This window comes from Streptomyces sp. NBC_00207, from assembly GCF_045160965.1.
Taxonomy (GTDB): domain Bacteria; phylum Actinomycetota; class Actinomycetes; order Streptomycetales; family Streptomycetaceae; genus Streptomyces.
The window spans coordinates 1570500-1685466 of the sequence record NZ_CP130715.1; the positions used below are offsets into that span (position 1 = coordinate 1570500).

95 protein-coding genes and 9 pseudogenes (2 of these 104 only partly in view) are annotated in these 114967 nt (G+C 70.2%); 41 read left to right on the forward strand and 63 right to left on the reverse strand.

The window, feature by feature from the left end:
* The 3 genes in view from OG472_RS07740 to OG472_RS07750 are tightly spaced (at most 52 nt apart) and all read left to right on the forward strand, a layout consistent with a single transcriptional unit that may run on beyond the window.
* Positions 1 to 1722: the 3' portion of a DEAD/DEAH box helicase gene (locus OG472_RS07740; protein ID WP_401604017.1), read on the forward strand. It extends 801 nt beyond the left edge of the window; only the last 1722 of its 2523 coding nucleotides appear in the window; its start codon lies off the left edge, out of view; it ends in the stop codon at positions 1720 to 1722.
* A 52-nt stretch (positions 1723 to 1774) separates the two neighbouring features.
* A complete protein-coding gene (locus tag OG472_RS07745; RefSeq protein ID WP_405828678.1) occupies positions 1775 to 2689 on the forward strand; it encodes an acyl-CoA thioesterase in 915 nt (304 codons plus the stop codon).
* A gap of 8 nt (positions 2690 to 2697) precedes the next feature.
* A complete protein-coding gene (locus tag OG472_RS07750; RefSeq protein WP_383570856.1) occupies positions 2698 to 3099 on the forward strand; it encodes a YchJ family protein in 402 nt (133 codons plus the stop codon).
* On the opposite strand, the gene OG472_RS07755 is transcribed toward OG472_RS07750, so the two are convergent.
* The gene (locus OG472_RS07755; protein ID WP_405941204.1) at positions 3063 to 3914 is read right to left on the reverse strand and encodes a DUF6397 family protein; all 852 of its coding nucleotides are present in this window, start codon (positions 3912 to 3914) and stop codon (positions 3063 to 3065) included. The genes OG472_RS07750 and OG472_RS07755 overlap by 37 nt on opposite strands.
* Positions 3915 to 4079: 165 nt before the next feature.
* Entirely contained in the window at positions 4080 to 4478 is a 399-nt protein-coding gene (locus OG472_RS07760; protein WP_030384197.1) for a roadblock/LC7 domain-containing protein, read from the reverse strand.
* Positions 4479 to 4583: 105 nt separating this feature from the next.
* On the opposite strand from OG472_RS07760, the gene OG472_RS07765 reads away from it, so the two are divergent.
* Positions 4584 to 5021 (forward strand): PPOX class F420-dependent oxidoreductase, encoded by a 438-nt coding sequence (locus tag OG472_RS07765; protein WP_401604027.1) that lies wholly within the window; start codon positions 4584 to 4586, stop codon positions 5019 to 5021.
* A gap of 28 nt (positions 5022 to 5049) precedes the next feature.
* Here the strand turns inward: OG472_RS07765 and OG472_RS07770 are convergent, their stop codons facing one another.
* The 5 genes from OG472_RS07770 to OG472_RS07790 all read right to left on the reverse strand — a co-directional run bounded on the left by OG472_RS07770 (position 5050) and on the right by OG472_RS07790 (position 10075).
* A complete protein-coding gene (locus tag OG472_RS07770) occupies positions 5050 to 5733 on the reverse strand; it encodes a GTP-binding protein (RefSeq protein WP_405941205.1) in 684 nt (227 codons plus the stop codon).
* The gene (locus tag OG472_RS07775) at positions 5733 to 6113 is read right to left on the reverse strand and encodes a DUF742 domain-containing protein (RefSeq protein WP_401604032.1); all 381 of its coding nucleotides are present in this window, start codon (positions 6111 to 6113) and stop codon (positions 5733 to 5735) included. Before OG472_RS07775 ends, OG472_RS07770 begins: the two co-directional genes overlap by 1 nt.
* 17 nt (positions 6114 to 6130) lie before the next feature.
* A complete protein-coding gene (locus OG472_RS07780; protein WP_319733760.1) occupies positions 6131 to 6574 on the reverse strand; it encodes a roadblock/LC7 domain-containing protein in 444 nt (147 codons plus the stop codon).
* Positions 6574 to 9156 (reverse strand): nitrate- and nitrite sensing domain-containing protein, encoded by a 2583-nt coding sequence (locus OG472_RS07785; protein ID WP_405941206.1) that lies wholly within the window; start codon positions 9154 to 9156, stop codon positions 6574 to 6576. Before OG472_RS07785 ends, OG472_RS07780 begins: the two co-directional genes overlap by 1 nt.
* Before the next feature lie 136 nt (positions 9157 to 9292).
* On the reverse strand, positions 9293 to 10075 hold the full coding sequence (locus tag OG472_RS07790) for an MHYT domain-containing protein (RefSeq protein WP_401604544.1): 783 nt from the start codon (positions 10073 to 10075) through the stop codon (positions 9293 to 9295).
* A gap of 177 nt (positions 10076 to 10252) precedes the next feature.
* On the opposite strand from OG472_RS07790, the gene OG472_RS07795 reads away from it, so the two are divergent.
* Positions 10253 to 10852, forward strand: a complete 600-nt coding sequence (locus OG472_RS07795; protein WP_401604037.1) for a class I SAM-dependent methyltransferase — start codon at positions 10253 to 10255, stop codon at positions 10850 to 10852.
* Between the two features lie 51 nt (positions 10853 to 10903).
* On the opposite strand, the gene OG472_RS07800 is transcribed toward OG472_RS07795, so the two are convergent.
* Entirely contained in the window at positions 10904 to 11818 is a 915-nt protein-coding gene (locus OG472_RS07800; protein WP_401604038.1) for an oxygenase MpaB family protein, read from the reverse strand.
* A gap of 135 nt (positions 11819 to 11953) precedes the next feature.
* On the opposite strand from OG472_RS07800, the gene OG472_RS07805 reads away from it, so the two are divergent.
* Entirely contained in the window at positions 11954 to 12733 is a 780-nt protein-coding gene (locus tag OG472_RS07805) for a hypothetical protein (RefSeq protein WP_405941207.1), read from the forward strand.
* A 380-nt stretch (positions 12734 to 13113) separates the two neighbouring features.
* Positions 13114 to 14112 (forward strand): polyprenyl synthetase family protein, encoded by a 999-nt coding sequence (locus OG472_RS07810; protein WP_405941208.1) that lies wholly within the window; start codon positions 13114 to 13116, stop codon positions 14110 to 14112.
* A gap of 160 nt (positions 14113 to 14272) precedes the next feature.
* Here OG472_RS07810 and OG472_RS07815 read toward each other — a convergent pair whose 3' ends face one another.
* The gene (locus OG472_RS07815) at positions 14273 to 14455 is read right to left on the reverse strand and encodes a hypothetical protein (protein WP_319721643.1); all 183 of its coding nucleotides are present in this window, start codon (positions 14453 to 14455) and stop codon (positions 14273 to 14275) included.
* 181 nt (positions 14456 to 14636) lie between these two features.
* Between OG472_RS07815 and OG472_RS07820 the strand changes: the two genes are divergently transcribed.
* The gene (locus OG472_RS07820; protein ID WP_405941209.1) at positions 14637 to 17678 is read left to right on the forward strand and encodes a DEAD/DEAH box helicase; all 3042 of its coding nucleotides are present in this window, start codon (positions 14637 to 14639) and stop codon (positions 17676 to 17678) included.
* Between the two features lie 3 nt (positions 17679 to 17681).
* Positions 17682 to 18965 (forward strand): SWF or SNF family helicase, encoded by a 1284-nt coding sequence (locus OG472_RS07825; protein ID WP_405828687.1) that lies wholly within the window; start codon positions 17682 to 17684, stop codon positions 18963 to 18965.
* A 130-nt stretch (positions 18966 to 19095) separates the two neighbouring features.
* On the opposite strand, the gene OG472_RS07830 is transcribed toward OG472_RS07825, so the two are convergent.
* Positions 19096 to 19836 carry a class I SAM-dependent DNA methyltransferase gene (locus OG472_RS07830; protein ID WP_405828689.1) on the reverse strand — a complete coding sequence of 247 codons (741 nt, stop codon included), beginning with the start codon at positions 19834 to 19836 and terminating at the stop codon, positions 19096 to 19098.
* Between the two features lie 161 nt (positions 19837 to 19997).
* On the opposite strand from OG472_RS07830, the gene OG472_RS07835 reads away from it, so the two are divergent.
* Positions 19998 to 21323, forward strand: a complete 1326-nt coding sequence (locus OG472_RS07835) for a GAF domain-containing protein (protein WP_405941210.1) — start codon at positions 19998 to 20000, stop codon at positions 21321 to 21323.
* 54 nt (positions 21324 to 21377) lie between these two features.
* Entirely contained in the window at positions 21378 to 22901 is a 1524-nt protein-coding gene (locus OG472_RS07840; protein WP_405941211.1) for an aldehyde dehydrogenase family protein, read from the forward strand.
* A gap of 552 nt (positions 22902 to 23453) precedes the next feature.
* On the opposite strand, the gene OG472_RS07845 is transcribed toward OG472_RS07840, so the two are convergent.
* Both OG472_RS07845 and OG472_RS07850 read right to left on the reverse strand, forming a co-directional pair.
* Positions 23454 to 23780, reverse strand: coding sequence for a PRC-barrel domain containing protein (locus OG472_RS07845; protein WP_405943151.1), 327 nt, complete (start codon positions 23778 to 23780; stop codon positions 23454 to 23456).
* Positions 23781 to 24279: 499 nt separating this feature from the next.
* A complete protein-coding gene (locus OG472_RS07850) occupies positions 24280 to 24483 on the reverse strand; it encodes a cold-shock protein (protein ID WP_008735947.1) in 204 nt (67 codons plus the stop codon).
* A 756-nt stretch (positions 24484 to 25239) separates the two neighbouring features.
* On the opposite strand from OG472_RS07850, the gene OG472_RS07855 reads away from it, so the two are divergent.
* A complete protein-coding gene (locus tag OG472_RS07855; RefSeq protein ID WP_314246256.1) occupies positions 25240 to 25467 on the forward strand; it encodes a hypothetical protein in 228 nt (75 codons plus the stop codon).
* A gap of 310 nt (positions 25468 to 25777) precedes the next feature.
* Here the strand turns inward: OG472_RS07855 and OG472_RS07860 are convergent.
* The 4 genes and pseudogenes from OG472_RS07860 to OG472_RS07875 all read right to left on the reverse strand — a co-directional run.
* A pseudogene (locus tag OG472_RS07860) lies at positions 25778 to 26128 on the reverse strand (hypothetical protein); the annotation flags it as partial.
* Positions 26129 to 26293: 165 nt separating this feature from the next.
* Positions 26294 to 26407: pseudogene (locus tag OG472_RS07865) on the reverse strand (hemolysin III family protein); the annotation flags it as partial.
* 305 nt (positions 26408 to 26712) lie between these two features.
* Positions 26713 to 26844: a hypothetical protein gene (locus tag OG472_RS07870; RefSeq protein ID WP_314245620.1), complete on the reverse strand. Its 132-nt coding sequence runs from the start codon at positions 26842 to 26844 to the stop codon at positions 26713 to 26715.
* Positions 26845 to 27068: 224 nt separating this feature from the next.
* Positions 27069 to 28025, reverse strand: a complete 957-nt coding sequence (locus OG472_RS07875) for a DMT family transporter (protein ID WP_328863788.1) — start codon at positions 28023 to 28025, stop codon at positions 27069 to 27071.
* A gap of 70 nt (positions 28026 to 28095) precedes the next feature.
* Here OG472_RS07875 and OG472_RS07880 point away from each other — a divergent pair, with 70 nt between their 5' ends.
* The 3 genes from OG472_RS07880 to OG472_RS07890 all read left to right on the forward strand — a co-directional run bounded on the left by OG472_RS07880 (position 28096) and on the right by OG472_RS07890 (position 29917).
* Positions 28096 to 29004 (forward strand): LysR family transcriptional regulator, encoded by a 909-nt coding sequence (locus tag OG472_RS07880; protein WP_386088973.1) that lies wholly within the window; start codon positions 28096 to 28098, stop codon positions 29002 to 29004.
* 431 nt (positions 29005 to 29435) lie between these two features.
* Complete coding sequence (locus tag OG472_RS07885) at positions 29436 to 29630, forward strand: hypothetical protein (RefSeq protein ID WP_405790542.1); 195 nt, start codon at positions 29436 to 29438, stop codon at positions 29628 to 29630.
* A 137-nt stretch (positions 29631 to 29767) separates the two neighbouring features.
* Entirely contained in the window at positions 29768 to 29917 is a 150-nt protein-coding gene (locus OG472_RS07890) for a hypothetical protein (protein ID WP_386088971.1), read from the forward strand.
* 309 nt (positions 29918 to 30226) lie between these two features.
* On the opposite strand, the pseudogene OG472_RS07895 reads toward OG472_RS07890, so the two are convergent.
* A pseudogene (locus OG472_RS07895) lies at positions 30227 to 30440 on the reverse strand (hypothetical protein); the annotation flags it as partial.
* 152 nt (positions 30441 to 30592) lie between these two features.
* On the opposite strand from OG472_RS07895, the gene OG472_RS07900 reads away from it, so the two are divergent.
* Complete coding sequence (locus OG472_RS07900) at positions 30593 to 31429, forward strand: PhzF family phenazine biosynthesis protein (RefSeq protein WP_314245615.1); 837 nt, start codon at positions 30593 to 30595, stop codon at positions 31427 to 31429.
* Between the two features lie 421 nt (positions 31430 to 31850).
* Here the strand turns inward: OG472_RS07900 and OG472_RS07905 are convergent, their stop codons facing one another.
* The 3 genes from OG472_RS07905 to OG472_RS07915 all read right to left on the reverse strand — a co-directional run bounded on the left by OG472_RS07905 (position 31851) and on the right by OG472_RS07915 (position 36405).
* On the reverse strand, positions 31851 to 34313 hold the full coding sequence (locus OG472_RS07905; RefSeq protein WP_405941212.1) for a SpoIIE family protein phosphatase: 2463 nt from the start codon (positions 34311 to 34313) through the stop codon (positions 31851 to 31853).
* Between the two features lie 208 nt (positions 34314 to 34521).
* Entirely contained in the window at positions 34522 to 35172 is a 651-nt protein-coding gene (locus tag OG472_RS07910; RefSeq protein WP_386088966.1) for a hypothetical protein, read from the reverse strand.
* Positions 35173 to 35538: 366 nt separating this feature from the next.
* Positions 35539 to 36405 carry an alpha/beta fold hydrolase gene (locus OG472_RS07915; RefSeq protein WP_386088964.1) on the reverse strand — a complete coding sequence of 289 codons (867 nt, stop codon included), beginning with the start codon at positions 36403 to 36405 and terminating at the stop codon, positions 35539 to 35541.
* Positions 36406 to 36489: 84 nt separating this feature from the next.
* Here OG472_RS07915 and OG472_RS07920 point away from each other — a divergent pair, with 84 nt between their 5' ends.
* Positions 36490 to 37101, forward strand: a complete 612-nt coding sequence (locus OG472_RS07920; RefSeq protein ID WP_252308819.1) for a TetR/AcrR family transcriptional regulator — start codon at positions 36490 to 36492, stop codon at positions 37099 to 37101.
* A gap of 438 nt (positions 37102 to 37539) precedes the next feature.
* Here OG472_RS07920 and OG472_RS07925 read toward each other — a convergent pair whose 3' ends face one another.
* The 3 genes from OG472_RS07925 to OG472_RS07935 all read right to left on the reverse strand — a co-directional run bounded on the left by OG472_RS07925 (position 37540) and on the right by OG472_RS07935 (position 39560).
* Positions 37540 to 37812, reverse strand: a complete 273-nt coding sequence (locus tag OG472_RS07925; RefSeq protein ID WP_266599576.1) for a hypothetical protein — start codon at positions 37810 to 37812, stop codon at positions 37540 to 37542.
* 117 nt (positions 37813 to 37929) lie between these two features.
* On the reverse strand, positions 37930 to 38874 hold the full coding sequence (locus OG472_RS07930) for an endonuclease/exonuclease/phosphatase family protein (RefSeq protein WP_386088959.1): 945 nt from the start codon (positions 38872 to 38874) through the stop codon (positions 37930 to 37932).
* A 545-nt stretch (positions 38875 to 39419) separates the two neighbouring features.
* Entirely contained in the window at positions 39420 to 39560 is a 141-nt protein-coding gene (locus tag OG472_RS07935; protein ID WP_405941213.1) for a hypothetical protein, read from the reverse strand.
* A gap of 546 nt (positions 39561 to 40106) precedes the next feature.
* Here OG472_RS07935 and OG472_RS07940 point away from each other — a divergent pair.
* From OG472_RS07940 to OG472_RS07955, 4 genes and pseudogenes are all read left to right on the forward strand, one after another.
* Positions 40107 to 40610: a hypothetical protein gene (locus OG472_RS07940; RefSeq protein ID WP_405941214.1), complete on the forward strand. Its 504-nt coding sequence runs from the start codon at positions 40107 to 40109 to the stop codon at positions 40608 to 40610.
* 950 nt (positions 40611 to 41560) lie between these two features.
* Positions 41561 to 41731, forward strand: a pseudogene (locus OG472_RS07945) (IS5/IS1182 family transposase); the annotation flags it as partial.
* Positions 41732 to 41945: 214 nt separating this feature from the next.
* Positions 41946 to 42629, forward strand: coding sequence for a hypothetical protein (locus OG472_RS07950; RefSeq protein ID WP_314245605.1), 684 nt, complete (start codon positions 41946 to 41948; stop codon positions 42627 to 42629).
* 325 nt (positions 42630 to 42954) lie between these two features.
* Positions 42955 to 43515, forward strand: a complete 561-nt coding sequence (locus OG472_RS07955) for a DUF3060 domain-containing protein (RefSeq protein WP_314245603.1) — start codon at positions 42955 to 42957, stop codon at positions 43513 to 43515.
* A 1126-nt stretch (positions 43516 to 44641) separates the two neighbouring features.
* Here OG472_RS07955 and OG472_RS07960 read toward each other — a convergent pair.
* Both OG472_RS07960 and OG472_RS07965 read right to left on the reverse strand, forming a co-directional pair.
* Positions 44642 to 45010 (reverse strand): annotated as a pseudogene (locus OG472_RS07960) (IS701 family transposase); the annotation flags it as partial.
* 85 nt (positions 45011 to 45095) lie between these two features.
* Positions 45096 to 45755 carry a hypothetical protein gene (locus tag OG472_RS07965; protein WP_314245601.1) on the reverse strand — a complete coding sequence of 220 codons (660 nt, stop codon included), beginning with the start codon at positions 45753 to 45755 and terminating at the stop codon, positions 45096 to 45098.
* A 57-nt stretch (positions 45756 to 45812) separates the two neighbouring features.
* Here OG472_RS07965 and OG472_RS07970 point away from each other — a divergent pair.
* Positions 45813 to 46084: pseudogene (locus OG472_RS07970) on the forward strand (IS701 family transposase); the annotation flags it as partial.
* Between the two features lie 336 nt (positions 46085 to 46420).
* On the opposite strand, the gene OG472_RS07975 reads toward OG472_RS07970, so the two are convergent.
* The 3 genes from OG472_RS07975 to OG472_RS07985 form a co-directional block, all read right to left on the reverse strand.
* A complete protein-coding gene (locus OG472_RS07975) occupies positions 46421 to 46978 on the reverse strand; it encodes a 2'-5' RNA ligase family protein (protein ID WP_314245599.1) in 558 nt (185 codons plus the stop codon).
* A 206-nt stretch (positions 46979 to 47184) separates the two neighbouring features.
* Positions 47185 to 47616 (reverse strand): GNAT family N-acetyltransferase, encoded by a 432-nt coding sequence (locus OG472_RS07980; RefSeq protein ID WP_314245597.1) that lies wholly within the window; start codon positions 47614 to 47616, stop codon positions 47185 to 47187.
* 372 nt (positions 47617 to 47988) lie between these two features.
* Complete coding sequence (locus tag OG472_RS07985; RefSeq protein WP_252308825.1) at positions 47989 to 48852, reverse strand: PhzF family phenazine biosynthesis protein; 864 nt, start codon at positions 48850 to 48852, stop codon at positions 47989 to 47991.
* A gap of 72 nt (positions 48853 to 48924) precedes the next feature.
* Between OG472_RS07985 and OG472_RS07990 the strand changes: the two genes are divergently transcribed.
* Positions 48925 to 49767 carry a LysR family transcriptional regulator gene (locus OG472_RS07990; RefSeq protein ID WP_252308826.1) on the forward strand — a complete coding sequence of 281 codons (843 nt, stop codon included), beginning with the start codon at positions 48925 to 48927 and terminating at the stop codon, positions 49765 to 49767.
* A 29-nt stretch (positions 49768 to 49796) separates the two neighbouring features.
* Here the strand turns inward: OG472_RS07990 and OG472_RS07995 are convergent, their stop codons facing one another.
* The 15 genes from OG472_RS07995 to pdhA all read right to left on the reverse strand — a co-directional run bounded on the left by OG472_RS07995 (position 49797) and on the right by pdhA (position 65683).
* Positions 49797 to 50702, reverse strand: coding sequence for a LysR substrate-binding domain-containing protein (locus OG472_RS07995; RefSeq protein ID WP_030830728.1), 906 nt, complete (start codon positions 50700 to 50702; stop codon positions 49797 to 49799).
* Between the two features lie 338 nt (positions 50703 to 51040).
* Positions 51041 to 52504 (reverse strand): amino acid permease, encoded by a 1464-nt coding sequence (locus tag OG472_RS08000; RefSeq protein ID WP_405941215.1) that lies wholly within the window; start codon positions 52502 to 52504, stop codon positions 51041 to 51043.
* Between the two features lie 297 nt (positions 52505 to 52801).
* Complete coding sequence (gene paaE / locus OG472_RS08005) at positions 52802 to 53938, reverse strand: 1,2-phenylacetyl-CoA epoxidase subunit PaaE (protein WP_405941216.1); 1137 nt, start codon at positions 53936 to 53938, stop codon at positions 52802 to 52804.
* Entirely contained in the window at positions 53938 to 54474 is a 537-nt protein-coding gene (paaD, locus tag OG472_RS08010) for a 1,2-phenylacetyl-CoA epoxidase subunit PaaD (protein ID WP_314245591.1), read from the reverse strand. Before paaD ends, paaE begins: the two co-directional genes overlap by 1 nt.
* Positions 54468 to 55334: a 1,2-phenylacetyl-CoA epoxidase subunit PaaC gene (gene paaC / locus OG472_RS08015; protein ID WP_386120388.1), complete on the reverse strand. Its 867-nt coding sequence runs from the start codon at positions 55332 to 55334 to the stop codon at positions 54468 to 54470. Before paaC ends, paaD begins: the two co-directional genes overlap by 7 nt.
* Before the next feature lie 12 nt (positions 55335 to 55346).
* Positions 55347 to 55673 (reverse strand): 1,2-phenylacetyl-CoA epoxidase subunit PaaB, encoded by a 327-nt coding sequence (gene paaB / locus OG472_RS08020; protein WP_030830736.1) that lies wholly within the window; start codon positions 55671 to 55673, stop codon positions 55347 to 55349.
* Complete coding sequence (gene paaA, locus OG472_RS08025) at positions 55670 to 56644, reverse strand: 1,2-phenylacetyl-CoA epoxidase subunit PaaA (protein ID WP_030830738.1); 975 nt, start codon at positions 56642 to 56644, stop codon at positions 55670 to 55672. Before paaA ends, paaB begins: the two co-directional genes overlap by 4 nt.
* Before the next feature lie 35 nt (positions 56645 to 56679).
* On the reverse strand, positions 56680 to 57525 hold the full coding sequence (locus tag OG472_RS08030) for an enoyl-CoA hydratase/isomerase family protein (RefSeq protein WP_252308832.1): 846 nt from the start codon (positions 57523 to 57525) through the stop codon (positions 56680 to 56682).
* A complete protein-coding gene (locus OG472_RS08035; RefSeq protein ID WP_405941217.1) occupies positions 57516 to 58382 on the reverse strand; it encodes a 3-hydroxyacyl-CoA dehydrogenase family protein in 867 nt (288 codons plus the stop codon). The genes OG472_RS08030 and OG472_RS08035 overlap by 10 nt, the downstream gene beginning before the upstream one ends.
* Complete coding sequence (locus OG472_RS08040; RefSeq protein WP_405941218.1) at positions 58379 to 59149, reverse strand: enoyl-CoA hydratase/isomerase family protein; 771 nt, start codon at positions 59147 to 59149, stop codon at positions 58379 to 58381. Before OG472_RS08040 ends, OG472_RS08035 begins: the two co-directional genes overlap by 4 nt.
* Positions 59146 to 60330, reverse strand: coding sequence for a thiolase family protein (locus OG472_RS08045; RefSeq protein ID WP_405941219.1), 1185 nt, complete (start codon positions 60328 to 60330; stop codon positions 59146 to 59148). Before OG472_RS08045 ends, OG472_RS08040 begins: the two co-directional genes overlap by 4 nt.
* A complete protein-coding gene (gene paaN / locus OG472_RS08050; protein ID WP_405941220.1) occupies positions 60323 to 62029 on the reverse strand; it encodes a phenylacetic acid degradation protein PaaN in 1707 nt (568 codons plus the stop codon). The genes OG472_RS08045 and paaN overlap by 8 nt, the downstream gene beginning before the upstream one ends.
* An 86-nt stretch (positions 62030 to 62115) precedes the next feature.
* Entirely contained in the window at positions 62116 to 63525 is a 1410-nt protein-coding gene (locus OG472_RS08055; RefSeq protein WP_386088934.1) for a dihydrolipoamide acetyltransferase family protein, read from the reverse strand.
* A complete protein-coding gene (locus tag OG472_RS08060) occupies positions 63522 to 64541 on the reverse strand; it encodes an alpha-ketoacid dehydrogenase subunit beta (RefSeq protein ID WP_252308837.1) in 1020 nt (339 codons plus the stop codon). The genes OG472_RS08055 and OG472_RS08060 overlap by 4 nt, the downstream gene beginning before the upstream one ends.
* 5 nt (positions 64542 to 64546) lie before the next feature.
* Positions 64547 to 65683 (reverse strand): pyruvate dehydrogenase (acetyl-transferring) E1 component subunit alpha, encoded by a 1137-nt coding sequence (gene pdhA / locus OG472_RS08065; protein WP_252308838.1) that lies wholly within the window; start codon positions 65681 to 65683, stop codon positions 64547 to 64549.
* 150 nt (positions 65684 to 65833) lie between these two features.
* Here pdhA and OG472_RS08070 point away from each other — a divergent pair, with 150 nt between their 5' ends.
* Entirely contained in the window at positions 65834 to 66304 is a 471-nt protein-coding gene (locus OG472_RS08070) for an Lrp/AsnC family transcriptional regulator (RefSeq protein ID WP_030302939.1), read from the forward strand.
* A 12-nt stretch (positions 66305 to 66316) separates the two neighbouring features.
* Here OG472_RS08070 and OG472_RS08075 read toward each other — a convergent pair whose 3' ends face one another.
* The 4 genes from OG472_RS08075 to OG472_RS08090 form a co-directional block, all read right to left on the reverse strand.
* Entirely contained in the window at positions 66317 to 68101 is a 1785-nt protein-coding gene (locus OG472_RS08075) for an aldehyde dehydrogenase family protein (RefSeq protein ID WP_372499805.1), read from the reverse strand.
* Positions 68089 to 69135: a histidinol-phosphate transaminase gene (locus tag OG472_RS08080; RefSeq protein WP_405941221.1), complete on the reverse strand. Its 1047-nt coding sequence runs from the start codon at positions 69133 to 69135 to the stop codon at positions 68089 to 68091. The genes OG472_RS08075 and OG472_RS08080 overlap by 13 nt, the downstream gene beginning before the upstream one ends.
* A gap of 1184 nt (positions 69136 to 70319) precedes the next feature.
* Complete coding sequence (locus tag OG472_RS08085) at positions 70320 to 70799, reverse strand: hypothetical protein (RefSeq protein WP_405941222.1); 480 nt, start codon at positions 70797 to 70799, stop codon at positions 70320 to 70322.
* A gap of 377 nt (positions 70800 to 71176) precedes the next feature.
* Positions 71177 to 71587, reverse strand: a complete 411-nt coding sequence (locus OG472_RS08090) for a thioesterase family protein (protein WP_030302928.1) — start codon at positions 71585 to 71587, stop codon at positions 71177 to 71179.
* Between the two features lie 666 nt (positions 71588 to 72253).
* On the opposite strand from OG472_RS08090, the gene OG472_RS08095 reads away from it, so the two are divergent.
* Both OG472_RS08095 and OG472_RS08100 read left to right on the forward strand, forming a co-directional pair.
* The gene (locus tag OG472_RS08095) at positions 72254 to 72691 is read left to right on the forward strand and encodes a winged helix-turn-helix transcriptional regulator (protein WP_386089092.1); all 438 of its coding nucleotides are present in this window, start codon (positions 72254 to 72256) and stop codon (positions 72689 to 72691) included.
* Between the two features lie 65 nt (positions 72692 to 72756).
* The gene (locus OG472_RS08100; RefSeq protein ID WP_405941223.1) at positions 72757 to 73209 is read left to right on the forward strand and encodes a hypothetical protein; all 453 of its coding nucleotides are present in this window, start codon (positions 72757 to 72759) and stop codon (positions 73207 to 73209) included.
* Between the two features lie 313 nt (positions 73210 to 73522).
* On the opposite strand, the gene OG472_RS08105 is transcribed toward OG472_RS08100, so the two are convergent.
* The 3 genes and pseudogenes from OG472_RS08105 to OG472_RS08115 all read right to left on the reverse strand — a co-directional run.
* Positions 73523 to 73975, reverse strand: coding sequence for a LysR substrate-binding domain-containing protein (locus OG472_RS08105; RefSeq protein ID WP_386089089.1), 453 nt, complete (start codon positions 73973 to 73975; stop codon positions 73523 to 73525).
* A 10-nt stretch (positions 73976 to 73985) separates the two neighbouring features.
* Positions 73986 to 76559: an ATP-binding protein gene (locus OG472_RS08110; RefSeq protein WP_405941224.1), complete on the reverse strand. Its 2574-nt coding sequence runs from the start codon at positions 76557 to 76559 to the stop codon at positions 73986 to 73988.
* Between the two features lie 41 nt (positions 76560 to 76600).
* Positions 76601 to 77170: pseudogene (locus OG472_RS08115) on the reverse strand (BTAD domain-containing putative transcriptional regulator); the annotation flags it as partial.
* A gap of 207 nt (positions 77171 to 77377) precedes the next feature.
* Between OG472_RS08115 and OG472_RS08120 the strand changes: the two are divergent.
* Entirely contained in the window at positions 77378 to 77506 is a 129-nt protein-coding gene (locus OG472_RS08120) for a hypothetical protein (RefSeq protein ID WP_405828699.1), read from the forward strand.
* Between the two features lie 861 nt (positions 77507 to 78367).
* On the opposite strand, the gene OG472_RS08125 is transcribed toward OG472_RS08120, so the two are convergent.
* Complete coding sequence (locus OG472_RS08125; protein WP_405941225.1) at positions 78368 to 79633, reverse strand: hypothetical protein; 1266 nt, start codon at positions 79631 to 79633, stop codon at positions 78368 to 78370.
* A gap of 214 nt (positions 79634 to 79847) precedes the next feature.
* Complete coding sequence (locus tag OG472_RS08130) at positions 79848 to 80756, reverse strand: LysR family transcriptional regulator (RefSeq protein WP_401604084.1); 909 nt, start codon at positions 80754 to 80756, stop codon at positions 79848 to 79850.
* A 247-nt stretch (positions 80757 to 81003) separates the two neighbouring features.
* Between OG472_RS08130 and OG472_RS08135 the strand changes: the two genes are divergently transcribed.
* From OG472_RS08135 to aspA, 5 genes are all read left to right on the forward strand, one after another.
* Positions 81004 to 81795, forward strand: a complete 792-nt coding sequence (locus OG472_RS08135) for a gamma-glutamyl-gamma-aminobutyrate hydrolase family protein (RefSeq protein WP_401604087.1) — start codon at positions 81004 to 81006, stop codon at positions 81793 to 81795.
* Between the two features lie 31 nt (positions 81796 to 81826).
* On the forward strand, positions 81827 to 82558 hold the full coding sequence (locus OG472_RS08140) for a FadR/GntR family transcriptional regulator (protein WP_401604089.1): 732 nt from the start codon (positions 81827 to 81829) through the stop codon (positions 82556 to 82558).
* The gene (locus OG472_RS08145; protein ID WP_398426793.1) at positions 82555 to 83994 is read left to right on the forward strand and encodes an amino acid permease; all 1440 of its coding nucleotides are present in this window, start codon (positions 82555 to 82557) and stop codon (positions 83992 to 83994) included. The genes OG472_RS08140 and OG472_RS08145 overlap by 4 nt, the downstream gene beginning before the upstream one ends.
* Before the next feature lie 59 nt (positions 83995 to 84053).
* Positions 84054 to 85076 carry an asparaginase gene (locus OG472_RS08150; protein ID WP_401604092.1) on the forward strand — a complete coding sequence of 341 codons (1023 nt, stop codon included), beginning with the start codon at positions 84054 to 84056 and terminating at the stop codon, positions 85074 to 85076.
* A 71-nt stretch (positions 85077 to 85147) separates the two neighbouring features.
* The gene (aspA, locus tag OG472_RS08155; protein ID WP_401604547.1) at positions 85148 to 86557 is read left to right on the forward strand and encodes an aspartate ammonia-lyase; all 1410 of its coding nucleotides are present in this window, start codon (positions 85148 to 85150) and stop codon (positions 86555 to 86557) included.
* 82 nt (positions 86558 to 86639) lie between these two features.
* Here aspA and OG472_RS08160 read toward each other — a convergent pair.
* The 3 genes and pseudogenes from OG472_RS08160 to OG472_RS08170 all read right to left on the reverse strand — a co-directional run.
* Positions 86640 to 86742: pseudogene (locus OG472_RS08160) on the reverse strand (IS5/IS1182 family transposase); the annotation flags it as partial.
* Between the two features lie 229 nt (positions 86743 to 86971).
* Positions 86972 to 87448, reverse strand: coding sequence for a cupin domain-containing protein (locus OG472_RS08165; RefSeq protein WP_385957200.1), 477 nt, complete (start codon positions 87446 to 87448; stop codon positions 86972 to 86974).
* A 1610-nt stretch (positions 87449 to 89058) separates the two neighbouring features.
* Positions 89059 to 89313, reverse strand: a pseudogene (locus tag OG472_RS08170) (IS1380 family transposase); the annotation flags it as partial.
* 74 nt (positions 89314 to 89387) lie between these two features.
* Between OG472_RS08170 and OG472_RS08175 the strand changes: the two are divergent.
* Positions 89388 to 90620 carry a GNAT family N-acetyltransferase gene (locus OG472_RS08175; RefSeq protein ID WP_401604552.1) on the forward strand — a complete coding sequence of 411 codons (1233 nt, stop codon included), beginning with the start codon at positions 89388 to 89390 and terminating at the stop codon, positions 90618 to 90620.
* 391 nt (positions 90621 to 91011) lie between these two features.
* Here the strand turns inward: OG472_RS08175 and OG472_RS08180 are convergent, their stop codons facing one another.
* A complete protein-coding gene (locus OG472_RS08180; RefSeq protein ID WP_405941226.1) occupies positions 91012 to 93639 on the reverse strand; it encodes an RICIN domain-containing protein in 2628 nt (875 codons plus the stop codon).
* Between the two features lie 293 nt (positions 93640 to 93932).
* On the opposite strand from OG472_RS08180, the gene OG472_RS08185 reads away from it, so the two are divergent.
* The 4 genes from OG472_RS08185 to OG472_RS08200 all read left to right on the forward strand — a co-directional run bounded on the left by OG472_RS08185 (position 93933) and on the right by OG472_RS08200 (position 99899).
* Positions 93933 to 95483, forward strand: a complete 1551-nt coding sequence (locus tag OG472_RS08185) for a sigma-70 family RNA polymerase sigma factor (protein ID WP_405941227.1) — start codon at positions 93933 to 93935, stop codon at positions 95481 to 95483.
* A gap of 579 nt (positions 95484 to 96062) precedes the next feature.
* Positions 96063 to 98441, forward strand: a complete 2379-nt coding sequence (locus OG472_RS08190) for a non-reducing end alpha-L-arabinofuranosidase family hydrolase (protein ID WP_405941228.1) — start codon at positions 96063 to 96065, stop codon at positions 98439 to 98441.
* Between the two features lie 124 nt (positions 98442 to 98565).
* A complete protein-coding gene (locus tag OG472_RS08195) occupies positions 98566 to 99477 on the forward strand; it encodes a MerR family transcriptional regulator (RefSeq protein ID WP_405941229.1) in 912 nt (303 codons plus the stop codon).
* A gap of 65 nt (positions 99478 to 99542) precedes the next feature.
* The gene (locus OG472_RS08200; protein WP_401604104.1) at positions 99543 to 99899 is read left to right on the forward strand and encodes a hypothetical protein; all 357 of its coding nucleotides are present in this window, start codon (positions 99543 to 99545) and stop codon (positions 99897 to 99899) included.
* 622 nt (positions 99900 to 100521) lie between these two features.
* Here the strand turns inward: OG472_RS08200 and araD are convergent.
* A complete protein-coding gene (gene araD, locus OG472_RS08205; RefSeq protein WP_401604106.1) occupies positions 100522 to 101259 on the reverse strand; it encodes an L-ribulose-5-phosphate 4-epimerase AraD in 738 nt (245 codons plus the stop codon).
* A 376-nt stretch (positions 101260 to 101635) separates the two neighbouring features.
* Between araD and OG472_RS08210 the strand changes: the two genes are divergently transcribed.
* Positions 101636 to 102658 carry a LacI family DNA-binding transcriptional regulator gene (locus tag OG472_RS08210; RefSeq protein ID WP_401604554.1) on the forward strand — a complete coding sequence of 341 codons (1023 nt, stop codon included), beginning with the start codon at positions 101636 to 101638 and terminating at the stop codon, positions 102656 to 102658.
* Positions 102659 to 102888: 230 nt separating this feature from the next.
* On the opposite strand, the gene yjfF is transcribed toward OG472_RS08210, so the two are convergent.
* From yjfF to OG472_RS08230, 4 genes are all read right to left on the reverse strand, one after another.
* The gene (gene yjfF, locus OG472_RS08215) at positions 102889 to 103911 is read right to left on the reverse strand and encodes a galactofuranose ABC transporter, permease protein YjfF (protein ID WP_401604109.1); all 1023 of its coding nucleotides are present in this window, start codon (positions 103909 to 103911) and stop codon (positions 102889 to 102891) included.
* Positions 103908 to 105008: an ABC transporter permease gene (locus tag OG472_RS08220; RefSeq protein ID WP_405941230.1), complete on the reverse strand. Its 1101-nt coding sequence runs from the start codon at positions 105006 to 105008 to the stop codon at positions 103908 to 103910. Before OG472_RS08220 ends, yjfF begins: the two co-directional genes overlap by 4 nt.
* Positions 105005 to 106564 (reverse strand): sugar ABC transporter ATP-binding protein, encoded by a 1560-nt coding sequence (locus OG472_RS08225; RefSeq protein WP_405941231.1) that lies wholly within the window; start codon positions 106562 to 106564, stop codon positions 105005 to 105007. The genes OG472_RS08220 and OG472_RS08225 overlap by 4 nt, the downstream gene beginning before the upstream one ends.
* A 94-nt stretch (positions 106565 to 106658) precedes the next feature.
* Entirely contained in the window at positions 106659 to 107657 is a 999-nt protein-coding gene (locus OG472_RS08230) for an ABC transporter substrate-binding protein (RefSeq protein WP_401604116.1), read from the reverse strand.
* 463 nt (positions 107658 to 108120) lie between these two features.
* On the opposite strand from OG472_RS08230, the gene araB reads away from it, so the two are divergent.
* Positions 108121 to 109815 carry a ribulokinase gene (araB, locus tag OG472_RS08235; protein ID WP_405828718.1) on the forward strand — a complete coding sequence of 565 codons (1695 nt, stop codon included), beginning with the start codon at positions 108121 to 108123 and terminating at the stop codon, positions 109813 to 109815.
* An 82-nt stretch (positions 109816 to 109897) separates the two neighbouring features.
* A complete protein-coding gene (gene araA, locus OG472_RS08240) occupies positions 109898 to 111409 on the forward strand; it encodes an L-arabinose isomerase (protein WP_401604121.1) in 1512 nt (503 codons plus the stop codon).
* A gap of 240 nt (positions 111410 to 111649) precedes the next feature.
* Here the strand turns inward: araA and OG472_RS08245 are convergent, their stop codons facing one another.
* Together OG472_RS08245 and xylB are read right to left on the reverse strand one after the other, a co-directional pair.
* Positions 111650 to 112858 (reverse strand): ROK family protein, encoded by a 1209-nt coding sequence (locus OG472_RS08245; RefSeq protein ID WP_401604123.1) that lies wholly within the window; start codon positions 112856 to 112858, stop codon positions 111650 to 111652.
* A 13-nt stretch (positions 112859 to 112871) separates the two neighbouring features.
* Positions 112872 to 114302 (reverse strand): xylulokinase, encoded by a 1431-nt coding sequence (gene xylB, locus OG472_RS08250; RefSeq protein ID WP_401604125.1) that lies wholly within the window; start codon positions 114300 to 114302, stop codon positions 112872 to 112874.
* Positions 114303 to 114395: 93 nt separating this feature from the next.
* On the opposite strand from xylB, the gene xylA reads away from it, so the two are divergent.
* Positions 114396 to 114967, forward strand: the start of a protein-coding gene (xylA, locus tag OG472_RS08255; RefSeq protein ID WP_405828721.1) for a xylose isomerase. 601 nt of this gene lie beyond the right edge of the window; 572 of the gene's 1173 nt are visible here — the first part of the coding sequence; it begins with the start codon at positions 114396 to 114398; its stop codon lies beyond the right edge, outside the window.

Consider the following 114967-nt stretch of genomic DNA (forward strand, 5'->3'; position numbering starts at 1 on the left):
AACTTCCGCTTCACCACCAAGTTCGGCCAGAACCTTTCCCGCTACGTCCGGCACGGGATCGGCGTGCACCACGCCGGCATGCTGCCCAAGTACCGCCGCCTGGTGGAGAAGCTCGCCCAGGCCGGTCTGCTGAAGGTCATCTGCGGTACGGACACCCTCGGCGTCGGCGTCAACGTCCCGATCCGCACGGTGCTGTTCACGGCGCTCACCAAGTACGACGGCAACCGAGTCCGGACGCTGCGCGCCCGCGAGTTCCACCAGATCGCCGGCCGCGCCGGCCGGGCCGGATTCGACACGGCGGGCTATGTGGTCGCGCAGGCGCCGGAGCACGTCATCGAGAACGAGAAGGCCCTCGCGAAGGCGGGCGACGACCCGAAGAAGCGCCGCAAGGTGGTGCGCAAGAAGGCTCCCGAGGGCTTCGTCGCCTGGTCGGACACCACCTTCGAGAAGCTCATCGCCGCCGACCCGGAGGCGCTGACGTCGCGCTTCAAGGTCACCAACATCATGCTGCTGTCGGTCATCGCCCGGCCGGGCGACGCCTTCAAGGCGATGCGCCACCTCCTGGAGGACAACCACGAGCCCCGCAAGGCCCAGCTGCGGCACATCCGCCGGGCCATCGCGATCTACCGCTCGCTGCTGGACGGCGGTGTGGTCGAGAAGCTCGACACCCCGGACGCGGAGGGCCGCACGATCCGGCTCACCGTCGACCTCCAGCAGGACTTCGCGCTCAACCAGCCGCTGTCCACCTTCGCTCTGGCCTCCTTCGACCTGCTGGACCCGGAGTCGCCCTCGTACGCGCTGGACATGGTGTCCGTCGTGGAGTCCACGCTGGACGACCCGCGCCAGATCCTGGCCGCCCAGCAGAACAAGGAGCGGGGCATCCAGGTCGGCCAGATGAAGGCCGACGGCATCGAGTACGAGGAGCGGATGGAGCGTCTCCAGGACGTCACCTATCCCAAGCCGCTCGAAGAGCTGCTCTTCCACGCCTACGACGTGTACGCCAAGAGCCACCCGTGGGTGCGCGACCACCCCGTCTCCCCGAAGTCGATCATCCGCGACATGTACGAACGCGCGATGACCTTCACCGAGTTCACCTCCTTCTACGAGCTGGCCCGCACCGAGGGCATCGTGCTGCGCTACCTGGCGAGCGCGTTCAAGGCGCTCGACCACACCATCCCCGACGACCTCAAGTCCGAGGACCTCCAGGACCTGATCGAATGGCTCGGCGAACTGGTCCGCCAGGTCGACTCCAGCCTGCTCGACGAGTGGGAGCAGCTGGCGAACCCGGAGGTGGAGACGGCGGAGCAGGCCCAGGAGAAGGCCGACCAGGTCAAGCCGGTCACCGCGAACGCGCGCGCCTTCCGCGTCCTGGTCCGCAACGCGATGTTCCGCCGGGTGGAGCTGGCCGCCCTCGACCACGTCAACGTGCTGGGCGAGCTGGACGCCGAGTCCGGCTGGGACGCCGACGCCTGGGGCGAGGCGATGGACGGGTACTGGGACGAGTACGACGACCTCGGCACCGGCCCCGATGCGCGCGGCCCCAAGCTGCTCCAGATCGAGGAAGACCCGGCGCACGGCCTGTGGCGCGTCCGCCAGACCTTCGCCGACCCCAACGGGGACCATGGCTGGGGCATCAGCGCCGAGGTCGACCTCGCGGCCTCCGACGAGGAGGGCCGGGCTGTCATCCGGGTCACCTCGGTCGGCGAGCTCGGCGCCCTCTGACCTGCTCCGGCATCCCGCCGGCCCGTCCGGACCCGACAGTGGAGATCCTCTGATGACGAACCCCGCCGAGAGACTGGTCGATCTGCTCGATCTGGAGCAGATCGAGGTCAACATCTTCCGCGGCGCGAGCCCGCAGGAATCCCTCCAGCGCGTCTTCGGCGGCCAGGTCGCCGGCCAGGCGCTGGTGGCTGCGGGCCGCACCGTCGAGAGCGACCGCCCGGTCCACTCACTGCACGCGTACTTCCTGCGCCCCGGCATCCCCGGGGTGCCGATCGTGTACCAGGTGGAGCGGGTGCGCGACGGGCGGTCCTTCACCACGCGCCGGGTCACCGCGGTCCAGCAGGGCAAGACGATCTTCAATCTCACCGCCTCCTTCCATCAGCCGGAGGAGGGCAGCATCGAGCACCAGCTGCCTCCTCACCACGTCCCCCATCCGGACACGCTCCCCAAGGTCGCGGACGAGATCCGCGAGCACCTCGGGTTGCTGCCGGAGGCGCTGGAGCGGATGGCCCGCCGCCAGCCCTTCGACATCCGGTACGTGCACAGGCTCCGCTGGACTCCGGAGGAGCTCAAGGGCGCCGACCCCCGCAGCGCGGTGTGGATGCGCGCGGTCGGCCCGCTGGGCGACGACCCGCTCGTGCACACCTGCGCCCTGACCTACGCCAGTGACATGACCCTCCTCGATGCCGTGCGCATCCCCGTGGAGCCCCTGTGGGGCATGCGCGGTTTCGACATGGCCTCGCTCGACCACGCCATGTGGTTCCACCGGCCGTTCCGGGCGGACGAGTGGTTCCTGTACGACCAGGAGTCACCCATCGCGCACGGCGGGCGCGGTCTCGCCCGGGGCCGGATCTACGACGTGGAGGGCAGGCTGCTGGTCTCCGTGGTCCAGGAGGGCCTCTTCCGTCCGTACCCCGCCAAGCCGTCCGACCCGGCCCGGCCGTCCGAGCCCGCCCCGAAGAACTGAGCACGCCCATGGCCACCTCCGCCCTCCCCTGCCCCTGCGGGCTGCCCGCCGCGTACCCGGAGTGCTGCGGCCGCTTCCACTCCGGGGCCCAGCAGGCACCCACCGCCGAGCGCCTGATGCGCTCCCGGTTCAGCGCCTTCGCCGTCGGCGACACCGCCTACCTCCTGCGCTCCTGGCACCCCTCGACCCGGCCCGCCCATCTCGACCTGGACCCCGGGACGCGCTGGGAGCGGCTGGAGATCCTCGCCACCGAGCGCGGCGGGATGTTCGAGACGGAGGGCTCTGTGGAGTTCCGGGCCCACTACCGCGAGGGCCGGCACACGGGCTCGCTGCACGAGCACAGCAGCTTCTCCCGTGAGGCCGGGGCCTGGGTCTACGTCGGCCCCCTCTCCCCCGTCGACTTCGACTGATCCCGCGCGCCCGTCAGGGCGAAGTCCAGGCTGGTGCGGTACCAGCGGATCTCGTCCGGCGGCCCGGCCTTCAACAGCCCCAGCGCCACCGCCGCGGACGCCGGGAGCTGCGGATGCCCGTAGGGCGGGGGCGGTGCGAGCGCGGCCAGGACGATCCGCTCCGCCGGGTCGGGCACGGCCTCCCGCAGCTCGTCCTCGGGGAGTACGGAGGCCAGTACGGCAGCGCGCTCCCAGGGGTCGGCGGTACGTCTCAGCAGCAGCCCGACGTGCCGCCCTCGCCACCGGCGCGGGCGCAGATCCGCCTTGGCCGCCATGAGCTCCCGGTCGGCCGGAGGTGCGATCCCGCTCAGCATCCCGGGCTCCCGCACCGCGAACGTTCGTAGCTCTGCGGCCAGATAGAGCCACACCACGGCCCGGTACCGGTTGATCCGGTAGCCGACCGGGGTGACGTGCCCGCAGCGCGCGAGGCGGGTGAACCGGCTCGGGCCGACCCCCAGGACCTCGGCCGCGGCCCCCGCTCCTGCCACGGCCTCGACCTGCTCGCGCAGCCCGTCCGGTCCGCCCGCGGCCGTCCTGGCCCGGTCCAGCTCCGCCCGTGCGTACCGCGCGGCCCCGCCCGTCGCCGGCCGCCCCGCCCGCACGATCCCCAGCTGGACGGCCCTGGCGAACTCGCTGCGGCTCAGCCCCAGTTCCCCGGCGGCCTGCACGCCGCCCACCAGCACATCCACATCACCGCCACCGCCTTGGACAGCCGCGGCCTTCTCCACGCGCTCGGTCACCTCGGCGTCCCGCAGCGCGGTCCCCATCTGCATCATCACGGTCCTCCCCCACGAGTGGCGATTACTCTGTGTGAAGACCGTAACTCAGTGCAACGACGTCCCGCGCGGCCTGTGGACAACCCTCCGGAGCGGCCCCGCCCCCCCAGAGTCGGCCGCCGGGCTCACCCGGCGGACTCAGTCGCCGCTCAGACGCGACGCCGCTCAGCCGCCGGTGATGCGCCGCTCCGCGACGCCCAGGTGCTCGCCCACCCGGTTGACCAGCAGCGTCATCTCGTACGCGACCTGGCCGATGTCCGCCTCGGCCGCGCTCAGCACGCACAGGCTGCTGCCCGCACCCGCCGCCATGACGAAGAGGACCCCTTCGTCGTACTCGACCATCGTCTGCCGGACCTCGCCGGCCCTGAAGTGCCGCCCGGACCCCTTCGCCAGGCTCTGCAGACCGGCCGCGACGGCCGCCAGGTGCTCGGCGTCCTCCCGCGCCAGTCCCGCGCTCGCCCCCGTCACCAGGCCGTCGTTGGACAGCACCACCGCATGCCGCACCTGCTGGACCCTGCGCGTCAGGTCGTCCAGCAGCCAGTCCAGTTGCTTGTCCAGTGCCATTCCCAGCCCCTCCCCGTTGACGCGGCCTCCCGGCCGCGCCCCACCCCGCGTAGTCGTGCCGCAAGCCTTCCCCACCAGCGCCTTTCGAGCAAGGAGGATGTCCCCATGGCGAAGAAGATGACTCAAGAGGAGTGGCGGGCGTTCGTCTCGCATTCCACCCGCACCGGAAAGCTCTCCACCGTCCGCGAGGACGGCAGCCCGCACATCGCCCCCATCTGGTTCGTGCTGGACGGCGATTCCTTCGTGTTCAACACCGGCAAGGACACCGTCAAGGGGCGCAACCTGGCCCGCGACGGCCGGGTCGCGCTCTGCGTGGACGACGACCGGCCGCCGTTCTCGTACGTCGTGCTCCAAGGCCGCGCCGAGATCAGCGGATACGCCGACGACGCGGACGAGTTGCTCACCTGGGCGACCCGGATCGGCGCCCGCTACATGGGCGAGGAGCGCGCGGAGTCCTTCGGCCGTCGCAATGCCGTCCCGAGCGAACTCCTCGTCCGGGTCCCGATCGACAAGGTGATCGCCTTCGCCGGCATCGCGGACTGACCGGTCCCGAGTGGAGCCGCAGGCCGGTTCACACGGAATCGGCCTGTGGCTCCACCGACTCCAGCAGCCGGGCGGTGTGCACCCGCCCGGCGTACTCGACCAGCCTGATCAGCACTTCCTTCCCCGAGTCCTTGTCCCGCGCGTCACACAGCACCACCGGCGTCCCCTGTTCCAGATCCAGCGCCCGCGACACGTCGTGCGCCCCGTACCGCCGCGCGTCCGTGAAGCAGTTGACGGCCACCACGAAGGGGATGCGCCGGTGCTCGAAGTAGTCCACCGCCGGGAAGCAGTCCTCCAGCCGCCGCGTGTCGGCGAGCACCACCGCGCCGAGCGCACCCTGCGACAACTCGTCCCACAGGAACCAGAACCGGTCCTGCCCCGGGGTGCCGAACAGGTACAGGGCCAGCCCGGAGCGGATGGTGATCCGCCCGAAGTCCATGGCCACGGTGGTCGTCGTCTTCTGGTCCACGCCGCCCGTGTCGTCGACCAGTTCGCCCGCCTCGCTCAGCAGCTCCTCCGTCCGCAGCGGACGGATCTCGCTCACCGCGCCCACCATGGTGGTCTTGCCGACCCCGAAGCCGCCCGCCACCAGGATCTTCAGCGCGAGCGAGGCCAGTTCGGCCTCCTCCCGGGGGCCGGGATCCACGTCCACGTCCACGTCGACGTCCGGGCCCGGGGCCGATCCGGCAGGTCCGTTGTCATGCTGTCCCATCAAAGCGCTCGCAATCCCTCGATGACTTCACGCAAAATCCGCTCGTCCGGCAGTTGTGCGGGCGGTACCGGCCGGCTGACCTTGACGTGCCCGCCCTCCAGCAGGTCCCCGAGCAGGACCCGCACCACCCCCACCGGAAGGTCGGCGTCGGCGGCGAGTTCCGCCACCGACTGGGTCTCGGACCGGCAGAGTCCGAGCAACGCCCGGTGTTCGGGCCCGAGCAGCGACTCGGCCGCCTCGTCCGCGCCCTCCGGATCCACCACGACCAGCGCGATCAGATCGAAGCGGACCCCGTGGGGTCCCGGCTTCGTGCGGCCGCCGGTCATGGCGTACGGACGGACGAGCGGGCCCGCCTCGGCGTCGTACCACTGGCCGTTCATGTGCCGGACCGCCGCCCTCAGCCGGCAGCCGGCGGCCGCGCCGCGAACCGGGGCGGCGTGTAGAGGTGCTCGCCGACCCGCTTCACCAGACGGGCCATCTCGTAGGCGATCAGGCCGATGTCGGCGCTGGCGGCGCTGAGCACGGCGAGACAGGAGCCGTCTCCGGCGGCCGCGACGAAGAGGAAGCCCTCGTCCATCTCGACCATCGTCTGGCGCACGCCCCCGGCGTGGAAGTGCCGGCCCGCGCCCTTGGCGAGGCTGTGGAAGCCGGAGGCCACCGCCGCAAGGTGCTCGGCGTCCTCCCGGCTGAGCGCACTGGAGGCGCCGACCGCCAGCCCGTCGTTGGAGAGGACCACGGCGTGCCGGACCTCTCGGACCCGGCGCACCATGTCGTCCAGCAGCCAGTCCAGTTCGCCGGACCTGCGTACCCCGTCCAGGTCGATCCTCTGGTGTTCGATCATCACAGTTCTCCTTCGCTGCCTGCGTGGGGGGAGTTCTCCTGGGCGCCGCGGACCCAGCCGGCCCGGTAGGCCGCCATCCGGTCCCGGGCCTGCTCCGGGCTGCGGCCCGGCGGGTCCTCGGGGACGCGGGCACCGGCGGGGGCCTTGGGGGCCGGGGCCTCCCGGAGCTGCGGGACGAGGCTGGCCTGGCGCACCCGGCGCGGCAGTTCCGTCACCGAGGCCGAGGGGGCCGACGCCGCCTGGGTACGGGGAACCGCGCCGCCGGGGGCGCGCGGCCGCAGCGGCGCCACGGGGGCCGGGCGCTGCTCCTCGGGTGCGGGGGTCCGGTCCGGAGCCGGGGCAGGAGCCGGAGCCTGCGCCGGATCCGGAGCCGGGATGCCGCGCGGGTCCTCCCGTACCGCCGAGCCGCGCGCGTCCTCCCGTACGACGGTCATGGTGTGCGGCGGCTCCGCCTGCGCCGCCGGCTCCGGTGGCGGCGCGGCGGCCGGGTGCTCGGGGCCGGGGCGGGTGGCGGGGCCGGGGGCGCCGACCGTGAGGGCGCCCTGGAGCATGGAGTTCGGCAGGAGCACCACCGCGGTGGTGCCGCCGTAGGGCGACGTGCGCAGGTGGACCTTCACTCCGTGGCGGGCCGCGAGGCGGCTGACCACGAAGAGCCCGAGCCGGTCGCTGTCGAAGAGGTCGAGCGCCTCGGACTGCTCGATGCGGCGGTTGGCGTCGCCGAGGGTTTCGCGGCCCATGCCGAGCCCGCGGTCCTCGACCTCCAGGACGTAGCCGGCGCCGACGGGTTCGCCGCTGACCCGGACCTTGGTGTGGGGCGGGGAGAACTGTGCGGCGTTCTCGATGAGTTCGGCGAGCAGGTGGGTGAGGTCGGCGACGGCGCCCCCGACCACGGCGGCCTCGGCGAGCTGGCGGACCTCGATGCGCGGGTACTCCTCGATCTCGGAGACCGCGGCCCGTACGACGTTGGTGAGGGGGACCGGCATCCGCCAGGCCCGGCCCGGGGCCGCGCCCGACAGGATGATCAGACTTTCCGCGTGCCGGCGCATCCGGGTGGTGAGGTGGTCGAGGCGGAAGAGGTCGCCGAGCTCGTTCGGATCGTCGGCGCGCCGCTCCATCGAGTCGAGCAGGGTGAGCTGCTTGTGCACGAGGACCTGGCTGCGGCGGGCGAGGTTGACGAAGACGCCGGAGATCCCGCTGGCGAGCTCCGCCCGCTCGACGGCGGCGCTGAGCGCGGCCCGGTGGACGGTGCCGAGCGCCTCGCCGACCTGGGTGATCTCGTCGTCGGCGGGCGGCCCGGGCGGGGTCTCGGCGGTGACGTCGATGTCCTCGCCGGCGCGCAGCCGTTCCATGGCCTGCGGGAGTTTGCGATGGGCGATCTCCAGGGCCGTGTTGCGCAGCGAGACCAGCTCCACGACCAGCGCGCGGCCGATCCGTACGGAGATGACGAGCGAGGCGGCGACCGCCGCCAGGCCCAGCAGTACGGCGGCGCCGGCCGGGCTCAGCGCCCCTTCGGCGAGCGGGTCGGCCCGGTCGGTGGCCGCGGCGTGCGCGGACTCCTCGATCTCCAGCATCGAGGCGCCGATGCCGCTGTGGGCGGCCTCCCAGCCGGCGGGCGCCCCTCGGCTGTCCTTGGAGGTGCCGGCGGCCAGCGCACGGTCCTCGGCGCCGGTGAGGTCGGCGTAGGCGGCGCTCTTGGCGACGGACTGCCAGGCGGCCTGCTGGGCGGCGGGAAGGTCGCGGGCCGCGGAGTCGGTGAGCGCACGGCGCGCCTCGATGGCGCCGGTCAGCTGCCGAAGCGTTTCGGCGGTACGCGGGCCCGGTACGGCGAGCAGGGCGTCCTCCCGCGACAGGAGTTCCCCGGCGCGGGCGAATTCGAGCAGGACGCGGGCGTCGGGGCCGAGTTCGGCGTCCTCGCCGCCGGTCAGGGCGCCGCCCACGGCGAGGGCGGAGTCGACCACGCGGGTGTAGATCTCGTAGGCCGCCTCGGGGGTGGCGCGGCGGTCGGTGATGTCCTTGCGGGCCGATTCCAGAGCCTCGGCGGCGGCGACGAACGTGCCGAGGCGGACCACGATGTCGGAACGGTATTCGCCGGAGTCGGCGACGGTGTGCCGGTCGCCGAGCCGCAGCCGCCGGACGGCGCTGTCGGTGCGGCGGGCCAGCCGGTCCAGGGTTTCGGGGTCGGCGGTGGGGTCGGCGATGAGGCGGATGGCGGCCCGCCGCTCGGCTTGGAGTTCGGTGACGGCGGCGGCGACGGGGGTGCGTATCTCGGCGTCGGCCTGGTGGATGCGGCTGAGGCGGGCGATGTCCTGGGCGGTGGTGACGGTGGCGAAGGCCCAGAGGGCGAGGAGCGAGACGACCGGGACCATCAGCAGGGAGACGATCTTCGCGCGGACGGTGGCGGGGCGCAGCCGCAGGCGGGGTCCGCGTTCGCGCGGTGCGGCCTGGGTGCCCGGGCGGGGCTGGGGTGCCTGGTTCTCCGCCGTTTCCTCGGCGGGCGGTCCCGCGTGGGCCCGGCGGCCGCGTGCCGGGGGCGCGGGCAGCCGCGGCGCCGCTGCTTCCGGTTTTCTGCGGGGTGTTCGCATGGGCTCCTCGTTCCGGGCGGTGCCTACGGGTGCGGTGGCGGGGGGCGGCGGTTGGGTGCGGGGCCGACGTTCGGCGGGGGGCGGATCAACGGGGCGGCGGGGCGGCGGCTCCGGACGGGAGGGGCCGGAAGCCGGATCAGTGCGCGGGCACGGTGTGCTCCCCGAGGTGCTGGGCGGCCGAAGCGGAGGCGGCCCGCTCGTCGGCCGTCGGGGAGAGTGCGACGAAGGCGGCGGTGATGAACAGGTAGGAGCCCAGGCCGACGGCGAGCGGGAAGATGAACTGCATGGCCGTGGCGCCGGGCAGGGCCGCGTCCGAGGGGCTGACGCTGACCGCGACGGCCATCATCCCGGTGTAGTGCATGCTGCTGACCGCGGCGCCCATGACGAGCGAGGCGACGGCGACGGCCACCGGTGACTTGATGTTGAGCGCGGCCCACAGGGCCGCGGTGGCCGCGACCACGGCGATGGCGACGGAGAGGCCCACGGTGAGCGGGTCGTAGGAGACCTCGCCGTGCAGCCGCAGGGCCGCCATGCCCAGGTAGTGCATGCTGGCGACGCCCAGCCCGGTGGTGAGGCCGCCCAGGACGAGCGACCGGCCGCGGTCCTTGCCGTAGCCGACGGCGAAGACCCCGGCGCCGACGACCAGCACGGCGACGAGCAGGCTGAGGATGGTGAGCGGCACGTTGTAGTGGATCTCGGTGCCGTTGACCTCGAAGCCGAGCATCGCGACGAAGTGCATCGTCCAGATGCCGGTGCCGATGGCGGAGGCCGCGGTGAGGAGCCAGTTGCGGCGGGAGGCGCCCGTCGCGGCGAGCGCGCGGACGGTGCAGCGCAGCCCGAGGGCGGCACCGATCGACGCCATCACGTATGACAGCGCGGGTGTCAGCCACCCGTAGGCGGCGTGGTCCAGATGTCCCAGGTGTCCCATGGCCAACGGACGCTAGTCCGGGTGAGAGCGCGAACTGGGGGCGCATTTCGAAAGACGCTGGAACTGCTGGAATATGACAGAGCTACGTTCATCTTCGATCACACCACGTGCCACCTTGCGCACGGTCCGCAGGCACTCGGGCGTACGCCGGTGCGGGATCATGGGCGCATGAGCGAAGACCACACACACGTGCAGGAGTTCTTCGGGGCGCGCGCCGCCGACTGGGACCGCAAGTTCCCCGCCGACGGGCCCGCCTTCGCCACCGCCGTGGCCGAGTTCGGGCTGCGGCGCGGGGACCGGGTGCTCGACGCGGGCTGCGGTACCGGCCGGGCCCTGACCGCGCTGCGGGCCGCCGTGGGGGACGCCGGAACGGTGCTCGGCGCCGACCTCACCCCGCAGATGCTGGCCGCCGCGCAACGGGCCGGGCGGGGCGCCGAGGGCACCCTGCTGCTCGCCGACGTGGCCCGGCTGCCGCTGCGCGACGGGGTGCTGGACGCGGTGTTCGCCGCCGGGCTCATCGCCCACCTGCCGGACCCGGGGGCGAACCTGCGCGAGCTCGCCCGGGTGGTCCGCCCCGGCGGCCGGCTCGCACTCTTTCACCCGATCGGGCGAGCGGCCCTCGCCGCTCGCCATGGCCGCGAGCTGACCCCCGAGGACATGCGGGCCGAGCACAATCTCGGCCCGCTGCTGGCGGGTTCGGGCTGGGAGATGACCTCGTACGCCGACGAGGACGCCCGCTTCCTCGTGCTGGCCGTACGCCACCCGTGACCTGCGTCGGTACGCCGACTCCGCGCCCGGGGTCCGCTGACGCCCCCGGGATCACGCCGGAGGCTGTGCCTCCGCTCCGGCGGGCCGGCGGGGATGCGGAACGGGGCAGCCGCCCGAGCCGGGCACCGGGAACGTGCCGAGCTCGCCCACGTCGTAGCCGTCGGGGTACCCCTTGATCTCCGGGTTCTGGCGGGCGTAGTGCGGGTCCCGGCGCGGGGGCAGCAGCCGCACCGCGCGGCCGCGCAGCCACAGGGCGCCGTGGACCAGCCGCCGGACCCGGGGGCGCGGGGCCTCGTACCGGAAGGCGCCCAGCAGCGGCTCGTCGAGGAGGGCGAGGCTCGCGCGGCGCACGGCGGGGGCGAGCGGCGTCGGGTACCAGGAGGCCATCAGGTCGAGCGTGGAGTCGGCGACCTTGCGGGCGCCCTCGTCCCAGCCGAAGTGGGCCTCCTCGTAGGCGTTCAGGGTGTCCTCGAACTCCTCGTAGGAGTCCGGGATGTCCGTGATGCCCAGGTGCCGGCCGAGGGTGGCGTAGTAGTTGGCACACGCCCGGCGCTCGTGGTGGGTCAGCGGGCGCCAGCCGTATGCATCGAGCCAGCGCGCCGGGATCACCACGAAGGTGCACAGGACGTAGCGCATGTCCTCGTTGGAGATGTCGTAGCTGCGGTGCATCTGGTTGACGCGGCGGATCGCGGTGCGCGCGGTGTCGCTCTCGAAGCCGTGCTCGACGACCGCGTCCAGGAGCAGCGCCGTGTCGTCGTAGCGCTTCTGGGTCCGGTCGGTGAACTCGGCGGTCTCGGCCAGCAGACCGCCGATGCTGGGCACGGCATATGTCCGGAAGAGGGCGAGTTCCAGGGCCCGGGTGAAGTCCCAGGGGAACTCGTAGGTGGCGGTGAGCCGGTAGATGGCGAGGAAGTCCTTGTCGGGGTCGAGACGGAGGATTTCCCTCAGCCGGTCGTAACGCTGCACCGGGTGTCCCTTTCTGTGGCGGGTTCCCAACTCTACGTGCAGGTAGCAGCCTTGGAAATCGTCGCCCGCCAGCTCTCGACGCGCGGGTTACCCGCTGGTTAAGGTGCGCCGACGAAAGAGCTACCAGGAGGCCAGGTGTCCGACGACGAGGGTGGCGGCTCCCTGTATGTGCTGACCGCCGTGCTGCTGACGCCCGCGCAGTTCCCCAGCATCCTGGGCGACGACTTCCCCGAGGCCTGCTCCCTGCTCGGCGTGGCGCCGAGCGGGGACGGGTACGGGCTGGTGCTCGGCCAGGACGAGGAGGGCGCGCGCTGGACGGTCGTCGTGGACGACGTCTCGCTCGTGGCCACGGCCATCGCCTCCTGGGACTGCGGGATGGAGTACGACCTGTCCCCCGACGAGCGGTCGATCGTGGTCTCGCTGGCGGGCTGGCCGCTGGAGCTGTCGGTGGCGGCGGCCGGGATCCCCGAGCCGCACGATCCGGAGCAGGGCGCGGACGGCACGGGGCGGGTGCCGCTGGCGCCGCCCTCGGCGGAGGCATGGGGGCCGGTGCAGCGACGGATGGGCGCGGACCAGATCGCGCGGGAGTGGTCGGACTGGCGCGAGCGCGTGGCCACGGACGGCGGGGCGGCCGCCGCCGCCCACCCCGGGCTCGCACGCGCGCTGGAGGAGGCCCTGGCGTACACGCGGACCCCGCCGCCGCCCGGCAGGGTGCGGTCCTCGTTCGCCAGCGAGGGGGCGCGGACCCTGCGGGTGGACGGGCCGGGCTGGTCGCTGGTGGGGCGGACCGGTGATGCGGCCTTCGTCCTGCTGGACGAGGAGCCGAGCGAGGTGCTCGCGGTCCCCCAGGAGGGGGATCCCGGCCTGCCGGAGCTCCTGACGGCGCTGGACCGGGTCGCGGTCCGCCCGTCATGACCCGACCCTGCCCGGCATGACCTGGCCTCACCCGGCATGGCGCAGCCCGGGCGTCCACGTGGTGGGATCGGACGGGCTCGACGCACTCCGGTCCTCCGACCGAAGGCGTGGGTGGGCGAGTTCGGGCCACGGAACGAGCCGCGGCAGCCGGAGTGGGTGACGGCCTTGATCCACGGCCCCCGCCGAACGGTTCGTCGCCCCATGGCGGGCCGTCGCAACCAGCGACAACAACCCATGATCGAAAAGAACCGGCCAGGCGGACCGAAAATCGCTCTGGATCCCCCTCCTCCGGAATGATCGAATCGGCCAGTCACGCGGCTCAAAGGGTGTGCACCGCACCCCTTCAGCCCATTCCACGACGGAGGCCGCTCTTGAATTCCATGTCGTACCTGGACCTGCACCGGGAAGTCTCGCAGGGCATCGATGCGGAGATCGAAACCGCCCTGGAGCGGCTCGGTCCGCTTGCAGTCACCACACGGAACACGGTGGCCAAGCTCTTGGAGCAAAGGAAACTGAGACATCCTCTCTCGGTGCTGCCTCTGCTCACGCACGCCATAGAGACGGGAAATCCCGGTCCGGCCATTCCGCTCTCCGCCGTGCACCTGCTGTGGTGGACCTCGGCCTGCTACCTCGACGACCTGGCCGACGCCAACGGCGCGTCCATCTCCGGTGAGCTCACCGACAACGAGGCTCTGCTCGCCTCCGTCATCACCGGTAACGCGCTCCCCATTCAGATCATCCTGTCGCAGGAGCTTCCGGAGGAGGCTCGCAGTGCGCTGATAACGGAACTCCTGCACGGGTGGATCATTGGTGTCGACGGACAGATCGACGACATGCGCGGGGACATCTGCAGCGCCTCGCGCAAATCGGTGATCGAGACGTATCGCGGCAAATCCGGCGCGCCTTTCGGAATGATCACGGCGATGGCCGCGATCTTTTCGGGAACGACCACCGAAAAGGTGGAGCTGTGGCGTGAATTCGGCTACGTCTTCGGCATCCTGTGGCAGATTTTCAACGACCAGGAAGACATCCTTTCCGGTCGCGACGAGGACCTGCTCAACGGCACGGTGACATACCTCCTCGCCTCGGTGATCGAAGACGCCTCTCCCGCTTCCCGCGAGCACATGCTGGGGCTGTGCACCGCCGCCGGACGCTCCATTCCGGCCAGGGCGGAACTCGCGAGCCTCCTGCGCACACCCACCGCCCTCGACCGCTACCGGGCGGAGATCGACGGATTCCGCGCCGAGGCGTACCGCATTCTGGACGAACTGGGCGGCGACGAGACCTACTTGCAGGTGCTGCGGCACCTCGTGGACCACGCGTCGCAGATGCTGCTCGAAGCTGACCTCGCGCCGGCCGCCGCGAGCGACGCCGCCTGATCCCACCGCCTGGGCGGGCCGCCCCGAAACGTCCGCTCATCGGCCGCACCCGCCGGGCTCCGCACCGCGTCCGGAGCCCGGCCTCTCCGCAAGGCGCCCGGGCAGAACCGCACGGCCCGGTCCGCCGGCCGGGCCGGGTGCGTCCGTGCCGCAGCCGCCGTCAGCGGCCGATCTGCTTCCTGGATATACCCCGCACCCGACGCCGCTGGGAGGAGTCCAGCAGGAAGTAGGCCGCAGCCGGCACACCGATCAGGACCAGCAGCCCGGCCCAGAACCCCACCGTCCAGAACAACACGATGGCTGCCACGACTCCGGCAACCGCGACTTTTCCGCTCGTGGACATCTGCGGACACCTCCTCCTGATGTCGACCACTACCCCCTCAACGTGCCGCAGTGACCGCGCGTTCCCCGGCACATCAACGGTCTTCGAAGTCGACCGGTTCGCGGCCCCGCCCCCGCCGCCGGGCCGCCGCGGTGGGGTACTGTCGGCCGCCTCGCCCCCGGTAGTCAACTTTGAGGAATGCGTGCGCTCCGAGATCTCCGACCTCCTCCACCGCTCCGCCGTCTTCCTCCCCGGCGAGCCGGCCCGCACCGGCCGGATCGCCCTCTGGCCGGTCGACAGGGAGTTCCTCGAGGCCGCCCACGCCGATGCCAAGGCCAAGGCCAAGGCCGGTGCCGCTGCCGGTGCCGGCAGCGGCAGCGGCAGCGGCAGCGGCAGCCTCGAGGAACTCACCGTCGTCACCCCCGACCTGCACCGGACCCCCGTGACCGCACTCGTGCTGCCCGTGGCGGAGGCCCTGCCCCTGCTCACACGCGCCCGGGCCGCCGCGGCGGCAGCCGCGGCCGACAGCGGCGGGTCCGGCGACACCGGCCCTTCCGGCGCGGCGTTCTGGGGCACCGCCGCGCTGCTCGCCCTGCGGTTCGCCGCGCAGGGCCGGCTCCTGCCCGGTCTGAGCCCCGCCGGTCACGACGCCTGGCGGATCGGCCCGCTGGAGGCCTCCGATCTCGACGAGGTCCGGGAACTGGCCGCCGCCATGCCGCCCGGCGCCCACTGCGTCCCGCTGGACGTGGACGGGCCGCCCCGGCTGCCCACCCCGGAGCCGCTGCTCCACGCCTTCCTCGACGCCGTCGCCGACACGCTGCCCCGCTCCCCCGCCGCCGTCGAGGCCGTCGGCGGGCCCGCCTTCGCCGCCCGGCCGCCGCAGCTCCACCCCGAGCTGCGTGACTGGGCCGCCGAGGTGGCAGCCGGCCACGACGCCGGAGTACGGATCTCCCTGCGGATCGAGCTCGACCGGACCCTCGACCCGACCTCCGACCCCGCCGCTCCCGCCTTCCGTGCCGTCCTCCAGATGCACAGCCTGGGCGACTCCGCCCTGGTCGCCGATGCCGCCGACGTCTGGGCCGGATCCGGAGCCGCCGCGGCCGCCTTCCCGCCCGGTGCCCGGCTGGACGCCCTCCGCGCCCTGCGCCGCGCCGCCCGGCTGTGGCCCCCGCTCGCCCCGCTGCTGGGCGCGGCCGTCCCGGACTCCGTCGAACTCGCCGACGAGGAGGTCACGGAGCTGCTCGGCGCAGCCGCCGCGGCACTGGCCGCGGAGGGGGTCCAGGTGCACTGGCCGCGCGGGCTCGCCCGCAGCCTGAGCACCCGCGCCGTCGTGGGCTCCCCCGACACCGAGGGGCCCGGCCTCCCCTCCGGCCTGCTCTCCCCCGATGCCCTGCTCTCCTTCAGCTGGCGCCACGCCCTCGGCGGCCAGGGCGACCTCACCCGCGCCGAGCTCGACCACCTGGCCGAGGCGAAGCGGCCCCTGGTCCGGCTGCGCGACCAGTGGGTCCTGATCGACCCGGCCGAGGCCCGCCGGGCCCGCGCCCGCCAGGACCTCGACGTGACGGCCGCGGACGCACTGGCCGCCGTACTCACCGGGTCGGCGGAGGTCGGCGGCAAGCGGGTCGACGTAGAGGCCACCGGTGCGATGGAACGGCTGCGGGCGCAGCTCGCCGGCGAGCTGCGGGCCGACGATCCGCAGGCGTCCGACGATCCGCAGGCGTCCGACGATCCGCAGGCCTCCGACGACCTCGCCGCACCGCCCGAGCTGCGGGCCACCCTGCGCGACTACCAGCTGCGCGGCCTGCGCTGGCTGGCCCGGATGACCTCGCTCGGCCTCGGCGCCTGCCTCGCCGACGACATGGGCCTCGGCAAGACCGTCACCCTCATCGCACTCCACCTGCACCGCAACCGGCAGGGCTCCGCCACCGCCGGGCCCACCCTCGTGGTGTGCCCGGCCTCGCTGCTGGGCAACTGGCAGCGGGAGATCGAGCGGTTCGCGCCCGGCACCCCCGTACGCCGCTTCCACGGTCCCGGCCGCACCCTCGCGGGCCTCACCGGTTCCTCCGGTTCTGCGGGTTCCACCGGTTCCGCCGGGGGCTTCGTGCTCACCACCTACGGCACGATGCGCCTGGACGCGCCCGAACTCGCCGCCACCGGCTGGGGCATGGTCGTGGCCGACGAGGCCCAGCACGTCAAGAACCCGCATTCCTCGACCGCCAAGGCCCTGCGCACCATTCCGGCCCGGGCCCGCGTGGCCCTGACCGGCACTCCCGTCGAGAACAACCTCTCCGAGCTGTGGGCCGTCCTCGACTGGACCACGCCCGGGCTCCTCGGCCGTCTCGGTACCTTCCGCTCCCGCTACGCCGAACCCGTCGAGAGCGGCCGCGACCCGCAGGCGGCGGCCCGGCTGTCCGCGCTCGTACGGCCGTTCCTGCTGCGGCGCAAGAAGTCCGACCCCGGCATCGCGCCCGAGCTGCCGCCGAAGACGGAGACCGACCACACCGTCGCCCTCAGCCGCGAACAGACCGGGCTCTACGAGGCCGTCGTACGCGAGACCCTCGCCGCGATCTCGGAGGCGGCCGGGATGGAGCGGCGCGGCCTGGTGGTCAAACTGCTGACCTCCCTCAAACAGATCTGCAACCACCCGGCCCACTTCCTGGGCGAGCACGGTTCGGGGGAGCACGGGGACCGCGGACGCGCCGGCGGCGCCCGCTCCGGCAAGCTGGAGCTCCTCGACGAACTCCTCGACACGATCACGGCCGAGGGCGGCTCCGTCCTCGTCTTCACCCAGTACGTGACGATGGCCAGGATCCTGGAGAAGCACCTCGCCGGCCGCGGCATCGCCTCGCAGCTGCTGCACGGGGGGACTCCGGTGCCGCGCCGGGAGGAGCTCGTCGACCGCTTCCAGGCCGGCGAGGTGCCCGTCTTCCTGCTGTCCCTGAAGGCGGCGGGCACGGGGCTGAACCTCACCCGGGCCGGCCATGTCATCCACTTCGACCGCTGGTGGAACCCGGCCGTCGAGGAACAGGCCACCGACCGCGCCTACCGCATCGGCCAGACCCAGCCCGTACAGGTCCACCGGATCATCGCCGAAGGCACCGTCGAGGACCGCATCGCCCGGCTCCTGGAGCGCAAACGCGCGCTGGCCGACGCCGTCCTCGCGGGCGGCGAGGGCGCGCTGACCGAACTGACCGATGCCGAACTGGCCGAACTCGTGGCGCTCCGCGCGCCGCACGGGGAGTGAGCGATGAGCACCCACGACCCGCACCACGAACACGAGAAGCGCGGGCAGCACGAGAAGACGTTCCCGGCGCTCCCGCCCGCCCCCGGCCGTGCCTTCGCCCGCACCTGGTGGGGCCACGCCTGGCTGCGCGCCCTGGAGGACAGCGCGCTGGACGGGGAGCAGGTCAGGCAGGGCCGCCGGTACGCGCGCGCGGGTGCGGTGGGCGCGGTCTCTGTGCGCCCCGGCGGGCTCACCGCGGTGGTGCGCGACCGGGACGGCATGGCGCACCGGACGGACGTACTGGTGCAGGAGTTCACGGAAGCGCAATGGGACCGGCTGCTGGGTCTGGCGGCCGCGGAGTCGGGGTACATCGCGGCGCTGCTGGACCGGGAGGTCCCGCCGGAGCTGGCCGAGGACGCGGCGGCGGCCGGGGTGGAACTGCTGCCCGGCATCGGGGACCTCGATCCGCGCTGCGACTGCGGCGAGTGGGACCACTGCCCGCACACGGCCGCGCTCTGCTACCAGGTGGCCCGGCTGCTGGACCAGGACCCGTTCGTGCTGCTGCTCCTGCGCGGGCGCGGCGAGCGCGACGTGGTGGGCGAGCTGGAGGAGCGCAGCACGGCGGGCGCGCAGGCCCCGCGGGTGCCGTCCGCCGACGCGGGTGTCCCGGCGGCGCAGGCGTACGCGGCGCAGCGCCCGCTGCCGCAGCTGCCACCGCCGCCGCGGCTGCCGGACGCGCCGGGGCAGCCGCCGACGCTGGACACCGAGGGCGAGGCGGAGCCGGAACTCGACGTGGACGCGGTGGAGTTCCTGGCGCAGGCGGCCGCGACCGAGGCGTACCGGCTGCTGGCGGAGGCGGTGGCTCCGGGCCACGCCGACCGCACCGTGCCGGCCCCGCTCACGGTTGCCGAAGACGCCGTACGACTCACGGCCGAGGCCGATGACTTCCGGGTCCGTTCCCGCCTGGCCGCGGCTACCGGACGCAGCCGGGCCGATATGGAACTGGCCGTACGCGCCTGGGGCTTCGGTGCGGCCCCGGGCCTGGCGGCGCTGGAGGGCGACTGGACGCCGGACCGGACGACGCTGGCCCGAGCCCGCGCGGCCCTGGCCGCCGCCTGGGCGGACGAGGAGGCTCCGGTGCTCCGCAGGGTCCGCGCCCGCTGGACGGAGGCGGGCACCGGCCGCCAGCTCCGGCTGGGCCGGGAGGGGCGCTGGTGGCCGTACCGCCGCGAAGGGGACCGGTGGATCCCGGCGGGCCCGTCGGCGCCGGACCCGGCCTCGGCGCTGGAGGCCTTTCCCGGCGGGTGAGGTTCCGGCGCGAAACGGCCGACGTGGCGCGGGGCAGCGGCAGGCTCTGGTCGGGCAGCCGGATCACGTTGCCGTGACCCGGCTACCCCCAAGCCAGGCACGGCTTGCGCTGACGGCCCGGTGGCCGGCCTCAGGCGGGTTTGCGCCACACGGAGATGTGCTTCGCGGAGTCCTGGGTGAACGGCGCCCCGTCCCAGTCCGCGACGCGGCGTTCCAGCTCGAGCCCGGCGATCCGTGCCATCAGGTCGAGCTCCGTCGGCCAGACATACCGGTGCCGGGAGTCGTCACGGCGGTAGCGGCCGTCGTCGCCGTCGCGGGTGAAATGGTGCGAGACGAGGATCTGCTCGACCAGGTCGAAGGTGTCGAAGCCGAGGTGCTGCTCCGAGACGTCGAACGGCACCGCGACCTGGCCGGGCGGCAGGAGCCGCAGCGGCGGCACGCCCAGCTCGATGACGAATCGGCCGCCGGGCTCCAGATGGCGTGCGGCGTTGCGGAAGCACTCGACCTGCTCGTCCTGCGTGAGCAGGTTCGTGATGGTGTTGTAGACGAGATAGACCAGGGTGAACTCGCCGGGGACGACGGTGGTGGCCATGTCCCCGATGACGACCGGGAGCACGTCCTCGTCGATCTTGCGCCGCAGCACCGCTGCCATGTGCTCGGACAGTTCGATGCCCACGACCGGCACGCCGCGTTCCCGGAGCGGGACGCCCACGCGTCCGGTCCCGATGGCGAACTCCAGTGCCCGGCCGTCTCCGGCAAGCTCGGTGAGGAAGGCGAGGGTCGGTTCGAGAACCGCGGCCGAGGACGTCTCGGTCTCCTCGGCGTCGTAGCGGTCGGCGGTCGCACGGGTCCACAGCTCACTGCTCGTCACGGGCGGCCACTTTGCCGGGTACTTGGGGGCGCTGTCGACGCATTAACGCTGTCGTGGTGGCCGACGGGGCGCGGAGGCAGTGGCCGACGTACGGCTTGCCGGGGCCCCGTGCCGGGACGACGATGGAGCGTTCCGGGTACCGCGGCACGCGGGAGGGTGACATGGCCGATCCGTCGGTGGCGCTGCCGGGCGGGGCCGATCCGGCCGCGCGGACGCGCGAACTGCGGCGGGCGCATGCCGTGTTCACGCAGGACGGCCGGGTCGAGGCGCCGGTCCGGGGGGTCATCGCGCGGTCCTGGCGGCGGTGCGCGCGGGCCCGGCTCAGCCCGGAGTGCGCACCCCGGGTGGAGCTGGCGGAGGCGGAGCTGCGGTCGTACCGCGAGGAGCACCCGCTGGCCCGGGCGATGCCGTTGTTCCGGGACCTCGTCGGGGCGTTCGCCGCGCACGGGGCGCACCTGCTGGCGGTGTGCGACGCGCGGGGCAGTCTGCTGTGGGTGGAGGGCGAACCGGGCACGCTGCGGCGGGCGGAGCGGCTCGGTTTCGTGCCGGGTGCGCGCTGGGCGGAGACGGCGATGGGCACCAACGCGCCCGGTACGGCCGTCGCGGTGGGCGAGCCGGTGCAGGTCTTCGGGGCCGAGCACTTCAGCCGCCGGGTGCACCCGTGGACCTGTGCGGCGGCCCCGGTGCGGGATCCGCGGACGGGCAGCGTGCTGGGCGCGGTGGACATCACAGGCGGCGACGGCCTCGCCCACCCCCACTCCCTCGCCTTCGTGCAGGCGGTCGCCAGGGCGGCGGAGGCCCAGCTGACGTTGCTCGCCCCCGGCCCGCCGGCCGCCGGGGACACGCTGGCGGCCCTCGGCCGGGACCAGGCGCTGCTGGTCGCGGGCGGGCGCAGGGTACGGCTCGGCCGGCGGCACAGCGAGATCATGGCCCTGCTCGCGCACCATCCCGAGGGTTTGTCGGGCGAGGAGCTGGCGATCGCCCTGTACGAGGACGAGTCGGTGTCACCGGTGACGTTGCGCGCCGAGATGTCCCGGCTGCGCGCGCTGCTCGGCCCCGTGGCGCCGCTCTCGCGCCCCTACCGCGCGGCCGGTCCGCTGGCCGCCGATTTCACTGCGCTGACGCGGCAGTTGGCTGCCGGAGCGGTCTCCGCGGCGCTCCACCACTACCCGGGGCCGCTGCTGCCCGCCTCCACGGCGCCCGGCATCGTGCGGCTGCGCCGCCGGATCGAGGACCAGGCGCGGGCCGCCGTGATCGCCCGGGCCGATGCCGGGCTGCTGACCGACTGGGTGTGCAGCCCGTGGGGCGCGGACGACCCGGAGGCCTGGCGGGCGCTCGCCGCGGCGCTGGCGCCCGCGGACCGGTCGGCCGCGCTGGCCCGCGTACACGCCCTGGACCGTGAGCTCGGTGCGTCGCAGGGGGACGGAGTGGCGGCGGCACCGCGTCGCGGACGGCGCGCAACGTATCCGCAACCTGCCCGCTCCTAGCCTCCACCCGAGCGCCGTCCGACGGTGGGCGGCGCCCGGCAAAGGGAGGACACCATGGCCCGTTACGCTGCGCCCGGTACCGAGGGGGCGCTCATGTCGTACGCGTCCCGCTACGGCCACTTCATCGGCGGCGAGTACGTCGAGCCCGCCCTCGGCCGCTACTTCGACAACCCCTCCCCCGTCAACGGGCAGCCCTTCACCGAGGTCGCGCGCGGCAGCGCCGAGGACGTGGAGCGGGCGCTGGACGCGGCCCACGCCGCGGCGCCCGCCTGGGGGCGGACGTCCATCACCGAGCGGTCCACGATCCTGCTGCGGATCGCGGACCGGATGGAGCAGAACCTGGAGTCCCTCGCCCTCGCCGAGAGCTGGGAGAACGGCAAGCCCATCCGCGAGACGCTCGCCGCCGACATCCCCCTCGCGATCGACCAGTTCCGCTACTTCGCGGGGGCGCTGCGCGCGCAGGAGGGGGCGCTCAGCCAGATCGACGAGGACACGGTCGCCTACCACTTCCACGAGCCGCTGGGCGTGGTCGGCCAGATCATCCCGTGGAACTTCCCGATCCTGATGGCGGTGTGGAAGCTGGCCCCGGCGCTGGCGGCCGGCAACACCGTCGTACTGAAGCCGGCCGAACAGACCCCTGCCTCGGTCCACTACTGGCTGGGCCTGGTGTCCGACCTGCTGCCGGCGGGCGTCGTGAACATCGTCAACGGCTTCGGCGAGGAGGCCGGCAAGCCGCTCGCGTCCAGCCCGCGCGTGGCGAAGATCGCGTTCACCGGGGAGACCGCGACGGGGCGGCTGATCATGCAGTACGCGGCCGAGCACCTGAAGCCGGTCACCCTGGAGCTCGGCGGCAAGAGCCCGAACCTCTTCTTCGACGACATCTGGTCGACGGACGACGACCTGCGCGACAAGGCCCTGGAGGGCTTTGCCATGTTCGCGCTCAATCAGGGCGAGGTGTGCACGAGCCCGTCGCGGGCCCTGATCGAGCGGGGCCGCTACGGGGACTTCCTCGACGCGGCCGTGGCCCGCACTGAACTGATCGTGCCGGGGCACCCGTTGGACACGGACACGATGATCGGCGCGCAGGCCTCCGAGGAACAGCTGAAGAAGGTCCTGTCGTACGTGGAGATCGGCCAGCAGGAGGGCGCGAAGATCCTCACGGGCGGCGGCCGCATCGACCACGGCGGCGACCTGGCGGGCGGCTACTACGTCCAGCCGACCATCTTCGAGGGCGACAACCGCATGCGGATCTTCCAGGAGGAGATCTTCGGCCCGGTGGTGTCGGTGACCTCCTTCCAGGACTTCAACGACGCCGTACGGATCGCCAACGACACGGCGTACGGCCTGGGCGCGGGCGTCTGGACCCGCGACATCAACACGGCCTACCGCGCGGGCCGCGCGATCCAGGCGGGCCGGGTCTGGACGAACTGCTACCACGCCTACCCGGCCCACGCGGCCTTCGGCGGCTACAAGCAATCCGGCATCGGGCGCGAAACCCACAAGATGATGCTGGAGCACTACCAGCAGACGAAGAACTTATTAGTAAGCTATTCCCCCAAAAAGATCGGCTTCTTCTAAAGTTTGAGCACGGTGTCTGACCTGCGTAAAAGACCGGTCGGGCACCGATCTCTGGTCTCACGACAGCTCCCGAAGCCAGGTGATTTCAGGGTTCACTTGCCTCCAATACCCCACTTCATAGAGAAGATCCGGGCCGTGCACGGGCCAGCCCGATCGCCGGCTCACCGCGCGTACCAGCAGACACTGGCCACCTTCGCAACCAGCTGGCCCACCACCGACGCACGGTTGACCGCTTCATCCCTGCTCTCAACTGTGGCGGACATCTGTCGGCTTCTCCTCGCCGCTCTGGCATGCGTCGGGTGCCCGGTGCTCACCTCCGGGAATTCCGTGCGCAAAGACCACTCGGATTCGGGACTCCGCAGGCCTGACGAGTGAGCGCGCGGGTGACCCTGACCGCGTCCGCCGTTGCTCGTACGTCGTGAACTCGGGCCGTCCGGCGCCTTGGTGTGCAGCGATGGCTGACAGGGCGGCCACGTTCCATGAGAGCCAGGATTCGCTCCCCTGCCGCCAGACGCGGGGAGACCTGCTGCAGGCAGCCGACTCCGCTCGGCGTCACAAGGAGAGGTAGTAGTTGCCGACCGCCGACAGGTATCGGTGGTCGGCTGTCTCGCTGTCGGTGGTGAAGCGGGGAGCTGCTCTGATCTGCTCCCGACTCGGCGCGACCTTCACCGTCTGCGCTTCGGTGTCGATGACGGTTATTGCACCCGCCGGGATCAGCACGCTCTGGCCGAACACCCACGCGCCGGTGTCGACCACCAGGTGCTGCATGCCGGGCTGGTCCTGCTGGCGGTCCACGTGCCCGATGACGCCGTCAGCGGCCTCCACGGTGAAGCCCACCAGCGAGTGCCGGGACGTATAACCGCTGTCCTGCGCATACATCCACACACTGCTCACAGATTCGTCTCCTCACCCTCGACAACCAGGCCCAGGGCCTCTCGGGTCGTATCGCCCCTCCTCATTCCCCGGCATGCGCCGGACAATCGAGGGCTGCCAGTGAGGGCCTCAATGGGGCATGGGGCCGAGCGACATCCCGGCTGGCGCTCGCAAGCGATGCGCCCCGGCCGGAACACGACCACAGGAACCCGTACGCGCGTCGCTCGTGCGGTTAGCGGCCGCAGCCAGGCCGCCCCCGTCTGGCCTTTGCGGCGGCCAACCGGCCGCCGGCCTCGCAGTCGTCCACGGCAGATGGCCGGCACGCACGGTCCCTCCGGCTGAAGCCTTGCGGCGCGGCAGACCGGTCTGGACACAGACCAGGGCCGCGCAGCAGACGCTGCGCGGCCCTGGTCCGGTATGCATCGGATCCCGCCGACACCGAAGGCGTCCGCTGTCCGGACGGAAGGGTGGGCGCCCGCAGAGTCCGGAGACGGGGTGGCGAAGCTCAGGCCGGGTTGATGTTCTCGGCCTGGGGGCCCTTCTGACCCTGGGTGACGTCGAACGTGACGACCTGGCCTTCCTGGAGCTCGCGGAAGCCCGAGGAGTTGATCGCGGAGTAGTGGGCGAAGACGTCCGGGCCGCCACCGTCCTGAGCGATGAAGCCGAAGCCCTTCTCCGCGTTGAACCACTTCACAGTTCCCGTAGCCATGTCTCTTGCCTTCCAGTCGATGAACGCCTCCCACACCATGCGGAAGACGGAGGTGATCGCCCTGGTTCCTGCGGCACAGCACAGCAAAGCGCCCACGCCGAAAAGCGTGGGCAAAGGGAACTTCCGAACCACGACAGCTGACGCAAACGCTACACGCCCACAACACCCCGTCACCAGAGGGAGCGGGCACGCGTCGTGCGCGTGCCGCACCCCGCGGCCATCGAGGGATCGGGCGGCCATCAGTCCTTCTCATGTGCCGCTGCCCGGGCAGGACGGTTAACGGGTTTGCGTGTGGCGTTGGCATCACCTCGGAGAAGCCCACAGTGGGGCAGGTGGCCCGACCGCATCGCAGCTGCGCCCGTGCGAAGGGGGTGTCCTGCAGGCCGGCAGGATCGTTTTGACGATCGTGACGGATCATCATTGGGAGCCTTCCAGCCCCCGGGCCGAGGTGGGCAGCGGTAAGCGCAGAGCCGAGGCTCGTATTCCGGAGCAGACGCCCCGTCGGCCTTTCGGCCACCCCGCACACGCCCGTGCCCAGGTCACCGCAGAGGCTCAGGACCAGGCCACACCCTTGTACACACAACTCGCCGCGGAATGGGCAGCCCGCGGCGCCACCGTCCCCTGCCTCCCCGACCCCCTGTGGCAGCGCCTGACGTCCATCGAACACCTCGAACGGGAGACTGAAACCACCCTGCGTCAGCTCCACCTGGCAGGAATCGCCCAGCCCACTGAAGGCCCGCTGGGCACCGATCAGCCGTGGACACTCACGTGATCCACTCATCGCTCGTGTGCCAGGGCTGCTCTGGCACCCTCTACGCCGTCTCCACCGCCCATACCCACTTCGCGCACCTGCTCAGCTGGGAGGTCGACCACGACCACACACCCGCCTGCTGTCCCCTGCGTCCCTTCCTGCCGCTGACAGGTGAAGCCGATCACATCCACGAACTCGCCCACGCCGACCGCGTCCTGACCACACCGACCTGACACTGCCCGGGACAGTCGACAGACACGGGAAACATGCGAGGGCGCCACCCACAAGCGGCATCTCCAGCTGATGTCGATGCGTAAGCGGGCGGGGGCGGTTGTCGAGGCACCTGCGGACCGCGTCCCGGGACGGCAGGCGCGGTCTCTCCCGGTCGCGTTCACCAGCCGAGGCGGATGAAGCCCTAGCGGCCGCGAGGACCACCGTGCAGGGGTGGGGGCGGGCGGCCTGCCGAGGGCCAGGGAGCACGTCCGCCTCCTGCGCTCCTGCTGTCCAAGGCGGCTCATCAGCTCCGGCCACCTCATGCCGCAGCGGTGGGTGCGCCGATCCGGCGGCACGATGGTCTTCGGCGTTGACGCGCTGCGCTTCCTCGAGTCGGTCCTCGAGGTGACGATCCGGCAGGCCGCCTCGATGGGGGGTGCCCCGGTCGACAAGTTCCCGGGCGCCGGCGGCGATGCGCAGCTGATAGCCCGAGTAGCGCCGGTGTCCACCGGCGGAGCGGACCGGGGTGATCAGGCGGTCTTGCCGTGGAAGTCGAACGTGGTGTTCACGTGTTCTCCCATCCAGAGGCTGGCCGTGGTCGAAGGCGGGCCGGAAGTGGATCAGTGCCGGGAAGGCACAGGCGCGGTGGTGCCGTCGTGTACGGGAACCGGGGCGAGGCACCGGTCCACGAGCCGGGTCTGCCGTCGGGTACCGCTGAGGGCGATGAGCGGCGGGAGGGCGAGGGCGGCCGAGAGGGAGCCGACCAGGGTCGGTCCTGTCCTGGAAGAAGACCTCCTCCTGGTCAGTAGGCGGCGAGGGAGATGGCGGTGTAGTGAACGCTGCCACGGTCAAGGCGTGGAAGACCTCGTGGAAACCGAACCAGCGGGGTGAGGGGTCGGGGCGCTGGAGGGCGTTGACGACCGCGCCCGCGCTGTAGAGGAGCCCGCCGGTCACGATCAAGCGAGTACGGCGGGATCTCGCGGCAGAGAATCTAACTACTCGTCAGTAGAGTCAGCAAACCCCGTCGGTTATGCCGGTGGCGATCAGGCCCGGCGAGGGCGGTGCGGGCGCGCTGTTCGGTGTCGAGGTCGGCGGATTGGGCACCGAGGGTGCGGGCGGCGGCCTTGACTTATCCTTCCCAGCGGCGGCTTCGGCGCCCGCTACGCCGAGCGGGCCATGCCCACCTGGATCTGACCTGCCCCACAGGTCAGGACGCCAATCCCACAGGCCGGGACCGCCCTCGTGCGGTCCCGGCCGTGCGGCCGTCAGACCTCGTCCATATCGTCGGCGTCGGGGGCGCGGAAGGGGCGCAGGCCCTGGCTGGGGCTGTTGGCCTTGATGTTGAACAGGGAGTGGCCCAGGAGGTTGATGCCGGTCCTTGGGCACGAGAACCTCAACGTGCTCGGTCGCTACAGCTTCCCCGCCTCCAGCCGACTCCAGCGCCCTGCGGCGCCTGCGCGACCCGGACACACCCGAACTGGACGATGACGACGACGGCGGGTAGGGCTGATCTTCCACAGGGGCCGGGGGTCGGGGCTGGGGCCAGGGGAGTTCCGGGACAAGCCAGGTGCGTCCGTCGCTGCCCCGGTCCGCCCGTCACAAGGCGGCCCGGGGAAGTGCATCAGCTATGGGGGCGGGCGCCCGTCACGTGCTCGGCCGCGGCCGCCCTGGGGGGTGGGGTGTCCCGTTTCCTGACCCGGAGTCCGAAGGCGACGCCGATGAGGACGAGCGCGGCTCCCGCGATCTGGTTGAGGGAGGCGGTTGCCGTGCCGGTCACGGACAGGGCCAGAAGTGAGGCCAGGGGGATGAGGCCGTTGAAGAGGCCGGTCCGGCCGGTGCCGAGCCGCTCGACGGCTCCGTACCACATCAGGAAGACGACCGTGGTCACGCCGAGGGCGAGGAAGGCCAGTGCCGAGAGCTCGGCGCCGCTCGGTCGCCGCAGCACAGGGGTCCCGGTGACCGAGCCCGTGATCACGGCGGTCAGAAAAAGCATGCCCGAGGCGAGTGCGCACGCGTAGGTGATGGCGCTCAGCGATCCGAGCGCCTTGGTGGCGGGCGCACCGAGCAGTGTGACCGCGCACACTCCGGTGAGGGCCAGGCACGACCACGCGAAGCCCTGGGCGCTCCACTGCACTGTGCCGCCGGTGGACAGCTGTGCCACGGCGGACCCGCAGGCCACAGCCAGGGCCCCTGCCATCAGACTCCGGGAGGGGCGCACCTGAGCGAGCAGCGACTGGACCAGGACGATGATCAAAGGTGCGGCGCCCAACGCGACACCGACATTGCCCGGCGAGGTCATCGAGGTGGCGTAGACGAGCACGACGCCGTACCCGGCCATCCCGGTCGCGGCCAGCAGAAAGACCCATGCCATTTGGGCCGGGGAGGGCCGTATGAAGGTGTGCTTGCGTATGCGGGCCCAGACCAGCAGGAACACGGTCGCGAGCCCGTAGCGGACGGCCTGCCCGCCGATGAGCGGATAGCCGTGAAGGTGGGTGGCAGCGGCGACGGACCCGCCGATGAGGCATACCGCCCCGAGAGCCAGGGCGGCCCCGGAGCGTTCTCGTGCATCGAACATCATGCGGCCACGCTGACATCGATGCGTCGTAAGCAGAAGTACGATATTGCTCACTAGGCAGTAAGGGGAACTGATGATTGAGGTGCAGCGGCTCGTCCTGTTCCGCGAGGTGGCCCACCGCGGGAGCTTCGCCCGCGCGGCCCAGGCACTGCAGATGACCCCGTCGGCGGTCTCCCAGCAGATGGCGGCCCTCGAACGCGCCGCCGGGTTGAGGCTCTTCGAACGCAGCACCCGAGGCGTCACCCTCACCCCGGCGGGCCAGATCCTCGCGCGCACCGCCGACACCGTCCACGGCGAACTGCACCGGGCCCACCGGACACTGGCCCAGCTGCGTGACCAGGGACCGCCCACGGTGACCGTCGCCACTTTCCCCAGCGCCGGCGCCTTCCTACTCGCGCCCGCACTGGCAGCACTCGCGGCGCGACGCGACACCCACGTCGACACAACGGTGATCGAATCCGAACCCACTCAGGCTCTGGCCGCCCTCGGTGACGGCCGCGCCGATATTGCCCTCGTCTACCACTTCAACACCAGGCATCCCCCACCGAGCTGGAAGGACGCCGCAGCCCGCTGCACCTACCACCCGCTCCTGCACGATGACCTGCGCTTGGTTGTATCCGCCGACCACCGACTCGCCTCGCGCCGAGCGGCCCGTCTCGAAGACGTCGCCGACGAACCATGGATTCACGGATGGGACCTGCTAGGAGACGCGGTCGACGCGCTCACCTCCGCGCACGGCCTCACGCCCAAGGTGGTCTGTCGCTCCAGCGATTTCCGCTTCATGCAGGCGCTCGTCGCGGCGGGAGTCGGAATCGCCCTCATCCCTTTCCTGGCCGTCGAGGACCGGAACGACACCCGCGCCCTGCCCGTCACGCCCACCGCCAAGCGCCGCATCGGCGTCTACACCGCACCAGGCACGCCACCTGTGCGCGCACTGCTCGAAGCCCTCCAGGAGCGAGCCGAAGCCCTGCACCCGGACTGACCGCTGCCGGGCCGCCGACCGGACCCGACGCCGTTCACCGCACCCGGCCCCGCCGCAGGAGACCACCGCCGGAACCCTCGTCCACCGGCGTCGCCCGCGAAGTAGCGGTTCGGAACCGGATTCGCACAAACGATGGCACCCTCAAGTGATCAACGCACCACCCACGGATGACATGTGATCGTGGAGGCACAGGTGCGTGACTACGGGTTTTCGCCGGCTCAGCAGGATGAGATTTTGGAGACGCTGGCGCGAGGGGCAGACGTTCAGTTTGATCCGGCGGGCGCTCGGGGCGCCGATGCATCACGTCCGTCAGTTCCTTTACCAGGGCGGCGGTATCCGTCTCACTCCGCGGTAGCGATCAGCGCGGCATCTGACCGGTGGCGAACGCGACGATATCCTGAGGCATCACCGCCGGAGAGTCCGCCCGGCAGCTGGCCGGAAGGCCGGGCAGATCGCCTTCGACCGTCTCCCGCGAAATCGCCCGCAACAGTGGCCGGGACCGCTACCGAGCCGCTTCCGCCGACGAGGCCGCCTGCACGTGTGGGCGGCGGCCCAAGCTCGCCCAAAAGCCCGCTCTGCGTTCGTCGAGCGCCCAGCCGCTACAGGGCCATCGTCGCGCTCCCTGACGGCATCAAGGCGGAGCAGGTCACTCCGCACCTCACCATGAGCCTCCTCGGCATCCCGCCGCAACTGCGGCGGACGCTCACCTGGGATCGAGGGCGAGAGACAGCCGAGCACCAGGCCATCACCGCCGAGACGGGAGGTGCCGATCTACCTCTGCACGCCTCGGAGCCCGTGGCAGCGCGGCACCAACGAGAACACCAACCGGCTGCTTCGGCAGTACCTGGCCAAGGGCGCGGACCTCCGTACGTTCAGCCAGGCCGACCTGGATGCCATCACCCATCGCCCATGAACTCAACCATCTGCCGCGCAAGACCCATGGCTACCGCACTCCGGCAGAGGTCTACGCTGGCCTCTTGAACCCGACAAGCGCGGTCGCGCGCGGCGTCCTGGAGCCTGTGAATCCGGATCGCGCGACGCCCTGCGCTCGCAACCCGGCGTCCCGTTCTGCCCGGTGCGTTCCGCACCGCCGACAGTGGTGCCCCCGCCGTCCTTGCCGTCCGCGCCCCTTTCCGAGGGGGCTGCCCACCCGGGGCACAAAGCCCTCGGGGGTAGCTCACCGCCCTCGCGACGGACCGGTGGAGGGGCCTACGGCGGGAACTCATCGTCGCGCGAATGGCTCCTTCTCCGCACCGCCCACGGCGCCCGGGCCGGACGGCTCCTCGGTTCCAGGACGCTTCGGCTCGTCTTCCGTGGTCCGGGCGGGCAGGGTCTGCTCGACCCAGATCGTCTCGCCCGTGCGTGTGGCGACTGCCCCAGCGCTGGGCGAGCTGGGCGACGAGCAGCAGACCGAGGCCACCCTCATCGAGGCACCGCTTCTACTTCCGCGAGCGGATGGCCGTGACCGCCTTCAACTTCGGCAAGCCCCTCGACTGACGAGAGCCCCGCCGGACGGGCAGGACAGGCAGGCCACTTTCGTGAAATTGGCCTTCCTTTGGTGACGGTTGGCCTCGCTAAGTTTCGTGGCATGCGAATCCAGATCGTAGACGCCTTCACCACCCAACCCTTCGCCGGAAACCCCGCCGGTGTCTGTCTGCTCCCGGCCGGGGAGTGGCCGGACGACACGCGGCTGCAGCAGATCGCCGCGGAGCTGAACCACGCGGAGACGGCCTTCGCCCTGCCGCTGCCGGCCGGGGGCGAGGCCGATTGGGAGATCCGCTGGTTCACCCCGACCGTCGAGGTCGGCCTGTGCGGCCATGCCACTTTGGCCACGGCGCACTCGCTGGAACGGGACGGGCTGCTGCCGGCCAGCGGGTCGGTGCGGTTCCGCAGCCGCTTCCACGGCCTGCTCATCGCGCATGCCGGGGAGGAGGGGGAGATCACCCTGGACTTCCCGGCCGCGCCGGCCATTGAGGTCCCCGTCCCCGGCGGCCTCGCCAAGGCGCTGGGGCTGCGGCCCGAGGCGACCTTCCGTACCGGCGCCCTGGGCCATCTCCTGACCGTGCTGCCCGACGAGGCGGCCGTACGGGGGCTGCGCCCCGACCTCGGGGCGATCGCGGCCCTGACCAGGCGTGAGGAACTGTGGGGGGTCATCGTCACCGCCGCTGCGGCCGCGCCGGGGTCCGGCTACGACTTCGTCTCCCGCTTCTTCGTGCCCGCCAACGGCATCCCCGAGGACCCGGTGACCGGCAGCGCCCACACGGCGCTCGCCCCCTACTGGTCGGCGCGGCTGGGCAGGTCCGGCGTCCTCACCGGATTCCAGGCGTCCGCCCGCACCGGCCTGGTCAGTACGGAGCTGCGGGCGGACCGTGTCCTGCTCACCGGGCACGCGGTCACCGTTCTGGAGGCGACCCTGCGCGTCTGACGGTCCGCCCGCGGCGACTGTGACCCCGGGACCCCTACGGCGGCGTCTTCCCGGGCGCCCGCGTCCCCATCGCCGTCCACTTCGGCATCCGCGTCCGCGACCGTTCCCGCCTCCCCTTCTGGTACTCCGACGGCTGTCGGCTCCTCGGTGCCCTCGGCCCCGACCCGGCTGAGGGGCGCGGTCGACACCAGGATCCAAGTAGGAACGGCACAGCCAGATCATCCAGGCCGGCGCAGAACCGCGCCACGTCCGCGTTCAGGAAACCGATCGTCGGGTCATCGCTCGCCCGCACACCCTGATGACCCTGATCGATGACAAGCGCATCTCCGTCCACATGGACCGGCGCACGACGGAACTCATCGCCGCGCGAGTGGCTTTTCCCCACCACCGCCTACGGCGCCTCGGCTGGATCCTGTGTCGCTTACGGTGCCTGAGGCCCGTTCTCCGCGCGTCCGGTGGGCAGGGCCTGCTCGGCCCAGATCGTCTTGCCCGTGCGGGTGTGGCGGCTGCCCCAGCGCTGGGTGAGCTGGGCGACGAGCAGTAGACCGCGGCCTCCCTCGTCGAACACGCGGGCCCGGCGCATGTGGGGGGCCGTGCTGCTGGAGTCCGAGACCTCGCAGATGAGCGCTGTGTCAAGGATCAGGCGCAGTTGGATGGGGGATCCGCCGTAACGGATGGCGTTGGTGACGAGTTCGCTGACGACGAGTTCGGTAACGAAGCCGAGGTCCTGCAGGTGCCAGGTGGCCAGTTGCTCGCAGGCCAGTGCACGGGCGCGGGCGACGGAGGAAGGGTCCGCGGGTACGTCCCAGGCGGCGACCCGGCTGGCTTCGAGCGCACGGATACGGACCACGAGGAGGGCGACGTCGTCGGCGGGCCGGTCGGGCACCAGACTTCGTAGGACTCCGTCACAGATCTCCTCCAGTGCACGGCCGGGGCCGCCGAGGGCCCGGCGGAGCATCGCGAGTCCGTCGTCGAGGTCGCGGTCGGGGGCGTGGACGAGGCCATCAGTGTAGAGGGCGAGGATGCTGCCCTCGGAGATGTCGAACTCCGCGGTTTCGAACGGCAGACCGCCCAGCCCCAAGGGGGGTCCTATCGGCAGGTCGAGGAAGGAGACCTTGCCGTCAGGGGTGACCATGGCCGGGACAGGGTGACCGGCGCGGGCCATGGTACAGCGGCGTGAGATGGGGTCGTAGACGGCGTAGAGGCAGGTGGCTCCGACCTCGCCCGGGCTCGGTGGTTCCTCGGCGGCATCCTGTGTCCGCTCGGAGTCCAGGCGCAGGACGATGTCGTCGAGCTGGGTGAGCAGTTCGTCGGGGGCGAGGTCGACGTCGGCGAGGGTGCGTACGGCGGTGCGGAGCCGACCCATGGTGGCGGACGCCTGCACCCCGTGGCCGACGACATCGCCCACGACGAGGGCCACCCGGGCTCCGGATAGGGGGATGACATCGAACCAGTCGCCGCCGATGCCGGCGCGGGAGCTCGCTGGCCGGTAACGGGAGGCGACCTCTACGGCCGCCTGTCTGGGTGCGTGCTGCGGGAGCAGACTGCGCTGGAGGGCGAGTGCCGTGTCGCGTTCCCGTGTGTAGCGGCGGGCGTTGTCGACACACACCGCCGCGCGTGCTGCGAGTTCCTTGGCGAGCAGCAGATCGTCGTCGTCGAAGGGTTCCGGTGTCCGGTGGCGGCCGAGGATCGCCAGGCCGAGCGTGATGCCGCGGGCCCGCAGCGGCACCACCAACAGGGTATGGATGCCGTGGGTGTCGATGCTTCGGACACTGTCAGGGGAGTCCGCGGCCCACCATCGCCGCCCGGCTTCGTCGACGGCGTGGAACAGACCGCGGCCGTCCGTCAGCACGCGTCCCTGCGGCGAGTCCTTGCGGTAGCCGTGCGTGGCACCGACGGGGATCGTCACCTCGGGACAGCCCTCTAGCACGGACCGGCAGGCGGTGCGACGGAAGACGGGCGCGGCATCGGGCATAGCGCCCGTCTCGTCCCCGGCCAGCGCGGACTCCAGCAGGTCCACGAGAGCGAAGTCAGCGAAGTGCGCCGTGTACACCTCGGCCAGTTCCTCGGCGGTGCGGGCCACGTCGAGGGTGGAGCCGATCCTGACGCTGGACTCGTTGAGGACGCTCAGTCTGCGCCGGGCGAGGAACTGCTCTGTACTGTCCATGGCCGCCAGACACAAGCCTCGTATCCGGCCCGCATTGTCCTTCAGCGGACTGAGGGACACCAGCCAGGCGTGTTCGCGGGGCTCGCCGGGGGCGTGTAGCCAGGCCTCGTACGGCATGGTCTCGCCCGTGCGCAGGACCCGCTGCACCGCGTCACCAAGGCCCTCGAAGCCGGGGAGGCGCCGCAGGCCGTCGACCGATTCGCCCACCCGACGGCCGAGCAGATCCCTGGAGGGCCTACCCATCACCCCCTCCATCGCGGAGTTGGTGGACACCGCGAGCCCGTCCTGGTCGAAGAGGGCCACCGGGACGGGGAACTGCTCCAGCGCCCACTTCTGCAGCTGCGCCGCCGGCTCTGGCACGGTGGCCGTGAGAAACCAGTGGACGGCACCGGCCCCGTCGAGCAGCGGGTGCGCGTCCAGCCGCACCTCGACGGGGTGGCCGTCCCGGTGCTGCACCACGACCGTACCGCTCCACTCGTCCGGCTCGGCCAGGCTGCGCAGGGCATCGACCGGCAGTGGTTCGGCCAGCAGATCCGCCACGGAGCAGCCAATCACGTCCCCGGGCTCGAAGCCGAGCAGGCGGCGGGCCGCGTCGCTCCACGCGGTGACCAGCCCTCCGGCGTCCGCCGCCGCTGCGGCGGGGCCCCGGTTCACCGATGCGGCCCTGCGCTCGTCCACGGGTTCATCCTTCTCGACGGCACCAGTGTTAGTACTCATTGTGCGCCGGACCCGCCCGAGTACGCGCTGTCACTCCCGTGACCTGGACGGACGTCGAGGGCACGCGGGCCCACGACAGCAGGTACTCCGCTCTACGGCAGGCGTTGCCGGCCGCAGACAGGGCCCGCTCCGGCGCGTGATCGTGTGTCGTGAGGGCTGGGAGACGGCTTCTGCCCTGCTGTGACTCCGCGGGCCTCGCCGGGGCCGCTCATCGATGGTCGAGGCCCCATCGGTTTGAGGTGGCGGAGGGGGCGGTCGTGGCACTTTCCGCCGCCCCGGTGTCCGCCTCACACCGCTCCCGGTCCGGCGGCGAAATCAGCCGGTGAGCAGCGAGCCGGTCGGTCCGGAACGTCACCTCCGGTACCCCGTCGCCGCCTAGGCGGTCGATTCCTTCGGGCAGTTCATCGGCGGTCAGGGGGGTGCCGGCGTAGACGGCCATGAGGACGCCGGTGCATGCGTCGCGTTCCGCAGCGGATAGGCCCGGCGGGAGCCCGAAGAGCCGCTTCTCGCTTCCATCCGTGCCCAGTTGCACGCGAAGAGCCGGACTCAGTTCGTTGCCCGACGCCGTGGCGGTGAGCCGCCAGAACTGGACCTGTACGGTGACTGGTTCGCACAGCGGCCGGCCGTCGGCCGTGCCCCGCGGGCGGACCTCGACGACTGCCTCCTCGCCGGACGCGTCCTCATCGAATGACACGGCGGAGCGCAGCCACTGCGCCTGTTGCTGCGCTGACCAGCCTCCGTCGTCCCGGCAGCCGCTGGCTTCCACGCCGTCGGCCCTTCCCGCACAGCCGGTCGCCAGCAGTGCGGCAGCCGCCGCCAGCGACGTCAGCGAGGCGAGTGCGATGGGCGTTCTGGACATTGTTTCCCTCGATCGGAGTGGGCGCGGCCGGACGCCTAGACGGGCGGGCGGGAAGCAGTCTCGCCCGCCAGCCGGGGTGGCGGGGGCGTCGGGACGGGCATGTCGCCGTTCTGTGATCGCCAGACGTAGGCGGGTGTTCACGGGCCGTCGCGCAGTCCGTCTCGCCGAGAGGGGCACCGTCTGGCCCAGCTCTGCAGTGTCAGCTGCTCAGCTTCCGACAGCACCAGTGGTGGCAGCCTGTTATCGCCCATGCCATGAGGACACCGGACCCACATGATCTGAAACAGAACACGACTCATGGGGCGAGCCCACACCTCAAAACCCGGTCACTAGGGCGCGTCACGGGCAGTGGGTCCTGGACCAGGATCAGGCGGGAGTGGCGTCCGCCGGTGTGGCGCCGGTGGGGGTGTTGCGGATGAACTCGCTGATGAGCAGGGCTGTCAGATCGGGTTGGTCGCGCATCACCCAGGTGCGGCTGTCGGGAATGGTCTCCAGCTGGGCGCCGGGCACGATCGCGGCCAGTCGCTCGCCGTGCGCGTAGGGGAAGAGCCGGTCCTCGCGGGCGAAGGCCAGCAGGGTGGGCCGGTCGAAGGAGGCGAGCCGCCTTGCCGGTTCGAGCAGGGCCGTGGGGACGATCCCACGGGTGACCTTGACGCAGTCGCGCCGGACGCCGGGGTCGGCGAAGAAGGCCCCCAGCCAGTCGTCGATCAGATCGTGGGGCAGTGCGCCCCTGGTCAGCAGGCCGAACCCGAAGGGCATGCGACGAACGGCACGCAGCCGCAGGGCCTGGAAAACCAGGGTGAGCAGACCGGGCACCCTGGAGGCGGGGACAAGTGATCTGAACCAGGGTGACGGGCAGTTGTCGAAGCACTCGCCGTTGGTGAGGACGAGACGCCCGATCAGCTCGGGATGACGGGCGGCGACGAGCTGGGCGACGGCGGTGCCGAGATCGTTACCGACCAGGGTCACCCGGGGCAGATCGAGCGCGACGATCAAATCCGCGACCAGCCGGGCGATCCCCGGGAGGCTGAGGTCCGTGCCGGGGTTCATCGGGGTGCGGTGGGCACCGAGGGGCAGGTCGGGGGTGATGCACCGGAAGTCTGGGGCGAGCCGGGCGACGACCGGTTCCCAGAGCCTGCTGTCCATGAGGTACCCGTGCAGAAGCAGCACAGGCTCGCCTTCTCCGGTGTCCCGGTAGTGGACGGTTCCCTGGTCAAGCGTGAGCTGTGGCATGGCGGGCACCCTTCGGGGCAAATTACGTACAGACTGTATGCATGTAGAGTGGCATACAGGCTGTACGGAACTCAAGGGGGCAGGATGGAATCGACCGGCACCAAGCACACCCAGCGTTCCCGGGCGACCCGGGCGGCTCTCATCGCCGCCGCCCGGTCGCTGTTCGGCGAGCGCGGCTACGCGGGGGTGGGGACCGAGGAGATCGTCCGGGCCGCCGGGGTGACCCGGGGGGCGCTCTACCACCAGTTCCGGGACAAGAACGATCTGTTCGACGCCACGGTGCAGACGGTCGAGGCGGAGCTGACCGAGCGGATCGCCGGGCAGGTCATGACGACCGCCACGGATCCGGTGCAGGCGCTTAAGGCGGGGGCGCGCGCGTTTCTCGACGCCTTCGCCGAGCCGGACGTGGAACGCGTTCTGCTGCTGGACGCCCCAGGGGTGCTGGGCTGGCGGCGGTGGCGGGAGATCGGCCAGGAGCACGGCCTCGGAGTGATCACGGCGGCCCTGGAGGCGGCGATGGCGGCCGGGGCGCTGGCCCCCCGGCCCGTACCGCCGCTGGCCCACATCCTTCTCGGCGCGCTGGACGAGGCGGCGCTGATGGTCGCGCACGCGGACGATCCCGGGGCCACCCGCACGGAGATGACGGAGGCACTGGAGCACCTGGTGGACGGGCTGCTGGTGCGGAACGGGAACTGAGCGGGTGCCGTCCGCCGATCCTGTGCGCGGTTGCCCGATCCACCAGGTACCAGGCGACCTCGCGTTTCTCCGGCGGGCCGTACACCTTCGCCGTCGCACTGTAAGGACAAGGGCGTCCCCGTCCCGGACATCGCGAAGAAGCTCACCATCAAGTGGGAAGAACGCAGGCAAGTCCCCATCCGTCGCATCCCTCTACCGAGCACTCGCAGAAGCTGAACATGCCGTCGCAGACCACGGCCTGCCGCTTCGGCCCAAGCCCGTCCGCATCCGCCGCCCCGGGGAGCCGCTTACCCCCGAAGAGATCGACCTCCGCGACCGGCTCCAGGCCCAGCCCCACCCAAACGCCGGAGCCACTCCCCTTCGATGACCTGGCGACCGGCGACCCCGGCGAACGCCTTCCCGCCGGGGTCCTGCTCTCGCAAGATCAAGTGCTTAGCGTTAATGGCTGTTCTGATGGTCCCCTTGGCCGATCTCCGTCTCCAGCGCCCGCCACATCGCGCCCGCATCCAGATCCGCGCCGCTCTCGGCAACCAGGTCCTGCTGCTCGCTCCACAGCCGGAACACCCCATCGAGCATCCGTGACGCCTTCGCCACTCGGCCCCGGGCCGCCACCCAGTCCCGGTCTGGCGCGCGGCGCGCGGCGCTGATCAGCCTCACCTGCATCAGCAGCACGAACAGAGCCAGCGCGTCGTCGGTCGCCGCGGCCTCCATGTGCCGGCTTTGGGGCTTACGTCGGCAATACCCGTGGACGTGATCTTGCGGGCATGGTGCCGAGCACGGTTGGCCCACGGCAGGCGCCGGTCCCGGTTTGGTCGTAAGGTGGGCGCTTCAGTCGTCGATCGTTTCGGATGCTACAGCTGGCGCGGCTTGCCTCCGGGGCCGGTAAGTGAGGGCGTCGGTCAGGCGGTCGGCGTCAAGGGTCAGACGGACGATGTGGTGGTCTGATATACCCGGTTCGACCTCGATCACGTCGACCTCCCTCACCGCTCCGAGTAGGGCGGGCGTGGCGTAGATCCTGTCGATCCGCGTGTCCGGGCCGTGCGTCGGACTGGCGTTCATCGTGCGGGACGCGGCTGCCTTGTCGCCATCACGGGTGTTCGCCCAATAGCGGGCCACGTCCTCCAGGCCGGCGGTGCGCAGAGCCTCATCAGGGCAGGTGTCCAACAGCCGCTGCCCATCGCGGCCGATGTGGGAGCGGTGGAGCCGGTGCGGCCGGTCGGCGATCTGTTCCAAATCCGGCAGGGGGAGGTCCCCTTCCAGACCGGGCACCGGGTAGGAGTTGTTGTCACCGCCCATGAGGGCGGGCATCAGCATCCGCTCGCCGTCCGGCATCGTCCACTTGCGGTCGGCCCACTTCGTCAGCCGCTCCACCTCGGCCTGGCGGGTTGTGGCCGAGGCGTGGTTCAGGTGATAAGAAGCCACAACAAGGGGCAGGGACTGGCTGCCGCCTGGTGTGAAGCGGAAGACCGCAACCGTGGGTGGATGAACCCAAACAGGGCCGACGTCCTCACACACCCTCAGCGGCTGGAACAGCGTCGGGTTCGCGAAGACGGCCGTACAGGCTCGGGGGCCGAGCCAGCCGCGCAAGCCAAGGACAGCCTCAACCTCGTACATGATCCGGTTGCCGTCCGCCGCAGCACCATCCATCTCTTGGCGGAGGACGAGGTGAGGGTCGAGGGATGCCAGCAGCTCGTGGGCACGCCGCCGCTTGGTGGTGTCACCAGCACCGTTGCGTTTGAGGTTCCAGCACAGGACTGTCACATGCTGGCTCATGCGTTCACCTTTGAAGAGAGAAGAGAGTCGTCTTCGCGTCGCCCGTAGCCTCATCCCCGAATGGACGATTTGGGCACCGTCAAAAACAGTGTTCCACAAGCCGCTCGCCATCCAAGGCCAGGCGCCAGAGCCCCGCCCGAGCTTTGTGTGCTTGCCTACCCATCAGATGTCGTTCTGCCCAGGTCGGCCCTGCGGTTCCTGTACGACCTGCTGGTCGTGCGACAACGCCAGCGGGGGACGCTCTGGCGCCGACTTCCAGCGAGCCGACAAGCTCTGCGCGTACTGGCCCATCTGTGGTGCGGACACACTTACGCGGCCCTCGCGCGGCACCGCGGCGAGCAATACCGGCTGTCCGACCGTTTCCAGATGCCGAGCGGGCTGTCGCTGGCGTACCAGGTATCCCCCCGCACTCCGGACAACGGAACCGGGGCCACGGGTGCCTCCGGCCCTCGATCAGAGCCCGGTATGCCTCACCTCCGGCGTCGGTCGCTGCCCAACGGGCCCGCGCCACCCGCCGAGCTCTCGATCGTCTGCGCCTTGCTCAGCTACCCGTACCGGGCCCGCGGGGACAGCCGGTTCACCGGCACCCTCGACAGGTTCACCCGCCCCAGCGCGAACGCGGAAATCTCCTCCACTCGCTCCATCGCCCGCGCCATCGCGGTCCTCATCGACTTCGTCGGCGGCATACGCAGCCGCCGCTCCAGCTCCGAGACCCGCTTGTTCTACGGCACCACCAGCAAGCTCAGCCAGCGCCGGCGCGAGCGCATCATCGGCCCGGCGCGCGACGGGCCACCGCCTCGTACAGACACCACTCGGCCCCCGTGCGGGGCCTCCGACACCTGCCGTGCCAGCACCGAGACGCCGGGCAGCAGCACCCTGCGTCTGTCGTTGGATCCATTCACGACGCGCATACCCCCGAGCCTCCATCCGGGTGGCCATAGCGCTGATGGCGGCAGTCGTCAGCACGGGGACCGACGACCTGACCCGTGCTCATGAGTCCCTGATGCCCCCAGCCGTTCCAAGCAAAATAGGTGTATCTGGTTGATACCGATCCGGCTTGCCGCAGCGCTGCTATCAAGTCGATCGCCTTGCTGAGGTCGGTCAGTTCCCCCGTCAGCAGGCGAGGGAGGTCGCCCCCTCCCTACGCGCGAGTCTTCAAGCAAGTTGATATGTAAAGAGTTTGACAATTTGATGGGGGTCGGCTCTATTCTTCCATCCAGGAGGCGTCCCCCTTGCATGCCCGTATAGGCCCCACCGCGGGCACAGCGATTCTGTGCCACGCGTGGTTCTTCTTCGGTTTCCTCTATGAGGAGATCGTCGATGTCCCGAACATGATGATGGGCGCACATGCTGTGGAAGCCCAGTCTTTGTGGGACCCGTACCATTCGGTCACCAACCCGGTCTTCTACTATGCGATCGTGGCTGTCCCGGCCCTGGGCTCGCTGGCCTTTCTCTGGCTGAAGCGGGGCGGGCTGTCGCCCGCGAACCAGACTCGCCTGCGACTCGCCACCTACGGCCATCTCGCCATGGCCGCGCTCACCTTCGTCGCCGTCACGCAAATCAACGGTACGCTGTATTTCGGGCCTCCGATCAACGACCTGGCGCGCGTCGACACACTTGCCTGGGCCTGGTTCGGGGTCAACGCTCTGCGCATCGGGGCCACAGCCTTCGCCACAGTCAAACTCATCGACTTCTACCTGAACATCCGCGATACGTCGACACGTTATCCCGCATGACCTGCCTCTCGACCGCCCACCACCGAGGTATCACGGCAGCCGCATCAACGGGATACAACAGCCCGCAGGCCAGGGCCGAAGCTGGCTCTCACCGTGGCAGCGTGCATTGATGATCCGGCGCGGGCTCGGGCGTCGGCTGCTTCCCCGCGGGGTGCCCTGTCGCGATTGTCGAGGGGCTGGAGGTGGTCACGGCTGAAGCGCCAGGAACGCCGGACCGGCCGCGTTCGCGCCGCAGATCAAGCCTCGCCACGATCGGGATCTTCCCTTTCGCAGGTTGGGGGCCAGCACGTAAGGGCTGTCCTTCCCACAGCGGGCGGCTGGGCACGGCGGGCTGCCGCATGGTGCTGGAGGCCGGGCGCGGCCGAGCTGGTTGAAGGGCGACAAGGTGGCGGACCCACGCCTCACGATCGGTGGCGTCACCGGGTGACAACCCGCGTCGCGCCCACCTCCGTGGCATCCGTGGAACTCTTCGAAGCCGTGGATCTACGTGAGTAACGTGACGGTCGCGACGGGCCGCTCACGGAAACCGTCAGCGTCTGAACCTGACTTGAGGCTAACGTTCGATTCTCTCGACGATGAATGATCGGAAACTTGCGCTAGAAAAAGTGCTGGCTGATCGGCACAGTAGCTCCGAATCCATCAATCACCCGAACGAACGGCCGGTGGTCTTGCGGAGCCTGATTGCGTCCCGGTCCGCACGCGAGCGATCACGCCACACCAACCGTGTCCACCTGCAATCCGTTGACCTGCCGGACGGCAGTACGGACGCACCACACTACCCATGGAAAGTGAGAGCCGGCATGAGTGAGCAGTCTCTCCTGATGCCTGCGGCGCCATAGGGAGCGGTCTATCTCAGTGTCGAGGCAGGAGACGCCGGTTACAGCAAGTCGTTGAAATCCTGTACGTCAGCGTGATCGCCAATTGGCGGCGCCGTCGGCACCGGCCTCCTAAAGGCCGGCCCGAGTCCGGTTGACCGTGCACGTCCGGGCTCGAAGCACCACGTGCCGACCGACGCACACGGCACCCGCTGCGGGTGCCGTTCGGCGGCCCGCAACGACGTCACGCAGTTCCTGCCGCTGGTCGACCGCGTGCCGCCGGTGCGGGGCAAGCAGGGCCGGCCCCGGCGCGGTGCGGTGGGTTGCCAAGTCCGCCATCGCCTGGCTCCACGGCCCTCGCCGCTTACGCTCGCCCGCAAGACCCCAGCATTCTGAAAGGACCCCGTACACATGGAGGATTGAATACAGCTCCGCCATCCTCCAGAAAGCCAGAGGGGCATGCCCCGAAATCAAAATTTGAGGTTTGACGGTGAGTCGCAAGTATTTTATATCCGGTGTCATGTTGCTGTTCGTGGCAGTTCTCCTCGGCGCCCTCACCACATACGTTGACATGCACGTCCAGCAAGCCGCGGCCCGCGCGGACCGCAGTCTCTACCTGGCGGACCGCTACATGCTCGAGGCGAATGAGGCCGTCAACCTTCATCAGCATCACTTGCTTCAGGAGGCTCGGTCTTGGACTGGGTGGTCCGAGTTTGATCTGGCTGAATTGGACGACCAGAAGCAGGACAGGTTGTGGTTCGGCGCGATCACGGCTTCGGCACTGATCGCAGGCGCCGTAATCCTCATGCTCGGTCGCCGACGCCCAGTGGTACCAAGCAAAGCCTCGGCGCGATTGATCGGTGTGGCGCTACTGGTCGTCGGCGGTCTTGTCGGCGCCCTGACCATGCAAGTCCACACACGCGTCAACGAGACCGAGAACTCCAGGGACTTCAATCGCGCGTTGGCGGATCGCAAGTTGCGCGAGGCGGATCAGGCTGCGAACGTGCAACGCGAATGGGAACTTCGGGACGAAGCGTGGAATGCGGAATCCTGGGTGCGCAATGAATCGGTTGTGCTCGAGGTCCAGCGGCAGACCAGGTTGTGGTTGGGCCTTACCTCAGCTTCAGCACTGACCGCAGGAGCAGTGGTTCTCTTCATCGGCCGCAGACGCCCGGCGGTGCCGGGCGAAACATCGCCAGGGTGACCTTGCACGGACATGCTGCCGATGAGTACCGGGGGGAGCGTGCCGCTGTCCCCGGGCTGCGTGTCGAAGCAGCGGTCCCGGCCCTCGGCGTCGGCAGGCACATCCTGGAGGCGCTGCACGCCTCGCTGCGGACCCCGCCCAAGGGGGCAGGACCCGGCTGGAGTTCAACCGGAAGGCCCACTTCCTGGCCTTCGTCCCATCGCCGCAGCCCTCATCAACTGCGGCCGACTCCCCAAGTGAAACGACGTCTCCTTTGTGAAGTTTTGATCAACAAAGCGCCGGCATTCCGGGCCCGCACAGTTACCACCACAAGGAACACTTCGCCATGCATGTCTCGAAACTGCTGCCCACTGCTGTCATGACCCTTGCACTCTCGCTCGTGACCGGTTGCGCAGCCGACGTCACGACGCCGGCCAAGGAGGCGTCGTCATCGTTGCAGACCACCGGAGCCCCCAGCACAGGTGCCGCCGACAGCAGTGCCGGCGGGGCTTCCGGTTCGCCGCCGTCCAGCACAGCCAAGCCGCTTCAGCTCACCGGCACTAATAATGTGCAGTCCGCCGACTGCAGGGGACGCGACACGACCATCGACGCTGAGTCCAGCAGTTTCTTCATCGAGGGGGATTGCGGGACCGTCACCGTCAGCGGCAGCCATAACTCGATCTACGTGGAGTCCGCCGACATCCTGACGGTCCGCGGGAACGTCAATGGGGTGGCAGTGAAGATCGTCAGTACCCTCAGAGTCGAAGGCCTCAACAACACGGCGGCCTGGGTGCGGGCCTCCAACGGAGACCACCCCGAAGTGACGGCCGGGGGTGCCACCAACAGAGTCGTCCGCGTCAGTGAGCAGCAGTACAACGACGCACTCACGGAAGACCAAGAGCCGTAGTAGCAGGGAGAAACCGAACGCATCGACTTGCGACCCCCTCGATTTCCACTGATCCGGGGGTCCCTCTCGCCCGCTACACGCCAGGCGCTGTCGGGACCAGACGCTGAGGCCGCCGTAGGCTGACAGAACGCCAGCCAGGTCACCGGGTTCGTGCCGCAGGGTGGCGTTCGAGAAGGCGAGAGTGGTTGCGGCGAGGGCGTGCGGGCTCTCGATGCGGCCCAGGGAGCCGGCTGTCGAAAACACAGGCGGCAGGCACAGGGGCCGTCCATGAAGGTGAGGTATGCGGCGGCGCTGGGGGTGGTGAGCGGCGTACACCGAGTCCTCGGTGATCCAGGACAGTCCTACCATCTCCACGGCTGACGCCTGACGTGTGTGCCGGTCCGCTCCCCCCGAGTCCCGCAGCCGCCGCACGCACCGGTCGGATCGACCACGGCCACGCCCGGATTAGCCGGGACCACAGCGGTGGCATGCCGAAACCGCCCGAGCGCGGAGCCCAGGTGTAGCCCCTGGTCGCCGCCGGCACCCGCACCTCCTCCGCACCGTCCCGCGTCTCCAGGAGCAGGAACATCTGTGGCGGCTGTTCTCCGCCGTACGGGCCCTGCGCGGAGTTGACCGTTCGCCCGCCGGGCTCACGCGTGTGTCCACTCCCGCAGGATGCGCTCCCGGCGCGTGGACGCCGCGTCCGTGGAGGGCGGAGCAAGAGGGGAGGCCGATTCCTGAAACTCACCTACAGAGCCATGGACGCCGGTCAGCGGCCCGGCGTCGCGTCCGAGGGGCTGGGGAGATCAGGCGGCTTCGGGCCAAGAACGGCGAGCTGCGGCGCGCCGGCAGGCTTTCGGAGTAGAGCCGATTTCCGCGGAGGAGCCCGGTAGCGAACCTCCAGACGGTCCAGTTGCGGCCCGGGGGCGGAGGGGCTGAGGTTGCCTGGCAGCCTGGGCAGTCCCGGTTGCACCGGTCCGAGTTGCTACTGCAACAGTCTTTGGGTTGACTGGTTGGCAGCTTCTGGTGGTGTGGCCGCGTCGTTTGTAGTGGCTGGTGCGGGCCTGGAACTGTCGTCTGCGGCGCCAGTTTGACCAGTGCAGGACGTGTTTGACGGGTGGTGGTCGGCGGTGGGTGAGGCGGGTGATCAGGCGTCGGATTTCGGGGAGGGTGAGGGGTATGAGCTGGGAGGATCCGTTTGTGCTCTCCCTGTGTCGGCCTCGCGGGCCTTCAGGACGGTGAGGCAGGCGTGGGCGGCCATGGCGAGGGTGATGTGGCGGTGCCAGCCGGGATATCGGCGGACTTGGTAGTCGTCCAGGCCGCATTCCTGCTTGGCGGTCTGGAAGCATTCCTCGACCGCCCACCGGCTGCCCGCGACGCGGATCAGTTCGTCGAGGGTGGTCTCGGCCGGGCAGTAGGCGATGCTATAGGAGATCTCCTGCGGCCGGCTGACGCTGCAGCGAGCGATTACCCAGTGCCGGCGGTCCTCGCGGTGCCAGGGCCGGACCTCACCCCTCCACGACCTTTCGCGGAGCAGGACTGGCGCGATAGGCGGGTCGAATGTCTCTTCGCGGCAGCCGATGGCAAGCGGAGGGGCCTGGTCACCAGACGTCGTAACCCGGCGCTATGCGCACTCCTGAGTCCAGGATTCCAAGGGCCGCGGACAGGGTTTCGCGGATTTTGCGCTGATCTGCCCGGCCCTCCTGGTCGAGCAGATCCGGCTTCACGACCTCACTCAGTTCGTCGAAGTGGAAGTGGGTCGGGTACCCCGTCATTTTTCCGATGAGGACGGCTCGTGGATTGCTGGCGAACTTCATCGTGCAACCGGGAGGATTGAGGATGGTCCTGGCGGTGGTCTCGCCGTCAACGGTGAGCCGGCCGCCTGCGGTGTCATAGCTACCGTGAATAGCGTTGGCTACCGTCAGGTTGCCGCGAACCGCCATCTCAGGGCAGCCGGAGAGCAGGACGTTGACGGCTCGTACGCTGCCGGTCACCAGAAGCAGACCGCCGACGTTCGTCGACCACAGCAGATCGCCGTCCACGGTCAGATCGCCGTCCACGATCACGCTGTACGGCGTCCCCGCCGGGCCCGCACCGGCGGAGACGCCACGGGATACGTGAAGTCCGCCGGTGTACAGGCGGATCTCCTGCCTGGCAGGGAAGCGACGCGCCGGGCGCATTGCCTTCTCCGGGAGGGCGAAACCCTGCTCGGCCGTCTCTTGGCTGAGGATCTGGTAGGAAGCCGGATCAGTGATTACCATGCGATGCCCTTCATTGCTTCCGCTCCGACAGTGCATCCGCCACTGCCTCCCGAAGCAGCCTATGGCCCGGCCGAAACCACACTGGGCAAGCTGATCCGCATCGCCGGCAGCCGATGGGCGGTCGAGGAATGCTTCCAGACCGCGAAGGCGAGTGCGGCCTGGACGACTGTCAGGTCAGCCGCTACGACGGCTGGCACCACCACATGACCCTGGCCATGGCCGCACATGCCTGCCTCACCGCCGTGGGGGGCCGGGAACTCGACACCGGGAAAGCAGAAACGGATCCTCCCAGCTCATCCCCCTCGCCCTCCCCGAACTCCGCCGCCTGATCAGCCGACTCACCGGGCCCCGTCCGAGCACCGACCACGTCCTGCACTGGTCACACTGGCGGCGCCGCCGACAGTTTCAGGCCCGCATCAGCCATTACAAGCGACGCGGCCACACACCACCTGAAACCAACAAACCAACACAGCAAACACCGTTGCAGTATTAGAGCTGGCGGTGGTCGCAGCCGCCACCAGTACCCCACCCCTGCCCGGAGTCGACACGCTGGGCAATCGCCGCACACCTGACCCCAACCGCACGGTGATCTCCGCTTCGCAGGTCCGGGCGGATTCTGGCGGATTGCGACCTTCGGTACGGCAACCTCACCAGCCGCGACGACCTCATCGACATGATTCACCTCGACCGCGCAGGGGAAAGGCCGCCTGTTCATGCCAGGACTCGCCGTCGCAAACCAAAAGCTGAACCGCCGAAACGCGGGCGGTGACCGGCAGACGACCGGTGAGGGCGGCCTCGGCCTCGTCGAATACGCTCCGCTCCTGACCATGGGCCACCGTCAGGTGCGGGACGAGCTCGACGAACCGGCCCCCATAGGGCGGGACCTCCGGCCATCGTTCGCAGACGGCTTGAGTAAGAGCCCGCAGCGGACCCCCCGGTGTCGGCACCAGGAAGAGCACGTCGGGGAACCGCCCGAAGCCTTCAAACCGGATGTCGAAGGCTCCGTGGGCACCAACGAGTAATTCGAGCGCGCCGAGCACGTCGGCATCGATGCGGCCATGGTCCAGAAATGGATAGAGCACCGTCACGTGCGCCGGAAGCCTGGCTCCGGCCGAGGAGTCGAACCGCCGGCGCCATCCGCCCACGAGCGGCTCGGCTTCGGGCACCTTGACCAACAGCACCGTTTCGCCTGCCTGATACAGGCCCGACTGGTCTTCCGGCATGCCTCTCCCTGATCCCGTCCGGTCTCATAGGACCACACGCCGAAGAGCGTCGCAGCGTGTTGGGACGAGTCGGCGGAGCGGTGTTCCGAATCCGTCGAACCGCAACTACGGCGAGGCGCTTGGCTTTCCCGCGCACCACATTGCGGCAGCTCGTACCGCCTGCCTTGGTCCGGTCTCGCGTTCCCCGTATCGAGGTGCTTCGGGGCTCACTGCTCCCCTAGAGTCATCCACTTCTCCGGTTTCTCCAGTGATGCGAAGCCCACCTTGGCATAGACCGCGTGCGCGTCCGCGGTGGCCAGCAGGATTCGACGCAGGCCGTAAGGAGAAAGATGGTCCCGGATCGCAGTGGCCAGAGCGGTTCCCAGGCCCTTGCCACGTGCGTCGCGTGCGATGTAGACGTCACACAACCAGGCGAAGGTGGCCGAGTCAGTGACAACACGGGCATAACCGACCTGGGCGCCTGAGACACTGTCGTAGACGCCGAAGTTGAGGGAACAGGCGATCGCCATGTCCTGTTTTTCCCTGGATCGACCAACGGCCCAGTAGGAGTCCTGTGACAGCCACTGGTGGATCAGCGCAGGATCGAGGCGGGCGGGGTCTGCGGATATCTCATATCCGGTAGGAAGTTCAGCGTTCATGAGTATATTGATCCAGTCTGTGCAACTGACCAACCGGCACGGAATTCGGCATCCGAGTCCGGCCCGGTTTGTCCTGCTCTTATGGACGTCGAATCGGCTTCGGCGGCTAGGAATCTGAGCATGGGTCTTCCCTGACGAGATGCGGCTTACGTTTGCTGTGCCAGTGCCACTGGCTGCAGGTCGAGAAACTGCTCTGCCGGACGCGGCATCCTTTAAGTGACATCGCCGACGCTCTTCCGGCCGAGCCGTCAGAGAGAAGTCGTGACCGACTCCGCAAAAGGATAGCGTCGAACCTGGCCCGCTCCCCCGGATGGGTTCACCCGACAGCGACCAGACGACGGCTGTCGGACCGGAAGTATTCCAGCAACCCGCTCATGCTGGCAGCTCCTCCAAACGTCCGTTCGCGACGAACGAGACTTCGCCGCCGACCTGTACCGAGCGGACGTCCCCACTCGGGCCCTGCGCGCTGATCGTCATCTGGCTGGGACGGCCAGTGAACCGGCCCTGTCTGAGGACCACCTTTTCCCCGTCGCGAATGCGGCCGTGGCGGCGCAGATAGGCGGCGGCACATCCTGCTCCGCTTCCGGTCGCCACGTCCTCGCCGATCCCGTCGTTGTTCCAGTGCCGTGACTCCAAGGTGTCGGCATCGAGGAGATAGGCGAACTGTGCGCCGAGACTGGAAAGCGGCGTGTCGAGATCGAAAGCGATCCGGGCCCGTTCGAGTGCGCCGCTGCGTACCGGCAGCACCAGGTAGCGCAGACCGGTGGAGACCACCTCGGGCGGGAGATCCGCATCCAGGTCTTCTTCATTCAGCGAAAACCAAGACGCCAGGTCCTTGCGGTCCGGCTGGCCGAGGAAGGAGGGAGCGCCCTGATCCAGCACGCTCGCGTACCGCCCAGGACCACGCCGGTGTGTGGTGATCTCCACCGTGCGGGCTTTCAATTTCATCGTCCACGTCTCACGGTCGCCACTGCCGTGCAGCGCGTGCAGGACGCAGGCGGCTCCGATGACAGGGTGGCCGGCGAAGTCGAGTTCCTCGACGAGGTCGAAGACGCGGGCCCGCCAAGCTCCGTCTCCCGCGTCCTCACCTGTCAGGAAGATCGATTCGAAGTGGCGCATTTCCCGCGTGATGGCCGCCATCTGGCCGCTGCTGAGCTGGGCGGCATCGGGGAAGACAGTGAGGCTGTTGCCGCTGAAGGGCCGAGAGCTGAACACATCGACGTGGAAGTAGTGCATGGGACTGACGCTAATGATTCGCTCCTTCAGATGGAACTACCCAATGAACAGGGGGCCGTATAACGTGCGGTTATGGCCTTCGACCGCGATCTAGAGACGTCGTTGCTGCGGATGTTCGTCAGCTGCGCCCGCCTCGGCAGTATCAGTCGCGCCGCAGCCGCGCTCGGGTACAGCCAGCCGGCCCTCAGCCAGCAGCTGCGGAAGCTCGAACGCTCCGTCGGACAGCCACTGCTGCACCGTACGGCCACCGGAGTGAGCCCGACCAAGGCTGGCGAGGCATTGCTGCCCTATGCCGAGCGGATCCTGGCCCTGTCTGCCCAGGCGCTCACCGCAACAAGGCGAACGGTGACGGGTCATTGCGGTGTGGGACTGATCGAGGACCTCGCCGCTGCACCGTTTCCCCAGGCACTTGCCGATTTTGCCCGCCTTAACCCCGAAGCGACGCTGGAAGTGGTCAGCGCTCCTGGGCCGTACATGAGGGAGGCCTTTTCCTCCGGACGCATCCACATCGCCCTGTGTGATCCGTCCTACCTGCCCGGCCTACCGCGCTGGACGATTCGGTTGCCGCTGAGATGGGCCGTCGGGCCCGGACTGGATCCAGGCGCTGACCCCCTCCCTCTCGTGCTGTTCTCCCTGCCGTGTCGCTGGCGCACGCCGGTGCTCGACGCGCTGGAAGCCAACGGACGTACATGGCGTGTTGTTTTCGAAAGCACCAGCCTGGCCGCCGTGCAAGCCGCCGTCCGGGCCGGCCTCGGCGCTGCGGCTCTACTGCCCGCCTGCGTGGAACCCGGCACCGCCGCGTACGGCGGCCTGCCAGAACTTCCTGACGTCGAACTGGGTCTCATACGGCGGGCAGGCACTGAAGGCGATCCGCTCATCGACGCGGTCGAAGACGTGCTCAGACGTCTGGCCTGACAAGAGCAGGGCCCCCGCGGCTCATCCGGTCACAGCACCAGCTGCTCAGCAGCCTGGAGCAGTGCCTGTCGGGCGGCTTTGATGGTGGGGTGCTGGCCGCCTCCGCGACGCACGGCAGTGAGCAGTCTGCGTCTGTGATGAGCCCGTGGCAGTGGCTGTATGGGGACGGTCGGGGGACGGCCGTGCCATGCCAAACCCGGAAGCAGCGCGGCCGCATGACCCTGTTCGGCTAGCCGCAGATGCAGGAAGTGATCGGTGGACTCGTAACGGATGTCGGGTTCGAAGCCTGCTTCGCGGCACAGTGCCATCGACCAGCGGCGAGCCATGGTTCCTTCGGGCTCCATGATCCACGGCTGTCCTGCCAGGCTGAGGAGAGCCTCCATGGGGTCGGCCATGCCCCCAATGGCCGGATGAGCCAGATGCAGGGTGTCCTCACACAACTCCTCCTGCTCCACCTCCGCGGGCCGGGGGCCGGGAATACCGGGGTACTCCACGTCGATGATCAGATCGAAGTCACGCGCTAGCAGAGCAGAAATGGCACTTTCCCGCTCCATCTGAGTGAGATGGACACGCAGCAGCGGATGAGCGGCATGCAACAAGTTCAGTGCGGTGGGGACCAGGGCCAGCGCCGCACTCTGAAAGGAGGCGATGCGGAGTGTTCCGGTCAAATCGGTCAAGGATGTCGCGATGTCGGTCTCTGCGCGTTCCAGCCGCTCCAGGACAGCCTCGGTGTGGGCGACGAGAATCTCCGCCTGTTGGGTGAGGCGTACCCGCCGACCGACGTGTTCCAGTAGCCGGACGCCGACCTCGGACTCCAGCAGCGACAACTGCTGAGAAATGGTCGATGGACTGTAGGACAAGGCAGCGGCAACGGCGGCCAGCGTGCCGCGGTGCTTGAGCTCCCTGAGAAGTCTGAGCCGGTGAAGATCGAACATGACAGCGCCTGAAACAGCTGGCTTTCTCGTGGGAGAGCTTGTGCCGGACGCGCAGAGTGTGATGTCACGCTACGCCTCGCGGTTGACTCGGGCTGACGGCGGCGGATTACAAGGATCAGCGCCTCCGGCTCTAGGTCTGGGTGCCGTATCGAGGGGTGTGCGGTGGCCAGGAATCCCTGGGGCGCGGTCGGATCGTAAGGCGACCACCGGGCCATTGAAGAGCGTTACGAGGGCACGTTGAATGCGTCCTGGGCAGGTTGGCGGCACGGCCCGTATCAGGCAGGTGATGTCACGCCACTGATGCGTGGGCGAGCCGCCCCGATGTGTCGCCGTCGAGGTCATGGCCTGGCTTGGGCGTCCTCGGCTGCCCTGCGCATGCCGGCCACCCGGCCGCGCACGCCGAACCACCCGGCGACGAGGGCCCCGACGATCAGCGGAAGACACAGCACGGTGGTGCGTGCGGCCCCGCCGTCGGCATACATCAGCACCAGGACGGAGGCCAGGAAGCCGAGGGTCACGATCTCGGTCCACGGCGAGCCGGGCAGCCGGTAGCCAGGACGCGTCAGCTCGCCCTGCTGCGTCTTCCGCCAGAAGAGCAGGTGGCAGATCATGATCATGCCCCACGTGGCCAGGATGCCGATCGCCGCGAAGTTCAGGACGATCTCGAACGCCTCCGCCGGTACGACGAAGTTGAGGCCGACGCCGAGCACGCAGATACCGGTCGTGAGCAGGATGCCACCGTAGGGAACCTGGCTGCGGCTCATCGCACTCGTGAACCTCGGCGCCGAGCCGGACATCGCCATGGAGCGCAGGATACGGCCGGTCGAGTAGAGGCCGGAGTTGAGCGAGGACATTGCCGCGGTGAGGACGACGAGGTTCATCACGCCGCCCGCGGCGGGGACACCGATGTTGGACAGCACCGTCACAAAGGGGCTCTCGCCGGCGACGTACTTGTTCCACGGAAGCAGCATCGAGAGCAGGATGACCGAGCCGACGTAGAACAGCGCCACGCGCCACATGATCGAGTTGATCGCCTTGGGCATGATCTTCTCGGGGTTCTCGGTCTCACCCGCCGTAACGCCGACCAGCTCGACTGCGGCGTAGGCGAAGATGACGCCTTGGGTGATCAGGAGCATGGGCAGCAGACCGTTGGGGAAGACGCCCCCGTTGTCGCTGATCACGGACAGACCGGGGTTGTGACCGTCGACGGGGTGTTGGGTCACCAGCAGGAAGATGCCGATACACATGAAGAGGACAAGGGCGCCGACCTTGACGATTGCGAACCAAAACTCCAGCTCGCCGAAGATCCGCACCGAGATCAGGTTGACCGCGAGGACGACCGCCAGGGCGATCAGCGCGATCACCCATTGGGGTATGTCGGAGAACATGCCCCAGTAGTGCGTGTAGGTGGCCACCGCGGTGATGTCGGCGATACCGGTCGTGGCCCAGTTCAGGAAGTACATCCAGCCTGCGGTGTAGGCGCCCTTCTCGCCGAGGAACTCCCGGGCGTACGACACAAAGGCGCCGGACGAGGGCCGGTACAGGACGAGTTCGCCGAGCGCGCGGACGACGAGGAAGGCGAAGAAGCCGCAGACCGCGTACGCGACGAACAACGACGGGCCGGCCTCGGCGAGGCGGCCGCCGGCACCGAGGAAGAGGCCGGTGCCGATGGCACCGCCGATGGCGATCATGCTGACGTGCCGGGACTTCAACGACTTGCTGTAACCGGCGTCTCCAGCGTCGACATTGGGCCGGGCCGGTCTGGAGGGCGCTCCGGGCTTTACGAGCGGCTGCTCACTCACGCCTTGCTCTCACTTTCCATAAGTTGATGCAGTGCGGTCCGTTACTGCCGGTCCGCTCAAGATTTCGATAGGCGCACGCCGTCGGTCAACGAACGTTGCGGGCGGCCCGAGTTTGCGCGGTCTCCCGCGTCGGGGACCAAGGCGGCAAGCAGGCTTTCACCCGTCACACCGAACATCTGTTCGAAAAGAGCGATTGATTGACCCGGGCTTACTGTGCCGAACGGCATGCGCCTTTTCCAGCGCAGGTTTCCGATCGTTCATCGTCGAGAAAACCGAACGTTGTCGACATGTTCGCGCTCACATGTCGAAGTCCACGGTGAGCTCGTCCGATGCGGGGCGGGTCTGGCAGGTCAAGACGTATCCCGCAGCCACCTCCGCGGGCTCCAGGGCGTAGTTGCGACGCATGTCCCCCCGGCCCTGGGTCACCAGGGCGCGGCACGTCCCGCAGACGCCGCCTCTGCAGGCGAACGGCAGGTCGGGGCGGAGCTGTTGGGCAGCGTCGAGGACGGTGCGGTCCCGGGGGGCCGGGAACCTGGTGACCCTGCCATCCAGGACGACGGTGACTTCGCTCGTGGCGAGACCGATCGCCGAGACCTCGTGGCGGGCAGCGGGCGGTTCTTCATCGGCGTGGAACAGTTCCTGGTGGATTCGGTCAGCCGGGACGCCGAGCCCGGCCAGGATGGCGCTGGAGTCACGGACCATGCCGTGCGGACCGCACAGCCACCATTGGTCGACGCCGTCGGTGTCGACCAGGGCATCGAGCAGGGCGGTGAGCCGCGCCGCATCGAGGCGGCCGGAGAGCATTTCGGCCCCGCGCGGCTCGCGGGACAACACGTGAACAAGCTGGAAGCGGGCCGGGTACTGGTCTTTCAGGTCTGCCAGTTCGTCCGCGAACATCACCGAATCGGTGCGCCGGTTGCCGTAGAGGAGGGTGATGCGGGATGAGCCGTCGGCGGCGAGTACGGAGGCGGCGATCGACAGCATCGGTGTGATGCCGGATCCGGCAGCGATGAGCACGTAGTGGCCGAGGCCACCGGGTTGACCGGAATCACCGGGTTGTCCGGCTGCGCTGAGGTCGGGGGTGAAAGCACCGGCCGGCCCCATCACCTCAAGGGTGTCTCCTGGGCGCACACCGTGGACGAGCCAGGAAGAGAACAGGCCGCCGGGTACGACGCGGATGCCAATACGCAGAGGTTCCCCGACGGGGGAGCAGATGGAGTAGGAGCGGCGCTCGTCGCGGCCGTCGATCTCCCGGCGCACGGTGAGGCACTGGCCGGGGAGAAACGCGAATTCCTCGGCCAGACGGTCCGGTATCGCGAGGGTGAGCGCGGTGGCGTCGGAGCACAGCCCCTCAACCGCTGCGACGCGCAGGGCGTGGAAGGTGGGACGCAGACGGGTCCGCGCCGTGACAGGGGGACGGGAGGGGGTCGTCATCAAAGGTCCTTGAGGTGCTCGAAGGGCTCCAGGCAGGTGCCGCAGCGGCGGAGCGCCAAGCAGGCGGTTGCGGCGAACCGTGAGATCTCCTCGGTATCGACCGAGGCGCAGCGCGGGCAGGGCACATCCGCCGGGGCCGGCCCGAGGGACAGCCACACCGGCCCGGATTCGCTGAGGCGCCGAGGCCCCGGTGGTGCGATGCCGTGTTCGGCGAGCTTGAGACGGCCCTGGGATGTGATCCAGTCGGTAGTCCAGGGCGGGTCGAGCACGGTGACGACCCGAACGGCGGGAAAGCCGTCCGCCTGCAGCCGGGTGGCGGCTTCAGCCCGCATCTCGGCCACGGCGGGACAGCCTGAGTAGGTCGGGGTGAGCCGCACGACGACCGTACCGTCCTGCTCCACCTCGACACCGCGGAGCACTCCGAGGTCGGCGAGGGTCAGCATGGGCAGTTCAGGATCGGGGATCTCGCAGGCGGTACGCCAGGCGCGGTGCGCCGCATCTCGGCGGTGCTCGCCGGCATCCGCGAGCGTCACCATTGCGCCTGCGGGTGTGCGCGGGCGATGCTCTGGAGTTCGGTGAGGAGCGGCGCTAGGTGTTCGGTACGGTCACCGTCGCGGCCGGAGCCGGGTATGGCGGGGGCGGACGCCGGGCCGAGAGGCAGGACCTCGGAGGGGTCGAATCCCGCTCGCACCAGGACGTCGGCGAGATGCCGCAGCGTCCGGTCGGCGACCACTGCGGACTCGGCGCCCAGACCGGCTGCGGTCCGGTCGGTCAGTGGTTCTCCCAGCCAGGGCGCGACGTCGAACAGCGCCGTTCTGAGACGGTCACGGGACTCGGGAGTCCCGTCGCCCAAGCGCACGGTCCACACCGCGGCGTAGTGGCAATGGTAGGAGAGCTCCTTCACGCTCTTGGCGGCGATGGCGGCGAGCACCGGATCAGGAGCGCTGGTGAGCTCCTCGAAGACGGCCAGCCGCCAGACGGACAACACGAGCAGCCGTGTGATCGTGAAGGCGAAGTCGCCGCCGGGCAGTTCGGCCAGCCGTAGGTTGCGGAAGCCGTCTGGATCACGGAAGTAGGCGTACGCGTCCTCGCCGCGGCCCGTACCGTCGGCCCGTCCCGTCCTGGCATACAGCAGCCGGGCCTGGCCGAGCAGGTCGAGGCCGATGTTGGCCAGGGCGAGTTCCTCCTCCAGTTCCGGGGCGCGTGTGCACCACTCGGCGAGCCGCTGGGCGGACACCAGGGCGTCGTCGCCCAGGGCCAGACAGCAGGCGGCAAGGTCTCCGGCGTCGATGCCGTCCGGCACCCTCTGGTCGATGCCGTGCAGGGGGTCGGTGAAACCGGTGCCGAACGCCCACTGCGCGTTGTCGTGGTCGACGTACAGATCCTCGTGACTCATTGGCGGCCGCTCCTAGATGTGGGGTACGTCGTCGGGGATGTCGTAGAAGGTCGGGTGCCGGTAGACCTTGTCGCCGCTGGGCGCGAAGAAGGGATCCTTCTCGGCGAGGGTGGAGGCGGCGATGGAGTCGGATCGCACGGCCCAGACACTCACGCCCTCGTTGCGCCGGGTGTACAGGTCGCGGGCGTGGACAAGGGCCATCGCGTCGTCGGGCGCGCGCAGGGAGCCCACGTGGACATGGTTCAGTCCACGCTTGCCCCGGACGAACACCTCGTACAGCGGCCACTCGTCCCGTATGCGGACGGGTCCGCCGGCGGAAGTCCGGTCGGTGCCGCTCATGCCGCCGCTCCTTCACGCACCCGGGTCGCCCGCTTGGAGGCATGGGCCGAGGCCGCCTCCCGCACCCAGGCGCCCTCCTCGTGGGCGGCCCGGCGCCGTGCAATCCGTTCGGCGTTGCACGGTCCGTCGCCGGAGACCACGCGCTTCAGCTCGTCCCAGTCGGGGGCGCCGAAGTCGTGGTGCCCGCGCTCCTCGTTCCACCGCAGGCCGGGGTCGGGCAGGGTGACGCCGAGCTTCTGGGCCTGCGGCACGGTCATGTCGACGAACCGCTGTCGCAGTTCGTCGTTGGAGTGCCGTTTGATCTTCCAGGCCATGGATCGCGCGGAGTTGGGCGAGTCGGCGTCCGGCGGGCCGAACATCATCAGCGACGGCCACCACCAGCGGTTCACCGCGTCCTGCACCATCTCCCGCTGCTCGTCGGTGCCGCGCATCATCGTCAGCAGGAGTTCGTACCCCTGCCGCTGGTGGAAGGACTCCTCCTTGCACACACGGACCATGGCGCGCCCGTACGGGCCGTACGACGTCCGGCACAGGGGCACCTGGTTGCAGATCGCCGCGCCGTCCACGAACCAGCCGATCACGCCGACGTCGGCGAAGGTCTCGGTCGGGTAGTTGAAGATGGACGAGTACTTCTGGCGGCCGTCGATCAGACGCGCCGTCATGTCCGTGCGGTCCGCCCCGAGGGTCTCAGCCGCGGAGTAGAGGTACAGCCCGTGCCCGGCCTCGTCCTGCACCTTGGCGAAGAGGATGGCCTTGCGGCGCAGCGAGGGTGCCCGGGTGATCCACTCGCCCTCCGGCTGCATACCGATGATCTCGGAGTGGGCATGCTGGGCGATCTGCCTGATCAGCGTGGTGCGGTAGCCGTCGGGCATCCAGTCCCGGGGCTCGATGCGCTGGTCGCGGGCGATGGTGTCCTCGAAGGTGGCCTCGGGGCCCTGGGGCCCGGATGGTGTGACGGTGGGGGTGTTCATGGGGTATGCGTGTCCCGTCGTACTCGATGAGTGGGTCAATGGCCGCGGAAGGCCGGGCTGCGGCGTTCGAGGAACGCCGTGACGGCTTCGCGGTGGTCCTCGGTGGCGCCGAGCCGGCGCTGGATCACGGCTTCGCGCTCCAGCGCGGCCGGCAGCGTGGCGGTGGCCGCGGACCGCAGCAGTGCCTTGATCTCTCGGTGGGCGGCGGTGGGTCCGCCTGCGAGGGAGCGGGCGACGGCCAGCCCCTCAGCCGTGGCCGAGCCGTCCGCCACGACGCGGTGGACCAGGCCCCAGCGTTCGGCGTCCTGTGCGGAGAAGCGGTCTCCGAGGAGCATGAGTCCTGCGGTCCGCGAAGGACCGAGCTGGCGGGCGAGGCCGCGGGCGACCCCCGAGTCGGAGGCCAGGCCGATGCCGGTGAAGGCAGTCGCGAAGTGGGCTCCTTCGGCGGCGACGCGCAGATCCGCGCAGAGCGCGATGCCGAGCCCAGCCCCGACACATGCGCCCTCGACGGCCACGACGAGCGGGACCGGCAGCCCGTGCAGCTCCTTCAGCAGCGGGTTGTAGTCGTTGGGAAGGTTCGCGAAGGCCGCCTCGGGCGCGGTGTTCAGCTGCCGGGCGTGCTCCCTGAGGTCCTGGCCGACGCAGAAATGCCTTCCGCGGGCAGTGATCAGGGCAGCCCTTACACCGCGTGCGGTGTCCGTGGTCAGGCGGCGTGCCGCCATGAGGAGGGCGCTGCGCATATGGGTGTCGAGCGCGTTGCCGCTCCCGGGACCGCGCAGCTCGATGACGGCCACGGCGTCGGTGACGTCGTAGGCGACCCCGTGACGGGCGGGACGGCCCGGCTCCTGAGCCTCGGTGGGCGCACCATCGGTCACGGCCATGAGTAGAACCCCTTCCCCGTCTTGCGGCCCAGCTCGCCGCGGGCGACCTTCTCCCGCAGCAATGCCGGCGGGGCGAACCGCTCCCCGAGTGTCCTGTGCAGGTGGTCGGCAATGGCCAGCCGTACGTCGAGACCTACTACATCGGTGAGGCGCAGCGGCCCCATCGGGTGCCGGTATCCCAGGCGCATGGCCGTGTCGATGGCCTCCGGCTCGGCGACCCCCTCCTCGACCATGCGGACGGCCTCCAGACCGAGGGCCAGGCCGAGACGGCTGCTGGCGAATCCCGGCGAGTCCTGGACGACGACCTCCTGCTTGCCCAGGGCGTGTGTCCAGCCGACCGCCGCTGTCAGGGTCTCCCCGGTGGTATCGGGAGTGGGGACCAGTTCGACGAGCGCGGAGACGGGCACCGGGTTGAAGAAGTGCATGCCTAGAAAGCGTCCCGGCCGCTTCAGGGCCGCCGCGAGTTCGGTGACCGGCAGCGAACTGGTGTTGGTGGCGAGTACGCACCGCTCCCCCACGGCCCGCTCAGCGGCGGCGAGCAGCCGGGCCTTGAGCGCGGCATCTTCGGGTACCGCCTCGACGACGAGATCGGCGTCGGCGGGAAGTTCGGCGATCGAGGTCACGGCGGTGACCCGGTCCAGTGCCTCACCGGTGGCGGATCCGCCGGGCCCCTCGCGCTCGGCGGCCTGCCTCAGGCCGGCGGCGATGCGGTTCAGCGCGACGGTCGCGGCCGCTTCGTCGTGTTCCACGACGACCACTGACGACCCTGCGGCCGCGAAGGACTGGGCGATACCGGTCCCCATCCGGCCGCCGCCGATCACCCCCACAACGGCGGGCGGTGCTGATGCCGAGGTCATGCCCGGCCTCCGTTCTTCTCGTTCTTCTCCAGGAATCGCGTCATGCGCTCCTCCTTGTCGCGGCCCTCGAACAGCACGGCCTGGGCGAGGTCGTCAGCCACCGGATGGGCACCCGGGGCGTCGGTGACGAGCTTGGTCAGCCGCAGGGCGAGCGCCGAGGAACGGGCCATGCGGTCCAGCAGGGCGTGTGCCTCGGCGTTCAGCCGCTCGGCCGGTACGACGTCCGTGACCAGCCCACAGGCGAGCGCGGCAGGTGCGTCGAGGTTCCGCCCGGCGAGCAGGACCTGTTTGGCCACCGACTCGCCGAGCAGCTCCCGCAGCCGCCAACAGGCCCCGGCGGCGGCGAGGATGCCCAGGCCAGGTTCGGGGTTGCCGAAGACGGCGTTTGGCCCGGCGATCCGGATGTCGCAGGCGTATGCAAGCTCGGCGCCGCCGCCCAGCGCCCAGCCGTCCACCGCGGCCACGGTGGGCAGGGGCAGCCTGCGTACCCGCTCGAACAGACGGCTGTTGATTCCCTGCAGCGCCTCCTCCCGGCCACGCCAACGCAGTTCGGCTATGTCGGCGCCGCCGGCGAAGACCCCGCCGTGCCCGGTGAGCAGCAGCAGCCTCGGCTCGCGCTCCAGGTCCTCGCACACGCGATGCAGTTCGGCGATCATGCCGCTGCTGATGGCGTTGCGAGCCTCCGGCCGGTGCAGGGTCACGACGACCCGGTCCGCGCCGGCCTCGACCCGCAGGGTCTCGTACGCCGTGTCGTCCAGCGTGCTCATACGCGCTCCACCAGCATCGCCACGCCCTGGCCGACCCCCACACACATGGTCGCCAGTCCCCGTCGAGCGTCCTCGCGTTCCATGCGTCCGAGCAGGGTGAGCAGGATGCGGGCGCCGGAGCAGCCGAGCGGGTGTCCGAGGGCGATGGCGCCGCCGTCGGCATTGACGCGGTCCTCGTCGAGCCGCAGGCGTCGGACGACTGCCAGCGCTTGGGCGGCGAAGGCCTCGTTCACCTCGACGGCGTCCAGGTCGTCGGGCCGCCAGCCCGCGCGGGCGAGTGCCTTCAAGGTGGCCGGCACGGGCCCGAGCCCCATCAAGCGGGGCTCGACCCCGGCCGAGGCGGCGGTGACGACGCGGGCCCGGGGGGTGAGCCGGTAGCGTTCGACCGCCGCCAAACTCGCCACCACGATGGCAGCGGCCCCGTCGGACAGCGGCGAGGAGTTGCCCGCGGTGATGATCCCGTCGCTGCGGAAGGACGTGCGCAGTCCGCCGAGCTTCTCCAGCGAGGTGGACGGCCGAGGCCCCTCGTCCTGGGTCACCTCGCCGTCCGCCACCGGCACCGGGACGATCTCTTCCTTGAAGCGGCCCGCCCTCTGGGCGGCCTCCGCCCTGCGGTGGCTGCGCAGCGCGAAGGTGTCCGCGTCGAGGCGGGTGATGCCGTCCAGGGCGGCGACCTCCTCGGCGGTCTCGCCCATGGACAGGCTGGTCGCGGCCGGGAAGCGCGGGTTGGTGAAGCGCCAGCCGAGGGAGGTGTCGTGGACCTCGCCGGGCCGGGCCCAGGGTGTGCCGGGCTTGGCCATCACCCAGGGGGCACGGGTCATTGACTCCACTCCGCCCGCGACGACCAGGTCTGCCTCCCCCGCACGAATCGCCTGGGCGGCCGAGGCGACGGCCGTCAGTCCGGACGCGCACAGCCGGTTGACGGTGTATCCGGGCACGGTGTCCGGCAGTCCGGCCAGCAGGACGGCCATCCGGGCCACGTCCCGGTTGTCCTCGCCTGCCTGGTTCGCGGCGCCGAGGATCACCTCGTCCACGGTGTCGGCCGGGATGCCAGAGCGACGTACCGCCTCGCCGACCACGAGGGCGGCCAGATCGTCGGGGCGTACGGAGGCCAGGGCGCCTCGGTGGCGGCCGAGCGGAGTGCGGGCCCCGTCGATCAGGTAGACCTCATCATCACGCATCGACGTGCTCCTCTGCGGGTGCGTGGCGCCGGGACTGGACGACCGAGAAGCGTCCGGTGACGAACGCCGGGTCGGTGAGGGCGGCATTGGCCGCGGGGTTGGCCGCGGTGCCGTGGAAGTCGCTGAAGGCGGCGGACTGGTTGACGAAGACCGCGCCGGTCAGGTTCTCCGACAGGTGCACGCCCGCCTCCAGCGCGGTTGCCCGTGCCGCCTCCAGCACACCCTCGTCGGTGGCGTACACGGAGGCGGTCAGCGCGCCGTGGCGCCGTACGGTGTCGTGCAGGAGACGCAGGCCGTGCGCGGTGGAGTCGGTACCGATGACGAAGGAGACCGGCCCGAACCACTCGCTGGTGTAGGTCTCCTCGTCGGCCTCGGCCTTGAGCCGGACCAACAGCGGGGAACGGACGGCCGCGTCCGGGAAGTCCGGGTGGGCGAGTCGCCTGGACGGATGGGCGACACGGTCGAGTTCCGCCGCCTCCGCCACGCGCTTCAGCACACCGTCGTTCACGATCGCGCCGAGGGTGGCGGCCGCACGGGCCGGGTCGCCCAGCAGCCTGTCCAGGGCGGCGCCCAGGTCGGCGGCGAACTCGTCGGCCGTACGGCGCCCCTGGTCGGTGGGGAAGCCGTTGCGGGGAACGAGGATGTTCTGCGGGGTGGTGCACATCTGGCCGCTGTAGAGCGACAGGGAGAAGGCGAGGTTGCGCAGCAGACCAGCGTAATCGTCCGTGGAGTCCACGACGACGGTGTTGAGCCCGGACTTCTCGGTGTGGACCGCGGCCTGGCGGGCGTTGGTCTCCAGCCAGTCGCCGAACTCGCTGGAGCCGGTGTAGTCCACGATGCGCACATCGGGGTGGGTGGCCAGGGCGGGGGCGGTGCGCTCGTCGGGCTTCGCGGCGGCGAGCAGTACCACGTCCGGATCGAAGCCGGCCTCCGCCAGCACCTCACGGGCGATCCGCACGGTGATCGCCAGTGGCAGCACGGCACGTCGATGAGGCTTGACGACCACCGGGTTGCCGGTGACCAGACTCGCGAACAATCCCGGATAGCCGTTCCAGGTGGGGAAGGTGTTGCAGGCGATCAGCACTGCCACACCGCGTCCCACGGTGGTGAAGGTCTTGTCCATGACGAGCGGGCCGCCCTTGCGCTGGGGCTTCCTCCAGCGGGCCGCGACCGGATGGCGCGTTTGCTCGTTCCATGCGTGGGCGACCGCTTCGAGACCCCGGTCCTGGGCGTGTGGACCGCCGGCCTGGAACGCCATCATGAAGGGCTGGCCGGTGGTGTGCTGGACGGCGTGCGCGATCTCGAAGCTCGCCTCGTTCAGCCGGGCAAGGATCTCCGCTGCAACGCCGGCCCGGGTGTCCGGGCTCGCGGCGCGCCATGCCACCGCGGCTGACTTGGCCGTCGCGACGGCCACCTCGGGCGGCAGGTACGGGTAACTGATGCCCAGCGGGAAGCCGTAGGGCGAGACTTCGGTGGCGGGGACGGTGCCGGTGCTCGGATGTCCTTCGATGCGGAAGGGGCGGCCGAGGAGGCCTTGGAAGGCGGCCTCGCCCAGCCGCGATGCCTCTGCTCCGTACACAGAGGTGCTGGGGGTTTCCTGGTACGGCGTCCAGTAGGTACGGTCGGCGGCACACTCCACCGCCTGGTCGAGCAGAGCCGCGTGGCGGACGAAGAAGTCGGGATTCTGGTCGGTGGGCACTGAGAGCTCCTGGCCGAACGTTCGGTAGGTTGATGGGTGTGAGGCGCCCAGGCGGACGCAGGGAAAGTGGGGGAAGCGGGGTTGGATCAGACGTCGGCGAGCAGGATCGCCGGGCGTTCCACGCAGTCGGCAACGAAACGCAGGAACCCGCCGGCCACACCGCCGTCACAGACCCGGTGGTCGAAGCTGAGGGAGAGCTGCATGACCTTGCGGACGGCCAGCTCGCCGTCCACCACCCAGGGTTTGTCCACGATGCGGCCCGCGCCGAGCAGAGCGGCCTCAGGGTGGTTGATGATGGGCGTGGATCCATCGACACCGAACACGCCGTAGTTGTTGAGGGTGAAGGTCCCGCCGGTCAGACGGTCAGGCGGCAGGGCCCCGTCGCGGGCCAGCCCGGTCAACCGGGCGAGCTCGGCAGCCAGTTGTGCGGTCGTCATGCGCTGTGCGTCGCGGACGACGGGGACCACCAGGCCGCGTTCGGTCTGGGCTGCGAAGCCCAGGTGCACCTCGCTGAAGCGGACGATCTCCCGCCGCTCGGTGTCGACGGTGGAGTTCAGCTCCGGGAAGCGGTGCAGTCCGGCGATGCAGAATCGGGCGAGCAGGGCCAGCAGCCCGATGGGGCGGCCGGGGTCTGCGGCCTGCATGGCCTTCCGGGCTTGGAGCAGGCTCGTCGCGTCCACGTCGACCCAGGTGGTGGCGTCGGGGATCTCGGTGCGGCTGCGGGAGAGCTTGTCCGCGACCGCGCGGCGGACTCCGCGCAGCGGGATGCGCTCAGGGCCGGCCGGCGCCGGCCGAGCGTGCGGTGCGCGATCCGCCGACTGCTGCCGGTCCGGGGTGACCGGTGCGGTATCGGGGTCCGTCGCCAGCTGGCCGGCCCGCCCAACGGCCTGCTCGACATCTCGTCTGAGCACGACCCCTGCGGGACCCGATGGCGCCAACGCGGCGAGGTCGATCCCGTGTTCCCGCGCCATCCTGCGTACGAGGGGGGATATGACCCGGGGAGCGTGCAGCTCTCCGGACGGCGCCGCCTCGGCACCAGTGCCGCCTCCCGTCGCGGCGCCCCCGCGTCGGCGGCGGCGACGCGGTGCCGGGCCGTGGCCGGTGCCGTAGCCGATCAGGACGTTGCCGGACCCGGCCTGCTCCTCCTCCCGGTATCGCTCAGCGGCAGGGTCGGCCGACGTCGAATCGACGGGAGGCTGGACGCCCGGGCCCTCCCCCGCGCCGTCGGGCCGGCCGGAAGTCGGCGTACCCACCGTGATCAGCGGCTTCCCCACCTCCAGCGCCGTACCCGCCTCCGCGTGCAGTTGCAGCACGGTGCCCGCGTAGGGGACCGGCACCTCGACTGCGGCCTTGGCGGTCTCGACCTCGATGACGATCTGGTCGATCGTCACCGTGTCACCGACCGCGACCTTCCACTCGATGATCTCGGCCTCGGTCAGCCCTTCGCCGAGATCGGGCAGCCGGAACAGCTGCTCCTGAAGCGCTGCGGTGCTCATGCGGCCGTTCCCTTCAGCAGATGCCGGGTGTCCGGCGCGTCGCTGAACTGGAGACGGTCGACGGCGTCGAGGATCCGGTCGACGCTGGGCAGATGCGCGTGCTCCAGCTTCGGCGGCGGATACGGGATGTCGAAGCCGGCCACCCTCAGGACCGGCGCGGCCAGCGAGTGGAAACAGCGCTCCTGCACCCGTGCGGCGATCTCCGCCCCCACGCCGGCGAATCCCTGGGCCTCCTGGACGACCAGGCAGCGCCCGGTCCGGTGTACCGATGCCGTGACCGTCTCGTCGTCGAAGGGCACCAGCGTGCGCAGGTCCACGACCTCCAGCTCGATGCCATCGGCCGCCGCCGCTTCGGCCGCGGCCAGCGCCACCGGCACCGACGGCCCGTACGCGACGACCGTGGCGTCGCGGCCCTTCCGCCGGATCGCCGCCTGCCCGAACGGCAGCGCTCCGCGCCGCTCGAGGTTGACGTCCTCCTTCGACCAGTACAGCTTCTTCGGCTCCAGGAAGACCACCGGGTCGGGGTCGGCTATGGCGTCGCGCAGCAGCCAGTACGCGTCCTCGGCCGTCGCCGGGGTGACGACTTTCAGGCCCGGGGTGTGCGCGTAGTACGCCTCGCTGGAGTCGCAGTGGTGCTCGACTCCCCCGATGCCGCCCGCGTAGGGGATACGGATCACCATCGGCAGCGCGAGCCGCCCCCGGGTCCGGTTGCGGAGCTTGGCCACGTGTGAGGCGATCTGTTCGAAGGCCGGATAGGCGAAGGCGTCGAACTGCATCTCCACCACGGGCCGGAAGCCGCCCATCGCCATGCCGACGGCCAGTCCAACGATGCCGGCCTCGGCCAGCGGGGTGTCGAAGCAGCGCTGCTCGCCGAAGTCGCGGGTCAGCCCGTCGGTGATCCGGAAGACGCCGCCGAGCGGACCGACGTCTTCACCGAAAACGAGCACGCGCTCATCCTCGCGCAGTGCGTCGCGCAGGGCGGCGTTCAGCGCCTGCGCCATCGTGATCTTGGCCATGGCCGTCAGTTCTCCTGAGTGTCGAGTGCGGGGGAAGCGGCGTCTTCAGCCAGCTCGGCCGCCAGCAGGGCGCGCTGTTCGCGCAGCTGCGGAGTCGGCTCGGCGTAGACGTGGTCGAAGAGCTCCAGCAGATCAGGCACGGACTCCTCGTTCATGCCCCCGCGCAGCTCTGTCGCCAGGGTCTCGGCCTCCTCCCGCACCGCCGCGACATCCTCGTCGGTGAGGGCGCCGCGGGCCCGCAGGTACGTTTCAAGACGGCTGACCGGATCGGCGGCACTCCACCGTTCGACCTCCGCCGCGTCCCGGTAACGGGTCGCGTCGTCGGCGTTGGTGTGCGCGTCCATGCGGTAGGTGTGCGCCTCGACCAGGACCGGTCCGTGCCCGGCACGGGCGTGCTCGACCGCCGCGGTCAGCACCGCCAGCACGGCGACCAGATCATTGCCGTCGACCTGTTCGGAACGCATCCCGTGTCCGATGCCCTTGTACGCGAGGGCGGGGGCCGCGGACTGCCGGGCCAGCGGCACGGAGATCGCGTACTTGTTGTTCTGCACAAAGAAGACGACCGGCGCGCGGAAGACGGCAGCGAAGTTCAGCGCCTCGTGGAAGTCCCCCTCACTGGTCGCCCCGTCCCCGACGAGGGCCATCGCCACACCGTCTCCACCTGTGCGCCGCAACGACTCCGCCATGCCGGTCGCGTGCAGCACCTGAGTGGCCAGCGGGGTGCACTGGGGGGCGACGCGGGTGGCGGCCGGGTCGTATCCGCAGTGCCAGTCGCCGCGCAGCAGCGTCAGCACCTCAAGGGGGTCGATGCCCCGGGCGACCAGGGCCACGGAGTCGCGGTAGGTCGGAAACAGCCAGTCGTCCGGGCGCAGCGCGAGCACGGCGCCGATCTGGCAGGCCTCCTGGCCGCGGCTGGACGGGTAGACCGCGAGCCTCCCCTGCTTGGTCAGCGCGGTGGCCTGGGTGTCGAACCGGCGTCCCACGACCATCCGCCGGTAGGCCTCGCGCAGCGCCTCCGGCGCAGGCTCTGTGTAGCCGGGCGCGGGCTTGGCCACCGGCGTGCCGTCCTCGGCCACGAACCGCACCGGCGTGAGGGACGGCAGGAGGCCCTGGACCGTCTGGCGAAGGTTCTTCACGGGCATGGAGGCCACTCACTTTCTCTGGACACTTGACGCGAGTATCGTCGCTATTGCGGAATATCTGTTCAAGGTTTCAGGCGAACCAGCGACGGACTGCCGAACGACGCGCTCTAGGAGGGCAAAGTGTCCGAGCAAAACACACCTGCGGAGTCCATGACCGGACGAACTGCCGTCCGGCTCGACGACACCGACCGGCACATCCTGGCCGGGCTCCTCGACGACGGCCGGGTGTCGATCAAGGCGCTCGCAGACAAGCTGCACATCTCGCGCGCCAACGCGTACACGCGTATCAACAGGCTGATGGCCGAGGAGGTCATCACGGGCTTCAGCACGCAGCTGAATCCGCAGCGGGCCGGCCTCGGCACGAGCGCGTACGTGACGTTGACGATCGATCAGAATGCGTGGCGGGACACCTCCCGGGAACTGCGCGAGATCCCCTACGTCGAGCACGTCACCCTCGTTGCGGGCGACTTCGACGTCTTGGTGCTGGTCCGCACTCCGGACAACTCGGTGCTGCGCCGGGTCGTGCTGGAGCGCATCCAGGCGGTACCGGGAGTGCGCTCGACCCGTACCTGGCTGGTCTTCGACGAGGTGCGGGGACGCGGGACGCACTGGACTGCCTGACCGCTCGGTCACTCAGACGTCGACCAGCGCGGCAGCGGAACCCGCGGCCGGCGCCGGAGCCCGAGGCGACTCCGCAGCCCCGATGGGGGTCGGTCTCGGGGCCGCCTCCACGACAGGAGCCGGGGCGGTCCCGGCCGCATGCTGCCGAGACCGCACCACCCGGAACCGCCCGGTGACGAAGTGGGCGCCCTCGGGGGGCAAATCCGCGCCCGCTGAGGAGGGGTCCGCGGGGAAGTCGTCTGCGAGGTTCTGCACCAGGTGCACCCCGGCGTCCAGTGCTGCCGTCTCGGCGACCGCCAGCACCAGCGGGTCGGTCGAGTGCACGGTGGCGTACGACGCCCCGTGGCGGCCCACCGTGCGGCGGAAGAGCGCCAGACTGTGCGACGTCGAGTCGGTACCGACAAGGAATGAGACGGGCCCCGGCCACTCCCTGGCGTAGATCCGTTCGTCCTGCGCCGCCAGCCGGACGAGCAGGGGGCTGCGCACATCGGCGGCCGGATGAGTCGGATGGCGCAGCGCTCCGGAGGCATGGAGCACGGTGCCGTACCGCGTGGCCTCCGCCAGCCCCGCCCGCACCGTATCGCTGGCGATCGCGCCCAGCAGCCTGGCCACACGTGCGGGATGCCCGAGCAGGCGGTCCACGGCCTCGCCCAGGTCGGCGCCGAAGTCCCCCAGACTCTTGTGCCCCTCATCGGTCGCGATGCCCGTCGTCGGCACCAGGATGTTCTGCGGCGTGGTGCGGACCGTGCCGCTGCACCGGCACAGGGAGTGGGCCAGGCCGCGCACGAGATCCCGGTAGTCACCGGTGGAGTCGACGATCACCGTGTTCAGGCCGGTCCGGTCGACGAACGTGGCGGCTTGGCGGGCGTGTTCCTTCAGCCAGCCGGCGAACTGCGCCGATCCGGTGAAGTCGACGATGCGCACCCCCGGGTCCGTGGCCAGCCTCTCGTGCAGCCGTTCCGCTGGTTCCGCCACCGCGAGGGTCACGATGTCCGGTGGGTGGCCGGCCTCCGCCAGCACCTGCCGGGCGACGCGCACGGTGATGGCCAGCGGCAGCACGGAACGCGGATGCGGGGCGACGATCACCGGGTTGCCGGTCACCAGGCTGGCGAACAGACCCGGGTAGCCGTTCCAGAGCGGATAGTCGGGGCAACCGATGAGCAGCGACACTCCGCGGGGCACCAGGGTGCTGGTGCCCCGCATCGGCGACGGTTGCCCGCTCCCTTGGGTCCCTTGGCCGCTCTCCCAGCTCAGGTCCGCCGGAACGCGCTCCGACTCCGCGAAGGCAAGGGCCACGGCCTCCAGCGCACGGTCCTGGGCGCGCGGCCCCGCGGACCGGAACGCCGCCTGCGGCGGCTGCCCCGTGGTGTGCTGCGCCGCAAGGGCCAGCTCATGGCTGCGAGTGTTCAGCCGGCGCAGTATCTCCACGGCCAGCCCGGCTCGTCGGCGGAGCCCGGCTGCGCGCCACCCGGCCGTCGCCTGAGCGGCAGCCGCCACCAGAGCTGCGGGGTCGCATCGCGGGTAACTGATGCCCATGCCGATCCCGTATGGCGAGGACTCGGTGCACACCCGGCCCAGCTCGCCGGGCTGGTCGAGATCGAAGGGCCGTCCCAGCAGGGAGCCGAAGACCTTCCCAGCTGTTCGGACCGATCTCATCCCCGCGTCGGCAGCATCCTGTCCGGTCGCCTCCGTGAAGGGCCGCCGGCATTCACCGGCGGCGAGGGCCCGCACGGCTTGCTGAAGCAGTTCGCGATGCCGCTCATAAGGACCAGGGCGCACGGCCTTCAGCCTCTCCAGGTCGCGGCGACATCGAGGAAAGCCTCGTTCTCCTGCGGCAGTCCGATCGTCACCCGGACGCCCTCCCCGAGGAACGGGCGGACCACGACGTGCCCGCCAAGACAGTGGACGGCGAAGTCAGCGCTCTCGTCCGCAAGCGGTAGCCACACGAAGTTGGCCTGGGAGTCGGGGACTTCGAAGCCCAGCGCGTGCAACATCAGAGTCACGCGCTCCCGTTCGACGACCGTGAGGGCGGCCCGCCGGGCGACTTCCGCGCGCTCGCCGAGGGCGACGACGGCGGCCTCCTGCGCGAGGGCGCTGACGCTGAACGGTACCTGCGCCTTGCGCACATGAGCGGCGATCCACGGCGGCGCCACGCAGTAGCCGACGCGCAGTCCCGCCAGTCCGTAGGCCTTGGAGAACGTCCGCAGAACCACCACGTTGGGGCGGTCGCCGAGCAGGGCCAGGGCATCGGGGACCAGCGCCGGATCCGCGTACTCACGATAGGCCTCGTCGACGACGATCAGCACGTCTTCCGGGACACGGTCCGCGAAGTCGAGGAGCGCCCGCTCACCGACCGCGGTGGAGGTGGGGTTGTTTGGGTTGCAGACGAAGACCAGCCGGGTCCGATCGGTGATCGCCGCGGCCATGGCGTCGAGGTCCAGCGCATGGTCGCGCAGCGGGACCCGTACCGCCACACCGCCTGCCACCGCCGTGAGAATCGGATACGCCTCGAAGGACCGCCATCCGAAGACGACCTCGTCGCCGAAGCCGACGACCGAGTGCAGCAGCTGTCCGCAGACCTCCGAGGATCCGGCGCCCACCGCGATCCGCTCCGGCTCGACCTCGTGGTGCCCGGCTATCGCCCGCACGAGGGAAGTGGCGCTCAGGTCGGGGTACCTCGACACGCCGCCGGCCAGCTCCGTAAGCGTTGCGGCTACACCGGGCAACAGCCCGTAGGGGGATTCGTTGCTGGCCAGCACTACCGCACCGGGCAATTTGCGGCCCGGGACATAGGCGGGCAGCTGTGTCAAGGATGAACGGACACGCACCATGCTCGACTCGCTTCTGAATCGGTGGGGCCCGAGGCCGTGCCTCTGGGCACTTGACAGGTAAAGCGTGAACATCAGAGGTCAAACGCTCAACTGTTTAGAGAATTCGGCGACAGATCGCATCAATCCGGCAGCCGGCACAGCATGCCGTCTCCTCGCCTGCTGGTTCGGACCCCTGTCACGAGACAGACTGGAGGTAGCCCACCAGACGTCGATGACTACTCTCGGCTACAGGCCGGACTCACTGGTTGTCCCGGCACCGGCCACCGACACGGTCCGTCAGAACTGGTCCCCCACGCACTCACGAGGTGCCCGCACGCCGCCCGCTCCGATGAAGAAGACGGAGCCCAAGTCGCCACTCCACCAGGCTAGTTGCCGTCAACTGCGGCAACTCTCCCGCTGCGACGGCCGACAGTGCAGGAACGGCCGACCGTGGTGGTGGGTGCACTCGTTGTCCCTTCTTGCACGTAGGGCTCCCGCCGGTGCTCTCAGCCCGTCATCCCCCGCCCGGGATGCCGGATCTGCCCGAACTGTGAGGGAGGTGACATATCCGGACTCGGAGCAGGCATCACACACGGGAACCACGGGCGCGCTCGACGAAGAGGTTGCGGTGGCACGTGCGACTCACGCTCCTGCCCGCGGCAGAATCCTGCAGTCGCACAGAAGTAAGCGCAAATAAAGACGCCTTCGTGTTGGATAAGCCATGCTTACTGCGCGCCGCTGCGGTAGATCCCCCGTCTCTCGCCTCCACGGTGCCCGGAATCCGCGCTGCTGCCGATGACCAGAGCTCAGCCGGCCTGACAAAACAGGCTCAAACAGCTCGACACCGCCGCGGGCCATACCCCAGCCTGCCGCACCAGCGGCGTGTGACCCGACCGCCACCAACCGGGCCCGTCCGCGGAACGGCCGCCCAGGCCATGGAGTCGATGAGGTGCCTGATCAACGCGCAGCGCACAGCGCGGACTGCCTCCCCTCATCGCCAAGTTGTGCCCTCCGAACACTGCCTGCCGTGATTCCCTCGTCGCCGCCGACGGTCCGGGCGCCCTGAGCCTCCCCGGGCGGACTGATCGCAGACGCCGGCGGCACCGGGCGCCCGCCAGGGGCAACCACTGACCAGCGCGTAGGCGTCCCCGCCCCAGACTCGAGGCCAATGGCGCCTCACCACGTGGACACGGGCTCGACTCAGGCTAGTCGAGGGCGCGCCACGGCTTCGGGAACCACACCCAGCGCCCATTGACGTATGCCATGCCGTCGTACGCCATACCGAGCGCTTCGCCCGGCTCCAGATACTCCCACTGATAGATCGTCGTTCCCGGTTTGAGGTAAGGGGCCACCCTCTCGTATCCACCGGGGAATTCTTCGCTAACCTCACTCGGCCAATCCCTGATGGCGTCTGTGGTAGCCTTCGCCACCTTGATTTCGGTCTTTTCAGGGTCAATGTCAAGCGCGGCGGTGGGCTTGGACCAGATCCACTCTTCGTACATTTTCTCGGCTTTGGCCGCGAACTCCGGCTCGAAGACCGCTGCATAGTCGGCGGCATTCGGCTCCAGTGAAGCCACCACATCATTGTCAAAACGTGCAGCTATGATCAGCTTCCGGAAACCTGCATCCGTGTTCGGGTATTGTGCCGCCTGAGTTGTGCTCGACGACGTCTCGGTGGGTTGCATTACCTGACCATTCGTGGAACACGCACTCAGGCTCAACAGACACACAACATAGAAGAGGGCAAAGCGATTCTTCACTTGTTTCTTTCTTGTGCGAGTGAGGCGGGTCAGACGTCCTGCCTCATCGGAGGTTGTGACCTACTCATCCCGCAGCACGACGGATGAGCCGCGGGCGGGGACGGATTGAGACGGCGAGGCCCCCCAGGACGAGCAGCAGGGATGTCATTCGAGTCATTTCATTTCTTCGTTGTTTCCTGCCCGCATCACGGTATGGCGATGGCACTTGTTCAGCGGGTCCACTCGGGCGTGGCAGGCGGTCGTCGCCCATGTCAGCGGTCGTCGCCCCTGCGGGGGTGAACCGGGCCGGCCCGGTCAAGCGGTCACTGCTGCGTCAGAAATCCCGTGAGGTAAGCGCGTTCAGCCTCGGTGAGGCGCCGCGGGCGCTTGCCCTCCAGGTCGTAGGGAACCATCGTGGAGGCTGCCCTCGCGTACAGAGTCCCTTCGTCCTTCACCTCGTAGGCGAGGCTGAATGACACCGCCCTGAGGCCGGTAACCCAGACCTCGACGGTGACTGGCGTCTCGCGCCACTCCAAGGGCGCCTTGTACTCGATCTCGTGCTTCGCGCTCACGCAGCCCGCTGTGAAGGTGTCCACACCAGCTATGGCGGCCTGGCCACCGAGTATGTCGCTGCGCGCTTCCTCCAGATAGGTGAGGAAGACGGCGTTGTTGACGTGCCCGTAGACGTCCATGTCGGACCAACGGACTGAGCAGCGGTATTGATGGCGAGTCATTCCACTCATTTCATTTCGTCATTATCACCCGCCCGGAATCGGGGCAGGGCGACGGGCATTGCCTCAGCGGTCTACTCGGGCATGGTCGGCGGTCGTGCCGATTGCTGGTTTCCGTGACGGATAAAGCCCCACGGAGCCTGCTTCGCCCCGGTCCACAGCAGTGCGGTGGATTGAGGCGCGCACGGTTCTCACCCACCCGCTGCAGCTCCGTCAAGGGCGATCCCCTGGTGCCGACCCGCGGCCCACAGCCGCTAAAGCCCGGCAAACATAACACGACCATAAGCAGTCATTTTTTTCCAACGGTATTACTCGGAAATTCCCACTTGATCATCACACGAGTCGGTCGGCACAGTATTCGCAGACTGGTCGTGGGCGCCGGCAGGACGATTGGCATCCCCGCCATGGGGTGCCGGCATCGCCCTCGCCGAAAGGACTAGCACGCCACGAGGCAGCTGCCGCCCGATGCAGCTCAGGGCAAACCATTGGTCGCACGCGAAGTGCGGGATCTCGCGCCAGTGAGGGATGGCGATTCCAGGAGCTGCCCCGACGCAGCAGCCGCCGAACGGGCACGTGAGTGCGTTCAGAATATGAATGCACTAGTTTGTGGCCATCCCTCGTGCCTCATTCGCAGCGTTCCACTGTTCGCTGTCGCGCTCCCTGGATGTGATGGGTGACTGCTGGTCACCGCTGGTCGTGCGCGACATCTCTCTAGGCATTGACACTTTTGAGGACCTGGTCCGCGACCCTGGCGTGTCCCGCGCACTGCTGAAGAATCGGCTCGACAGACTCGTGGACGGCGATGTGCTGGAACGAGTCGAGTACGCCACGCGCCCCCAGCGGTTCCGTTACGTGCTCACCACATCAGGACGGGAGCTCGTGACGGTGCCTTTGGCACTCACCCAGTGGGGCGACCGCCGGCACGCGCCGGATGGTCCGCCGATCGTGTTTCGGCACCACTGCGGAGAGGTCCTAGAGGTGTTCGTCACGTGTCGTACCTGCAGTGGAGCGGTTCATCCGGAGGGCGTCTCGGTCCAGCCGGGCCCGGGCGGGCGCGCAGCGCCCGGCACTCTCGTCATTGCCGAGCGCCTTGCGGGGATGGCATGACTGATCACGTCGCAGCTTGGCGAATGGCCGGCGAGGCGGGGGATGCGAGAGCGGCAGTAGCCGCTATGCCCGAGGACGTTGAGCTCGTTTCGCCGCTGACGGACCGGTTCACGTTTCGGGGGCACCGTGAACTCGAGGAACTCCTGACGAGCGTGTTCGAAGTGTTCACCGGCATCCACTACGAGGCACAGTTCCAGGAAGGACAGCACGCGGTCCTGCGCGCCGCGGGTCATGTCGGTCGCCTGCGGTTGGAAGAGACCCAGTATCTCGATCTCGACGATGAGGGCCGTATCCGACGCCTCACCCTCATGATGCGCCCGCTCACAGCCGCCACCCGTTTCCTGCGCGTGCTTGGGCCTCGGGTTGCGAGCCGGCAGGGACGGCCGGGCACGGCGGGAGTACTCATCGTGGCGGGCGCATGGCTCGACTCGGTCGTGGCCGGCGGAGATCGGGTCTTCATGCCCATGGCCAGTCCTGATCGGTCTCGTCCAGTCCAGGTCGACCGCCCACCGGCGTGATCGGCTGTCGGCGGTGTTCCTCCACCGCCGAGGCGTCCATGTCGGGGGCGACGCTCATGCCCACGCCGGGCTGCCATGTTCGCGGCCACGAGACCGGTGATCAGTCAGCGCCACGATGTCGCCACGTCGAATCACGGCAGCGCTCATGCGGAAAGAGGTTTCCGCGTCACGTCACTACACGACAGCGGTCAGCTCCCCAGAAGCCTCCCGAGGGCGATTGTTCGGCAGCACCCGCCCTGGGACGGGCGCCACGATGTATGTATTCACAAATGATCGAATGTGTCAGTGCACCGCCGAACGGCTGGTCGGGGGCTCAGGCAATGACTGCCCGGACCTGTGTTGTCAGCATTCGCTCGAGCGCCAGCAGCGCTTCGGGGGCGTGGCGGGTGTCGAGGCGTACGGTGTAGATGAACCGTGTCAGCTCCGGGTTGGCCAGCGGTCTCGCGACAACATTGGCCACACCGCGGGGCAGGGCCAAGCGGGGCAGTACCGCGACACACAGGCCCGCGGCAACGAAGCCCAGGATGGTGTTGAAGTCGTCGCCCTCGTACTCCAGTCGGGCCTCGAAGCCTGATGTCTTGGCCATCTGGGCAAGCAGCTCCAGCCGCAGCGCGGCCTCGGGCGCGGCGACCCACGTCTCGCCGGTCAGGCTCGCCAGGTCGATGACCTCCCGGCCGGCCAGCTCGTGGCCCGCGGGAAGCACCGCCACGACGGGGTCCCGTGCAACCAGGGTCCGGCGCAGTGTGCGCGGCGGCGGCTGGGGAATGAAGTCGTAGTCAAGTCAGGGCAAGGTCGGCGTCTCCCCGTTTGATCCGGCCGTAGCCGGCCTCGGGCTCCAGCTGCGAGAGGTAGAAGTGGTCCTTCACGGGATCCGGATCGAAGCGGACCGCGCGCGCCTCCTCGAACCTGCCCTGGAGAGCGAGAACCAGCGCCAGCGCCTCTCCGCCGCGCGTGCCCCAGGCGGCTGCCACCGTACGGGCCAGCGGTTCGATCTCCGCTACCCGGCCCTGGCTCAGCCGGATCGTGATCAAGCCTCGGGCGTGGAGGTCGGCGGCGCGCGGGGCGTTGTGCCGGACCAGCCGCTCCCGGACCTGCCCGTACAGGTCCTCCCCCTGCGCGAAGTGGCCCCGGGCGTGGGCGAGCATGGCCAGCGTGGAGAGGCTGGCCGCCTCGGCCTCCGGCATGCGGTACCGGCGTGCGACGGCCAGACCCAGGCGGGCGTGGCGCTCGACGGCCTCCGAATCGTTGCCGATGGCGGAGATCATCGCGTCCACCTGCTCGCACACCCACCGGTAGGCGGGCAGGTCGTGCCTCTTGGTCAGTGCCCGCAACTCGGCGACCACGGGGATGCACCGAGCGGCCTGCGTTTCGTGCGGCAGCAGCTTCGTCATCGTGGTGAGGGCGGCCGCGAGCAGGTTCGGGTCCCCTGCGCTGCGAGCGAGACCGAGCTGCTGCTCGGCCGCTACCCGGGCTCTTCCGTCGGCATCCTCCGGCAGTTCGTCCACCCGCGCCTGCAGCAGCCGGGCGAGGTCCGCGGGCGCCAGGCCCGGCCTGACGATCAGCCGGTCCAGAGTGTCGACCACGTGCAGGTCCACACCTTGGTGGCTCCGTGTCAGCCACGGGGTGGGTTCGGTCCACGCCGTGAACGCGGCGACGGCGAGGTCCTCACGACCGGCCCGTTCAGCGACCTCGAGGGCACGGTGACGCGTGACGATGGCTGCGTCACCGGACCCGGCCCGGACGTGGGCACGCAGCAGGGCGCCGAGCAGGCCGACCGCGCGCTCGGCCCGTTCGTCGGCGCGGGCCGGTATCAGCTCGGCGGCGTCAAGGGCCTGGTGGAGCAGGTCGACGCTCACGTCGTGCGCGTAGCGGTGCTCGGCGAGTTCGGCGGCACGCAGCGCGAATGCCACCGCCTGTCGGGCCTTCGCCGGGTCACCCGATCGGGTGAAGTGGACGGCGAGGGCGGGCAGGTCGTCCGGTCTCAGACTGGCGAGGGTGTCGGCCAGTCGTCCGTGCAACAGGCCGCGGCGCAGTCCGGTGAGGTCGCCGTAGACGGTGTCGCGCAGCAGCGGGTGTGTGAACGAGACGTGGCCGGGGGCCCGTTCGGTCAGCAGCCCGTCCGCGATGCAGAGCTCCAGTGCGCCGACGACCGCGGCCGGTGTCAGTCCGGAGGCTTCGCGCAGCACCGCGACATGGGTTTCGCTGCCTGCGACTGCGGCCAGCCGTACGACATCGGCGGCTTCCTGGGGCAGTCGGGCGAGCCGCTGGCGTACGACGTCGCGGATGCCGTCGGGCACGCGGGCGACTGCCTGCGCCGCGTCGTCGCCGCCCGCGGTCAGCAGCCGGGCGCTCTCACCGACGAAGAAGGGGTTCCCGCCTGTGCGTTCCGCCAGGACGGCTACCACCTCGGCGTCCACCTCCCGGCCGCAGAGCGAGCGCACGAGCGTACGGACTTCGGTGACGTCGAGTCCGGTCAGTACGACGCGGAAGGGATCACGGCGGGCGAGTGTGGCCATCGTCGGTGCGAGACGACTGTCGGCATGCCCCTGCCGGTAGGCGGCCACGACCAGCATCGGGACACCCTGGACGCCGGCGGCCCGGCCCAGCAGGGCCAGCGTCTCCTCGTCGGCCTCGTGGACATCGTCGATGATCACGGCGAGCGGGCAGCGCGCCGCTGCCGAAGCCAGCCATCGGGCGAACGCGGTGTGCAGCCGGAACCGGCCGGCCGTAGCGTCGCCGTGCGGCGGGACCGTGGCGCCCAGAGGGTCGATCAGCGTGGACAACGGCCCCACGTGCTCCGGCGTGAGGAGGCGCGCCAGTTCACCCAGTGCCTCCGTCCAGGCCCACGCCGCCGGGACGCCCGCGTCGTCCGGACACCGGCCCGCCACCACCGTCCAGCCCCGCGCCCGCAGTGAATCGGCGAAACGGGCCAGGAGGGCGGTCTTCCCCGCACCGCCTTCGCCCGCGACCAGCGCGACCGCTCCGCCCCCAAGGCCCGCCCCGGCTGCCTGTTCCAGCACCTCCAGTTCGCGGTGCCGCCCGACGAAGGGCGCGGGCGAAGCGGGCGCCGCTCCGCTGCCGACAGCGGCGGGTACGCCTGGCGCACCGGTCACCCCAACTACGGGCACGGATCTCGGGGATGGCCGTTCGACCACCGCGATGGACGTGCTCGGGGTGGCCGGGGCCGGAACCGCGGCCGACAGGACATCCAGGTCGCTGCGGAGGATCGCCCTCTCCAACTCGACCAGCCGGGCTCCCAGGTCCAGCCCGAGTTCCTCGGCGCACACGGCGGCCGCGCGCCGCAGCGCCGCGAGCGCGTCGCCCTGACGCCCGGTCGCCCGGTCGCCCACAGACTCAGAGCCAGCAGCCGCCATCCCTCCTCGCGCAGCGGATGACGGCGTACGTGTGCCTCCGCGGTCGGCACCACCTCGTGCGGGCGACCCACCCCGAGGCTGCTCGCCATCGCCAGCTCATGTGCCATGAGCAGCAGTTCGTCGAGCCGCGCGATCTCCCCGTCCGCCCACGAGCCGGGCCCCCACTCCCCGTAGGCGTCTCCCCGCCACAGGCCGAGCGCCTCGTCCAACAGCGGACCGGCCTCGGCGCAGGACACCGCCCTGGCGCGGCGCACCGCCGATTCGAAGCGCCACGCGTCCACGGCGTCGTCGTCAAGCCGCAGCGCGTACCCCTCCGGACTGCTGACAAGGATCCGGGACGGGGTACGGGCGGGCCGGTCCGGCTCCAGGATGCCGCGAAGGTTGGAGACGTAGGAGTGCAGAGAGGTGGTGGGCTTGGCAGGCGTCCGCTGCGTCCAGAGCACGTCGACGAGCCGGTCGACCGGGACATTTCGACCCCGGGCCGAAAGGAGGATTCCCAGGACGGTCCGCGCATGTCGGCGCCCGACCGTCACCGGCCGCCCGCCGACCCGGACATCGAGCGGCCCGAGAACTCCCACCTGCATCATGATCGGCCAAATGTACCAACGGCCGCGCCTCGGATCGCGTCTGCACCCAACACGCCGACGTATGCCAGGAAGGGAACAGCCGGACGCAATCAGTGGCAGGACCGTACGGTCCGGGTGGTGGCTCCATGACAGGTCACGACCGCCGGCGCCGAAGGCGCCATCGACGACCTGAACCAGGCCCTCGCCCACAACGACACCGCCCGCCTCGTGCGCCCCCTGGCCGACACCCGGCCCCACCTGCGGCCCGAGGACGCCGAGCTCGCCGAACGCATCGACGCCCTCACCCGCCACACCGACCAGCTTCGCCGGGACACCCACGACCAGCGCAGCACGTGATCCGCAATCGATACGGCACGGCCCCGGCCCGGACGTGAGTCACCGCCCGCTCTCCGGGAGCCTGCTCTGCCCTTGCGCGGCGGTCGCGACGGCCACAGGCTCCTGGTGGGCGCCCTGGCCGAGTGGACCCGCTGTCGGATCGGGGAGGTGGACGGGCATGCGGCACCCGCGGAGCCCCGAGCCGCGCGACGGGGGCAAGGAGCGCAGCACGGTGGTCTTGGACGTGCGGGGCATGGTCCGGGCCACTCAGCAGAACACCGTCGCTGCCGTGCCGGGCCGCCGGCCGAGGGTGCTGGACGTCGAGGTGAACGCGGTCGCGCAGTCGACCACGGTCGTCTTCGACCCCCGCCGGACAGCGGCAGGGCGGCGACGTCGCCACCCTGCCCCAACAAGGGTCCCGGCATGGTCACGACCCGGGCAGCCACAGCAGCCTCAGGCGGCACGGGCCCGGGAGGCAGCTGCCCGCAGGCCTCGGCCGTCGGGGCCCTGGCGGGCGTGGGACGAGCTGGAGGCGGGAAGCCGGCGCTGGCGGACGTTCCACGAGGCCATCCGGACCGCGCCGGGCATGTGCGCCAGGCCCTGAGGGGTGGGCAGCATCCGTTCGCCGTCGCACTCGGGTGCGTGGCCTACGGTGTGCTGGAACTCGGCGTCCCCTCCCCGCCCGACGACCGCTTGGACCAAAATCCGGACCAGCTCACACCCAAGAGCCTTGCGCAGCGCCGTTTTCCCAGGTCAGCGTGAGTGCGACTGCTGTACCACCAGGAGACCAAAAGGGCCTGGTCCTGCTGGCGGCCGTCGGCTTCGACCTCTACAACAAGCGCAAGGCCGGAGCCTGACGCTCTGGCAGTGGCCGCGCGTGCTTCACGGTCCGGGGGTCATGGTGGTCTGTTCGTCGGTGAGGCGGGCCCTCCAGCCACTGACGTGTGCATCGGGTATGGAGGCCAGGCGGGCGATCTCCGCGTCCCCGCGTCCGTCGGACCAGGCCAGGATCCGCGTCACGGTGCGGTTACGTGCGGCTCGAAAGTCCTTGAGCATGATTTCGAGGCGTTCGACTTCCTCGCCCTCGTGGACAAGTTGCCGGTCAACGGCGGAGCGTTCCGCGCCGCGCAGCTGCCGGAGATGGGCGGTCAGGCCCGTCAGGGCCAGCCCGTGTTCGTGCGCGGCGTTCTGAAACGTTTCGGCCAGGGACACCAGCACGCAGTCGGGGACGTCGGCGAGGGTGGCTCCGAGGGGCTTGGCCGCCTCCCAGGTGTCCCGCCCGGCCCCCGTCGTCTCCAGCCAGACGCGGGCGTCTGTCGGAGTACGGTCGCCGCAGGCCCGTGCCCGGTAGGCGTACAGGGCGGCGCGGTGGCCGTAGAAGGTGAAGCCGTCCTCTATCTGCCGGTCGGCGTCGCGGCAGATCCGGCCCGGTACGCCGCCGTAGCCGTTCTGGGGGCTGTAGTCGGCGTAGGTGTCGAGTTCCGCGTCCGTGGCCAGGTCCCAGGAGGGGTCGCACAGCCCGGGGTTGGCGGCCAGGAAGGCGCCGACCTCGACGCGCCAGGCCGGGACCGGTGTGGTACGCGGTCTGGGCCAGAGGAGTTCCCCGGAGGGGTCGAAGGCGGGCGTCGCGGCCTGTTCGATGTCGTCCCATGCGGTGGCCGCCTCGGCCGACCACTCGAGCCCGCCGTCGGGCCCGATCCGGTGGATCGAGTCCACGAGCCGCTGCACGGCCGGCAGGACGCGCACCGCGAGCGCGTGCAGTTCCTCGGCGTCGAAGAAGCGCCATGTACAGCCGCGCTGTTCGTCGTGGCTCAGGTGGCCAAGCAGCTGCACCATGATGCCGGGGGCGGGGACGTTCCCGTCTCCGAGTGCCCTGCGGGGGATGCCGGGGAGCCGGCTGCCAGGGGACTCCTGCGGGGCTCGCCAGTCGGTGTCGCCGAACCAGACGGCGCCGTCGCGAGCGTCCACCGCCAGCCACTGTTGGTAGCCGACTCCCGGGCCGTAACGCTGGTCCTGCTGTTCGGCGTTCTCGTCGTGCCATACATACTCGGCCGGGGGCGGGTCCAGCTCTGCGGCCATGAAGCCGTCCTCGGGGCGGTAGCCGGTGAGGACGCGCGCCGTTCCCGGCGCGCTGTCGGCTGCGGTCATGAGGGGTTTCCTCTCGCTGGAACGTCAACCGCGGCAAACGTAGTGCGCCTGTCACACAATAGTTTAACTTTCAGCCACAGCGTCCGGTAGTCGGACACGATGGGAAGTACGGCGTGCCGGTGAGGTCTACGCGCGTGCGACGGCCGTCAAGTTGGCCGCTTTTCGCGTTCCCCCACGATCCGTTCACCCGCTTGACCCCGGGACACCGTGCGCCTTACGCGAGCGCGGCCAACGCCTGGGCGGCGAGCATCTCCTCCAGGTCCAGGACGACGCGCGGGGCGTGCCGGGTGTCGATGCGGACGGCGTAGATGAAGCGCGTCAGCTGCGGCTCGGCCAAGGGGCGGGCCACCACCTGGGTGTGCGTGCGGGGCAGGGCGAGTCGCGGCATGACGGCCACGCACAGGCCCGCGGCCACGAACCCCAGCACCGTGTTGAAGTCGTCCCCCTCGTATTGCAGGCGGGCCTGGAAGCCGGGCGTGTTGGCCATCTGCGAGAGCAGTTCCAGGCGCAGCGCGGCCTCCGGAGCGGCGATCCACGTCTCGGAGGCGAGGCTGGCCAGGTCGATGACCTCCCGGTCGGCCAGGTGGTGGCGCGCCGGGACGACGGCCACCACCGGATCCCGTGCGACCAGCGTCCGGCGCAGCATCCGCGGCGGCGGGACGGGGATGAAGTCGTAGTCGTAGCTGAGCGCCAGGTCCATGTCCCCCCGCTTGAGCCGGTTGTAGCCGGCTTCGGGCTCCAGCTGGCTGAGGCTGACCTGCACGTGGGGGTAGGCCGCGTGGAGGCGGGCCAGCGCCTGCGGAACGATGCCGGTGGCGGCCGAGGCGAAGGCGCCGAGCCGGATCCGTCCGGCCGTCCCGGCGCGCATGGCGCCGAGTTCGACCGACGCCGCCGCCAGCGTGCTGCGGACGCCCTGCTCCGCGCCGAGGAGGACTTCGCCGGCCGGTGTGACGCGAACGGGTCGCCGCTCCAGCACCCTGAGGCCGGCGCGGCGTTCGAGTTCGGCGATCTGCTGGGAGACGGCGGGCGCGCTGTAGCCGAGTTCGCGTGCGGCGGCACTGAAGGAGCCGTGCCGCACGACGGCTTCGAGGGTGGCGAGCAGGCGGGGGTCGAGTCCGTGCACGGAGTTAAGGCTCACTTATCTGTCGCGAAGATGTGTTTTCTTGTGATTGGAGATGAACGCCAGCAGGATTCTTGCTCGCGGCGAGAAAACGCAAGCCTGCGCTCCTGGACCGCGAACACCCCTCCCCCGCCGTCACGGTGGCCTCTGCCCGTACCACCTCGCCACCCGCCGCCGCCTGCCGTGGCGGCTGCGGGCGGTTCGGCTGCGGCTGTCGACGGTCACCCCTCATGCCCCGAAAGGAAGTGGTATGACCCAGCCACCGCTCATCGGACTCACCACCTACCTCGCCCAAGCCCAGTGGGGTGAGTGGGACCTGCCCGCCGCAGTGCTGCCCGCGGCCTACGCTGACTGCGTCCGGGCGGCCGGCGGCCGCGCCGTACTGCTGCCGCCGGACGCGCCGGAGGCCGCGGCCGACGTGGTCGAGCGTCTGGACGCGATCCTCCTGGCGGGAGGCGAGGATCTGGATCCCGCCCTGTATGGAGCCGTGCCCCATCCGCGTACCGGGCCGCCGGTGCGCGAGCGCGACGCATGGGAGCGGGCCGTGCTGACCGCCGGCCTCGCCCGCGACATACCCGTGCTCGGGGTGTGCCGGGGGATGCAGCTGATGAACGTACACGAGGGCGGCACCCTGATCCAGCACCTGCCCGACCGGGTGGGCCACGACGGCCACAACCCCTACCGGGGCCACTTCTGCTCCCACGCCGTGACCACCGTACCCGGGACACGGGTCGGCGCCCTGCTGCCGGGGACGCACCACGTTGCCACGCACCATCATCAGGCGGTGGACCGCCTCGGCGCGGGACTGGTCGTCGCCGCCCGTGCGGCGGACGGCACCGTCGAGGCGATCGAGAGCACCCGGCACCGCTTCGCCGTGGGCGTCCAGTGGCACCCGGAGATGGGCGACGACGCGCCGGTCGTGCGGGCCCTGGTGGCTGCCGCGGGCTCCGCCGGAGGTACCGGTCCTGCACGGACGGCCGGACGGAACACGCGCACGGTGCGAAACGCGCCGGGCCGGACTTTCCCGGCACAGGTGCCTTGACACCCCGGGGCGGACCCCCCAGGATCACATCGTGAACCTGTCAGACAGCCAGACAGGTGGCCCCCTTCCGCGGCGCGTCAGTGCCATGGAAGCGGTCTTCGGCCACCTGCGCAGCGCCATCGAGCGCGGTGAGTACGCCGTGGGCGACAAGCTCCCCTCGGAAGCCGAGTTGTGCCGCACCCTGGAGGTCAGCCGGCCCGTACTGCGGGAGGCCCTCCGGGCCCTGCAGGCCATGGGGTTGACCGTGTCCAAGAGCGGCAAGGGCACGTTCGTCCTGGCGAACACGGTCGATGAGCCCACCTTCGGCGACTACGCCGCCAGCGACCTGCTGGAAGTGCGCCGGCACGTCGAGATCCCGGTCGCCGGGTACGCAGCGCTGCGGCGCACCCCCGAGGACCTGGACCACCTGGGCCATCTGCTGGACCGGATGGAGCAGGAGACCGACACCACCGCGTGGGTGGCGATGGACACCGTGTTCCACCTGGCCGTGGCCGAGGCCTCCCGCAACCCCGTCTTCCGCCGCGTCATCGAGGAGATCCGCGACGCACTGGCGCGTCAGTCGACCTTCCTCAACGAACTGGGCGGCCGGCGCGAGCAGTCCAACTGCGAGCACCGGGCCATCGTTGAGGCGCTGGTCGACGGCAGCGAGCACGACGCGGTGGAGGCCATGTCCCACCACCTGCGACGGGTCGAGACGACCCTCACCGACATCGTGCGCTCCCAGCGCACCACCGCCCCTACGGAAGGCAGACCCGAGGCGTGAGCGAGCAGTTCCTCAAAGACGAGAAGCGCCCCACGACCCGTCACGTCGACGCCGGTGACACCGGCTACAGCAAGTCCTTGAAGCCCCGCCACGTCAACATGATCGCCATCGGCGGCGCGATCGGTACCGGGCTCTTCCTCGGTGCGGGCGGACGCCTCGCCGATGCCGGGCCCTCCCTGTTCATCGCCTACGCCGTCTGCGGGATCTTCGCGTTCCTCGTCGTACGCGCGCTCGGCGAGCTGGTCCTGTACCGGCCGTCCTCCGGCGCCTTCGTCTCCTACGCCCGTGAGTTCATGGGGGAGAAGGGCGCGTACACCGCGGGCTGGATGTACTTCCTCAACTGGGCGACCACCGGCATCGCCGACATCACCGCCGTCGCCACGTACACCCACTACTGGCACCTGTTCTCCGACGTCCCCCAGTGGGTGATCGCCCTCATAGCCCTGGCCGTGGTCCTCACCGTGAACCTCATCTCGGTGCGGATCTTCGGCGAACTGGAGTTCTGGTTCGCCATCGTCAAGGTCGGCGCCCTGGTCGTCTTCATGGGGATCGCGATCTTCCTCCTGGCGACCCGGCACCCCGTCGACGGCGCCGTCCCCGGCCCCGCCCTGATCACCGGCAACGGCGGGATCTTCCCCAACGGCCTGCTCCCCATGCTGCTGATCATCCAGGGCGTCGTCTTCGCCTACGCCTCCGTCGAACTGGTCGGCGTCACGGCCGGCGAGACCGAGAAGCCCGAGGAGATCATGCCGAAGGCGATCAACTCGATCATGTGGCGCGTGGGCCTCTTCTACGTCGGCTCGGTCGTCCTGCTGTCAATGCTGATGCCCTGGAGCAGCTACAGCGCGGGCCAGAGCCCGTTCGTGACCGTGCTCTCCCACATCGGCGTCCCGGCGGCCGCCGACGTGATGAACCTGGTCGTCCTCACCGCGGCCATGTCCTCGCTCAACTCCGGCCTCTACTCCACCGGCCGCATCCTGCGCTCGATGGCCGTCAACGGCTCCGCCCCGCAGTTCACCGCACGGCTCAGCCGCACCCAGGTCCCCTACGGCGGCATCCTCCTCACCAGCGGCATGTGCGTCCTGGGCGTCGGGCTCAACTTCGTGGTCCCCGCGGACGCGTTCGAGATCGTTCTCAACCTCGCCGCGATCGGCATCCTCGCCACCTGGGGCATGATCATGGTCTGCCACCTCCTCTTCTGGCGGAAGACCCGCGACGGCGAACTCACCCGCCCCTCCTACCGCCTGCCCGGCTCCCCCTGGACCGAACTCGTGACGCTGGCCTTCCTCGCCTCCGTCCTGGTCCTCATGTACGCCGACGGAGGCGCGGGGCGCACCACCGTGCTGTGCGTACCGCTGATCGCCGCGGCGCTGGTCGCCGGCTGGTACGCGGTCCGCGGCCGCGTGGCGCGCGCCGCCGCCCGGAGCGACGGCTGAGCCGGACGCCCGCCCGTCCGCCCCCTGTCGGCAGCGACCCACCACAGAACGAGGCAGTGATGCGCAGCAGTTTCCCCGCGGACGCGCCCGCGATCCGCGAGCCCCGGCACGCACCCGTCGCCCACGTCATGCGGGGCGGCATGATCGAGGGGGTCCACTACGGTTCCGTCGCCGTCCTCGACGGCGAGGGCGAGGTCCGGACCAGCATCGGAGACATCGAGGCCGCCTGCTATCCACGCTCGGCACTCAAGCCGGTCCAGGCCGTCGCCATGGTGCGGGCCGGCCTGCCGCTCGACGGAGCCCTGCTCGCCCTCGCGATGGGCAGTCACTCCGGCGAGGAGCACCACCTCTCGGGTGTCCGGCTGGTCCTGGAGCTGGCCGGTCTCACCGAGGCCGACCTGCGCAACGTCCCCGACCTGCCCTACGGCCCGGCCGTCCGCGACGCCTGGCTGCGCGAGGGCCGCGGGCCGTCCCGGCTCGCCCAGAACTGTTCCGGCAAGCACGCGGCGATGCTGTACCTGTGCAAGCTGTCCGGGTGGCCCCCGGAGAGCTACCTCGACGCGAACCACCCGCTCCAGAGGGCGATCGCCCAGGTCGTCGAGGAGCTCACCGGCCAGCACATCGCGAACGTCACCGTCGACGGCTGCGGATCCCCGCTGTTCGCGGTGTCCCTGCACGGCCTGGCCCGCGCCGCCGCCCGCATCGCCACCGCCGCTCCGGACACCGCCGAGCACCGCGTGGCCAACGCCCTGCGCCGCCACCCGGAGATGGCCTCCGGTACCGGGCGGGACACCGCCGCGCTGATGCGCGCGGTGCCCGGGCTGCTGGCCAAGGACGGCTTCGAGGGCGTCCAGGTGGCCGCGCTGCCCGACGGCCGGGCCGTCGCCGTGAAGGTCGCCGACGGGGCCGACCGCGCGCGTACGGCAGTGACGGCCGCCGCCCTCGCACGTGCGGGAGTCGAGCCCCGGCTGCTCGCCGGGTTCGCGGGCGAGCCCGTCACCGGTGGCGGCCGGACCGTCGGCGGCATCCGGCCGGTAGCGGCCCTGAACCCGCCCGGCGCCCCCGTCACCGCAACCGCCTGACACCCGCCTGCCCCTCTCCCCACCTTCGATCCGCTCACCTCAGGAAGAGGATCCGTACACCCGTGACCGCATTGACCGCCTCCAGCCGCACCGAACACGACCTGCTCGGAGACCGCGACGTCCCCGCCGACGCCTACTGGGGCGTCCACACCCTGCGCGCCACCGAGAACTTCCCCATCACCGGCACGCCCATCTCCACCTACCCGCACCTGATCGACGCCCTCGCCGCCGTCAAAGAGGCCGCGGCCCTCGCCAACGGGGAACTCGGCCTGCTGGAGCCCACGAAGGCGGCCGTCATCGTCGCCGCCTGCCAGGAGATCCGCGGCGGCGAGCTCCACGACCAGTTCGTCGTCGACGTGATCCAGGGCGGCGCCGGCACCTCGACCAACATGAACGCCAACGAGGTCATCGCCAACCGCGCGCTGGAGCTGCTGGGCCACTCCAGGGGGGAGTACGGACACCTGCACCCCAACGAGGACGTCAACCTCGGCCAGTCCACCAACGACGTCTACCCGACCGCCGTGCGGATCGCGACCGTCTTCGCGGTGCGCGGTCTCCTCGACGCCATGGCCGTCCTGCAGAACGCCTTCGCCCGCAAGGCCGCCGAGTTCCACGATGTCCTGAAGATGGGCCGCACCCAGCTCCAGGACGCCGTGCCGATGACGCTCGGACAGGAGTTCTCCGCCTTCGCCGTCATGCTGGACGAGGACCGCAGCCGGCTCGCGGAGGCCCTCGGACTGATCCACGAGATCAACCTCGGCGCCACCGCCATCGGCACCGGTCTCAACGCCCCGGCCGGATACGCCGAGGCCGCCCGCCGCCACCTCGCCGACATCACCGGCCTGCCCCTGGTCACCGCTCCCGACCTGGTCGAAGCCACCCAGGACTGCGGCGCCTTCGTCCAGATGTCCGGCGTCCTCAAGCGCGTCGCCGTCAAGCTGTCCAAGACCTGCAACGACCTGCGCCTGCTGTCCTCCGGGCCCCGCGCCGGACTCGGCGAGATCAACCTGCCCGCGGTCCAGGCCGGTTCCAGCATCATGCCCGGCAAGGTCAACCCCGTGATCCCCGAGGTCGTCAACCAGGTCGCCTTCGAGGTCATCGGCAACGACATCACCATCACCATGGCCGCCGAAGCCGGACAGCTCCAGCTCAACGCCTTCGAGCCGGTCATCCTGCACTCGCTGTCCAAGTCCGTCACTCACCTGCGCGCGGCCTGCCTCACCCTCGCGGAACGCTGCGTGAGCGGCATCACCGCCAACACCGAGATGCTGCGCGCCACCGTCGAGAACTCCATCGGCCTGGTGACCGCCCTGAACCCGCACATCGGATACACCGCCGCCACCGACATCGCCAAGGAGGCCCTCGCCACCGGCCGGGGCGTGGCCGAGCTGGTCCTGGAACGGGGGCTGCTGCCGGCCGAGCGGCTCGCCTCCCTTCTACGCCCCGAGGTGCTCGCGGGAACCGGCCCGGCCCGTCCCTGACCGGGACCGGACTGGGACCGGACTGGGACCGCCCGGTCGGAGCGCGGGGTGCGGCGGGTGGACGTGGTCGTGCGGGGCGGATACAGCCCGAGGTGGCGACGCCCACGATCGCCGCCGAGCACCTCCCGGTCGCCGCGGCGACGTCGGCCAGCACCTTGAGGCCGCGATGGCGCCTCGGGTGCCACCTGCCGGCGATTGGTGGGCTCCCTCCGGGTGAGGGGGACCGGGCTTGCGGTGTCGTCGCGGGAGGACTGCGCGGCAACCGGCGCCACGCGCGGTGCATACCGCGAGGACCGACCGGACCCGGTCAGCGGATCGTGTGCCGGAAGCCGATCCGGGTCCGGCATCCGCTCCATAGCGGAGCCCAGGTCAGCGACCTAGTGCTCGTCTGTTCTCCTGGGTCCCCACTGGTGGTCAGGCGTGCTTGTCCGCGGGGTGGTGGGTGGGCTGGACCGACCAGGTCGGGGGTTCGTCGTTGCCCGACCCTTCGTCGCTTTCCGCGTCGGCGAAGGTTGCGTGGATCTTGCCCGGGGCGTGGTGGACCGGGGCGTAGACGGCGTAGAGCTGCATGGGCTCGTCCCCGGTGTTGGTGACGTTGTGCCACGTGCCGGCGGGTACGAAGACCGCCCAGCCGTCCTCGACCTCCTGATCGAAGTCGAGGCGGTCCTTCGCGCTGCCCATCTGAACGCGGCCGCGGCCCGCGTCGAGCCGGAGGAACTGGTCGGTCTCCGGGTGCGCCTCCAGGCCGATGTCCTCGCCCACCGGGATCGACATGAGGGTCAGCTGGAGGTACTTCCCGGACCAGGCGACCGCGCGGTAGTTGGTGTTCTCCAGCGTCGCCTGCTCGAGGTCGAAACTCTGAGGTTCGGGCCCGATGTCCTTGATGGTCATGCTTCTCTCCCGGTCGACGGAGGTGGTACGCGTTCTGGCACAGGTTTTGCGCCGGGCCAACCCTTCCAGACTGACCGGGGTGTTTTGGCCCGACGCCAGTGCCACCCGAGCCGGGCTGTCACGGGCCCCGGGCACACGCGGCAGCTCGGCGTCGAAGTGGAGCGGGAGCCTGTCGACGCTGATGACTTCGATGTCGGAGCCAAGTGAGACCGTCTGCCCGAGAGCTCGCCGAGATCACGTCGGACACCGAGGCGACGATCGAGTATCTCAACGCGGCTGACCTCCACGAGCGAACCGCCCGCGGCGCCAAGACCGTAGCCGGCGATCTGCGGCCCGCGTCGGCGACGACCCTCAAGAGATACTGGGCAACGGCCTTGGCCATGTCGTCCACGCCGGCAGTGGTGCGTGGATCTCCCCCGCACATCGCCTTCAACGCGGTGGCACTCACCTTGCCGGTTGCAAGGCCGGCGTTCGTGGCGAGGCGAAGCCGCACGTTACTCAGGCCATCACACGCACACCAGCGGTCAAACAGGTGCGCCAGCCCGCCGTCTTTGCAGAAGTCCGCCACGTTCCAGGGGTTGCGCCGCTTTCCGCGTTCAGCCAAACCGTCCGTGTGAGAAACCACGAAGTCCTCGTGCCACTCACAGACCACCGATTCGACAGAATCCTGCGTAAGTAGCGCAATGCAGATCTACGCTGCCACCTCTGCCTGATACCGGTAGTTCCCCAGGGTGTCCGATCCGCTGTCCTCCTGCGGCGCTACACCGGAGATCGGGTGCACGAACCCTTCATCAGCGTCCGCGTCCTCTCCCGCCGCCACCTCAACAGCCACTGCACACCCCCCACCCCGCCGCTGGAGGTACGACCCCAGGGCCGACAGCGGAATATCGCCACAACTACCACAGCAGCAATGCACTCCGTAACCGGTCGACCACGCTCAAGGCCACGCAGGTGCAGGCATCCGGGCAGCCGCCACCCGGCCCGTCCCCCCTTCGATCTCTCCCCGTCACTGCCACTGCAGCCGAGCCGGGGCCTGGGCGGGTGCCCTTCGGACCAGGATCCGGACCATTTCCGGACCAGGCTTCACCCGAGAGCCCTGCGCAACACCGTTTCCCAGTTCAGCATGGGTGCGACTGCTGTACCACAAGCAGACGAAGAACCTCCTCGTCTCCTACTCGCCGAAGCGGCTCGGCTTCTTCTGAAAACGTGGAGGCCAGTACGGCGCATGGACGTTCGCCTCTTCAGGCAGCGCCCGTACAGGGCCTCGAAATCAACATGCGGCGGGTGGACCCGGAACTTCCATGGCCATCGGCGCCGCGTGGGTTGCGGCTCCAGGGCCCCCGCACGCGGAGGCGGGGTAAGCTCGACGTTCAACGGGGTCGCCACAATCAGTCGGTGCTGCCCGTCCGCAGCTTCGAAAAGCCCGGCCGCCGGCAGACTGCTGGGGCTGCCGGACCGGGGCCCGATGCGCCACAGGCTCCAAGGGCTCAGGAGCAGCAGGGGTCGGCGATCGCGCCGCGGAGCCGAGTGCGCGGGCCGTGCGGCGTTGGGCGGCGGACAGGGAGGGCATGGCCGCGAGGGAGAGGGCGGCGATGAAGATGCGCGGCCGACACTCGCCACGCGGTCGGGGTGGAGGCGGCGGGGCCGAACACGTCGCGCTGGTCACGCAGTACGGCCAGGTCTCGGATTGCCTAGCCTCCGTCGGCGAGCATCGCCGCCAGGTGCACCACGACGCGGCCCAGGTCGCGCCCGGTCCCGTGCGGCCGCAGCCGGTGCAGAGCGCTACTGAAAGCGCTGGTGGGCGTGGTGGCGTCGGCCGGATCCGCGAGCAGACGTGAGCTGGCGTGGTTGACCACCCCGTGCCCGTCGGCGCTGGCCATGGGCTGCGAAAAACTTGTTGGCCGGGAAGGCCGGGCGATGCCACTGTCTGGCTGTGACCATGATCAAAAGCTATTCCGGAGCTGTTTCGTTGCCCGACGGCCTCGTCCTGCGGCAGGCGAGGCCCGAAGATCTTGACCAGATCGGCGCGCTCCTGTCCGAGCGCGGTGAGCCGGACGACGCTGTCGACCACCGGCTGGTTGTCAGCGACCCCGACGCGGGCCTGTCCGCCTGTGCCGTGGTCGTCGACGGCGACCGGGTCGTGTCCACCGCGACGCTCCTCGACGAGGAGGTGTGCATCGGAGGCGTCCGCCTGCCCGCCGGCCAGGTGGAACTGGTTGCCACCGCGAGCGAATACGAGGGGCGCGGGCTCGTGAGGGCGCTCATGCACTGGGCTCACGAGCGTTCTGCCGCCCGTGGCCACCTCGTCCAGGCGATGATCGGAATCCCGTACTTCTACCGGCTGTTCGGCTATGAGTACGCCATCGACATACCGCAGGCGCTGAACGTGAACGCCTTGCCGCCCGGCGAGGGTAGGGCCACGCTCCGTGCCGCCAGGCCCTCCGACATCCCCTCCATGGCTGCCCTGCAAGCCTCGGCCCAGAGCGGGTTCGATGTGACCATGCCGCACTCGCAGGCGTGCTGGCGATGGCTCCTGGACCACGAGGCGAGCAACCTCTGGGTTCTCGAGCAAGCCGACACCGTCATTGCCACCGCGCGCACCACGCCTCCCGGTGAGGAGATGCTCCTGGCCGAGGCCGCGGCACGCGACGAGGCGGCGGCACGCGACCTCCTGAGCGGCGTTGCCGCCCTGGCATCCGGCGACGACTCACTACGGATCGTCCATCGGGCAGGCACCGTGACAGGCAACGCGTGGCAGGAGTTCGTCGACCACGAACCGCACCGGAACGCGGAGCAGTACTACATCCGCATCCCGGATGCCGCGGCGCTGCTCGACAGGCTGCGTCCGCTGTTCTGGCAGCGCCTCACCACGGCCGGGATCGACCGTACCGGCCGGGACATCGTCATCTCCACCTTCGGCGCCCACCACCGGATTCCCGTTCTCGCCGACGGGCTCGGTGAGGTCGTCACCGGCGGCCCGATACAGTCGCCGGGAGCCGTGGAAGGCGCCGGCGTGGCGCCCGACCACCTGGCCGCCCTGCTGTTCGGCCCGCACGGAATGGAGGGGCTGACCCGGATCCGCCCCGACGTCTACTCCGCGGACGAGGAGCTGTTCCAGGCGCTCTTCCCCCCGCTCACCGCGGACGTACTCAGCTACTACCTCCCGTACTAGTGTCCCTGCGCCGGAAGTTCCTAGGTAGTTCCGGCGCAGGCTCGAACGGCCAACGCGCCTGATCGACGTCCGGAACCCCGGTCGCCGAGGCGCGGCAGATCTACCGACGGACCTACGACCTCAAGATCAAGAACCCTTTCCGCAAACCACACCGGGGTAATGACAACCCTTCCGTCCGGCCCGTCTCGCGGAAGCGCCCAGGGCTGTCGCGGAGGCAGTGATCGAGGTGCTGCTGTACCGATTGCGTTCGGCCCCTTGACGACCGCCGGCTCCCGCCCCTGCAGGCGCGTTGCGGCACGGCCTCGCGGGCCCACGGGAGGCGACGGCCAGGTCCCTCGGCTGTGGCGGGGCCGCAGGCCGCTGAGCCTGCGGACCCGCCCGGGCGCAAGGGTCAGGACGGGTCGCCGTACTGGAGTCCGCGTCCGTTGGTGCCGATGTATACGCGGCCGAAGGCGTCGGGGTCGCCGGTGATGACGCCGGTGCCGCCGATGCTGCCCCACTGGTGGGCGTCGTCGTTGACGCGGAGCCAGGTGGCGCCCTTGTCGGTGGAGCGGAAGACGCCGGTGACGTCCTTGACGGTGCCGATCAGGTACAGGGCCTGGTAGGACGCGCCGGGTGCGGCCTTGCCGAAGCCGAGGGCGGAGGCGGACTGCACTGTTGTGAGCGTGGTGAAGGTGCGGCCGCCGTCGGTGGAGTGCAGCAGCCCCTTGGCGCTGTCGGCGATCCACAGGTTCCCGGCGATACCGGGGACGGCCGTGAGCCGGCCTGTGGGCAGGTTGGCGGCGCGGGCGGTGAAGGTCACGCCGCCGTCGGTGCTGGCGTAGAGCGTGCCACCGGCCAGTGAGTAGAAGGTCTTGTTGTCCGAGGAGCGGTCGGCGACGACCACGGCGTCGGTGCCCAGGCCGCTGACCTTCGACCAGCTGGCTCCCTTGTCGGTCGAGCGGTACGGGACCTGGCCGGCCTGGGTCCAGACGATGGTCGAGCCGTCGGCCGCGAGCGCGACGCGGCCGTCCTGGGCACCGGCCACCGGCTCGGCCTTGAAGCCGTTCCAGCTGATGCCGCCGTCGGTGGAGTAGGCACCGTCCTGCGCGCCGCCGCGGCCGACGCGGACCATCATCGAGGGCATGGACTGGGCGAAGTCGATGTCCGTGCTGTTGGTCATCACCGGATTGCTCAGCCGCCCGGCCGGGACCTTGTTCAGGTCGTCGTGGCGGAAACCGCCTTGGTCGCCCATGGCGGTGACGACAGCGGCACCGCCGGGCGGGGCGATCGCGTCCATCAGTGCGGTCTCCTCGAGCCCCCGCGCCCCCGCGGTCCAGTGGCTGGTGCCGCCGCTGTCGGTGGCGTTGGCGTCCTTGCTGCGCCAGATGCCGTTGCCGGTGCCGTACAGCACGTGCCCGGAGTCGAATGGGTCGAGGGCCAGGGCGGTCATCCAGTGCCCGGTGTGGGTGCCGACGTAGGGAGCGGCGGAGGCGTTCCGCACCGACTTGTCCGCCAGTGCCTTCCAGGTCGTGCCGCCGTCGGTGGTGCGGTAGATCTCGTCCTCGGGCCACCAGCGGTCGAGGGTGGTGACCATCACCGTGGACGGCTGGCGCGGGTCGACGGCCAGGCCGGAGAATCCGTAGCCGCCCTGGGACGGGGAGACGTTCTTCCACGTTCCGCCGACCGGTGCGTACTTCCAGACCGATCCCGCCGTCACGCCGTTGGGTCCGAGGGCGTTGGTGTACGTCAGGTACAGCGAGCCGTCGCCCGAGACCACGCCGTGCTGCGGCAGCTGGCCGGTGGGCTGCCCGGGGACCGCCTGCCAGGTGCTGCCGCCGTCGGTGGAGCGGTAGAGGGAGGTGGACCTGTCGGCGACGCCGACGTAGATCGTCTTGCTGCCGGCCGGGCCGTACGTCACGAAGGAGATGCCCGCACCGCTGATCGCCCCGTCCTTGACGGGGAACGAGGGGACCTGGCTCCATGTCGCGCCGTGGTCGGTACTGCGCCACAGGCCGTTCTTGCGGGTGCCCAGCAGCAGGGTGCCGTTGTCCGCGGGGTTGATCGCCAGCCGTTCGCCCGCCCCGCGGCCATCCTCGTTGCCGCCCAGCTTGAACGGCAGATCGGTGCGCTGGAAGGTGCGGCCCCGGTCCTTGGAGCGCAGGATCGCGCCGTTGCCGGCCCAGTTGTTGGTGTAGGTACCCGCCGCGAGGTAGAGCCGCCCCGGGTCGACGGGGTCGGTGGCCAGCGCGTCGATGCCCAGTAGGTTCCAGTCCTTCTCGCCGAGCCAGTCGGTCAGCGGGATCCACTGCTCGGCCGCGGCGTCCCAGCGGTAGGCGCCGCCCATGTCGGTACGCGCGTACAGCAGGCCCTTCTCCCGCGGGTTGAACACCAGCCCGGTGACGTAACCGCCGCCCACCACCTGGGCATTTCGCCACGTGTACGGTCCGGATCCGGGCGCCTGGCTCTGGGCCGTCCTCACCAGCTTCCACTGCTGGTTGGTGCTGCCATGGCCGCCGTACTGGATGACTGCCGCGCCGTCGGCCGTGGAGCCGCCGGAGACGTCCAGGACCTGGCCGCTCCTGCGGGAGGTGAGGACGACGGCGTCGGAACCGCTCACGTCGTCGATCCGCCATTCCTGGGAGGTGGAGGAGCTGTCGCTCTGCTGCTCGGCGGCGGCGGCCTGGGCGGTCGAATCGCCCGCTATGCCCAGTACTTTGCCGCTGTTGCGGTTCACCAGCTCGTAGTAGCCGTCCCCGGTGGGTCGCAGCTTCCACTGCTGGTTGGCGGTGTTCTGGTCGGTCCACTGCTGGATGCGGGTGCCGTCGGCGGTGGAGAAGGCGTTGACGTCCAGCGCCTTGCCGCTGCGTACGGAAACCAGCCGATAGTAGGCATCGCCGTCGACCGTGGCGGCCTGCGAGTCCTCCTGCACGAACAGGAGATACGGCACGAGGACGGCGGGCGTACCGAGCAGCAGACCGGTCGCGGTCCAGCGACGGCGGTGACGCCCGCGGCGTCCGCCGTTCGTGGGGTTCTTCATGGGGGGTGTTCTCCTTGCATGCCACCGGAGGAAAGGTGGATCCGGCTACCGGACGGCCGGATCCGACTCCTTGTGGTCACAGGCCCCGCAAAGGGTTGCCTTGAGCCGAAAACTTTTACAGGTCACCTCGAGGTGCGCGTGGGCGTTGGTCAGTGGCCGGGTTCGCCGCCTGGTGCCGCGGGTGGAACACGGACGTCAACCCCGGCCCAAGGCACACGCTTTGCCCGCATACCCTTGCCGACGTCAAGGTGCTGCGCCGTGCGCGGCGGATCGCTGCCCTGAGGGAGGCGGGAATGGGTCTCATGGATACGGATCACACGGGGCTGGTTGTCGCGGCGCAGGCCGGTGACGATCGGGCGCGCGAGGAACTGATCGCCGCGTACCTGCCGTTGCTCTACAACATCGTCCGGCGAGCGCTGAACGGCCAGGCCGACGTCGACGACGTCGTCCAGGAAACCCTGCTGCGCGTGGTGCGCGACCTGCCTGCCCTGCGTGCGCCGGAGAGCTTCCGGTCCTGGCTGGTGTCGATCACGCTCCGCCAGATCACTACCCACTGGCACCGGCAACGCGCCTTCGCCGGCCGGACAACGGTCATCGACGAGGCACTCCGGATACCGGACGCCGGCGCCGAACTCGAGGACATGACGATCCTGCGCCTGCACGCGTCGGACGAGCGCCGTCAGGTCGTCGAAGCCGGCCGGTGGCTCGACCCGGACCATCGGGTGCTGCTGTCGCTGTGGTGGCAGGAATGCGCCGGATTGCTGAGCCGTGACGACATCGCCGCTGCGACGGGGCTCACTGTCGCCCACGTCGGAGTGCGCCTGCAACGCATGCGCGAGCAGCTGGACCTGAGCCGGACGATCGTCGCCGCGCTGGAGGCCCACCCGCGGTGTCCGCAGTTGGGTGAGACCGTCGTCGGCTGGGACGGTCTCCGTACATCGGTGTGGCGGAAGCGGATCGCACGGCACACCCGCGACTGCCAGGTCTGCATGGTGACCACGACCGAACGGGTACCTGCTGAACTCCTGCTCCTCAGCCTCGCGCCTCTGGCCGTCCCGGCCGGACTCGTCGCCGCGCTGGCCGCCAAGGGCCTGCTGTCGGGTACGGCCGCGAGCGCCGCCGGGCTGGCCACGGCACCCGTCGCCATCGGCACGGCGACGGGTGGAGGCGGTCTGCACAGCTCGCTGATCGCCAAACTCCCCGCGGTGACCGCTCAGCAGCTGGTGGGCCTCGCCACAGGCGTGGTGCTCATCGCCGGGGCCGCCACCTACGCGACCTGGCCCGAACCGGCGCCCCGGGCACCCGGCGTCGTCGCCGCTCCCACGGTCGGCAACCCCACCCCGATCCCGTCGAGCACCACCACGTCGGCCGAACCGTCCCCGGTGAATCCGTCCGCCGACGCAGGCACCGTCCCGCTGGGCGCGCAAACACTGGAGTCCGTGGACCAACCCGCCCTGTACCTCACGTATGCCGGCGACTACGCGACGCTCGGCCGGGTCTCCGCGTCCAGCAGCGCGCAGACACGGCAGCGGGTCACGTTCACCGTCCTGCGCGGGCTGGCCGACACACGGTGCGTCACCTTCCGCGCCGCCGACGGCCGCTATCTGCGCCATCGTGAACTCCGGCTTCGGCTGAGCACCGACGACGGCAGCCAACTGTTCCGTGAAGACGCCACTTTCTGCCCGCGCGCCGGGTCGGTCGCCGGGTCGGTGACCCTGCACGCGCACAACTATCCCGGATCGGTCCTCCGCCACCGCGACAGTGGCATCTGGCTCGACGGTTCCGACGGCACACGGGCCTTCGCCGACCAGGCTTCCTTCATCGTGCGCAGGGGCCTCGGCTGAGAACCGCTCCCTGACATCCTGGACCGAGCCGCGCAGTGACGGCCGGTGACCCTGCACCGCGACCTCGCACCACGCCGTTCTCAGCCCGGCAGTGAGCCGATCGCTGCGCCGGCACCGGCTTCGAGCCGCATGCGTCGACGGCTGCCTCGCCGTGACCGCCACGGTGCCACTCATGGAACCGTCACTGATGACCAGGGTGGCGCGCCCTTTCCACAGGGGCGACCAGACCGCGGGGCTCGGCATAACGCTTTTCGCCTGCGAGATGCATCACTGAGGAATCGTCGGGGCGGCGCGACTTTTTTGTTACGCGACCCCGAGTTCGGGGGCCTCCACTTCGTGGGGTGTCCATCCCGCCGTTCACCACGTGTGCCGGCGTCGGAGGTTCCCCCACTTACCCGTCGACGTATCTCCGAAGAAAGCGCCTCCCATGACCCGACACACCCACGAACCCCGGGCGACCGGTACGCAGGAACGGCGCCACGTCCTGCACCGCACCCACCCCGCGGCGGATCAGGCCGCACCTGCAGATGCGCGCACGAGCACAGCGCCCAAGGCGACCCGCGATCCCCGAGGAGAATCATGAAGGGCCTGCACCGGCTCGGCCGGCGCCGCCGGACACTGTCGATAGGACTCTCGGCCGCGGCGCTGCTGGCCGGTGTCCTGACGCTTCTCCCCGACTCTGCCGGAGCGGCGAACCTGGGTACGCAGGCGACCCCCTCGGGCAGGTACTTCGGCACCGCTGTGGCCGCCGGCAGGCTCGGCGACTCGAAGTACGCCGCGATCGCGGACCGGGAGTTCAACATGATCACCCCGGAGAACGAGATGAAGTGGGACGCCATCGAACCGTCCCGCGGCAACTTCAACTTCGGCCCCGCCGACCAGATCGTCAACCGGGCCACGGCACACGGCCAGCGCATGCGCGGCCACACCACGGTCTGGCACTCGCAGCTCCCGTCCTGGGTCAGCTCCATCGGCGACGCGAACACGCTGCGCAGCGTGATGAACAACCACATCACCACCGAGATGACCCACTTCAAGGGCAAGATCTACGCCTGGGACGTGGTCAACGAGGCCTTCGCCGACGGAGGCAGCGGCCAGCACCGCAGCTCGGTGTTCCAGAACGTGCTGGGCAACGGCTTCATCGAGGAAGCGTTCCGCACCGCCCGGGCGGCCGACTCCTCGGCCAAGCTCTGCTACAACGACTACAACATCGAGAACTGGTCGGACGCCAAGACCCAGGGCGTCTACAACATGGTCAAGGACTTCAAGTCCCGCGGCGTGCCGATCGACTGCGTCGGGTTCCAGAGCCACTTCGGGGCCGGCGGCCCTCCGTCCAGCTTCCGGACCACCTTGTCGAACTTCGCCGCCCTGGGTGTCGACGTCCAGATCACCGAGCTGGACATCGCCCAGGCGTCGCCCACCCACTACGCCGACACGGTCAAGGCCTGTCTGTCCGTCGCCCGGTGCACCGGCATCACGGTGTGGGGCATCCGTGACAGCGACTCCTGGCGCAGCGGCGAGAACCCCCTGCTGTTCGACAACAACGGCAACCCCAAGGCCGCCCACGCCGCCGTCGTGAACGCCCTCAAGGCAGCCTCCGCCACCACCGGCGGGACCAGTACCGGGGCGATCAAGGGCGTCGCGTCCGGTCGCTGTATCGACATCAACGGTTCCACCACCGACAACGGCACCCAGGCGCAGCTGTGGGACTGCCACGGAGGAACCAACCAGCGCTGGACCTACACCTCCGGCAAGCAGCTGATGATCTACGGCAACAAGTGCCTGGACGCCAGGGCCAACGGCACCGGCAACGGCACCGCGGTGGTCATCGAGGACTGCAACGGCGGCGCCGGCCAGCAGTGGAACATCAACACCAACGGCACGATCGCGGGCGTCCAGTCCGGGCTGTGCCTCGACGCCGTCGGCGCGGCCACCGCCAACCGCACCAGGATCCAGCTGTACGCCTGCTGGTCCGGCGGCGGCAACCAGAAGTGGACCAGCCTGTCCGGGACGCCGGCCCCGACGACGTCCGCGCCGACGGGCGGCACGTGTGCTCTTCCGTCGACGTACCGGTGGACGTCGACGGGTGCGCTGGCGCAGCCGGCGAACGGGTGGGCCTCGCTGAAGGACTTCACCCACGTGACGTACAACGGCAAGCACCTGGTCTACGGGTCGAACTTCTCGGGATCGTCGTACGGCTCCATGATGTTCGGTCCCTTCACGAACTGGTCGGACATGGCGTCGGCCGGCCAGTCCGGCATGAGCCAGACCGCGGTGGCGCCCACGCTGTTCTACTTCGCGCCCAAGAAGATCTGGGTGCTGGCGTACCAGTGGGGCGCGTGGCCCTTCATCTACCGCACGTCGAGCGACCCCGCCAACCCCAACGGCTGGTCCGCGCCGCAGCCGCTGTTCACCGGCAGCATCCCCCGCACGGACTCCCCCACCGGCCCGATCGACCAGACCCTGATCGCTGACGACCAGAACATGTACCTGTTCTTCGCCGGTGACAACGGCAAGATCTATCGGGCGAGCATGCCGATCGGGAACTTCCCGGGCAACTTCGGCTCCTCGTACACGACGGTCATGAGCGACACGCCGGACAACCTGTTCGAGGCGCCGCAGGTCTACAAGGTCAAGGGCCAGAACCAGTACCTCATGATCGTTGAGGCGAGGGGCGCGAACGGGCGCTACTTCCGCTCGTTCACCGCCTCCAGCCTGAGCGGTACGTGGACCCCGCAGGCCGCCGGCGAAAGCAACCCCTTCGCGGGCAAGGCCAACAGCGGTGCCACCTGGACCAACGACATCAGCCACGGTGACCTGGTCCGCGAGAACCCCGACCAGACCATGACCGTCGACCCCTGCAACCTGCAGTTCCTCTACCAGGGCAAGTCCCCCACCGCCGGCGGCCCCTACGACCAACTGCCGTACCGGCCGGCTCTCCTCACCTTGCAGCGCTGACCTGCCCCATCCACACCACCTCGAGGAACCCCAGCCGTGCGTCGGCCGGGGTTCCTCTCCTTTTGTGGCTCGCGCGCCCGGGGCGCTTGAGTCTCCAGCGGCTGGAACGTCCAGGATCTGGTCCATGGAAGACGAATGCCCCGACATGCTCACCATCGGCCGGCTCGCGCACCGTACCGGCCTTCCGGTACGCACCCTGCGCTTCTGGTCGGACCAGGGAGCGGTGCCGCCCGCGGCCCGCTCCGCGAGCGGCTACCGGCTGTACGACGCCGGGTCCGTGGCCCGCGTCGAGCTGGTACGCACCTTGCGGGAGCTGGGCCTCGGGCTCGACGACGTGTGCCGCGTCCTGAGCGGCCGCACCACGGTCGCCGAGGTCGCCGAGGCGCACGTGGCCGCGCTCGACGCGCAGATCCGCTCCCTCAAGGTGAGCCGGGCCGTCCTGTCCACCGTTTCGAAACGTGGTTCGACCGCTGAGGAGACAGCACTGATGAACCGGCTGGCACGGCTTTCCGCCGCTGAACGCAAGCAGATCATCGACGAGTTCAAGGAGGAGGTGTTCGGCGGTCTCGACGTCGATCCCCGCCTGCGTGACCGCATGCGCGCCTTCAGCATCGAACTGCCCGACGACCCCACACCCGAGCAGGTCGACGCCTGGATCGAACTGGCCGAGCTGGTGCGCGACCCCGGCTTCCGCACCCGGATGCGCACCATGCTGGAGCTGAGCACCCCGGCCCCCGGGCAGAGCCGTGCCCCCGGGGCTTCCATCTGGTGGGCCAGGCAGGTCGTGCAGACCGTCGCGGAGGTCAGAGACTGCGGCATCGCCCCCGAGGGACCGGCAGCGGCCGAAGTGCTGTCCGAGCTGTTCGGCGACGCCGATCGGGCCGCCGTGCTGTTGTGCCTGGAGGCCGGGATCGAGGCAGGGGCGGAGCGGTACCGCAGGCTCGTCGCCCGCGTGCGCGGACAGTATTCGTCTCCCGACGCGTCCGAGGAGCTGGAGTGGCTGGCGCGAGCCCTGCGTGCCGCGGATCAAGCCTGACCGGCCGTCTGGTGCACGCCGCATGGTGGAGGGGGACCACGGCGTGGACGGCCCGGTGGACGTCCATGGCGCTGTGGACCCGCGCCCCGGTCCACCTGTGGCCGCTCGCCGTGGGGCTCGGGGCACTGCAGGGCCTGCGGGACCACCGCTCGAAGGTGTCCGAGCTGCCGACGACCACGTCGCGTCCCGCCTGGCACCGCGCCGCCACGCTCGCGGGCACGACGGCGATCACCCTGGCCTCCGCCTTTGCGCTGCTCGTCCTCGTGGGCGCGGTCCAGGTGCTCCCCACCACCACGCACACGCACCTCGGACGGCTGCCGATCTCGCTGGTGGGGGCGCTCTCTCGTCGCGGGAGCCGTGCTGGGCATGGGGGCCGGGGCGGTGCGGGCACTCGCCCGGGACGGGGGCGAGGGGCCCGGTGATCCGCGGCTGCCCGTGCTCGTCCTCGCTACGGGGGCGATGGCAGCCTGGATCGGGCTCGGCGGGCAGGACCTCGCGCCGGACCGCACGGCCGCGATCCGCTGGGTACCGCGAAGAGCGGCACACGTACTGTTCTTCGGCGCGGTCGTCGGCACGGTGCTGCTGACCGTGCAGACCACGGGCGAGTCCATGGCCACTACCGCGTCCGTCGTCCGGGACAGCGCGGGCCTGATGGGACGATGGACGCAGGAAGGGTACGCGCGGTGGGCCCCATACGGAACTGCTCGGCCAAGGCAGCCTGTACGCACGCCTGGCGGCCACTCAGTTCCTGGCGCCGGCACGGTGACTCCGCACCGCGTGGCCATGCCCCCGTCCTGCTGCGCAGGTGCAGATGTCCCTCACACAAGCCATTTGCGCGCCCGGCTGCCACCCGGGCTCGCCGGCCTCAGCAACGCTCCGCCGTGGCCGCGGCCATCGGAATTGACGGCAGCATCGGGCACACCGTCCGTACCCGGTCCGCACCGCCAGCACCCCGGCAAGCCGCATGCCGCATGCCGCGTGCCTCCGAGCCGCGACGGTCGGACGGTCTGGCCGGATCAAACGTCGCCGAGACGCTGCTCGGCGTCAGACACCTGGGGCGTGAGGGACGTTGCCGTAATAGGCGTCCGGTCCGTGCTTACGGGTGAAGTGCCGCTCCAGCAGATGCCTCGGCGGTTCGGAGGCGTCCCCGAGGCGGGACCCCAGCGCCAGCGTGTGCAGCGCCATCTCCGCCACGGCCTCGCAGACGATGGCGTTCTCCAGCGCAGCCTTCGCGGTGGCGCCCCAGGTGAAGGGGCCGTGTCGTGAGACGAGCGCTCCGGGGACCTCCTCGGCCCGACGGGGGTCGCCGTCGAGCCGGGAAACGATCACCTGTCCGGTGTTGTACTCGTAGTCCTGCGCGCACTGCTCGGCGGTGAGGTCCTCCGTCACGGGGACGGGCCCGTTGAAGGTGTCGGCGTGTGTCGTGCCGAGCACGGGGATCGGGCGACGTGCCTGGGCGAAGGCGACGGCGTGCGCCGAGTGCGTGTGGGTGACGCCGCCGATGGAGGGGAAGGCCCGGTAGAGGCACCGATGGGTTTCGGTGTCGGTGGACGGCCTGAGGTGCCCGTCGACGACCCGCCCGTCCTCCAGTGACACCGCCACCAGGTCCTCCTCGGTGAGGTCGGCGTAGGAGACCCCGGACGGCTTGATGACGAAGACGCCGGCGTCTCGGTCTACTCCGCTGACGTTTCCCCAGGTGAGGGTGGCCAGGCCGGCCTCCGGGATGCGCAGGTTGGCCGCGAGGACCTCGCGACGGAGGTCCTTGAGGATGGTCTCGCTCACTACGTTCTCACCGTCTCTCCGACATGCGCGGCGGCTTCCTGGGACCGGCGTCCGGCAGGCCCCGCAGTCGCACATGAGTGGGCTGGACTGATCGGGGGCCGCGCTGGGCATCGCGGCTGCGCCACCGCAGCTACCGCTCCCCCTGTTAGATTGTGAGCGCTAACAAATGGAGATCTCAAGATGCACGCGAAGATTCCTGCCCACAACATGCGGTCATCACTGCATAATGTGAACGCCAACATCGATACCCGTCGATAGCCTCCCGATCGGTCCGAGATGTGTGCGGGCCGCGGCTGCTTCGGTACCTTGAAAAAGCCGCTCGACGAGGAGAGGAAGAGCGTTGACCCAGCTACCGGACGTCTCGCGAGCGCCCACGATGACGGACGTCGCGCGCGTCGCCGGCGTGTCCCACCAGACCGTTTCACGGGTACTCAGCGACCACCCGAACGTCAGCGCCAAGACCCGGGCCGCCGTGACGCAGGTCATCGAGCAGCTGGGGTACCGCCGCAACTCGGCAGCCCGGGCTCTGGCCACTCGCCGGACCCACACGCTGGGCGTCATCGCGGTGAACACCACTCTGCACGGACCCGCCAGCACCGTGGCGGGAGTTCAAGAGGCGGCTCGGGACCGCGGCTATCTGACATCCGCCGTCACGCTCCGGACCGCCACGCAGACAGCCCTCGCCGAAGCCATGCAGCACCTCGCCGGGTGGGGTGTGGAGGGCATCGTCGCCGTCACTCCCCAACGCGACGCGGTGAGGGCCCTGGCGGCATTGGAAGCACCGTGCCCGGTGGTCACCGTGGAAGGCGGCCACACCCTGGACCTGCCAGGCGTGTCGCTGGACCAGAACCTCGGCGCTCGCATGATCACGGAACATCTCCTCGCGTCGGGCCACGCCACCGTGTGGCACGTCGCAGGCCCTCCCGACTGGCTCGAGAGCGAGGCTCGCACCCAGGGGTGGGAGGACGCGCTACGAGAGGCCGGCGCCGAGGTGCCACCCTTGCTGCGCGGCGACTGGAGTCCGCTGTCGGGATACCAGGCCGGCCAGCAGCTCGCGGGGCGGGTCCGGGCGTCACGAGGGCGGGGATCGGGCCTCACCGCGGTGTTCGTCGCCAACGACCAGATGGCCCTCGGCGTGCTACGGGCCCTGCGGGAAGCGGGCCTGCGCACGCCGGAGGACGTGGCGGTCGCCGGCTTCGACGACATCCCCGAGGCGGAGTTCTTCCCGCCCCCGCTGACGACGATCCGTCAGGACTTCGCCTCGATCGGCCGCGCCAGCATCGGGCTGCTCCTGGACCACATCGAAGGCCGGACCGACGAGTCGACGCACCTGGTGGTGGCGCCCGAGCTCATCGTGCGCGCCAGTACGGCCCGCAGGACCTCTCCCCTGGGGGAATGACCCCCGCGGCCCAGGCAATGCCCTCCCCGTGGGTGGGTGACCCCGTCGACGACAAGACGGGCGCCGCGCGTGTGGACCTCCGCGCGGGCCCGGCCGGGGAAGCCGAACCGCCACCGCTCCCACGTTCTTTCATCGGCCGTGCGGAGGGTACGGCCCGTCCGCGGACAGGCGGCAGTCAGTCCGGGCTCTCGAACGCGGTGGCGCGGCCTGCTGGGCAGAGGATCCGGCAGTCAGTCGACGGCAGGGCGGCGTCCGCTCATCAGGCGTTGTAGCACGATGAACACCAGCAGCAGGGAGCCGATGACGATCCGGGTCCACCAGGAGCTGAGCGTGCCCTGGAAGTTGACGACCGTCTGGATCATGCCGAGGACGAGCACGCCGAGAGCGGAGCCCAGGACGAAGCCGGAACCTCCGGTCAGCAGCGTGCCGCCGATCACGGTGGCGGCGATCGCGTCGAGTTCCATGCCCATGGCGTGGAGGGCGTAGCCGGAGAGCATGTAGAAGGTCAGCAGCAGGCCGCCGAGTGCGGAGCACAGGCCGCTGACGGCGTATACAGCGATCTTGGTGGAGCCCACCGGAAGGCCCATCAGGCGTGCGGAAGGCTCATTGCCGCCCAGCGCGTACACGTTGCGGCCGAAGCGCGTGTGGTGCAGTACGACGAAGGCGATCACCAGCACGGCCAGAGCGATGACCACCGGGATCGAGACGAACAGTCCCCCCGGGCCGTACAGCCGGGTCTGTGCGATTCCCGCCGTGGTGGGGTCGCTGATCGTGATGGATTCGGTGCTGATCGTGTAGCAGAGCCCGCGGGCGAGGAACATGCCGGCCAGGGTGACGATGAACGGCTGGATCTCGAAGGTGTGGATGATCCAGCCCATGAGCGTCCCGCTCGCGGCGCCGACCAGCAGGACCAGTGGAATGACGGTAGCCAGGGGCCAGCCGTGCGACTCGACCAGCCAGGCGGTGAGCGTGGTCGACAGAGCCACCATGGATCCGACGGACAGGTCGATGCCGCCGGTGAGGATGACGAAGGTTGCCCCGACCGCGACGACCAGGAGGAATCCGTTGTCGATCAGCAGGTTCAGCACGACTTGCACGGAGAGGAAGCCCTCGTAGCGCACCGATCCGACGCTGAACATGACGACCAGCAGGACGGCCGTGACGATCAGTGGGATACGGGTGCGGGTGCGCGGGGACACGGTCGCGAAGGGGCGGGTGAGCCCAGCGGCGGCGCTCGCGATGCCGGTACTCATGCGCGTACCTCCTGCTGCTGCGGGGCGGCGCCCGCCGTGGTGTGGGATCGGGGAGTGGTCGTCCTGCGGCGGCGCAGGACCTTGGCCCGGAAGACCGGGGACTGCACGAGGCAGACGACGATGACGACGAAGGCCTTGAAGACGAGGGTGGTCTCGGGTGGGACGCCGAGGGTGTAGACGGTGGTGGACAAGGTCTGGATGATCAGGGCGCCCAGGACGGTGCCGCCGAGGGAGAAGCGTCCTCCGGTCAGGGCGGTGCCGCCGACGACGACGGCGAGGATCGCGTCGAGTTCGATCCACAGGCCGGCGTTGTTGCCGTCGGCGCTGGAGACGTTGGAGCTGATCATCAGCCCGGCGACGGCGGCGCACAGCGCGCTGAAGACGTAGACCAGGGCGAGCAGACCGCCGGCGCGGATGCCGACCAGGCGGCTGGCAGCGGGGTTGCCGCCCACGGACTCGATCAGCATGCCGAGTGCGCTGCGACGGGTGACGAAGCCGGTGAGCGCGACGAGGGCGGTGGCCAGGAGGACGGCGAACGGGAAGGCCAGCCAGTAGCCGCCGCCGATCATCTTGTAGGGGGCGCTGGTCACCGTGATGATCTGGCCGCCGGTGATCAGCTGGGCGACGCCGCGGCCCGCGACCATGAGGATCAAGGTGGCCACGATGGGCTGCACCCCCAGCCCGGACACCAGGAAGGCGTTGGCGAGGCCCAGTGCGAGGGCGACGCCGAGCGCGAGGGTGACCGCCGTGAGCATGGTGGCGACACTGCCGGGATGCGCGGCGGTGGAGATGTTCCCACAGGCGAGGGCCCCGGCGATGGCGACCGTGGAACCCACCGAGAGGTCGATGCCGCGGGTGGCTATGACGAGGGTCATGCCGAGCGCCACCATGGCGAGGGGCGCGCCGAACTGGAGGATGTCGATGAGGCTGCCGTAGAGGTGGCCGTCGCGTACGCGGACGGCGAAGAAGTCGTGGTGGAACGCAAGGTTGCCGAAGAGCAGGGCGAGCAGGATGAGCGCGGGCCACAGCAGGCGGTGGCCGGCCAGCCGTCTCCCGATTCCGCCCACCCCCTTGGGCTTGGCAGGCTGGGTGGTCATGAGTCCGCTCCGGTGGCGATGGTCGTGAGGATGCGTTCGGGCGTGACGGTGTCGTCGTTCGTGAGGGTGGCCACCATGCGGTGGTCGCGGAGCACGGCGATGTGGTGGCTCAGGCGCAGGACCTCTTCGAGTTCCGCCGAGATGAACAGCACGGCGGTGCCTTCGCTCGCCAGGCGGGCCACGAGCTTCTGGATCTCCGCCTTGGCCCCGATGTCGATGCCCCGGGTGGGTTCGTCGAGGATCAGGAGCCGGGGTTCGGTCAGCAGCCAACGCGCGAGGAGGACCTTCTGCTGGTTGCCTCCGCTGAGGTGGCGTACCTGCGCTTCGGGGTCGGCGGGGCGGATGTCCAGGGCTTCGATCCAGTGCCGTGCCAGTTCGTCCTGTTTCGCACGGGGCAGCGGCCTGGTCCAGCCGCGGTCGGCCTGCAGAGCGAGGACGATGTTCTCGCGGACCGTGAGCTCGCCCACCAGTCCCTCGGACTCGCGGTTCTCGGAGCAGAACGCGATGCCTCGGGCGATGGCGTGGCGGGGGGTGCGCAGGAGCACCTTCTTGCCCTCGATGCTCACCTCTCCGCCGTCAGCGCTGTCCGCGCCGAACAGGAGGCGGGCCACCTCGGTACGGCCTGAGCCCAGGAGGCCGGCCAGTCCGATGACCTCGCCGGCATGGATGTCGAGGTCGTACGGTTCGATCGAGCCTGTGCGGGTCAGTTGTCGTGCCTGGAGGAACGGCTCGCTGGTCTCCCGTTCGGCCGCTTCCTCGCGCGCACGGTCGGACAACTGGTCGAGGGTGGCCAGTTCTCCGCCGATCATGCGCTGCACCAGCGTCATCGGCGTGAGTTCGCCGATGGGGTACTCGCCTTCCAGGCGGCCGTTGCGCAGGATGGTGACGCGGTCGCAGAGATCGAATACCTGGTCGAGGAAGTGCGTGACGAACAGGATGGCCACACCGCGGTCCCGCAGGCGCCGCACCAGGGTGAAGAGCTGGGCGACCTCCTCGCGATCCAGGCTGGAGGTGGGTTCGTCCAGCACGAGCACCTTCGCCGAGACGTCCACCGCCCGGACGATGGCCACCAGTTGCTGCACGGCGAGGGAGTGCGAACCGAGCAGACCGGTGACGTCCAGGTCGAGGTCCAGTTCCGTCAGCAGCGCTGCCGCCCGCTGCCGCATCGCGGACCAGTGGATGAGGCCGAACCGGCGCGGTTCGCGCCCGATGAGGATGTTCTCGGCGACCGAGATGTTCGGGCAGAGGTTGACCTCCTGGTAGACGGTGCTGATTCCGGCCCGCTGCGCCTGGAGGGGGTCCGCGAACGCGTGGGGCCGGCCGTCGACGAGGATGGCGCCGCCGTCGGCGGGGTGGACACCGGTGAGCACCTTGATCAAGGTGGACTTCCCTGCGCCGTTCTCGCCCATCAGGGCGTGCACCTCACCGGGGAAGAGCCGCAGGGCGACTCCGTCGAGGGCGAGCACGCCCGGGAACTGCTTGCGGATGTCCCGGGCTTCCAGGACCGGCCGCGGGCCGCCGTCGTCCGTGGGCCGCGGGGTGGACGGGGATGCCATCCGCCCTCCTCTCGTGGGTGGGGTGGTGGAGCGGGCTGCGGACGGTGAAGGAGGCACGGAGGCCGGGCCTCCTCCGGAACCGGAACTTGCGGTTTCAGTAGTTCCGGGACGGAAGCGCGGCCGCAGCCTTGTCCTGCGGGAAGACACCCTCCACGGTCTCGACACGAGTCGGCACGCTCTCCCCGGCCGCGACCTTCTTGGTCAGCTCCATCAGTTGGTCGCCGAGCATCGGGTTGCACTCCACCACGACGTTGATCTTGCCCTCGGTCATCGCGACGAAGGCGTCCTTGATCCCGTCCACCGAAATCACCTTGATGTCCGTCCCGGGCTTCTTGCCGGACTCCTCGATGGCCTGGATGGCGCCGAGAGCCATGTCGTCGTTGTGGGCGTAGAGGACGTCGATGTCCTTCTGGGACTTCAGGAACGCCTGCATGACCTCCTTGCCCTTGGAGCGGGTGAAGTCGCCCGACTGCGAGGCAACGATCTTGAACTTGTCGTCGGTGCGGATGACGTCGGCGAAGCCCGCCTTGCGGTCGTTGGCGGGTGCCGAGCCCGTGGTGCCCTGGAGCTCGACGATGTTGACCGGGCCCTGCTCGCTCGCGTACGCACCGGTCAGCCACTCGCCCGCGGACTTGCCCTCCTTGACGAAGTCGGAGCCCAGGAAGGTCTTGTAGAGGGAGGTGTCCTTGGCGTCCACGGCGCGGTCGGTGAGGATGACCGGGATGCCTGCGTCCTTGGCCTCCTTCAGCACCGTGTCCCAACCGGACTCCACGACCGGCGAGAAGGCGATGACGTCGACCTTCTGCTGAATGAAGTTGCGGATCGCCTTGATCTGGTTCTCCTGCTTCTGCTGCCCGTCGGAGAACTTGAGGGTGATCCCGGCCTTCTTCGCCGCCTCCTGGACGGACTTGGTGTTGGCGGTTCGCCAACCGCTCTCGGCGCCGACCTGGGCGAAGCCGAGGGTGATCGTGCCGCCGGAGCCTCCCTTTTCTGCTGAGGAGGGGCCGGGGGCGGGGCTCTTGGTCGAGCAGGCGGTCAACGCCGAGGAGGCGAGAAGGGCGGCGGTGAGGACGAGAGCTGCTCTGCGGGCCATGTCGATTGTCCTTTCAGGGTGCATGGAAGAGGCGCCGCACGGCCGGGGCCGGGCTTGCCCAGGAGGAGTCCCAGGGGTGCCGCGCTGCACGACGGCCGGGGTGGTCGTCGTCGGCGTCGGGGGCGGGGGTGGGGCGGGGTCGGCAGGCGAGGGATCCCCTTGAGGTGGGGGCGCTGTCGCATTGTGAGCGCTAACAAGCCACGTTCTCAACCCTCTTGCGCGCGTTACCTGTCCGTTACCCTGCCGGCCACGGCAACGAGGCGAGGGCTCCAGCGCTTCGCCGCCACCATCGACCCCGCTGCGCCCACTGGAGCTCACATGCGACCCGCACGGACCCCTTGCCTATCGATATTGTTAGCGCTCACACTACGGAGGGACCACCCGCCCGACCGCCAGGATCGCGGGCGGCAACTCCGCCTGCCGGGCCGCCTCCTGCCCCCCGGCTCCTTCGAAAGGCACTCTGTTGACGTCACCCCATCTCCTCGCGCCCACCCCGCATTCCGAGGAATCGGAGCAGTACACGGTCGGCGTCGACTTCGGCACACTGTCGGGCCGCGCCGTGGTGGTGCGGGTTCGCGACGGTCAGGAGCTGGCCGCGGCGGTCCACCCCTACCGGCACGGCGTCATCGACCGGCACCTGCCGCACGGCGGTGCCCAACTGCCTCCGGACTGGGCCCTGCAACACCCCCAGGACTGGCGGGACGTACTGCGTCGCGCCGTCCCGGAGGCCGTGGCGGCGGCCGGGGTCGATCCTGCCGCGGTAATCGGCATCGCCACCGACTTCACCGCGTGCACCGTCCTGCCCACGCTGGCCGACGGGACCCCCCTCGCCGAGACGGAGCTCGCCGGACGGCCGCACGCGTGGCCCAAGCTGTGGAAGCACCACGCGGCCCAGTCGCACGCCGACCGCATCAGTGAACTCGCCCACGCCCGCGGGGAGAAGTGGATCGCCCGCTACGGCGGCCGGATCTCCGCAGAGTGGCAGTTCGCGAAGGCCCTCCAGGTCTTGGAGGAGGATCCGCTCGTCTACGAAACCTGCGCGCGGTGGATCGAGGCCGCCGACTGGATCGTGTGGCAGCTCACCGGCACCGAGTCCCGCAACGCCTGCACGGCCGGGTACAAGGGCATCCACCAGGACGGCGCCTACCCGAGCGAGGAATACCTGGCCGCGCTGAACCCCCGGTTCGCCGACTTCGCACGCACCCGTCTCGAATTCCCCCTCTCTGCGCTGGGCTCACGCGTGGGCTCGCTCAGCACCGAGGCAGCAGCTTGGACAGGGCTGCGCCCCGGCATCGCCGTCGCCGCGGGCAACGTCGACGCCCACGTCACCGCAGCGGCGGCCCAGGCCGTCGAGGACGGTCGACTGCTCGCCATCATGGGCACCTCCACCTGCCACGTCGTCAACGCTCCCGTCCTCGCCGACGTCCCCGGCATCTGCGGTGTCGTCAACGGTGGGATCGTCGAGGGAACCTACGGCTACGAGGCCGGCCAGAGCGCGGTCGGCGACATCTTCGCCTGGGTACTGGACCAAGGCGTCCCGCCGGACTACCTCGCCGAGGCCGCCGACCGCGGCGAGGACCTGCACACCCTGCTGACCCGGAAAGCCGCCCGGCAGCCGGTCGGCGGCCACGGACTGATCGCCCTCGACTGGCTGAACGGCAACCGTTCGGTCCTCGTCGACCACCACCTCTCCGGAGTCATCGTGGGTCTCACCCTCGCGACCCGCCCCGAGGACGTCTACCGCGCGCTGCTCGAAGCCACCGCGTTCGGCACCCGCGTCATCGTGGAGGCTCTGGAGACGGGCGGCGTACCGGTGCACGAGTTCATCGTCGCCGGCGGACTGGCCAAGAACGAACTGCTGATGCAGATCTACTCCGACGTGCTGCGGCGCCCCGTCTCCCTCGCCGCGTCCGACCAGGGCCCCGCCCTCGGGTCGGCCATCCACGCCGCCGTAGCCGCCGGCGCGCACACCGACGTGCGAACGGCCACCGCCGCCATGGGCCGCCGACGGCCTGCCGTCTACACGCCCGACGCCTCCCGGGCCGACGCCTACGACGCCCTCTTCGCCGAGTACCGGCTCCTGCACGACCACTTCGGCACCGGCGGCCTGCTGCAGCGCCTGAGGAACATGCGCGACACGGCCCACACCGCGGGCTGACCCCGCCCCGCTGCTCGTTCCCGCTTCCCCACCCGCCCGCCGCCCTCACCGCCGTTGCGGGACGTCACCTTCAGGAGTCCATGTGCCCAGCCGAACATCCCCCGCCCAGGAAATCTGGTTCCTCACCGGCAGCCAAGGCCTGTACGGAGAAGAGACGCTGAAGCAGGTCGCCGACCAGTCGCGGCAGATCGCCACCACGCTGGCCGACACCTCCGGCATTCCCGCGCGCGTGGTGTGGAAGCCGGTACTGACCGACGCCGATGCCATCCGCCGGGTGTGCCTCGACGCCAGCGCCGACGACCGGTGCATCGGGCTCATCGCCTGGATGCACACCTTCTCGCCGGCCAAGATGTGGATCGCCGGACTGGACGCGCTGCGCAAGCCGTTGCTGCATCTCCACACCCAGTCGAACGTGGCCCTCCCCTGGGACACCATCGACATGGACTTCATGAACCTCAATCAAGCCGCTCACGGAGACCGCGAGTTCGGACACATCCAGGCCCGTGTCGGCGTACCCCGCAAGACCGTGGCCGGCCACGTCACCGACCCGGTGACCACCGAACGCATCGCGATCTGGGCGCGGGCGGCCGCCGCACGATCCGAACTGGCCACCCTCAAGATCGCCCGCTTCGGCGACAACATGCGCGACGTCGCGGTCACCGAGGGCGACAAGGTCGAGGCCCAGCTGCGCTTCGGCGTCTCCGTCAACACCTATGGCGTCAACGACTTGGTGGAGGTCGTCGACAGCGCGGACGAGACCGAGGTGACTTCCCTCGTCAAGGAGTACGAGGACCTGTACCACCTGGCGCCGGAACTGCGGCCCGGAGGCGACCGGCACGACTCCCTGCGCTACGCGGCCCGCATCGAAGCCGGCCTGCGCATCTTCCTGGAAACGGGCGGCTTCGGGGCCTTCACCACCAACTTCGAGGACCTGGGCGGGCTGCGCCAGCTGCCCGGGCTCGCGGTGCAGCGGCTCATGGCCCAGGGGTACGGCTTCGGAGGAGAGGGCGACTGGAAGACCGCCGTCCTGCTGCGCGCCCTGAAGGTCGCCGCCACCGGCCTCCCGGGCGGCACCTCCTTCATGGAGGACTACACCTACGACCTGACAGCGGGCAACCAGCTCATCCTCGGCGCACACATGCTGGAAGTCTGCCCCACCATCGCGGCCGCCAGGCCAAGCTGCGAGATCCACCCCCTCGGCATCGGCGGGCGGGAGGACCCGGTACGCCTGGTGTTCGACGCCGCCCCCGGCCCGGCCGTGGTGGTCGGCCTCGCCGACCTCGGCGACCGGTTCCGCCTGATCGCCAACGACATCGACGTGGTGGCACCCCCTCACCCGCTGCCCACCCTGCCCGTTGCCCGCGCGGTCTGGCGGCCCCGCCCCGACCTGCGGACCTCCACCGAATCCTGGCTGACCGCCGGAGGACCGCACCACACCGTCCTCAGCACCGCCCTCACCTCCGACCACCTCGACGACCTGGCGGAGATGCTCCGCCTGGAACTCGCCCTCATCGACGAGACCACCACCCCGAAGCAGTTCCGGCGCGATCTCCGCTGGAACCAGGCGTACTACCGGTTGGCACTGGGACTGTGAACCAGTGTGTCCGGAGCGGCCTGCCGCACCGGGAACTCTCGTGCGGCGAGCCGCTCGGCGGTCTCAGCTCTGCTGCAGGGGAATCAGGATGAACACGAAGTCTGCCGACGCGAGTTCGAGCCGGTACTGGACAGGACACCGGGTCCCACAGGGGCGGTGCCGAGGCCCTGGACGGCGTGGTCGGTGTGAAGGTCGATCACCGGGCGGCCACCCGCCCGGCGGACCCGCGCGGTCGCGGCCCTAGGTCGTCAGGCGGGTGGGATCGGCGATGATCTGCCGGACGGTCGACCATGCCGCGCCCAGCACCGGTCCGCGCCGGCCCAGGGCGGAGGGGCGTACCGCCTCCGGGGTCCAGGGCCGGACGGTGATCCGGGCGGCGAGTTCGGCGCGGATGGACGGGAGGAGCCAGTCGGCGAGTTCGGCGTAGGCGCCGCCCAGAACGAGGGAGTCCGGGTCGATCAGGTTCACCGCCGAGGTGAGGGCGAGGCCCAGGGCCCGTCCTGCACGGTCCAGGGCGCGCAGGGTCGCCGCGTCCCCGGCGCCTGCCCGCTCGGCCAGCAGGGCCACAGGGTCGCCGACGTGCGCGAGCCCGGCCTCGCGCAGCACGGCCGCTTCGCCCGCGTACTGCTCCAGGCAGCCGCGTGCCCCGCAGGCGCAGCGGGTGCCATCCGGGTGGACGGGCAGGTGGCCGAGCTCGCCCGCGAAGCCGCGGGCGCCCCGGAACAGCTGCCCGCCGACGACCAGTGCGGCACCGATTCCGGCCTCGGCGGAGACGTGTACGAAGGTCTCGGCGGGGTGTCCCTGGTGCCACTGCTCGGCCAGCGCCCCGAGGTTGGCCTCGTTCTCCGGCTCGGGCACGGTGTCGGGGTCGGGCCAGTGGTCGGCGGGGCGGACGGCTTGCCAGCCGAGGTTGGGGGCGTTCGCGACCAGTCCGCTCGGCTCGTTCGGCACCACCCCCGGCACGGCCAGTACACGGCCCGCGACGCGCAGGCCGAGGGCGGCGGCCTCGGACTCCGCCTCGGCGCCCAGCACGGCGGCCTCCGCCAGTACCTGCCCGGCCGGCCGGCCCGCGTTGGCTCGCTCCACCCGACGCCAGACCCGGGGTTCACCGCGCAGGTCCACGACGCACGCGGCGAGATGGGTGACGCCGATCTCCAGGCCGAGGCCCGCGGGACCCCGGTCGTTCAGTGCCAGTGCCCGTCCGGGGCGGCCGACACGTCCGCTGGGCGCGGTCTCCGTCTCGGTCAGCGCTCCGCGACCGATGAGCTCGTCGACCATGGAGGAGACGGCCGGCCTGGTCAGGCCGGTGCGCCCGGCGACGTCCGCCCGGGAGAGCGGGCCGTGCGCGGCGACCGCGCCGATCACCGCCGCGAGGTTCTGCCGACGCATCCCCTGCTGCGAGGCGGGCGCGGCCTCCGCGCCCCCGCCCGCCCTGCCGATCACCGTCATTGACCCGACCCTCCTATCGTTCTTCCGACGAAACCTCCTGCAAGGCCCGCGCCCGCCGCAGAGTACTGGTGATCCGTTCGAGCGTGTCGTCGTCACGGGTCACGGGTTCCAGCACCCGGCCCCCGGCGGTCCCCCAGCGCCGGGCGACGGCGTCGGCAGGCTCACCCGAGAGCAGTGCGGCGGCCTGGGCGGCGGCCCCGAGCGCGACCAGTTCCCGGGCATCGGGCACCTGGACCGCTCGGCCGGACAGTCGCAGGACGGTCTGCTGCCAGGCCCTGCCGCGGGCTCCGCCGCCGATCAGCAGCAAGGGTTCGTCGGGGGCGGGGTTCTCGCCTCCGGCGCGCAGCACGTCGTCCAGGGCCGCGAGCAGGGCTTGGGCGGCGCCGTCGTAGGCAGCCTGGAGCAGCTGGCCCGGCGTGGTGTCGTGGCGCAGGCCGTGGACGAGGCCGGAAGCGCCCGGGAGGTCCGGGGTGCGCTCGCCGTCCAGGTAGGGAAGCACCACCACCGTGCCGCCTGCCTCGACGTCCTCGCGGTCGCGGCCGACGAGGGCGGCGAAGCGGTCGACGGCGAGGGTGCAGTTGAGCGTGCAGGCCAGCGGCAGCCAGCCGCCGAGGGCATCGGCGAAGCCGGCGACGGTTCCGCTCGGGTCGGCGGGCCGGGTCCGGCCGACGGCGTAGACGGTGCCGGAGGTGCCGAGGCTCAGCACCGGCCGTCCAGGGGTCAGACCCAGCCCGAGGGCGGCGGCCATGTTGTCACCGGTCCCTGTGGCGACCAGCGCGCCCTCGCGCAGTGGCATCCCGGCCCGGACGGCGCCCGCCCGGGCGCCCGGCGGGAGGACCTGTGGCAGCAGCCCGGGGTCGAGGCCGATCCGGCCGAGGACGTCCTGGTCGTAGCCGTCCGGGCCCCACCAGCCGGTTCCCGACGCGTCACCGCGGTCCGTCACCGCCTCACCGGTCAGCCGCTCCGTCAGGAAGTCGTGGGGAAGCCGGACGGCCGCGACGCGGTCGGCGGCGGCACGCTCGTTCGCGTGCAGCCAGGCCCACTTGGCGGACGTGAAGGCGGCCGTCGGGACGCTGCCGGTGCGGCGGGCGAGCTCTGCCGGGCCGAATGCGGCTGCGAGCTCGGCGGCCTGCGGGGCGGAGCGGACGTCGTTCCACAGCAGCGCCGGGCGCACCGGCCGGCCGGCCGCGTCGAGGGTGACCAGGCCGTGCTGCTGGCCGGCGATCGAACAGGCGGCGGCGCGATCCGCCCAGCCGGTGCCCGCCATGGCCTGGCCGAGCGCCCGCCACCACTCTTCGGGGTCGCTCTCGCGTCCGGCGCCCGCGCTGACGGCGTGCGCGGCGCGGCCCTCGCCCAGGACCGCGCCGGTTTCCACGTCGACGGCGAGGGCCTTGGTGGACTGGGTCGAGCTGTCGACACCGATCACGACACGCTGAGCAGCCATGCGTTCCTCCGGTGGGGTTCCTTCTGGCGTCTCGGCATACTAATTTGTTTTTCGTCATTACAAATAGACCTCGGCCCTGATCCGGAGCGCCTCATGACCAGCGACCCGCTCGTCCCCACTCCCGCGCACAGGTTCACCTTCGGCCTGTGGACCGTCGGCTGGCAGGGCCGGGACCCCTTCGGCGACGCCACCCGACCCGCCCTCGACCCGGTCGAGACCGTGCAGCGACTGGCCGAGCTCGGCGCCTACGGCGTCACGTTCCACGACGACGACCTGATCCCCTTCGCCGCCGGCGACACCGCACGCGAGCAGGCGGTCAAGCGCTTCCGCACCGCACTCGACACGGCCGGGCTGAAGGTGCCGATGGCCACCACCAACCTCTTCACCCACCCTGTGTTCAAGGACGGCGCCTTCACCGCCAACGACCGGGAGGTCCGCCGGTACGCGCTGCGCAAGACGATCCGCAACATCGACCTGGCCGTGGAACTCGGCGCCTCGGTCTACGTCGCCTGGGGCGGCCGCGAGGGCGCCGAGTCGGGCGCGGCCAAGGACGTGCGCACCGCCCTCGACCGGCTGAAGGAGGCCTTCGACCTGCTGGGCGAGTACGTCGACGGCCAGGGTTACGACCTGCGCTTCGCGATCGAACCCAAGCCCAACGAGCCGCG

Bases quoted from the DNA above. Each gene is read 5' to 3' on its own strand.
- OG472_RS07780 (WP_319733760.1), bottom strand. From the start codon at position 6,574: ATGATCGAACACCAGAGGATCGACCTGGACGGGGTACGCAGGTCCGGC.
- OG472_RS07770 (WP_405941205.1), bottom strand. From the start codon at position 5,733: ATGGGACAGCATGACAACGGACCTGCCGGATCGGCCCCGGGCCCGGAC.
- OG472_RS07875 (WP_328863788.1), bottom strand. From the start codon at position 28,025: ATGATGTTCGATGCACGAGAACGCTCCGGGGCCGCCCTGGCTCTCGGG.
- OG472_RS08100 (WP_405941223.1), top strand. From the start codon at position 72,757: ATGCCCGAGGACGTTGAGCTCGTTTCGCCGCTGACGGACCGGTTCACG.
- OG472_RS08135 (WP_401604087.1), top strand. From the start codon at position 81,004: ATGACCCAGCCACCGCTCATCGGACTCACCACCTACCTCGCCCAAGCC.
- OG472_RS08230 (WP_401604116.1), bottom strand. From the start codon at position 107,657: ATGGCCCGCAGAGCAGCTCTCGTCCTCACCGCCGCCCTTCTCGCCTCC.
- OG472_RS07745 (WP_405828678.1), top strand. From the start codon at position 1,775: ATGACGAACCCCGCCGAGAGACTGGTCGATCTGCTCGATCTGGAGCAG.
- OG472_RS07950 (WP_314245605.1), top strand. From the start codon at position 41,946: ATGTTGCTGTTCGTGGCAGTTCTCCTCGGCGCCCTCACCACATACGTT.
- OG472_RS07975 (WP_314245599.1), bottom strand. From the start codon at position 46,978: ATGCCGGAAGACCAGTCGGGCCTGTATCAGGCAGGCGAAACGGTGCTG.
- OG472_RS07985 (WP_252308825.1), bottom strand. From the start codon at position 48,852: ATGCACTACTTCCACGTCGATGTGTTCAGCTCTCGGCCCTTCAGCGGC.
- OG472_RS08220 (WP_405941230.1), bottom strand. From the start codon at position 105,008: ATGACCACCCAGCCTGCCAAGCCCAAGGGGGTGGGCGGAATCGGGAGA.
- OG472_RS07850 (WP_008735947.1), bottom strand. From the start codon at position 24,483: ATGGCTACGGGAACTGTGAAGTGGTTCAACGCGGAGAAGGGCTTCGGC.
- yjfF (WP_401604109.1), bottom strand. From the start codon at position 103,911: ATGAGTACCGGCATCGCGAGCGCCGCCGCTGGGCTCACCCGCCCCTTC.
- xylB (WP_401604125.1), bottom strand. From the start codon at position 114,302: ATGGCTGCTCAGCGTGTCGTGATCGGTGTCGACAGCTCGACCCAGTCC.
- OG472_RS07915 (WP_386088964.1), bottom strand. From the start codon at position 36,405: ATGCCACAGCTCACGCTTGACCAGGGAACCGTCCACTACCGGGACACC.
- paaE (WP_405941216.1), bottom strand. From the start codon at position 53,938: ATGACGACCCCCTCCCGTCCCCCTGTCACGGCGCGGACCCGTCTGCGT.
- paaB (WP_030830736.1), bottom strand. From the start codon at position 55,673: ATGAGCGGCACCGACCGGACTTCCGCCGGCGGACCCGTCCGCATACGG.
- OG472_RS07930 (WP_386088959.1), bottom strand. From the start codon at position 38,874: ATGAGCCAGCATGTGACAGTCCTGTGCTGGAACCTCAAACGCAACGGT.
- OG472_RS07935 (WP_405941213.1), bottom strand. From the start codon at position 39,560: ATGCCGCCGACGAAGTCGATGAGGACCGCGATGGCGCGGGCGATGGAG.
- OG472_RS08125 (WP_405941225.1), bottom strand. From the start codon at position 79,633: ATGACCGCAGCCGACAGCGCGCCGGGAACGGCGCGCGTCCTCACCGGC.
- OG472_RS07760 (WP_030384197.1), bottom strand. From the start codon at position 4,478: ATGGCACTGGACAAGCAACTGGACTGGCTGCTGGACGACCTGACGCGC.
- paaA (WP_030830738.1), bottom strand. From the start codon at position 56,644: ATGAACACCCCCACCGTCACACCATCCGGGCCCCAGGGCCCCGAGGCC.
- OG472_RS07750 (WP_383570856.1), top strand. From the start codon at position 2,698: ATGGCCACCTCCGCCCTCCCCTGCCCCTGCGGGCTGCCCGCCGCGTAC.
- OG472_RS08095 (WP_386089092.1), top strand. From the start codon at position 72,254: ATGGGTGACTGCTGGTCACCGCTGGTCGTGCGCGACATCTCTCTAGGC.
- OG472_RS07810 (WP_405941208.1), top strand. From the start codon at position 13,114: ATGTCGTACCTGGACCTGCACCGGGAAGTCTCGCAGGGCATCGATGCG.
- OG472_RS07900 (WP_314245615.1), top strand. From the start codon at position 30,593: ATGCGAATCCAGATCGTAGACGCCTTCACCACCCAACCCTTCGCCGGA.
- OG472_RS07815 (WP_319721643.1), bottom strand. From the start codon at position 14,455: ATGTCCACGAGCGGAAAAGTCGCGGTTGCCGGAGTCGTGGCAGCCATC.
- OG472_RS08180 (WP_405941226.1), bottom strand. From the start codon at position 93,639: ATGAAGAACCCCACGAACGGCGGACGCCGCGGGCGTCACCGCCGTCGC.
- OG472_RS08080 (WP_405941221.1), bottom strand. From the start codon at position 69,135: ATGGTGCGTGTCCGTTCATCCTTGACACAGCTGCCCGCCTATGTCCCG.
- paaC (WP_386120388.1), bottom strand. From the start codon at position 55,334: ATGAGTCACGAGGATCTGTACGTCGACCACGACAACGCGCAGTGGGCG.
- OG472_RS07785 (WP_405941206.1), bottom strand. From the start codon at position 9,156: ATGCGAACACCCCGCAGAAAACCGGAAGCAGCGGCGCCGCGGCTGCCC.
- OG472_RS07825 (WP_405828687.1), top strand. From the start codon at position 17,682: ATGAGCACCCACGACCCGCACCACGAACACGAGAAGCGCGGGCAGCAC.
- OG472_RS08030 (WP_252308832.1), bottom strand. From the start codon at position 57,525: ATGGCCGTGACCGATGGTGCGCCCACCGAGGCTCAGGAGCCGGGCCGT.
- OG472_RS08055 (WP_386088934.1), bottom strand. From the start codon at position 63,525: ATGAGCACCGCAGCGCTTCAGGAGCAGCTGTTCCGGCTGCCCGATCTC.
- OG472_RS08150 (WP_401604092.1), top strand. From the start codon at position 84,054: ATGCGCAGCAGTTTCCCCGCGGACGCGCCCGCGATCCGCGAGCCCCGG.
- OG472_RS08045 (WP_405941219.1), bottom strand. From the start codon at position 60,330: ATGCGTGATGATGAGGTCTACCTGATCGACGGGGCCCGCACTCCGCTC.
- OG472_RS07995 (WP_030830728.1), bottom strand. From the start codon at position 50,702: ATGTTCGATCTTCACCGGCTCAGACTTCTCAGGGAGCTCAAGCACCGC.
- OG472_RS07925 (WP_266599576.1), bottom strand. From the start codon at position 37,812: ATGGAGGCCGCGGCGACCGACGACGCGCTGGCTCTGTTCGTGCTGCTG.
- OG472_RS08245 (WP_401604123.1), bottom strand. From the start codon at position 112,858: ATGACGGTGATCGGCAGGGCGGGCGGGGGCGCGGAGGCCGCGCCCGCC.
- OG472_RS08035 (WP_405941217.1), bottom strand. From the start codon at position 58,382: ATGACCTCGGCATCAGCACCGCCCGCCGTTGTGGGGGTGATCGGCGGC.
- OG472_RS08165 (WP_385957200.1), bottom strand. From the start codon at position 87,448: ATGACCATCAAGGACATCGGGCCCGAACCTCAGAGTTTCGACCTCGAG.
- OG472_RS07795 (WP_401604037.1), top strand. From the start codon at position 10,253: ATGAGCGAAGACCACACACACGTGCAGGAGTTCTTCGGGGCGCGCGCC.
- OG472_RS08085 (WP_405941222.1), bottom strand. From the start codon at position 70,799: ATGCAACCCACCGAGACGTCGTCGAGCACAACTCAGGCGGCACAATAC.
- OG472_RS08200 (WP_401604104.1), top strand. From the start codon at position 99,543: ATGGCGCTGTGGACCCGCGCCCCGGTCCACCTGTGGCCGCTCGCCGTG.
- OG472_RS07880 (WP_386088973.1), top strand. From the start codon at position 28,096: ATGATTGAGGTGCAGCGGCTCGTCCTGTTCCGCGAGGTGGCCCACCGC.
- OG472_RS08185 (WP_405941227.1), top strand. From the start codon at position 93,933: ATGGGTCTCATGGATACGGATCACACGGGGCTGGTTGTCGCGGCGCAG.
- OG472_RS08210 (WP_401604554.1), top strand. From the start codon at position 101,636: ATGACGGACGTCGCGCGCGTCGCCGGCGTGTCCCACCAGACCGTTTCA.
- OG472_RS07835 (WP_405941210.1), top strand. From the start codon at position 19,998: ATGGCCGATCCGTCGGTGGCGCTGCCGGGCGGGGCCGATCCGGCCGCG.
- OG472_RS08060 (WP_252308837.1), bottom strand. From the start codon at position 64,541: ATGGCCAAGATCACGATGGCGCAGGCGCTGAACGCCGCCCTGCGCGAC.
- OG472_RS08195 (WP_405941229.1), top strand. From the start codon at position 98,566: ATGGAAGACGAATGCCCCGACATGCTCACCATCGGCCGGCTCGCGCAC.
- OG472_RS07990 (WP_252308826.1), top strand. From the start codon at position 48,925: ATGGCCTTCGACCGCGATCTAGAGACGTCGTTGCTGCGGATGTTCGTC.
- OG472_RS08175 (WP_401604552.1), top strand. From the start codon at position 89,388: ATGATCAAAAGCTATTCCGGAGCTGTTTCGTTGCCCGACGGCCTCGTC.
- OG472_RS07980 (WP_314245597.1), bottom strand. From the start codon at position 47,616: ATGAACGCTGAACTTCCTACCGGATATGAGATATCCGCAGACCCCGCC.
- OG472_RS08090 (WP_030302928.1), bottom strand. From the start codon at position 71,587: ATGACTCGCCATCAATACCGCTGCTCAGTCCGTTGGTCCGACATGGAC.
- paaD (WP_314245591.1), bottom strand. From the start codon at position 54,474: ATGGTGACGCTCGCGGATGCCGGCGAGCACCGCCGAGATGCGGCGCAC.
- pdhA (WP_252308838.1), bottom strand. From the start codon at position 65,683: ATGCCCGTGAAGAACCTTCGCCAGACGGTCCAGGGCCTCCTGCCGTCC.
- OG472_RS07910 (WP_386088966.1), bottom strand. From the start codon at position 35,172: ATGTCCAGAACGCCCATCGCACTCGCCTCGCTGACGTCGCTGGCGGCG.
- OG472_RS07755 (WP_405941204.1), bottom strand. From the start codon at position 3,914: ATGATGCAGATGGGGACCGCGCTGCGGGACGCCGAGGTGACCGAGCGC.
- OG472_RS07775 (WP_401604032.1), bottom strand. From the start codon at position 6,113: ATGAACGGCCAGTGGTACGACGCCGAGGCGGGCCCGCTCGTCCGTCCG.
- OG472_RS07905 (WP_405941212.1), bottom strand. From the start codon at position 34,313: ATGAGTACTAACACTGGTGCCGTCGAGAAGGATGAACCCGTGGACGAG.
- OG472_RS07965 (WP_314245601.1), bottom strand. From the start codon at position 45,755: ATGGTAATCACTGATCCGGCTTCCTACCAGATCCTCAGCCAAGAGACG.
- OG472_RS08040 (WP_405941218.1), bottom strand. From the start codon at position 59,149: ATGAGCACGCTGGACGACACGGCGTACGAGACCCTGCGGGTCGAGGCC.
- OG472_RS07920 (WP_252308819.1), top strand. From the start codon at position 36,490: ATGGAATCGACCGGCACCAAGCACACCCAGCGTTCCCGGGCGACCCGG.
- OG472_RS07765 (WP_401604027.1), top strand. From the start codon at position 4,584: ATGGCGAAGAAGATGACTCAAGAGGAGTGGCGGGCGTTCGTCTCGCAT.
- OG472_RS08225 (WP_405941231.1), bottom strand. From the start codon at position 106,564: ATGGCATCCCCGTCCACCCCGCGGCCCACGGACGACGGCGGCCCGCGG.
- OG472_RS08070 (WP_030302939.1), top strand. From the start codon at position 65,834: ATGACCGGACGAACTGCCGTCCGGCTCGACGACACCGACCGGCACATC.
- OG472_RS07840 (WP_405941211.1), top strand. From the start codon at position 21,378: ATGGCCCGTTACGCTGCGCCCGGTACCGAGGGGGCGCTCATGTCGTAC.
- OG472_RS07845 (WP_405943151.1), bottom strand. From the start codon at position 23,780: ATGTATGCGCAGGACAGCGGTTATACGTCCCGGCACTCGCTGGTGGGC.
- OG472_RS08190 (WP_405941228.1), top strand. From the start codon at position 96,063: ATGAAGGGCCTGCACCGGCTCGGCCGGCGCCGCCGGACACTGTCGATA.
- OG472_RS07955 (WP_314245603.1), top strand. From the start codon at position 42,955: ATGCATGTCTCGAAACTGCTGCCCACTGCTGTCATGACCCTTGCACTC.